Here is a 115,343-nt window from a genome sequence, read left to right as displayed (position 1 = left end):
GCAAAGTGCCCAATACCCCTGCCACAGACCATGCAGTTAATAAACGGCCATGAATTGCCCCGACCATTTGAGTACCAAAAATATCCGCCAGATAAGCAGGTACCGTGGCAAAGCCCCCACCATACATGGACAGAATGACGCAGAAAGCTAAAACGAATAAAGGCAGGTTTTCGGCATGAGCCAGTTGTGGGATCGAAACGTATAATAAGAAGCCCAAGGCCAGAAAAATGAAATAGGTATTTTTACGACCAATGAAATCCGATGCAGATGCCCAGAAGAACCGCCCACCAATATTAAATAATGACAGTAAACCGGTAAATCCTGCGGCAAAGGTCGCAATCTGCATTTTTTGTTCGGTGTTTAATTCATTGATCCCGATCTCTAAACCGATCAGACGTCCACCAAACACTTCCTGCAGCAACGGAGAAGCCATCGCTAAAATGCCAATACCTGCCGAAACATTTAAGCACAGTACGCCCCAAATCAGCCAAAACTGTCTGGTTTTCCATGCCTTATTTAAATGTACATGACGACTGGTGACCAGTGCATTCGCTTGGGTTACTGCGGGTTGCCAGCCACTCGGTTTCCAGTTTGAAGGCGGAATCCGATAACCGAATGCGCCTCCCATCATAAAAACAAAATAAATGGCGGCTAAGACTAGAAAGGTTTGCCATACCCCCACCGAAACATCGGTCGCGAAAAACTTCATCAACTGATCCGCGAGCGGCGCGCCAATCATGGCACCGCCACCAAAGCCCATGATCGCAAGACCAGTGGCGAGACCTCGACGGTCCGGGAACCACTTGATCAGGGTAGATACAGGCGAAATATAACCCAGTCCCAGCCCGATGCCTCCCACTCCCCCTCCTAGCCACAACAGCCACAACTGATGCGTATATACACCTAGCGCCGCCAGAATCAAACCACCAGCCCAGCAAAATGCCGCAACCACACCCGCCTTCCGTGGTCCTGCATGCTCAAGCCAGCCCCCAAATAAAAAGGCAGATGAGCCTAGGAATACAAAAAACAAGGTGTACATGATGCTTAAAGTAGACACACTCCAGTCACAGGTCGTGGTGAACAGTTGTTCAAGCAAACCGATATCTTTACATTCAATCGGCGCATCAATTCCCAGAGCTTTGGATAAGGGCAACCAAAATACGGAAAATCCATAGGCCATACCAATACTGAGATGAATTGCCAGTGCGGCAGGTGGCAGCAGCCAACGGTTATAGCCCGCGCGGGCAATCGTACGTTCCTTGGCCAAAAGTGAAAGTCGTCTTTCCATCTACAATCTCCATGCCTTCACGATTAAAGTGAGGCAAGCTTTTTTCATTTTTGTGCAACCCGAAGCAGCGCTCAGACCTGCTTGCTACGGTATGGTTCTATTGCAGTAAAGCTCAATCGACCTAGCGATTGTGCATAAGCTCCATAATGTTGATCAAACCGCTTTGCCCCATTAAAAATAAAGAAATAACTTAATAAATTTTAACGGCCCTGTGTCATATACAGGACCTTGGCCTTATTCTGCAAAAATCGCCTGCCAGTAGTGATAGGTTTTTTCTTCGCCATTGTCCAGCTTAAATTCATATGACAGCTGACGTGTTTCCGCGATTTCAAACTCAACGGGATGCTTGAATAGAGCACCTGCATAAGCAAAGCTATGATATTCGCCATTTTCACCACAAACATCCACCTCCGCTGGCATGCGTTCAAGCAAAACGGCATCAATATCTTGCCCGATAAAGGATTCATCAAGTTTGCTGGCATCGGTCACGATGATTTTGGTTTTGATTCCTGAATCCAGAAAATCCTGCATCACCTCAGCCGAGTTCAGATTCCAGATCGGCTCCACCACTTCAATGCCTAAAGGCTGCAAACGCTCTTCACGATATTTGCGCACATCGCTCAAGTAAATATCGCCAAAGATAAAATGCTCCACCCCTTGCGCCTTAAAGTGATTGGCGGCGTCCAGCATACGTTGTTCATATACGGGAAGGTTCTTGGGTAGAAATACCGGATAAAGCGGAATGCCAATACTTTCAGCCTGCTTTTCAAGCAATGTATGCGGAATGGCATGCATCGAAGACAACTCCGTTTCTTCATTGACCGTGGTCAATAAAGCGATAACCTGAAATTCATTTTGCTGTAAGACTTTATACAAGGCCAAAGCAGAGTCTTTGCCCCCACTCCAGTTAAAAACGGCTTTCTTGCGACGATCTGTTGTCACTTCATCCTATCCTTTAAGTATTATGACTGGCTGTATGTCTAATGATATCAGTCAGTTAAAAAATCCCAACAGTAAAGTTAAGCCAGCAAATACCCAGATAATTGCAGGTAAAATATTTGGTGCTTTTTTAACTACGACCAGTAATATAACCAAGGAGAATAAAAAAACTAAAGAAGCAATTAATATCAGTATTGATATCATCCCATACTGCTTAATCTCAGTACTAGAGATCGACATCTCCAATAAGTAAGTTATGATTCCGCTAACAGAAATACTGGCAGGCAATGCCAGCAATACATAAATGATGATCGCTGTTATGGATACTCGATGGCTTGAGGATGTCGGAGATAAGTCCTGACTATCTTCCACTTATATTTCCTTTTAAAATAATATTCGCACTTACTTCACTTTCATTTTGCGGATCATTTTATACAATAAACCCGGCGATAAACGCGACACCAGTACACCGAGCTGCTCTTTTTTACCCCCCACCACAATGTATTCGTCCCCTGCCATCAAGGATTCCACCACCCGTTCAGCAAATACATCGGCATCCAGCCCATTTTCAATCGCTTCATCCTGATAGCCTTGCGGCTTACCTTCACCGTTTAAGGCATTGAAAGACACATTGGTTTTGACAAAACCGGGGAAAACCACCGAGACTTCAACACCGTCATTGGCAACTTCGGCACGTAAGCTATTGGCCCACATATGAATGGCGGCTTTGGCTGCTGAATAAGTCGCGCGATATTGCGTACCGAGTAGCCCTGCAACACTGGAGACAAATACCACACGGCCTGATTTTTGTTTCAGGAAAGTCGGCAATACCGTCTTGGTAAAGAACACTTGCGAGAAATAATCGACTTCCATAATGGCACGTTCAGTATGCATGGTGGTGTCCTGAATCAAGGCACGCTGGCTCAGACCGGCATTATTGATCAGCCAGTCAATCCGTCCCTTTGCTGCCAGCACCTGTTCATGCGCATGACGTACTTGTGCTTCATCGGTAATATCGGCAGCAATCGAAAGATGCTGTTCAGGCTTGAGTAACCCGACCCGTACCGCTTCCAGCTCATCATAACGGCGTGAGGTCAAAACCACCTGTGCGCCTTGCAATGCACATTCACGTGCCAGCGCTTTGCCTAAACCCGATGAAGCACCGGTAATCCAGACCACTTTATTTTCAAGACTTTTAAGTTTTGCCATTTTTTATATCCTGCCTATGCTGAATGCCGCATGAATTTGAGGAAGTAATCCACATAGGTTGCAGCCAGTTGCTGATCAATCTGGGTACTTAACTTTTCCAGACGTTTATAGCCCAGATGCGTGGTCATGTTAATCACGCCATTTAAGGTTTTATCCACCACAAAATTGAATTTTAAACATTTTTTTGGTTCACGAATCAGATGATCAACCCCTGCATCAATGACTTCGGTGAGTAATTTAAGTGACTTTGAAATTTCGTTGTGATCGCCATTGGCCAGTTTCTGGCTAGACGCCTTGACCTGCTCGGCTAACGGCTGCTTGACCGGATAGGTCATATAAACCGTTTCATCTTCGATCTGTAAGGTTTTGGAAAGATATTCAACCAGCGGAATTAAACGGTCATTACCAAAAAATGAAATCGACCAAGGCATATATTTACGAATAGCGTCCAGAATCTGCTGAATCACTTTTTCAGATTCGCCTGTTTGCGAATATTGCTGATTTTCTTGTAATAAAACGATAAAAACCTGTTCCATGACTTCGCAGGCCATCTCGGACAAGACACTGCCTAAAGCACTGGCCTGACTTTCTTTGCTCCCTTGCAATAATTGTGTCCGAATATGTGCAAAACGTGCATAAGTATCCGCATGAATATTTAAAAAAACGGCGGTGTTCATTCTAATAACCCTAATTGTTAGATTGAAAAAAAAGAGCTTGTTGAACAAGCCCTTTTTATCCAATCTATTTTTCTATCGTTTTTGGCGTTGTATCCGCCGAATTTATCACACTCTATTCGCTATCGACATGCATAAATGCTAAAAAATGGTTCACACAATCAGTTGCAGCATTGCTATCGACCTGATCGCTCATTTTTTCCAAACGTTTATAACTGAGATGCGCCGTCATATTAATCACCCCGTTCAGGGTTTTATCCACCACGGTATTAAAGTGAAGACATTTTTTCGGTTCACGGATCAGGCTGGTTACGCCCAGATCTACAATCTGGATCAGGGTCTGGAACACATCGACCATATCACTGATCTCATTATTCTTGAGTCGGGTCACCAAGGCATGTGCCTGTTGTACCAAATGTCGGTCAATCGGATAAGACACATAGACCTGCTCATCGTGATACTTGATCATATCGGAAAAATAGTTGGCAAAGGGACATAGCCGTTCATTGCCAAAAAATGAAATCGACCAGGGCATATATTTGCGTACCGCGCCAATAATCTGCTGGATGATTTTTTCAGATTCAGCGGTATATTTTTGCGTTAACTGGGTCGGCTGGCGATTCTGGATCAGCAACACTGAAAAGACCTGCTCAACGATATCACAGGCGATTTCCGACAAGACCTCTCCCAGCAGACGAGCCTGACTTTCAGACGCCCCCGCATTCAATTGCTGGCGAATTGTTTCAAACTGTCCATGCGTAACTTCATTAATCTTCAACAGAATTGAATAACTCATGAGCATCATCCCTTTTTAGTTTTCGCATTTTTATATTGTTGTTTTACGCATCAATATTTTTGAGTTATGTGATGCATTACACACAAATCTAATCTTATTTGTTTGAAAATCCAACGCCTTTCATCGGTTTTATGAGAAAAAATCAAAGCTTATAAGTGCTTTATCAGGATTTAGCCCGTCTTGCCTGCAATCAGGTCATCTGCACTCAAGAAACTGGATGTGCTCTCATGTCACTGCAACAAACCGGAATGCAGACATTATTTGAGCGGCTCTATTGAATCGGCGATGGCATGCTGAAAGACCTACAGAAGCGAGGATTTTTTGCTACAATAGATGCAATTTTTTATTCAATTTTAATCTTCTGTACTATGACTGACGCTCAATCTGCTCAAAATATTGCAACCACTTACGATCCAACCGAGATCGAAAAGAAGTGGTATCAAATCTGGGAACAACAAGGTTACTTCAAGCCTTCAGGTCAAGGTGAATCGTTCTGTATCATGATTCCACCACCGAACGTCACCGGTAGCTTGCACATGGGTCATGGCTTTAATAATGCCATCATGGATGCCCTTACTCGTTACAACCGTATGATGGGTAAAAATACCTTATGGCAACCGGGGACTGACCACGCAGGTATTGCAACGCAGATGGTGGTCGAGCGTCAATTGGGTGCGCAAAACATCAGCCGTCATGACCTGGGCCGTGAAAAGTTCATCGAAAAAATCTGGGAATGGAAAGAACAGTCAGGCGGCACCATTACCCGTCAGATCCGTCGTCTCGGCTCGTCTGTAGACTGGTCACGCGAACGTTTCACCATGGACGAAGGTCTATCCAATGCAGTGAAAGAAGTGTTCGTCAAACTGCATGAAGATGGTTTGATCTATCGCGGCAAGCGTCTGGTTAACTGGGACCCGAAGCTACAAACTGCGCTATCTGATCTCGAAGTTGAGTCAGATAAAGAAGAAGCAGGTTCATTGTGGCACTTCAAATATTTCTTTGAAGACAAATCATTGCGTACCCACGATGGTAAAGATCACATTGTAGTCGCAACCACACGTCCTGAAACCTTATTGGGTGATACCGCTGTTGCGGTGGCACTGGATGATGAACGCTATGCGCATCTTGTGGGTCAGAACATTATCCTGCCAATTACCGGCCGTGCCGTTCCAATCGTTAAAGACGAATATGTCGACAAAGAATTTGGTACGGGCTGTGTAAAAATCACCCCTGCGCACGACTTCAATGACTATGAAGTAGGTAAGCGTTGTGAATTGCCAATCATCAATATCTTCAATAAAAATGCAGAAGTTCTGGCTGAGTTTGAATATATCGCCAAAGCGGGCGAGCAGATTTCTAAAACCATTGCTGCCCCTGCGGACTATATCGGTTTAGAACGTTTTGAAGCGCGTAAGAAACTGGTTGAACAGGCTGAAGCTGAAGGCTGGTTAGAGCAGATCCAACCGTATACCTTGAAACCACCTCGCGGTGACCGTTCTGGTGTGATCATTGAGCCGTTATTGACTGACCAATGGTATGTGAAAATTGCGCCATTGGCAGAGCCTGCAATCGAAGCGGTAAAAGATGGTCGTATCAAGTTTGTTCCAGAACAATACAGCAACATGTATATGGCGTGGATGAACAACATTCAGGACTGGTGTATTTCACGTCAGTTGTGGTGGGGTCACCGTATTCCAGCCTGGTATGATGCTGAAGGCAATGTATATGTGGGTCGTGACGAAGCTGAAGTTCGTGCCAAAAATAACATCCCTGCGGATACTGCTCTAAATCAGGATGAAGATGTACTGGATACATGGTTCTCCTCTGCCCTGTGGACCTTCTCGACCTTAGGTTGGACCGGTGATGCAGAGAAAGATGCGGCCAATGATTTCCTTAAAACTTTCCACCCGACTGATGTGTTGGTGACTGGTTTTGACATCATCTTCTTCTGGGTTGCGCGTATGATCATGATGACCCTGCACTTCATGAAAAATGAAGACGGGACATCACAGATTCCATTCAAGACCGTTTACGTTCACGGCCTGGTCCGTGATGGCGAAGGCCAGAAGATGTCGAAGTCTAAAGGTAACGTGCTTGACCCACTTGACCTGATTGACGGTATCGATCTTGAAAGCCTTGTTGCAAAACGTACTACAGGTTTGATGAACCCGAAACAGGCAGCGAAGATTGAGAAATCAACGCGCAAAGAATTCCCGGAAGGCATTCAGGCTTACGGTACAGATGCGGTTCGTTTTACCTTCTGTGCGCTTGCCAACACCGGTCGTGACATCAAGTTCGACATGAAGCGTGTTGAAGGTTACCGTAACTTCTGTAACAAGATCTGGAACGCAACCCGTTTCGTATTGATGAATGTGGAAGGTCAAACTGTTGGTCAAGAAGCACGTCCTGATCTTTGGGAACTGCCTGAACAATGGATCATGAGCCGTCTGCAAAAAGCAGAAGCTGCGGTACACCAAGCATTCGCGACCTATCGTTTAGACCTTGCTGCGCAAGCGATCTATGACTTTATCTGGAATGAATACTGTGACTGGTACGTTGAGTTAACCAAACCGGTTCTGAACGATGCCAATGTATCTGAAGAGCGTAAAGCCGAAGTTCGCCGTGTATTACTTGCGGTGATGGAAGCGTCTTTACGTTTGGCGCATCCATTGATGCCGTATTTGACTGAAGAAATCTGGCAAACGCTTGCGCCGATGTTAGGCAAAGGCGGTGCTACGATTATGACTGCGCAATACCCTGTGCCTGATCAAGCGAAGATGAATGATCAAGCTGAAGCTGATATGCAGTGGTTACAAGGCCTGATTGGTGCGGTACGTAACATCCGTGGTGAAATGGGCTTGGGTAATGCGCGTTTATTGCCGGTATTGCTGCAAAACACTTCTGATGCTGAACGTGAGCAAATCACGCGTATCGAAGCGTTATTTAAAGCATTGGCTAAAGTTGAAAGCATTACCTTTCTGGCACAAGGCGAAGAACCACCACTTTCTTCTTCAAGTGTTGTAGGTCATGCATCGGTATTTGTACCAATGAAAGGCTTGATTGATCCTAAAGCTGAATTGGGTCGTTTGCAGAAGGACTTGGATAAGGTTCAAAAGCAACATGATCAAATTGCCAATAAACTTTCGAATGAAGGTTTTGTAGCGAAAGCACCAGCAACGGTTGTTGAAGGTGAAAAAGTGAAATTGGCTGAGTTTGCTGATCAGTTAGCGAAAATTAAGCAAAGTATGGAACAGATTGCTGCGCTTTAAAGCTTTCAAATGATTAATATTTAAACTAGAATCCCTTCAAATTAGAGGGGATTTTTTTATGCGTTTTTATACATTTGATGAAATCAATAATTTTGCATTAAAGACTAGATCAAAATCGACTTATTACAGCTTTGATAATATTTTGAATGAATCACTTCAAGAACAAAAAAAGCGCAACAGTTTTGATATTTTTCTTTCACATTCTTCAAAAGATAAACAATTAATTCTAGGTGTAAAACAGCTCATAGAAGACAGTGGGTATAGCGTATATATCGATTGGGTAGATGATCCTCAACTAGACCGAGCCAATGTAAACGCACAAACAGCAGATATACTTCGAACTAGAATGAAACAATCCAAGTTTTTAGTTTATGTTGATTCAAATAATGCCACTACTTCAAAATGGATGCCTTGGGAATTAGGCTATTTTGATGGTTATAAACCTAATAAAATAGGTATTTTACCGATTAGGCAAAAGTCTGAAGGTTCATATATAGGGCAAGAATATTTAGACCTTTACCCCCAAATTGAAAAAAACAACCTAAATGCATTGCATGAATTCAAATATGCTGAAATCAATGGAAGCTTATTCGCTATATATTTTACAAAAGGTTCAGGTGTGTCACTCAGATGAACACCCCTGAATACAGGTTAAAAATTAACTCTCAAGTTATATTTTTCAACATAATTTCGGTTTCTTAGTGCTTTTTCAATCCAACTATCAAATTGACTTAGAAACTGAGTCCATGTGCATGTAACAATATAGTCTTTATCATATATCCCATATGCATAAGCAGGTTTGAGATTATTTTTATTCAATTTTAGAATTTCAAACCCAAAACCATAATTATTAAGATAATTATAGTTTCCAAATGAATCAGGTAAAATTACTGCTAATATTGCATTTGGATTACTATAATATCCGCTTCTATTTTTAGTCCTTAATGAATATGAAATTTCCCATGGAATCCATTGATCTTTTTCAAAAGGATATGCAACTTTCATATTTGGGGAAATCAAAACAATCGTAATAGAACTATCAAAAATTTTGCCTGCTAATTTAGAGTAAATTGTAGATTCTTTAAAATTAGCTAAAGACTCCCCATCATTTTCACCCTTATTAATATGACCATATTTAGGTAGTAACTTTTGTTGGATAATATCAACATAATGCCTAGGAGTCGTCTGTTCCCAATATGAAGTAGAACTAAGCTTTTGTACGCTTGAATCAGCGTATTTATAAGAAATAAAAATCTTATTCCCCATTTAAAATCTCCTCAAACAATTCATCAAATAATGGTAAATAGCAAAAATCGGTTAATAATCTTTCATTTTTAAAGTTTTCTTGAAAATATAAAATTCTTGAAGCAGCACCTGTTGATGCAATTGGAAATACTGGGACGTCAGGATGAGCTTCTTTGAATAACTTATATTCATCTTCAACTCCGTCCATCCCGCCAATAAAAATGGCTGCACAGAAATTATTTCCTACTATCATTTTTTTACGCATTAGACCTAAACTTTCTTTTTGATCTTTTAATTCGTCTGTAATAATTAACTTTTCAAAAAAATTATTATCTGATGGAAATTTTTTAAGAAAAAAATTAGATTGATAAAGCGTGACATGCTCTGATATTTGTAAATTTTGCTTTTCTAAAACAGCTCTGATTAAAGGCGTTATAGATGGATGCCCGCCCCATACTAATTCCGCCTTTGGTAAAACAATACGAGACAAAGCAATAACTGCATCACGTATAGCTGTATTATCTGCTGTATCGAAATATTTTGGATCTCTATCTGCTAATGGAATACTTGCCGATAAAAATATTTTTTTTAACTTACTAGCCATTCTGATACCTTACCAATTTCTTTAGTTTTTACTGGCAAATACTTATTTAACCAATTCAAATGTCTTAGCCAAATATCTCGAATATGGATTTCATCATATAAGATAAAAATCTTATCTAGGCTTCCTTTTTCATCATAAATTTTTTGAATTAATGATTCTGACTCTTCACAATTGAGTGCTTTTGGCATACCAATCGCAGGAACGACTATCGATTTTTTACCATCTTTTTCAAGTTCAATAAACTTATGACTTGAAAGCGTTGCTGTTACATTTGATTTTTCAGCATAATGCATAAATGTGGAAATAAGCTTATCTTGACGAGAAGCTAAAGTACGGGCTCTCAATGCTTCAGTAAATTGGACAATTTTTAAAAGACAGTCTTCATTTAACCTAGCATTAACATTACGAAAATTATTATTTATAAAATCTGATGCTTCCAATTGAAATACTTCAGATAGTTGTGCCCCTTTTATAACAGTAAATTCAGGCCATACAATTTGAACTAAGCCTATTGAAGCAAGATTCGCATTACTTAATTCTTGTTGAGTCCACTCACTTTCCAAATAATTTTCTGTACTCAATAATACAACTACATCACTATCAATCATTCTTTGCCAGAGTTCATCTTGAAATGGCTCAGATTTTCGAATTGAATGTGTATCAAGGAATACGTCAAAATTGTGTTGTTCAAGATATTCAAATAATTGGATTGCAACACCTGAAGAATCATCACGCTTATAACTAATAAAAACTCTGCGTTTAGATTTTAATAAATTAAAAGCTTCAAGTGTATTACTAACAACTTTTTCGATTAATGCTTCTTGTGTAAGACCGATACAACTTAGTCCATTATATTTTTGAATAGCATTTGGTACTAAACTATTAAACTCAGGATAGTCTTCATCTATTAATGGCAATAATAAGGTTGCGTCCTTTACCAATTTATTAACAATGTCTTCATCTAAAAAGCTTGTGTTAGGTCTTTGTCCTATGTAAATGCAAAATGCAGGATTTGCATCTGTATACGCTTCGAAATTATATCTATCAATAATTTTAAAGAATCCCTTATCAATTCCTAAGTCATCAATTCTTTCAAAAAATACATCTTTAATTTTTGGCAGTAATCTATGATCAATTGCACCCATAAATATTAGTTGGTAATAGTGCTTCAAAGTAGTCTCTTGAAATAATAATTTCTAAATATAATATCATTAAATGCTTATTTTCAAAGCACCCCATGCCCCAACAACATCTCCACCCCACTCACCTTCTTCATATGCTTTAGACGTTCTTTTTCCCACTTCAACTGCTGCTTTAACTCAGCACAATCCGCATCTATCGCTTTATAAACATCACCAATATGCAGATGCTCAGCCTTCACTTTCTTCGCCAACTGAAAAGAATCCAGAATTTCTTCAATTTGACTTTCAAGCTGCTGACTTTGCGCATCCAAAGCCAGCTTATAAAACTTGACTTGCTCCGAAGATAACTCTTTAGCTCCAACGCCTTTATTCTGTTCAAGCTGTAATTGAAGCTTGAGCAAATAAAACAAATCTTGCTGTTCATAAGCCTGACTGGCCTGTTGGAATAACTCGGTTTTTTCTTCCTTTTTGGACTCGTCTTGCTCACGGTCAGGATGAATCATCGCGGCAATTTTTAAATACACCGTTTTCAGCGATTGCGCTGCCATTTGCTCAGCTTGTTCACGTTTCTGTTGCTGTCGAAGTAATTTGGCCTGTTCTCGAGCCTGTTGCTGTTCAGCCGCATACTGCTCAAAGTCATCCTCTTCTTCTGGTGCCGTACTTTGCTCAGAACTTTCATCCTGTTCAAATTTGGCTGACTGTACTTTTTTAGTCTTTTTAGCCAATTGCTGGGCATGTTGCTGATAAAAAGTATCAATCTGCTTGACCAGCGTTAACTGTTCATCCTTCAACATTTTGGAAGGCTTTAACATTTGCGCAAGCTGGGCAATTTTTTCATCCAGTTGCTGCATATCAGCTTTGGAAAACTCATGCTGCTGTAACAATGTCCAAAGTTGATCCAACTGCTGAAACAGGATGTCATGCAATTCACTATACACAGGCATCAGTTTTTGTCGTGTATGTTGCTGAATTTCAGCTTGGGCATTCTGCCACATGGCAAGGCTGATTTTTTGCTGTTCTATTTGATCAATCAGGCGATTCAGCTTTTTCTGCTGTGCAGAAGGTTCAGTCCTTGGCTTTAAACTGACTTTAAGATCAAAAGACATCACGCATCTGCCTAAAAATAAAAAAGTGTAGCAATAATCAGCCGATAAAGTCAGCCAACATTCTCAATATTCTGCTTGGATAAACCAATCGCTGAACTAAGCTTTACTCATCGCCAAATAAGGCATTGGCTGAAACGACTTTGGTGATTTTAACTTTATCCTGTTTCAGCAAGGGATAGATTTTTTGTCTAAGTGCATCACTGGTCATGCTGCCATTCAGATTCAGTAACACGGGTTCTTCACTCAGAGAACCTTTGCCCAAGTATTCTTGATTCAAATCATTGCTGGTTGCTTGATTGACCACCACAAAATACCCGTCAATACCTTTGACCTGACCACAGGCCAAACTTTGTGGTGACCAATCCCCTTGGCGAATCACTTTTTGCAACCTATAGCCTTTACTTTTTAAGTGCTGCATTTGCGCTGCTGTTGCGATTGGAAAATCAATGCGCTTTTGCTGTCCTTTCCAGTTCACCAGCAAATAACTGGATTGGCAAGATTCACGCATGACGCCGCCACTTCCTCTCAATGCGCCTTCATCGGGATCATAACAGGATGAAATCACTTGAAAAATCGCTTCGCCACAATGCAACGGCTCAGATTGATACGTCTTGAATGGCGTTGCTTGGGCGTGGCTCAACTCAATTAAACACATTGATAAAAGGCAAAAGCTGACGAATTTATTGTTCATATGAGGTCGTATTAGAATTAAAGGCTGATTCATTCTAACCAAGAATATCTAATTTTTTACTAAAATTTGAACAAAAGCATCACATGTATTCTGAAGGAAAGTGGGATCTTTATAAGCTCTTTCCATCACAGCAATACCCCTCGTATATGTGATTAAAACGTCTGCTGTTTGGCCAACTTCTAAAATCAATGAATCCTTCCATTTTGGGTCAGATAATTTAACCTCTAATGCCAATCGAAGTTCATTCATGAAATCTCTTAAACGCTGCTGTATACGTTCACTTGTTAGATTTATATCTACTAACATCTTAGTTGTCAGACATCCTTTTGCAGGAGTGCCCTTAGACATATTAGCCAATGCTGCGCTAAAAAAATTGGTTAAAACCTCCTGTAATGAATCTCCTTTCATTGCCAAATCAATATTATTTAAAAAATTTTTACAATAAATTTCATATGCTTGAAGAAAAAGTTCATCTTTTCCTCCATATGCGTTATACAAAGATCCTCGTTGGACACCTGTTTCCTTCGCAATCTCAACTAATGAAGTTGCTTGCCAGCCATTTCTCCAAAAGATATCCAAGACTAATGGGAGGATAAATGCCTCATCAAACTGCCGTACTCCAGACAAGTTACACTCCTTATACTTGACAACCCTGTCAAAATTGACAAGACTGTCAAAGATAACTCACAATTATCGTAATTAAAAGATTAGAAAATAATAGTTTTTCAATTTGTCAATTAACTAAAAGATTGTCGTATGACATTGAAAAACCAAAATTAACACATTCCGCTATGAGGATGATTGTATATGAAAACAAATGCCAGCTATCACCAGTTTCTTAATATTGTCGAAAAAGAATCACACCAAGGTAAGATGGATTTTCAAAGCCTTGAAAAAGCGACTGATGGATTTTCAAAGCCAGCCCTATATAGAGGTTTAGCAGTTATAGACGAAAGACTGAAAACAATGGAGTTTTTTAACGAGATAGATGAAGATCTTGAGCTTCAATGGCGTGTCAAAGAAAGTAGTTCTTCTGTCACGATGAAAAATCAAGATGGTGTATCTGACTATAATTATGTAACTGGAAAAGTCGGAACAGGGAAAGAATTCTTAAATGATATTTTTGTAAATAAATTAGATGTTTATTCTCATTTAGGCACTATTTCATCAGGCTATAACGATCCTTATCCTTGGGGTAAGTTAGCATTTAAAAAAGTTCGAGAATCTATTTTTAAGAATAAATGGTTAGATATCCCTAATTGGACAGTTACGGGACATATGTTTTTTGGAAACAGTACTCAAGAATATGGTGAGCCAACAGATGGAGCTGTCGGCAGTGATTGGCATATGTTTCCTACTCTTAATATCTTTGTCATGATTGCTGGGGAAAAACGCTGGAGTACACGTCCACCATTGCTTGGCGATCAATTTAAAGATTTTGATTTAATGTTTGCAACCAGTAGTGGAAGAGAGGCCCCTGGAGGTGATTTTTCATCCGATACAATACAAATTAAGCCTGGTGATGTATTGGTAAATCCACCCTTCGAATGGCATAAGGTACTGAATGCAAAAGGTCTTAGTATAGGTGCAGCTTTTCGAGTAATAGATACTGATTACCTAGAACTATTAGAAAAAAGAAATAATCTGGATATATCCAGAATAGATGTCAAAACAGATTTTGAAAACAATGAAGAGTTAGCACATTTCCTAACAAGTATTAACTATGCATCAAGAGATTTGAAGCGAGCGCAGATGATTTTAAATGATGTAGAGTTTGCTTACCTAAGAAAAAAAGGCGATACCAGAACAATAGATATTGGCCATAAATAAAACTCAACTCAAAGGTATCACAATATAATTGTGATACCTCAAAAGGATATTTATTATGCATAACAATTCAATCCCTTACCCTCTCATAACAACTGATAAGCTAAGATATGCAGATACGGATAGACAGGGCCATATTAATAATGCTTTATTTTCTACATTTCTAGAAACTGGTCGCGTAGAAATATTATACAACCCTAGAATAATTGAACTATCAAACGATGCGGAATTTGTTATTGCTCATTTATCAATACAATTCATGAATGAAATTTTATGGCCTGGCTCTATTGAAACAGGTACTTCTATAAAAAAAATAGGAACCAGTTCTATTATTTTTGAACAGGGAATTTATCAAAGGCAAAAGCAGTGTGCATCTGCTGAAACTGTAATTGTACAAATAAGTAAAACAACTAGACAACCATTACCTTTAGATAATAAAAAAATTGACGAACTAAAAAAGTATTTAAAGCAAAAACAACCTGAGTAAAAATCAACCAACAGGAGTAAAAGGGAATAAAAATTAATGAATATAAATAAAAATTATGGTCTAGGTATTACTTATGGAATTACTGCAGCATTAATATGGGCTGCTTTTCCTGTCATGACTAGATTCGGAGTAGCCAAATCCAATTTTGATGCATTAGACATGACTTTCATACGCTTTATTACTTCAGGGGTATTAGTTAGTCCATATTTACTCATCAGCAAACATAGAAAAGTTCCCTTTGCAGGGTTAGTTACAATGATGATGGGATTGGGAGCTCCTTATATGCTTACAATTGCATTAGGACTCAAATTTTCTCCCGTTGAAATTTTTGCAGTTATTACACCTACTAGCATGATTATATTTTCTCTTTTATTAAACAGATTTTTTATGAAAATATATATATCTACCAATGAATATATTGGTATATTTATTATTATGATTGGTGTTGTTTTTTCAGGATATTTTTCTCTTAATAACTCAGACATCATAGCATATCTATTATTTCTTTTAGGTGGATTACTATGGGCAATATATACTATATCATCACAATATTATTGTGATTCAGCACTTTATGCAACCGCTTTAGTCTCTTTTTCATCAATGATTGTCTATACACCTCTTTATATTTATTTAAAAGGGTTAGATATTTTTTTAGTTCCTATCTCTACTTTAGCTCCTCAAATTATTTATCAAGGTATTCTTGTCTCTATCGTAGCTCTCTTCTTTTATAGTAAATCAGTTTTTTTATTAGGATCAACTTTAGGTTCAGTCTTTGCAGCATTAGTGCCTGCTTTAGCCATATTAATTTCAGCCTTTACACTTAATGAAATTCCATCTTTATTTTCTATACTTGGATTATTCACTATAACCATTGGTATGGTTATTACAATTTTCAAATGGAGATCAACAAATGAGTGAAATAAAAAGAACAGCCTTGCTCACAGGTGGAATGGGGGGAGTAGGCCAAGAAATTGCAAAAAAACTCCATGATCACGGAATTAAAGTAATTATAACTTACTCACCTTCTAACAAAAGATTTAAAGATTGGCAAAATCAACTAAAAAACTCTGGTTATGATTTTACATGTGTTGAAGTTGATGTATCGGACTATGACTCTTCCGCCAATATGGCCAAAAGTCTTTTTTCATCAGGTGAGAAAATTGATATTATAATAAATAATGCGGGTATCACTAAAGATTGTACCTTTAGAAAAATGCAAAAGGATACTTGGAATTCCGTTTTACGTACAAATTTAGATTCCGTATTTAATATTACCCATCAATTTATTGATAACATGATCATTAATGGTTGGGGGCGAGTAATAAATATATCTTCAATTAATGGTTCTAAAGGGCAGTTTGGGCAAACAAATTATGCTGCTGCAAAAGCGGGTATGGTTGGTTTTTCAAAATCACTTGCCCTGGAACTCGCTGACAAAGGAATTACGGTTAATTGTATTTCCCCTGGATATCAAGAAACTGATATGGTTTTAGCAATACCGACTGAAGTTAGAACAAAAATTATTTCAACTATCCCCATGAAACGTCTTGGCTATCCTAGTGAGGTTGCAGCCTTAGTTGTCTATCTTTGTAGTGAAAGTGCAGACTATATGACTGGAGCAAATCTACATATTAATGGAGGACAACATATGGTTTAACCGTGAAATATAAGCAATCATAATTATAAGGTTATTATGCTCATACATTATTCACTAATATCAACTTAAATGACTAGTCAAACGACCTATAGAAAGTAAGTGCATTAGTTCAGAATACCGAATTAACAAAAATGCCAGTCACAATGCGCTGTTTTTTTTATAAATTACACCATATAAATCAAAACTTTCCGAACAGGCGACTGAACATGACACTTAAGCAACTCAAGGCATTTCTTGCGCTGACGCGTACCCTAAATTATGCAAATGCCTCTGCTGAACTGCATCTCAGTCAGTCTGCGTTAAGTTTAAGTATCAAATCACTGGAAGAAGAACTCGGGGGCAAGCTGTTTAAGCGCAATACCCGTCGCGTCGAGCTGACACAGGAAGGAAAATCACTGATTCCCTATGCCAAGAAATTACTGGCCAATTGGGAAGATATGGAAAAGGATGTTAAACAACGTTTTAAACTCAATCGCGGCACCCTCAATATTGCCTCGATGCCCTTTGTCACCCATGCGATTTTGCCGCAAGTGATTCATAGCTTTTTAGCCAAGCATCCCAATATCAGTTTTTCTATTCATGATATTCCCAATGAGAAAGTACTGGAAAATGTTCAGGATGGTATTTTTGAAATTGGGATTTGCTTTGAGCCACCACGCAATGATCAACTGGAATTTAAGCCCTTATTTGAGGAAGATTTTCTGGCGCTGTTGCCCAAGACGCATCCACTGGCAAGCGCAGATTCGATCAGTTGGAAACAGCTGTGTGCCAATCCCTTTGTGACCTTGCAGCATCCCTCCATTGTTCGGCACCTGATTGAAGAAAACTGTCTTAAAAACCATCTGACTTTAGATCTAAAAGTTGAATGTCATCAAATCAGTTCCCTCTCCAGCTTTGTGGCACTGGATATGGGCGTTAGTGCCATTCCCCGCCATTTTCAGAATTTTATCGACAAGGAACATAACGTTCTGATTGAGATTGAAGACGGTAAACTGCCGCAAGCGATTGGCATTGTTTATAAAAAAGATTTTGAGCTTTCCAATATTTCAGCAGAGTTTATCGAGATTCTGCTACAACATGATTTTGGCTAAGCCCCTTCAGTTACCAGACCAAGACTAACCCGCCCGTCATAGCGCTTTTTTGAGTGAAATCGATGAATTTTCTGGTATTAATGAGTTTCCCTCATTAATCCTTTAGAAATTTAAACTTCTGTAAATAATCCCTGAGTGCTAAAACTAATAGAAACCAAGGAATTTACAGGTGAAAAAAATGAATAAAGTCTATTCAACCGCAGCACTGGCACTACAAGATGTGGTGCAAGATCAGCAGACCTTTGCAGTGGGCGGTTTTGGCCTATGCGGTATTCCTGAGGCATTGATCCAGGCGCTGAAAGACACAGGTGTAACCGGCCTGACCTGTATTTCCAATAATGCAGGTATTGATGATTTTGGCTTGGGTGTGTTGCTCAAGACCCGACAAATTAAAAAAATGATCTCGTCTTATGTAGGCGAAAATAAAGAATTTGAACGCCAGTATCTAAACGGCGAACTTGAGGTTGAACTCACACCTCAAGGCACACTCGCCGAAAAACTACGTGCTGGTGGCGCAGGCATTCCTGCTTTTTATACCGCAACAGGTGCAGGTACCTTGGTGGCTGAAGGTAAGGAACAACGCGATTTTAATGGTCGTACCTATATCCTTGAACCGTCACTGACCGCAGACGTGGCACTGGTCAAAGCCTATAAAGCGGATAAAGCCGGCAATCTGGTATTCCGTAAAACCGCGCAAAACTTCAACCCTGAATGTGCCATGGCTGGAAAAATCACCATTGCCGAAGTTGAACAGATCGTTGAGATTGGCGAACTTGATCCAGATGAAATCCATTTAGCGGGTATTTACGTCAATCGTGTGGTACTGAATGCCACACCTGAAAAACGGATCGAACAAAAAACCCTAAAAGCACAGGACGCATAATCATGGCATGGACACGTGAACAAATGGCACAACGTGCCGCAAAAGAATTACAGGATGGTTTCTACGTCAATCTCGGTATTGGTCTTCCAACACTGGTTGCCAACTACATTCCAGAGGATATGGATGTGTGGCTGCAATCGGAAAATGGTCTACTCGGCATTGGCGAATTTCCAACTGAACAACAACTCGACCCTGATTTAATCAATGCAGGTAAACAGACCGTCACTGCACGTGCAGGTGCGGCCTTTTTCTCAAGCAGTGAATCCTTTGCCATGATTCGTGGCGGACACGTCAATATCGCCATTCTGGGTGCCATGGAGGTTTCTGAACAAGGTGACCTCGCCAACTGGATGATTCCGGGCAAAAAGGTCAAAGGGATGGGCGGTGCCATGGATCTGGTTGCCGGCGTACAACGCGTGGTGGTGTTGATGGAACACAATGCCAAAGATGGAACAGCCAAAATCGTCAAACAGTGCAGCTTACCGCTCACAGGACAAAAAGTGGTACATCGCATCATTACCGATCTGGGCGTACTGGATGTTGTTGCTGAAGGCATCAAACTGGTCGAGTTAGCCCCTGATGTGACTGAACAGCAAATCCGGGAGGCCACGGGTGTCGAGCTGTTGATTGAAGCCAAAGCTTAACCAACGACCTCCTTTTATTACCCTTATTGAAGTGATGCTTTCCGAGCATCACTTTTAGCCGTTTTTAGGCAACAAAAAATTCATTTAGGACAAATGAACTTTATAACAATCAAAGATGGATGCTTAAGATGAATAAACAACCTGCGCTGTTGGAGCGTTTCGCATTACGGATCAGTAACTGGTCGGAAAAATGGTTTCCAGACTCTTATATCTTTGCCTTACTCGGTGTCATCATTGTTTCATTCGCTGCAATCTGTATCGGTGCCCCGGTACAAGATGTTGCCAGTTCGTTCGGTAACGGTTTCTGGAGCTTAATTCCCTTTACCCTGCAAATGACCATGCTGATTATCGTCGGTTACGTGGTTTCCGTGTCTGCACCTGTGAAAAAACTGATTCAGATGATGGCGCGTATTCCGCATTCGGGACGTAGTGCCATTGTCTTGGTTGCCACCACAAGTCTGCTTATTTCACTAGTCAACTGGGCGGTCAGTACCATTTTAACCGCCTTACTGGTGATTGCACTAGCTAAGCGTAAAGAACTGCATATGGACTATCGCGCTGCTGCAGCTGCCGCCATTATTGGCATGGGTGCGACCTGGGCACTGGGCATCAGTTCATCTGCGGCACAATTACAGGCCAATAAAGCCAGTCTGCCTGAGTCGATCTATAACCTAACTGGTGTGATTCCATTTACTGAAACCATTTTCCTGTGGCAATCGATGCTGATGACTCTAATCTTGGTGATTGTTTCGATTGCGATTGCCTACTGGTCGGCACCCAAAGGGAATAATGTCAAAACCATGCAGGATTTTGAACTGGATTTTGATGAAGAGGAAAAGACTGAAGTTAAATCGACCCGACCTGGCGACTGGCTGGAAAACTCACCCCTGTTGACCATTGTTGTAGTGGCATTAGGCCTGATCTGGATGTTTATCGAGTTTTCCAAAACCAATCCCATCATTGCCATTTCCAGTCTGAATACCTATAACTTTGTGTTTTTAATGTTAGGTCTGGCCTTACACCGTACCCCGCGTAATTTTCTCAATGCCGTCAGTCAGGCGGTGCCTGCGGTCTCAGGAATTCTGATCCAGTTCCCGCTCTACGGCAGTATTGCCTTTATTATGACGCAAGCCTTAAACAGCGAAGACCTTTCCCTATCCCACTATATTGCCGAATTCTTTGTTTCAATTGCCTCCAAAGAAACATTTGCCATTGTGATGGGCATCTACTCTGCGGTACTGGGTTTCTTTGTACCCTCTGGCGGCGGGAAATGGATTATTGAAGCGCCCTATGTGATGCAGGCCGCCAATGATCTGCAAGTGCATCTCGGCTGGTCGGTACAGATTTATAATGCAGCAGAAGCATTGCCCAACCTGATCAACCCCTTCTTTATGCTGCCCATGCTCGGGATTTTAAAACTCAAAGCCAAAGACGTGATTGGTTTTACCGTCACCCAACTGGTTGTCCATCTACCTTTGGTGCTGTTTTTACTCTGGATTTTAGGCAGAACCTTAAGCTATACCCCACCTGTGCTGTAAATACGCAGGCTCGCCATCGTCAGGCATGATCGTCTATCGGATCAAGATAAAGCATGACGGTGGTATGCTCGCTTGCGCTTGTTCATCAACTAAAAAAATAAATGAAGCTTGCAGGGTGATGTTGCATTCAAACCAACACATAAACTGTGCTATTTTTAAGCAAATTGCACCACTATTCACCAAAATTACAAATTAATTTCTAAATTGGTGCACTTTTTGCATTATTTATTTCATTAAATTGGGCTGTTCCCCTACAGCCTGAGTTTTTAGATTTACTAAATCCTTTTTGGTGCAAAAAATGAATCAAAGCTATGCGCCAGAATCGAATTTAGCACTTTTTTTGAGCACCACTATGCAAAACGTAGATCTCTTTTTCTTACTGCTCGGTGCAGTACTGGTATTGGCAATGCATGCTGGCTTTGCATTTCTGGAACTTGGCACGGTACGGCATAAAAACCAGGTGAATGCCTTAAGTAAAATCCTGACCGACTTCGCCATTTCAGCGATTGCCTACTTCTTTGTCGGCTACTGGATTGCCTATGGCCAGAACTTTTTCCATGCAGGGAGCACCTTAGCCTCAGACCATGGTTATAACCTGATGCGCTGTTTCTTCCTGCTAACCTTTGCAGCAGCCATTCCGGCGATTATTTCAGGCGGGATTGCCGAACGTGCCAAGATGCGCTCGCAAGCGATTGCGACCCTGCTTCTGGTGGCGCTGATCTATCCTTTCTTTGAAGGCATGATCTGGAATGGCAACTATGGCTTGCAAAAGTGGCTCGAGAACTCATTTGGTGCAAGTTTCCATGACTTCGCCGGTTCAGTTGTGGTGCATGCCATGGGTGGCTGGATCGCTTTGGCTGCCGTGATTTTACTGGGTGCACGTCATGGTCGCTATAAAAATGATGGACGTGTCAGCGCTCACCCACCGTCTTCAATTCCATTCCTCGCCTTAGGTTCATGGATCCTGATCGTCGGCTGGTTTGGCTTTAACGTGATGAGCGCTCAACGGGTTGAAGCCATTTCAGGTCTGGTGGCGATTAATTCATTGATGGCAATGGTCGGTGGCACCCTGGCAGCAAATTTTATGGGTAAAAATGACCCGGGCTTCTTACACAATGGTCCGCTGGCGGGGCTGGTCGCGATTTGTGCAGGCTCAGACATTGTGCACCCTATTGGTGCATTACTAATTGGTGGCATCGCCGGTGCACTGTTTGTTTACCTGTTTACCTATACCCAAAACAAACTGAAAGTCGATGATGTACTGGGGGTCTGGCCTTTACACGGCGTATGTGGTGCCTTTGGTGGGATTGCCGCAGGAATTTTTGGACAACAAGCACTGGGCGGGCTTGGCGGCGTTTCACTTATTTCACAAATCATTGGTACCAGTCTGGGTATTATTGTTGCACTGGCTGGCGGCTTCCTGGTTTATGGTCTGTTAAAAGCCACGCTTGGACTGCGTCTTTCCCAGGAAGACGAGTATCGTGGTGCCGACCTGTCCATCCATAAAATTTCAGCGAATTCCGAAGAATCGATGTTCTAACTTTTATCTTATTTAAACGCGGCTGATCAGGCCGCTTTTTTTATCTCTTCTTAAAATACGGTCTCTTTAGGTCGTTGTGCCTAGACTTCCAGAACGGCAATGCCTGAATAAAGCCATCTATCCATACGGCATGAATGGCATAAATTATGCTTTATATATCCTGCATTTTTATCAGAATTCATTCATTTAAAAACTGCTTAATTCATCAACAGTTACCATTAACAAAACGGTAAACAATATCGCTTGAGCAATCGTATGCAAGTTGATTAAGATGAAAAATAATGTATTTTTTATGTTTAGAAAGAAAACATTATTTTTCATAACAATCAACGGTTAAACCGCAACAATTACGAATGCATCAGAATGATACAAAAGGAGTTTTGTAGATGACATCTAAACGCACCATGACCTCGCTGCTTTGTGCAAGCGCCCTGATGTTGGGACTCAGTGCCTGTAGCGACAATAAGGCCCCTGCTGCCGGTGACAAAGCGGCGGATGGTAGTGCTTCTTCTTCGGGCACACTCAATAAAATTAAAAGCTCTGGTACGATTGTACTTGGTTATCGTGACTCATCGATTCCCTTTTCCTACATTGCTTCCAATCCGAATCAGCCAGTCGGTTATGCCCATGACCTGCAACTCAAGGTAGTTGAAGCAGTCAAGCAAAAGCTGAATATGCCAGACCTGAAAATCCGCTATAACCTGGTGACCAGCCAGAACCGTATTCCACTGGTCTCCAATGGGACGGTTGATCTGGAGTGTGGTTCAACCACCAACAATAAAGAGCGTCAGCAACAGGTTGATTTCTCGGTCGGTTTCTTTGAAGTGGGTTCAAGACTGCTCACGGCCAAGAACTCCGGTATCAAGGACTTTTCAGATTTAAAAGGCAAGAAACTGGTCACCACAGCAGGCACGACCTCTGAACGTTATATCCGCCAGCACCAGCAAGAACTGGGCATTGGCGAAATCATTTCCGCCAAAGACCATGCCGAATCATTCCTGATGCTGCAAAATGGTCGTGCTGTGGCATTCATGATGGATGATATTTTACTTGCGGGTGAAAAATCCAAAGCCAAAGACCCGAATCAATGGCAAATCGTCGGCACTGCGCCAATTCATGAAATCTATGGCTGTATGCTGCGTAAAGGTGATACAGGCTTTAAACAGGTGGTTGATGATGCCATTAAAGCCACTTATGCTTCTGGTGAAATCAATAACATGTATAAAAAATGGTTCCAGCAACCGATTCCACCAAAAAATATTAACCTGGACTTTGCGATGTCTGATCAGCTCAAAGCCTTGATTGCCAATCCACATGACCGGGATAAGTAATTCCCCGCGATAACAAGACTATTATTGCAGAACCGGGAAACAGAGGATGTTCTCCCGTTTCTTCTCAGGAGTTATTATGAATTATAGCTGGAACTGGGGAGTATTGTGGCAATCGACAGGTATTGGAGACACCACCTACCTGAACTGGATTATCACCGGCCTGGGATGGCTGATCGTGATAGCTGTTGTGGCATGGAGCATCGCCATGCTGCTAGGCAGTATCCTCGGAATTATGCGCACACTTCCAAATAAAACTGCCAGAGCCATCGGTACGGCCTATGTCACCGTGTTCAGGAATATCCCTTTACTGGTTCAGTTGTTTATCTGGTTTTATGTGGTTCCCAACTTTCTGCCTGCACCGATTAAAAACTGGTGGATGAATGATCTTGGTGCCAATACCACTGCCCTGATTTCGGCCAGTATCGGACTTGGACTGTTTACTGCAGCACGTGTCTGTGAGCAGGTCCGCACAGGTATTGAAGCCCTGCCCAAAGGACAAATTAATGCCGGTTATGCCATGGGATTTTCTACCCTGCAACTATACCGCTATGTCATTCTGCCACAATCTTTTCGTACCATTTTGCCGCCGTTGAGTTCCGAGCTGACCAACTGCGTGAAAAACACCTCGGTTGCGTCTTTGGTGGGTGTGGCAGAAATTATTTCGCAGATGAAAACTATCAGTGAATACACCCAGAACACCATCGAAATCTACACCTATGTCACCGTGATTTTTATTGTCATCAATATCTGTCTTATCTTTGCCATGAACCTGCTGGAAAAGCGTTTACGCATTCCTGGTTTAATATCAGGAGGTAAGTAGCATGGAATGGTTCACTTCTTTTCTCAGTGATTTACAGCAGTCCGGACCGGCTCTCTGGCATGGTTTCAGCATTACCTTAAAAGTCGTGGTCATCGCCACCATTGGTGGTATTGCCATTGGTACGCTGCTGGCATTAATGCGTCTGTCATCCATCAGGATTCTGAATGTGATTGCACAGGCTTATGTCAACCTGTTCCGTTCCATCCCCCTGCTGCTTGTGCTGATGTGGTTTTATTTTGCTGTTCCCTTTATCTATACCGCAGCAACAGGCCAGTATCTGACCATTGATACCGCACTGGTTTCCAGTATCGTGGCGTTTATGCTGTTTGAAGCCGCTTATTTTTCTGAAATTGTCCGTGCCGGTATCCAGTCGATTCCGAAAGGACAAGCTGCGGCGGCATCCGCGTTGGGCATGAGTTATGGGCAGTCGATGCGACTGATTATCCTGCCACAGGCCTTTAGAAAAATGATGCCGTTATTACTTCAGCAAACTATTATCCTGTTTCAGGATTCCACCATGGTGTATGCCATTGGTCTGCTCGACTTTTTCAGAACAACCTATGTTCGTGGAGATTTAATGTCCTTGCTTACCCAATATATTCTATTTGCAGGACTTGTGTACTTTACCATTAGCGCCATTGCCACATTCGCAGTTAAACGTTTACAAAGGAGGTTACGGGTATGAGCGACAATAAAGTAATGATAGACCTCCAAAATGTCAGTAAATGGTACGACCAGTTTCAGGTCCTGACCGATTGCAGCACCCAGATCCGTCAAGGTGAAGTGGTGGTGGTCTGCGGTCCTTCAGGTTCAGGCAAGTCCACCTTGATCAAAACTGTCAATGGGCTGGAACCCTTTCAACAGGGCAAAATCTTTGTCGATGGCGTCCCCGTACACGAACCCAAAACCGATATGACCAAACTGCGTAGCCGGGTCGGTATGGTGTTTCAGCATTTTGAACTGTTTCCACATCTGAGCATTACTGAAAACCTGACCATAGCCCAGATCAAGGTCTTGGGACGTTCAGAAGCAGAAGCCAATAAAAAGGGGCTGGCTTATCTGGACCGTGTTGGACTGAGTGCCCATGCCAATAAATATCCGGCCCAGCTTTCAGGTGGGCAACAGCAACGGGTGGCGATTGCACGTGCGCTGAGTATGGACCCGATTGCCATGCTGTTTGATGAACCGACTTCGGCACTTGATCCGGAAATGATCAACGAAGTACTGGATGTCATGGTCGGGCTGGCCAAAGAAGGCATGACCATGATGTGTGTGACCCATGAAATGGGCTTTGCCCGTCAGGTGGCTAAGCGGATTATCTTTATGGATCAGGGTAAAATTGTTGAAGACTGCTCCAAAGATGAATTCTTTGGTACGCCACGTGGCGAACGCGCGCAGCAGTTCCTCGATAAAATTTTGCACTAACCTAAACAATATGCAACAAATAAAGCAGCCTAAACGGCTGCTTTTTATCGAATAAAGCTCGAGCGTTATTTTATAAAATGCTCAAACTTGCCCTCCAGATTTATAAAATCTTTAAGCTTTTCCAAGCAAGCGTTCACCCAACATTTTTTATATAAATTTAAGAGCAGATTAAGCTTTCAGGAATTAAATAGTGAGATGTTTATCTCATATTAACAGTATGTTCCATGATTTTAAGAACGCCTTTTTTCTTATGGACGAGCTTTTTAGTTTTTATCAGTTTTTTTATTTTACTGTTGGTGTTTCCGGTAGGCGGAGCAATTGACTTACATCTGATTGCGCCTTGGGTCAGCTTACATGGTGATTTTCCTTATAAGCATGACTGGTTTCTGGAACAACTTAACCATAGTTACGTTAAACAGCTTTTAACTGCCATCTACGTGATCTTCTTTTTGCTGTGGTGTGCTTCATTTAAAGTTGAAAAACTGAAAGCTCAACGCTGGCAATATGGCTATATGTTTTGGGTCAGTATGTTGTGTACCTGCATCGTAGGCTTGCTCAAAGCGCACTCTGCCCAGGCCTGCCCGTGGTATATGACCCATGAAACCGTAACAGGTTTTGTCTGGGATTTCTCTGCGACTGCCGGACATTGTTTCCCAGGTGGGCATGCCAGTACAGGCTTTGCCTTGATCACCGGTTATTTTGTCTATCGCCTCGATCACAAACGCAGAGCCTGGTTCTATCTATTTGCTGGAATGCTGATTGGATTCGCCATGGGCTGGGCACAGATGATGCGTGGTGCCCACTTCCTCAGTCATAACCTGTGGACGGCATGGGTCTGTGTTGTAATTAATTTAGTATGTTATACATTTACTTATAAGTATCATCAACGCGCAGCAAAACGCGATGCAGTACCTTTATTGGCATCTGATGTGGTAAAGTGACAAGCAGTGTCCATTGAGCGGGCACTGAATTTTGCTCACATTAGGATTTTTTTGCTGTCGTATGTCCGATTTTCAAATATTTTTAGAATCTACGCTTGCTTCCCAACAAGACTCTATTCAATCTTATGAATTAGGCTTACGCAAAGTATGGTTAAAAAAGGCTTCTGAACGCCATGGACTATGGCTTTATACGCCGCTGAAATGGCTGGCCAAGATCTTTAATCTAGGTGCAATTACCCCGGTCCCGAATCAGGGCGGAGCGAAGGCCATTCAATGCGAGTTCAAACGCATTCAACAACTCAAAGCGCTAGGGATCTCGACGCCAAATGTGTTGGCAGTTTCAAAAAAAGGTATTTTATTGGAAGATGTTGGCTCGCAACGTCAAAGTCCTGTCAGTCAGCTCGACCAGAAGCTGGGTAGTCTCAAAGATCATCCTGAAGCGAGATATGCCTTATTTGATCAGGCCATTCAAGCCATCAGTCATATTCATCAGCAGCAAGGTTATTTAAGCGAAGCTTTCGCGCGTAACATTCTGGTTGATCAACAGAACCAGTTTACCTTTATTGACTTTGAAACCGATCCGAAAGATGTACTCAGCCTGCATGACTGCTTTGTACGTGACTGGTTATTATTTATTTTTTCCACCGCTTATCATTTTGAGTTTGAACAGCTTGAACAGGCCAGCCAGCAACTTTATCAAGCCCTCCTGGCCGAACCACAAGTCTATAAAGATATTTGCAAAGTCGGCAAACGTTTAAACTGGGTGCTACGCTTTAATGTCAGTAAAGTCGGCAATGACGGCAAGCGTATCCAGAAATGTGTGCTGTTCCTACGTTATTTACGCGATCAAGCCGAAACCGCACCCCAGATCAGTTGAGTCATTTCCTCAATGATTTAGTGACTTGCCTTGTCTTCATGATGGGCAAGTTTTTTCGGTAATTTAACCAATACCGATAATCCACCCAGTTCAATACTTCTCGATAAGCTCAGCACACCACCCAAACGCTGGGTCGCTTTATCCACAATTGATAAGCCCAGTCCGCTGCCGACCTCTAAATGGTGATGTACCCGGTAAAAACGCTTTAAGACCTTGTCATATTGTTCAGGATCGATCCCTGCACCACTGTCTTCGATCTGGATATAGGCAAAATCATCGGTATCGCTATAAACCGAAATATTGATAATCCCCTGCACTGGTGTGTACTTAATTGCATTGTCAATCAGGTTAAAAATAATCGAATGCACCGTCGATTCAAGGCTTTGCATTTCAATTAAATCATTACGCTCAAAGCCGAGATCAATTTCTTTCTGCATGGCCAGATTGACCAGTTGCTCCACACAATTTAACGCCACATCATTAAGACGGAAATTGGTATTCGGTTCAATCAGGCTGAGTGCGACATCCTGTTTAGCCAAGGCCAGAAGCTGCGTTACCAGATGCTGGATACGGGCGAGTCCCTTACTCAGATTCTGCAAAGATTCATGTTCAGGAAACTGGCTAATCAAGATACGGGTCTGCAGATTCAAGGCCGTCACCGGCGTCCTTAGCTCATGTGCAGCATCGGCAATAAACTGCTTCTGTTCGGTCTGTGCATGCTGAATCCGTTCAAACAACCGGTTCATTTCTTCAATGGTCGGTAATAATTCCTGCGGATAATCTTTGACATCAATTGGTGATAAGCCATCGGAATCACGCTGGGTCAGTTCTTCCTTAAATTCATCCAGTGGTTTAAGACTGAGACTGATGATAAAGGCCAATACAATAATCGCTACAGGCAGCAACAGGATATACGGAATAAACATGCTGCCCGCCAGTTCCCAAGCGAACGCTTTTCGCACCTGCTCCTGCTGACTGATCTGAATCTGATAATCTTTTAAGGGAATCACATAAACACGCCACTTCCCTTGCGGCGTGTTCTGGGTGTAAAACCCAGCCTGTTTGACTGGCGGAACCAAGAGATGGGTCTGGTGCCATAAATGGCTCTGGTCTTTATAGGCCCAGATATCAATCAGTAAATCTTCTTCATGATAGGTCCGGTGCAATTCAATACGGCTGGCAACTGTGGTCAAAGGCTGGGAGGTCGAGCGCTCAGCCATATATTGCATTTGCGTATCTAAAATTTCATCCACTTCATGTAATGAAATTTTATAAGCGGCCAAAATCAGAAAACAACCCAACACCACGCTAAAAATCGAGGTTCCCCAGATCAGTCTTTTCTTAAGCGAATAATGTCGGGTGTTGCGCATCGTATTATGACTGCCCCAAACGATAACCTAAACCACGAATGGTCCGAATAAAGTCTTTACCCAGTTTGGCCCGCAAGTGATGTACATACACTTCAATGGTATTACTGGTGACTTCACTGTCGAAATCATACAACTTATCTTCGAGGTTGGCTTTAGAGAAAATTTTATTCGGATGCGTCACCATCGGAATCAGGATCGCCCATTCCCTGTTAGACAATTCGATCTGCTGGCCTTTAAAAGTAGCCAGATGCTGATCGACATCCAGCGTCAGTTCGCCACTTTTGAGCAACTGTGACTGGCTTTTCAGTTGTGCCGTTTCAACATTGCCACGGCGTAACAAGGCATTGATCCGTGCCAACAGCTCATCAAACTCATACGGTTTAATCAGATAGTCATCTGCGCCCTGATTCAAACCATCCACACGGTTTTGCAACTGGTCTCTGGCGGAAATGATCAGAACCGGCAAGGCACTGCGTTGACGAATCTGTTTCAGGATCTGCATGCCGTCCATGAGTGGCAACCCCAAATCCAGAAGTACCAGATCAAAAGATTGCTTGGTGAGCAAAGCCAGTCCATCGACTCCGTTATTGACCCATTCCACGTCAAACTGATGATATCGCAGTAAGGTCAATGTTGACTCTGCAATCATAAAATCATCTTCTATCATCAAGATCTTGGTCATGATTTCATTTCACCTTATGGATTAGCACATGTTTCTAACATGTCATCTTTAGCATTTATTACTTTGGTTTTTACATCAAGCAAACTTAACAAGGTCGGGAACAGATTATCTTGGCTCAGTTTGTTTTTACTTTGTTGGGCCAGACATGTCATCTGTTTGTTGGCCTGTTGTTGCCATGCGCTTGAGAACCACATCAACATCGGTACATGGGTCTGCTGAGTCGGAGCAATGGCATAAGGCGCGCCATGCAGATACATGCCACTCTCACCAGTCGATTCACCATGATCAGATAGATACCACAAACCCGTTTGATATTGGGTCGTATTTTTCAAGGTTTCGATCAATGAATCCAGCACATAATCGGTATAAAATAAAGTATTATCATAACTGTTAATCAGTGCTTCCTGCGTACAGCCTTGAATGGCATTGGTATCGCATGTTGGCTTGAATACCCGGAATACTGGCGGAATACGTTCATAATAGGCAGGTCCATGACTACCCATTTGATGCAATACGATTAAACGTGGTTGGGTATCGTCTTTCGGGATCGTCGCTAAATAGGCTTTTAAGCTATCAATCAGGATATCATCCAGACATTCGCCATCCTTACACCATTTTTGCTGGATCGGCTCAGGAATTTTAAACTGTTCTACCCGGTCACATGTGCCCTTACAGCCTGAATTATTGTCAATCCAGGTCACCTGATATCCTGCACGTTTGGCAATATCCAATAGGCCTTCACGATGGCTTGCTAACTGCTCATCATAATCTTCTCTCGGCATACCTGAAAACATACACGGTACCGACACAGCAGTTGCCGTACCGCATGAACTGACTTGCGAGAAATTGATAATATTTTGCTTGGCTAATTTCGGATTGGTCTCTTTGGCATAACCATTTAACGAGAAATTTTCTGCACGGGCAGTTTCACCGACCACCAACACCATCAGTTTAGGCAGACCCTTTGCAGCCTGAGTTCGCTGTGCATCTTCACCATAATGTACCAACGGTAAATTCTGTTTAGGCGCTTTCTTTTTATAATACGACACCGAAGAGGCAATCATATTTTGAGGCGAGATCATGCCTTTGATATCGCGGTTCTCACGAAAAATAGCTGCGAAATCGACATAGAAAACAAATAACAATCCACCGACCAAAGCCAAGGAAACCACCGAGGCAATCAACTTTTTAAACAGTTGCCGGGGAAGGGATTCAGATTTGATTTTGGTCATCAAAATCACCAGAATCGGCAGCAGTACCATCCCGGCCATCCAGATCAACAAGCGCCAAGACCAGGTGTCTCGTGCTTCGGAAAAGTTGGTTTGCATCAGGTTTTGAATCTGATCGGAGGTAATCCAGACCCCTAGGGTATTGACTGCATAGGCAGCAAAACCGCCAATAAAGACCAGAGCAATCGCCAGCAGTTTTGCGGTCCATTTCCAGCTCAATAGCTGAAAAATAAAAGCATATAAAGCTGTGACCACGCCCACAGAAGCAGCCACAAAAAGTCCAGCCTTGATGCCTGTATAGGGCGTTAAAGCCAACATCTTTTTATAAAAAGCGAAGTTCAGGAACACACCTAACCAGATGGCAAGTAGTACATTAAAGGTGAGTAATGAAATTGGCTTGGTTTTGAGTCTTTGCAGCAACATAGGCATCATGATCTAAAAATAAATTTCTTAGTGTTTTAAAGATAAGAATAAAAACTTAAAAATGACTTAAACTGCATCAGAAGCAAACTAAAAGTATTCGGTGCAGTCATAATTTTAATAAAAGTTTAAATAACATCCTGTTTTCTAAAAACAGTTTAATGCGATTGGTCTTAATTTACTATGATTTTATGAATTAATAAAAAACGCCCTTTAAGCGAACTTAAAGGGCGTACTTGCAAAAAGCCAAGTTTAGAATTTAAATTCCAGTCCTAGACCTGCAACCGGTTGCTTATCTTTTTTGCTGGCCTGCTCAAGGGTTAAATAACCTGCATAACCATAGGTTTTGACCTGTTTGTTAAAAGCATAGTCTGCACCAGCAATCACCTGCTTCGCTTTAAAGTCGGCAGTGTCATTTTTAAAACTGGTGTCATTCTGACTATATTGGCCTTTGACTGTCCAGTTTTTGGCTTGTGGAAGATTATATTCCGCGCCCACTAACCAGCCTTGTGCATCGTCAATATTTTCTGAACCTGCTGCATTTCCTTCAGCTTTTTCTACTTCAGAGCTTTGATAGAGGGCTTTTAATGCCAAACCTTCAAGTGGGGTAACTTTACCAATGGCACGAACCGTATTGGCTGCAGCAAAGAGACTCCCCCCTGTAATTGCAGGTTCAGCCGCATTCAAGAAGCCACGCCCTAAGAAGTTACTTGGAATGGCTTTATCGTAACCAATACCCGCCACCAGCAATGGATTATCATAGGTCACCGATGCTGACCAAGCATCACCCAAACCACGACCTGCAACTTTTGCACCACCGCTAGTCGCCTTGATCCCAGAAGACTCACCTGTTGCAAGTAAGGCATTCACCTTAAATGCACCATCCAGTAATTGAACAGCTGGAGATTCATACACCAGTACATTATCAATACGGTTTTCACCTGTGAAAATACCACCGATATCGGCTTTGTTCGCCACATAGTTATTAAAAGTATCAACCACACTGGATAATTGTTTTACAGGCGTATCATGTTTACCAATTTTCAAGGTACCCAACTGGGCATCTTTGAGTCCCACAAAACGGTTACGCTGAGTCCAGTCACTGCTATCACCGTCTGCACTAAAGCCCCATTCAATCGCATATACTGCGCTTAAACGCTCAGTAAGTTTTTCATCGCCTTTAAGCCCGAGGAATGAACTGTTTGAGCTGATTTCCCAGACATCTTTATTTGATTTTGTTGCATTTTTTTCTGGTAAATAATCAACACTGGCATCGATCTCCCCGTAAAAGGTGGGCGCTGCAAATGTTGTGGTTGCTAGTAAACTAAGCACTGCTGCTGTTACAATTTTGATTTTCATTGTTTACATCCTGGTTTAATTTGTAACAAATCCTACACATGAACTTTATATGACAAAACGATTAAAATCTTATTTATTTATTCTAATTTCGACTAAAGTTTAATTTTTATACATCATGGGCCAATGAAGTTAATTTCACTTTATTTCTTTATATATTAACAAATTAATTGCTGTATCAAATAATTAATAATGCAAATTGGCAGGACATTATGAAAACAATCTCAATTCAGAAAATTCTTCATTTCAGACTAAAAACAGGAAATATCAAGGTAAAGCAAACTTAATCAGACTGATGTTTTGTTTCATTTCTATTATGTTTGGCAATATATTTGTAATAAAAATTTAAACTGAGCTTACTTTATTTTTCCAATAAAAAATCGGCCATAAGCAAACCATCGCAACCACACAGATAAAACTCAAATAACCAGAGTAGCCCCATACATCTCCAGCAAATCCACTGATTAAATACAGCAAACCACTGACAGTCGCCATGATCGAGACCTGAAAAGTAAAGTCCGTTCCGGCACATTGCTTACGGCTATATTGCATGACCAGTGTCAGCATCACCACCAACAGCATCGCAGAACATGCATCTTCAAAGGCATTAACGGTATATAACCAGACAGGTGCAATCTGGACATGGCTTTCATAGCCGTGAGCAATCATTGCATAAGCCAGTAAGCTGATAATTTTTAGAGTAGAGAAAAGCATCAAACAGGCTATTCTGGAATAATGCTTGAGCAGCAGTCCGGCCATTCCTGCCCCAAGCAGCGCAGCGACCGCACCGAACATGGTGATATAAACCCCGATCTGGGTGAAGTTCAATCCCATATCCACCATCAGTGGCTTTAATAAAGGCCCTGAAAGCCCGTCAGCTACTTTGAAACTGATCAGGACCAGTAACCAGGCTTTTAATTCTGGTGACGATTGAAAATAGTTTAAATAGGTCTTAATTGCCTGCAACAAGGGCACAGAAGATGTCTGCGTTCTTGTCGTTGAGTTTGCATGCGTAGGTTCACGGTATAACAATACGGGTAAAGTATTGAGAAATACCAATGAAGCCAACGCCAAAAAGGTGGTTTGCCAGTGTAACCAGTCCAGACACCAGAGCACTGCCCCGCCACCCACGATAAACCCAAGGCGTGATCCAATCACCTGAAAGGTATTACCCCAGTGCTGTTGATCTGTTTTGAGTAAGTTGACTGCCAGTCCATCGGTTGCAATGTCCTGCGTGGCACCGGTTAAATTCATCAAAAACAGCAAGACGAAGAAAACCAGCAGATAGCCGGGTTGATCCAGCGCCTGAATCGGGAAAAAGGACAAGACCATCAGAATCAGTACACTGGATAATTGTGTGGGAATAATCCAGCTACGGTAATGCCCTAATCGGGATGATAAGGCCAGACGATCAACATAAGCCGCCCAAAACACCTTGATCGACCACGGCAGCATCAACAAGCCAAAGCCACCAATATGGGCCAAAGATACGCCTTGTGCCCTCAAAATCACGGGCAAGGCATGGGTCATAAAGCCTACAGGCAAACCCTGCGCCCAATACAAAGAAAACAATAAAATGTAAACCTGACGAAGATTCGGCATTTTCAGTTTCCAGCGCTGGGGTAATAAGGGAGCATCAGTATCCAATCCTTTCATTCTTCTGGCAATAAAATCTTATTTTTTGCCAATGCAGTCGCTGTCATCAGCGTTTAACATGAATAAAGTTGTCATTATTTATATTCATGTATGCCACAACATTTTCCAGATTTACCGCCCCTGGTTCCACAACGTGGCACAGCTTATAGCCGTGCCTTGTGTAAAAAGCTCTTTCTTGTCCAAGGCTGGACTGTAGTCGGAGAAATTCCCAACCTGCCTAAAGCTGTCGCCATCATTTCGCCCCATACCTCCAATATCGATGGCTGGTATGGCTTTCTGGCAATTGGCGGATTGGGCTTAAAAGTGACCGTATTGGGTAAAGATACCTTATTCAAGCCGCCTTTCCAGCCGCTATTAAACTGGGCCGGACTAATTCCGGTTCGTCGCGATAGCGCCCATGGTCTGACTGAACAAGTGGTCGCCACCATTCAACAGCACGATAAGATCTGGGTCGGTATGGCACCCGAAGGCACCCGTAAAAAAGCCGAGAAAATGAAAAGTGGTTTTTATCACATTGCCCATGCAGCCGGCATTCCGATTGTGATGTTTGCCTTTGATTATGACCATAAAACCATTTACTGTTTAGGGGCATTTACCCCGACCGGGCATTACCAGCAAGACCTTGAACAGATCATGCAACGTTATGTCGGTCATTTCTCGCCGAAAAATCCGGATTGGCTGGCTGAACCCTTACAAAAACTTGTGAAAAAAAACTAGAAAATGAAGGGCAAATCTGCTCTGATGTGCCCATCTTCCTGTACATTTTATCTGCATTTGTTATGAACATTGCTCGTCTGTCCTGCTTGGCTGTTTTTGGTCTTGCTTTATTTGGCTGTGATCAGATCACAAAGAAAACTCCACCCACCACCGCAATTCAGGCACGTGAGCCTGTGGTTGCACTGGCATTAGGCGGTGGTGGTGCCAAAGGCTTTGCCCATATTGGTGTGATTAAAGTCTTAGAATCGCATGGCATCAAACCGAAAATCGTGACAGGCACCAGTGCCGGTAGCTTTGTCGGCAGTATTTATGCCAGTGGTCAAACGCCCTATCAGATGCAGAACCTTGCCCTGAAACTGCAAGAGTCGGATTTACGTGACTTAACTATAAATAGTCAAGGTATTATTCTCGGTCAGAAACTCCAGAATTATGTAAATAGCCAAGTCGGTAATAAGCCGATTGAGCAATTTCCGATTCGTTTTGCTGCAGTCGCCACCCGTTTAGACAGTGGTAAAAAAGCCGAGTTTATTAAAGGCAATGCCGGTCAGGCGGTACGTGCCTCTTGCAGTATTCCCAATGTGTTTGTCCCTGCGGTCATCGGCAAGACCAAATATGTGGATGGTGGCTTGGTCAGTCCAATTCCGGTAAAAACCGCGAAGGACATGGGGGCCGATATCGTGATTGCGGTGGACATTTCTGCACGACCTGTCGGTGGTAAACCGCTCAGTATGTGGGGCTTGTTAGACCAGACCATTAATATCATGGGTCAACAAAGCATTAATGAAGAACTGAATCAGGCCACCATCGTGATTCAACCTAAAGTAGGTCATCTAGGTGTGCTGGATCTTAAATCGAGTAATCAAGCCATTTTAGAAGGTGAAAAAGCAGCTCAGGCCAAGATCACGGCGATTCAAAATGCAATTACCGCATTTAAGAAATCTCCCGCTGCCTTAAAACCGGCACCACGACCAAAATTCTAAAACTCCTTCTCAAAGGCTGTTGAGACCACTAAAACGTGCATTAGCCCCAGTTTTTTAGTCCTCAACAGCCACAATGCCTAAAAAAACAATCTTTTCATATTCATAAAGATAATCATCTGCTACAGTGCTAAGGTGAATGTTTTTTCACCTCTACTCCGTTTAGTTATGCGAGCAAATCTATGGAATTTGTAGTTGAACCTTGGCACTGGTTTGTATTAGGGATTTTACTGATTCTTTCAGAACTGATTTTGCCTGCTTTTGCTGCATTGTGGTTTGGCATAGCAGCAGTCATGGTGTGTATTTTACTGTGGCTTTTCCCGATGATGGGTTTTACCACCCAAGTGATTACTTGGGGTATTTTATCTATTTTATGTACGATTCTCTGGTTCAAATTTATCAAACCGCTGTCGATTGATAAAACCAAAGCGGGTCTCCCTCGCGAAGCAACCATTGGTCAAGTCGGTATGGTGATCCAGACCGGACTTGAGCATGGACAAATTATTGTACGCTTTCCGATCCCTGTTTTAGGTTCTGATGAATGGCATTGCCGTTGTACAACTCCGGTACAGGTCGGTGATCGCGTTCGCGTGGTTGATATTTTGGGTAATGATTTGGTCGTTCAACCTCATACGTCATAAACACAAAGAGGGTTTCTAATGTCTGTCGGTACGATTGTTGTTTTAGCTTTTTTAGCTTTTATCGGTGTAACTATTTTTAAAGGGGTGCGTATTGTTCCCCAAGGTTATAAATGGATTGTGCAACGTTTAGGTAAATACCATACCACGTTGAGTCCAGGTCTAAACTTCGTGATACCTTATGTGGATGAAGTCGCATATAAAATTACCACCAAAGATATTGTTCTGGATATTCCTTCACAAGAAGTGATTACCCGCGACAATGCGGTGTTGGTCATGAATGCCGTAGCATATATCAATCTGACCACACCAGAAAAAGCGGTGTACGGGATTGAGAACTATACCTGGGCTATTCAAAACCTGGTGCAGACGTCACTGCGTTCGATCGTGGGTGAAATGGATCTGGATGATGCGCTTTCTTCGCGTGATCACATCAAGGCGAAATTAAAAGCGGCCATTTCTGATGATATTTCAGATTGGGGTATTACCCTGAAAACCGTGGAAATTCAGGATATTCAACCATCACATACCATGCAGGCAGCGATGGAAGCGCAAGCAGCCGCTGAACGTCAGCGTCGTGCCACTGTGACCAAAGCGGATGGTGAAAAACAGGCTGCAATTCTGGAAGCGGATGGTCGTCTGGAAGCGTCTCGTCGTGATGCAGAAGCACAGGTTGTGCTTGCCGAGTCTTCACAACGTGCCATTGAAATGGTGACCAGTGCGGTAGGTGATAAAGAAATCCCTGTGGCGTATCTACTCGGTGAACAATACGTGAAAGCAATGCAGGATTTATCTAAATCTGGCAATGCCAAAACCGTGGTTCTGCCTGCCGATGTACTCAATGCCATCCGTGGCATCATGGGCAAACATTAAGCCATCCATCCAATAAAAAAAGCAGCATAAACGCTGCTTTTTTTATTTAAACACTCCCGATCAGTTTTCGGGTTTTAAGTGGTAGCTTCGCTATGATGAGATCATAGGAATCCTGAATGAGATCCTGTACCAGATCAGGGCTAAGCTCTGGACTACAGGCAATCGAAATCCAGTGTTTCTTATTCATGTGATAACCCGCTGAAATCGCAGAATAGAGTTCCTGATATTCCAGACTTTTCTCTGGTTTACATTTCACCGTGACAAGCAATGTTCCGGCATTAAACCCGATATACATAAACATTTTGTCAAAGACTTTGAATACCTCAAATTCGGGACCAAAAGGTTGCGACTGGATTGCAAAAGGCAAGTTTTGCGCATAATGCAAAGCACATTGTTCGAGTTGGTTCTGATTCATGAGATTTTTCCCCTACTCTATCTTGATCATTATTTGGTTTTATTTCAGGACGGTGTATATTCGTACATAATAGCTCAAATCAAATTTTCCACAGCAGCCTTCTCAGCTCAAAGCCAATGAGATCCGGTCAAATATGATTGAAGGATAAAGCGAAGAATCGGGTTGCTGATTGCTCCTGAAAACCGAGTTTTTGATATAACTTTTGTGCTTGTATATTCTCGGCACCGGTTTCTAATGCAATAAATCTGGCCTGTGTGTCTTGCGCAAATTGGATGGCTTGCTGCATTAAGGATAATGCAATACCTTGTCGACGATAGTTCTGATCCACATAGAGATCATTTAAAATCCAAGCCTTACCCAGCGATACTGAAGAAAAAGTCGGATAGAGCTGTACAAAACCAATGATCTTGTTGTTGTCATTTTTCCGGATAAAAAATACTGAATCCTGATGATTTAATCTGTTTTCAATAAATTGTCTTGCACCTGCTAAATCACTGGCCTGTTGATAAAAAACCCGATAGGCATTAAATATTTCAGCGAGCGTGTTCACATCTTCAATTGATGGCGAATCGGCTGTATTTATTTGCATTTTTGTTATTTCCAAAACATAAAAGACCATAAAGTTGGTCTTTTATATCATCAATCAATAGCGAAAAACTGACTGCTTTTTAACTTTTACGCGCTAGCAAAAACTTCGAAATGTCGACCAGTTCTTTGGCATCATCCCCAAAATACGCTAAAGCGTCAAAGGCCTGATCATGCAAACTTTGCGCATAGGCTTGAGCCTGTTCCAGCCCCATTAAAGCAGGATAGGTCGACTTCTGCGTTTGCTCATCTTTACCTGCAGTTTTGCCCAAGGTTTCTGTGCTGGCGGTAATATCCAGAATGTCATCTTGTACCTGAAACGCCAGACCAATACTTTGCCCAAATTGACGTAATTTAGGAATCGCCTGATCCGTGCCCGCAAAGATGGTTACAGCACCCATCATGATCGCTGCCTGAATCAAGGCACCGGTTTTATTACGGTGAATATTTTCCAATTCGGCCTGATTAACTTGCTTACCAGCCCCTTCTGCCTGCAAATCCAGGACCTGACCACAGACCATTTTTGAACTCGCGGTCGCCAAGATCTGTACCTGCTTCAACACAATCGCGGCTTCAGCTCCCTGGCCCTGTTCATCAAACAGACGACTGCCCAGGATTTCAAAGGCCATCGACTGCAAAATATCACCCGCCAACAGTGCCGTATCTTCACCAAAGGCGACATGACAAGTCGGCTGTCCACGGCGCAATAAATCATTGTCCATACATGGCAAATCATCATGTGCTAATGAATAACAATGGATCAGTTCAACCGCCACTGCTGCACGGCGGGCCGCTGCAAAATTATGATTCGGTTGTAAAGACGCTGCGGCATAACAGAGTGCTGGACGAACACGCTTTCCACCAAGCATGACGGCATGATGAACAGCTGCTTTTAAAGGTTCTGGAATTGAAAATGCAGCCAATGCTGTCAATAAATCCTGTTGAATACGTTGTTGAGCTTGTTTTAAAACATCCGCATTAACTTGAGAAATAGATGACACAATTGCCTCGGGAAATCTTAATGGAAGGAAAATGACAAGACTTGCCAGAATGGCGACATCATAACACTATTTATCTGAAGAAATTGCATTTGTAATTTTAATCGATTCCAAATAATAAAGCCTTCAAATGAAGGCTTTATCACATCGTTCTCAGTAATGCCTAGAACGCATCCCCCGGTACACGCACCCAGCCTTCCATCAATACACGCGCACTACGGCTCATAATGGCTTTTTTCACAGCCCATTTGCCATCAATCAGTTCGGCTTGAGCGCCCACACGTAAGGTGCCGGAAGGATGACCAAAACGAACGGCTTCACGTTCACCGCCCCCAGCCGCCAAATTCACCAGCGTCCCCGGAATTGCTGCGGCAGTACCAATTGCCACCGCAGCAGTTCCCATCATGGCATGATGTAACTTGCCCATCGACAAGGCACGAACCAGTAAATCGACATCACTGCTCGCAACCGCTTTACCACTTGAAGACGTGTACGATTTTGGTTTTGATACAAAAGCAATTTTAGGGGTATGCTGGCGTGCAGCTGCTTCTGAAATGTCTTTGATCAGCCCCATGTGCACCGCGCCATAGGCACGGATTTTTTCAAAACGCGCTAAAGCAGCCGCATCGCCGTTAATATGATCTTGTAATTCCGTCCCTTGATAACCGATATCTTCGGCATTCAGAAAAATGGTTGGAATGCCGGCATTAATAAATGTTGCGTCAAAGGTACCCACCTCAGGAACAGTCAATTGATCCACAACATTTCCTGTCGGGAACATATCGCCGCCTTCTTCCCCATCATCTGCAGGATCCAGAAATTCAATCTGAACTTCTGCTGCCGGGAACGTTACCCCGTCCAGTTCAAAATCACCGGTTTCCTGTACTTCGCCATTGCTCACAGGCACATGTGCGATAATGGTTTTCTGGATATTCTTCTGCCAGATGCGTACCGTACAGATGCCATTTTCAGGAATACGGTCGGCATCGACCAGACCATTAGAAATCGCAAATGAACCCACAGCAGCGGTGAGGTTGCCGCAGTTGCCACTCCAGTCCACAAATGGCTGATCAATCGATACTTGTCCAAATAGATAATCCACATCATGGTCTGGCTCTGAACTTTTTGCCAGAATCACGGTTTTACTGGTACTGGAGGTTGCACCGCCCATCCCGTCAATCTGCTTGCCATAAGGGTCTGGACTGCCAATCACGCGTAAAAGAAGTTGATCACGTGCCTTGCCTGCTACCTGTGCCGCTTCGGGTAAATCATCCAGTTTGAAAAATACCCCTTTACTTGTGCCACCGCGCATATAGGTTGCAGCGACTTTGATTTGCGGTACTGAGCTCATGTCCATTCTTCCTTTTATCATATTCTTGGTGCAGCGGTATTTTGCATCTAAAATTACTGCACAGCCGTTATAAATACCATACGACCAATGGTGCCTGATTATATTTTCATGGATAAAATCTGTGCATTATATTGAGTATTTTTCATTGCTTACACAATGGCAAAAATGCGAATCCATCCGTCGGGAAAAACAAGAATCGGATTTTACTGTATAAATATAAAGCAAATTTCACATTAATATTAATCTAAATATATAATTTTAAATAATTTTTAAAAACAACTTTGCAGTCATGGCAATGCTGTACTTTTACTAGGCGAAAATCAATCAATCTATTAGAATAATCCAGTTAATTCCTCGTCGAGCTCAGTCCTTTGAACAACGATTCTTCTCAACTTCAGCGTGGACTAAAAAACCGCCATATCCAACTCATCGCAATGGGTGGAGCAATTGGTACGGGCTTATTTTTAGGTTCTGCGCAAATTATCCAGTCTGCTGGACCATCTATTATTTTGGGGTATGCGATTGGCGGCTTGATTGTTTTTCTAATCATGCGTCATTTAGGTGAAATGATTGTTGAAGAACCTGTTGCAGGTTCATTTAGTCATTTTGCTTATAAGTATTGGGGTAAATTTCCAGGCTTTATAACGGGCTGGAACTATTGGGTGCTCTACATCCTTGTGGCAATGACTGAGCTCACCGCCGTAGGTAAATATATTAATTACTGGTGGCCGCAAATTCCCGCTTGGCAGTCGGTCTTGTTTTTCTTTGTGGTGATTACCGCAGTCAACCTGACCAATGTTAAATTTTATGGTGAATCAGAGTTCTGGTTAGCGATCATCAAGGTAACAGCAGTCGTGGCCATGATCCTGTTTGGTCTGTTCCTTCTTTTCACTGCCGATGCAAACTCGACGGCCTCATTTAGCAACCTGTGGTCACAAGGCGGCTTTTTCCCGCATGGCTTCGATGGTCTGTTCTACATGTTGGCATTCTTGATGTTTGCCTTTGGCGGAATTGAACTGATTGGTATGGCCGCAGCAGAAGCCAAAGATCCGAAGACCACGATTCCGAAAGCAATTAACCAGGTGGTGATTCGTATTTTGGTGTTCTATGTCGGTTCACTGGCGATCCTGTTGTCGCTTGTACCTTGGAACCAGCTCGATCTTGGTGGTTTGGATAAGAGTCCATTCGTGATGATTTTCAGCCAAATGGGAATTGGTTGGGCAGCACATTTACTGAACTTTATTATCCTGACAGCGGCATTATCTGTATATAACAGTGGTATGTATGCCAATAGTCGTATGGTCTTTGGTTTAGCCCAACAAGGCAATGCGCCGAAAATCTTTACCAAAACCAATAAGCAAGGTGTGCCTGTTCCAGCTGTACTGCTCTCTGCGTTCCTGATCTTTGGCTGTGTGTTACTTAACTACTTTGTACCTGAAGATGCCTTAGGTCATTTGATGTATGTTGTTGTTGGTGCGCTGGTTTTAAACTGGGCCATGATCAGCTTGACCCATTTGAAATATCGTCGTCATATTAAAACTGCACAAATCAAAACCTCATATCCTGCGCTGTGGTCTCCATTCAGTAACTATCTGGTGTTGGCATTTATTGGTGTTGTGCTGTATATCATGTGGCAGCAAGGCTTTAAAGAATCAGTGCTGATGATCCCGATCTGGATTGTACTAATGTTTATTTTCTATAAGTTTTTAAATCGTAATACTGAAAACTAACAGTTGATCGGTTTCCTCAAAAAGTGATTGCGTCTGCAGTCACTTTTTTGTTTATAATCATCAAATTATGCGCTTATAGCTTAACTGGATAGAGCAGTTGCCTCCTAAGCGACCGACGTGGGTTCGAGTCCCGCTGAGCGCATAGCCCTTTTAATGAAGCTTGCCTTCCACAAGCTGCTGGTTAAGTAAGGTTTTCGCTTGGGTTTGCAATTGTTCTGCTTTGACCGTTTTTCCTGCGACTGACTTTGCCTGATCATTAAAATAACTAAAATGAGATTTCTCATTTTTTCCTGCAAATTTTAATGCCACGATTTGATTCTGGTTAAATGCATTCGCCCATGTATCTCTGACTGCGCTCCAGTAAGCTGCATTCTTCTTCCAGTAATCATAAGCAGCCTTGAAATCATAGCCTTCAACTTTATTGTATTGGTTAACTCCCAGCTCACGGGCAAGTGCCGTATTGGTCTTGGTATCAAATTTAATATTGTCTTGCTCATGCACCCACCCCGTTGCAGTAAGTGCATGGCGATTAATCCCAATAATCACGTCATAATCATTACGCGTGGTATGCTCACGGCGTGGTAACGGGCGGTAGGTTTCATTCGATACCCACTCCACTGCACCATTATCTTTGGTCCACGCACCCAAGCCTGCATAACGAGGAGAATCATCAACTTGCCATACCGTTTGCAGCCATTTGCCTTTGCTCTGCTCTGGCTTTAAATCAATACTTTTCCAGCGATAATCCCCAATATAACTCCACATCTTGGTCGGTTCATATTCCCAGTCCTGACGCCAGTGCTTCACCACGTGCCCCTCTGCAACCAAAATATGCTGTAACGACACTTTATTTGGCGTATTTTCTAAAACCACAACAGTTTCATAACCACTGGATAGGTCGTCTTTTTTAACTTTATAGTCTGTTTTGAGTGAATAAAGCTCTTCAAAGCGGAAATCAACTTTGTATTCTCCTGCCATTTTCAGGATGACCTGACGCGCTTGTTCTTGTGTCAGATTTTCATGCAAAGATTGCTGTTGTAAAGCATCCGCCAATTTTACTGGCTGTTGTGCAGCATTCACACTACTGATCCCCATCATCAGTGCAGTTACAAAAACATAAGACAACTTAAGCTTCATATAAAAATCTCAACTCGACGCTAAATTACTGAATCAGTTAAATAAAGCAACTTCCCCTAGTTCAGTCGCTTGTATCTTTTTGAAATAAACCTGTAAAGCATTGTAAATTATTGTGATAATGATTACCATTTAATTTATGGAATAATTTTCATTGCGATTAACTATTGTGAATATACTCTCTCCTCAATTTTGTTCTAAACCTAATATTTTATTTGCTTCTCTTTTAGCAGCAGGTTTGATTTCTCCTTCTGTGTATGCAGCCGAGCAATCAACTTATGCAGTTACTAAAACACCTCTGCATGTTCTCGATACCATTGTGGTAACCGGCACACGTTCAGAAAAAAAATTAATTGATAGTCCGATTCGAACTGAAATTATTGATGAAGAAGAATTAAAAAGAACCAATGCCATTACCTTAAAAGATGCTTTGGAAAATATTCCAGGCATCTTGTTAAGAGAAATTCATGGTAAATCAGGTTATGAAATTTCATTGCAAGGTCTGAGTAGCGATCAGGTGCTGATACTGATTGATGGTCTGCCACTTGCTGCCAGTACCAGTTCTACTGTTGATTTAGATCAATATTTAATTGGTGGTATTGAGCATATTGAAGTTATTAAAGGTGCAGCTTCGGCCCAATATGGCTCATCTGCAATGGGTGGTGTGATCAATATCATCACTAAAAAAGTGCAAGACGGTGTTACCATTTCAGGGCAAGTCGATATTGGCTCTTATGGCAAACAAAATGCAGATGGTAAAAGTACATCGATCAATAATCACCATCAGAAAGTCAGTATTGAAGCGGCAAATGCCACTTTAAAAGGTCGCATCATCGCAGACCAGTTTAGTAGCGATGGCTTTGCCGTTCACCCGAACGATTATCCTCAACAAGGTGATGAGCAAAAACGTCAACAATATGCATTTTATGGTGCATGGCAGCCTTCAGACCAATTTATGCTATGGGCAGATTTCAATGAATATAAAGAAAAAGATCATCAGCGAAGTCTAAATTTCGTTCCGCCATTTTATTTAAAACAATACAAACTTGAAGATATTGAACGCCAACGTTTCAGTGCGGGTTCACAATTTAATTTTATTAAAAATAGTAAGATCGATTTAAAAGCTGTCCATGAAACCTATGACTCAACCTCGACCCAAACTTTAGATGGATACCTTTCTGCTTTAAGACACTCGAATCAGGAAAATAATCATTTCAGCTCGCAACTGACGTTACCCAAATGGAATAAGCAAAACTGGCAATTGGGCTATGACTGGCATGAAGAAAAGTTAGAGCAAAGCAATAACGGTAAATTTGAGATGCAAGGCGGTTCGGTAAAGCGGGATCGTCATGAATTTTATATTCAAAACGACTTTAATCTCGTACAAAACCTTGATGCAGTCATCGGCTGGCGTTTCCAGAATGATGATGATTTTGGCGATCACAATGCTTTTAAGCTCAGTAGCAAATATCGTTTTTACGACCAGAATGATGTGCTTGCCGATCTACGCCTGAGTTATGGTCAAGGCTATCGCGTACCTAATTTAAAAGAACGTTTTTATTCTTTTGATCATAGTCACTTAGGTTATATCGTCATTGGCAATCCCAACTTAAAACCAGAGTCATCGGACAGTTATCAACTTGGACTAAGTCTGGTTCAAAATGATCGCTGGAATGCGGATATCAACCTGTTCTGGAATGATATTCAGGATCTGATCCAAACCGATTTTGATCATGCCACGACAGTCAATGGCATCACTCAATACAGCTACAGCAATGTTGCCAAGGCCGAGACCAAAGGGATTGAAACATCTGCCAAATGGAAGCTGACACCTTATTTCTCGGTGAATGGTGCATATACTTATACCGAAGCAAAAGATAAAACCAGCAATACCTTATTAACACGACGCCCCAAACATATTGCACGTTTAGGCGCAGATTATGCCGTAAATGATCAGCTTGATTTGACCCTACGCGGCCGTTACCAAAGCAATGAATACGGCGATAGTGCCAATCAGCAACAGTCGCCAAGCTGGGTGACATTCGACTCGCAAGTGGATTATCGCATCAACCGCTACATCAGTGCTTTTGCCGGTATCGACAATCTTTTCAATGAACAACGTAATTTTTCTAGCGCAGTAGATTATCGCCCGATTGCCGGTCGATATACCTACATGGGGCTTCGCTTTAACTGGAACAGCAATCTGAAATAATCTTTTAGGATCAATACCAATGTCTCATCTTAATTTAGCCAAGTTATTTGCTTTAAGTACCTTAAGTACCCTTCTGATCGCTTGTGGCGGTGGAGGTGGATCATCAGATAACAGTGGAACCAGCAATCCGCCTGTGACCAATACCGATCTATTTACAGTAAAAGGCAAACAATGGAGCATTACACCCACTGCAAATAACGCTTATTGTTATGATATCGACACGCAAGCGGAAATTTCATGTACCACAACCGACTGGGATCTCAAATTTGCAATGGGCTCACGTACCCCACTCGTATTTACCAACAGTGGTGTAAGCGGTTCAGGCAATGGCGGTGCTCTTTATTCACCATTTGATGCAACATGGGCAAACCTATCCAAACAACTGGATGCAACACAAGGCGGCAGTTTACCAGCTCAGGCATGGAGTGTAGATGCGTATAGCAATGCATTCATGGACACCTCATCGGGCAGCAACAGCTTCTTTGAATATGATCTGTTTGGTGATCACCGTATGTCACCAAACTTTAAAACTTTCTTGGTCACGACCGATTCAAGCGCTGCAACAGCAATTGGAAGCTATGAGAAACCTGTGTTTGCAGTGCAAATTTATAATTATTATCAAGGCACCACCTCAGGTTATATTTCAATTCGTTATATCAATACACAACTTCCTCATGACGTAAAAATCCTAACGATTGATGCGACTCAAGGCTGGAACTATGTTGATCTGATTACAGGTACCACCAGTAAAAATACAACAGGACAATGGCAACTCGCATTTAATCGCTACAATGTTCAACTTAATCAAGGTATAGGCAGTATGGTTGCCTCACAACCAGCAGGATTCTATTCTGCCGACGGTAAACCAATCATTGATAAGTTTAAAGATAGTAATGCGTATGTCTCTACAGAAGCTGATTTAAAAGCAGCTGCTTCTACAACCAATATCAAATGGGGTTCTAACAGTATTACCTCCATTTTGAATCCAACCTTTAAGGGAACATACCCTCAAAAACTCACTTATGGCTGGTATAACTATTATCCAACCTTAAGTGCAGCACAGGCAGATGGTCTACAAGCAGCCCATATGCTAAAAGCGAATCCTGAGGGTGCAACAATCATTCGAGGAAATAAAGGCAACAGCTACGCTCGTCTACATCTCACAGATGTCAAATATGCAGACCCTAGCAACGCCTCAAGTGCCACCACATGGACCTTTGAACTGGATATCCAGCCAGCTAAATAAGTCATAAAAAAAACGGAGCCTCTGCTCCGTTTTTTTTAGGTATATCTCAAAACTAATCGATCACACGGATTGGTCGGATTCTTCTTAATCTTAAAGTCATTTCTTTTAAGACATAGTTGGTTGCAACAACCAATATAAATCCAATGATGAATGAGCCAACAATATCGAAAGGAAAATGTACACCCACAAAAACTCTGGATACCCCCACCACTAGACTCAGTACCAAGCCTAATATTCCAATCTTTTTAAATCCAGCCAATAAATAAGAAAAGGCAATAATCACGATGGTTAAGGTATGCTGACTTGGAAAAGAAGATGAGGCACCATGGCCAATCAATTTGTCGCCCAAATGCAACTGGAATGGTCGAGGATGATGATAAAAGAATTCGATGAGGTCACTTATAACCAGTGAAAACAGAACGATAAATAAGGTTTTTGCAAACAGAAGACCGTATGTTTTCCACTGGATCACTACTAATAACACCAGAAAACTGATAAAAACCGTATTCAGATCTTCCGCTAGAAAAATTGCGATCTTATCTAAAACAGCATAATCCTTAGCAAAAAGTATTGATACTGTTAAACAAAGCAATATTTGAATCTTTAAAAATCATTTCCGTTGCTATCCATACTATCCGTGACAGATTTATAGGCCCACCATACAGGACTAAAATGTAAAAATTATGAATTTTTATTTTTTATTCTGCACAAATTTGCAAACATGACTCAACCACGTCTTGATTGGAAATGATCATCCAGTTCACTGAATAAATAGAGTCAATCACCTCTATTTATTCAGATTAATTTTTAATTTTGTTAGAATTTAAATTCTAAACCACTACCGACTACAGGTTGCTTATCTTTAGCATTGGCCTGCTCAAAAGTTGAATATCCACCATAACCATAGACTTTCACTTGTTTATTAAAGGCATAATCCGTACCGACAAGTATTTGCTTGGCCTCGAAGTCAGCGGCACCATTTTTAAAACTGGTTGAGTTCTGGCTATATTGCGCCTTGACTGCCCATTTTGACTGATTAGGCAACTTATATTCAGCACCGATTAACCAGCCTTGTGAATCATCAATATCAACAGCCGCCTCATCATATCCCTTCTTTAAATTCACTTTAGAGGTTTGATATAGGGTTTTTAATGCCAGTCCTTCGATTGGCGTCAAACGTCCAATCACACGTACCGTATCAGCTGCGGCAAATACTTCATCAACTTTAGTTTCGGTGTCTTTGCTATTTAACAGGCCATGTCCCAAGAAATCACTTGGAATTGCCTTGTCATAACCAACACCAACCAAGAACATCGGATGGTTATAGCTCAACGAGGCAGACCAGGCATCGCCCAAACCACGTCCAGCCACATTGACACCACCATGCCCGTCATCCTCAATCCCTTTACTCTCACCTGTTGCCAGCAATACACTCGCTTCCAGATTACCTTCATATAATGCAATCTCAGGAGAGTCATACACCACGACATTATTGACCCGGTTCTCGCCGGTCATAATTCCCGTGATATCGGCTTTATTACTGATATAGTTATTAAAACTATCAACTGGGCTGGATAAATCTTTTAATGGGGTATTATGTTTACCTACTTTAAGTGTACCTAAACGATCATCTTTCAAACCGATAAAACGATTACGTTGCGACCAGTCGGTTTTATCACCATCGGCATAAAACGCCCATTCAGCCAAATAAACAGCACTTAAATGTTCGGTTAATTTTTCTTCACCTTTAATCCCGACAAATGAACTATTACTGTTCACTTTCCATACATCGCGGTTGGATGAATGAGCATTCATTTCGGGTAAATAATCCAGACTGGCATCAATTTCGCCATATAATTTTGGCGCTGCAAATGCAGAACTTGCTGCAATACTCATCATTGTGACGAATAAAATTCTCATCTTCATTGTTATCTTCCTAACCATCTCAAAAAAAAATTAAAACAAATCTGTTTCGCTCTATTCCAAGCAAAAAATAAATAAACAGGGATTCAAATCAAATGATGTGCTTTTATATTTTCGAGATAAAAGCACATGAATAATCAGAATTACAGATTATAAAATGGAAAAACACCAAATATCAAAGCACTACCCATGAGTACGCAACAGGTAATAAATGCCCATTTCAAGGTAAATTTTTGATGATCGGCCAATTCAACAGAGGCTAAACCACATAATAAATAGGTCGAAGGTACCAGTGGAGATAATAAATGAATCGGCTGTCCAATAATCGAGGCACGTGCTACTTCAACCGGGCTAATTCCATAATGTGATGCTGCTTCAGCCAAAATCGGTAACACACCAAAATAGAAAGCATCATTCGACATAAAGAAGGTTAGAGGCATACTCAAAACCCCAGTGATCGGTGCCAGATAAGGTCCTAAGCTTGGCGGAATCACAGCAACGAAGCCTTTCGACATCGCTTCAACCATGCCCGTACCCGATAGAATACCAGTGAATACACCTGCAGCAAAAATCACACCGACCACGGCCAATACGCTATCCGCATGCATCGCAATCCGTTTTTTCTGCATATTGACGCATGGGTAGTTCACCACCAATGCAATACAGAAGCCCAGCATAAACAGGATCGACATCGGTAAAATCCCTTTTACCAAAGACGCCATGAGTACCAAGGTAAGAATACCGTTAAACCAGCGTAAGTGCGGACGTTGTGCTTCCGGATCTTTGGAAATGGAGATGTTGTCCGCATGGCTAATATCCACCAGTTCAATCACGCCCAGACGTTTACGCTCATATTTGCCATAGAGATAGGCCAGGAAGAATAACCAGGCTGCTGCAATCACCATAGATGGAATCATCGGGATAAAAACATCACTGGCATCGACCTGAAGCGCACTGGCTGCACGTGCGGTTGGCCCGCCCCATGGCGTAAGGTTCATCACACCACTACACAACAACATCAAGCAGGTCATGATCAGCGGATTCATCCCCACCCGTTTATATAATGGCATCATGGCTGCCACACAGATCATATAGGTGGTTGAACCGTCACCATCCAAGGATACCAGCAGGGTTAAAAAAACCGTTCCTAAAGTGATTTTTAGTGGATCACCTTTGACTTTCTTCAAAATCCATCTGACCGATGGATCGAATAGGCCCGAGTCGATCATTAAAGCAAAATATAAAATGGCGAAAAGTAGCATTACGCCTGTTGGAGCAAGCTTCTTAATACCATCCAGCATGGTATTTCCAAGCTCAGCCAGCTGAATATGGCTCAGACTTTCAAAATAGAAACCTAAGCCCCAGGCAATAATAGCGAAGATAAAAGGGATTAAGATTAATGCAACCAATGCACTGAGACGTTTTGACATGATCAAATACATGAAACACATGATCATGCTGATACCTAAAAAAGTCAGCATTTAAAGCAATCCTTAGCCTGATAAGTTTTTTTTATGGGTAAACACCTTACCCGAATTAAGGACCGATTCTATGCGATTTAACTTTAAGCAATTCATTTAATTTTATTATATGTACAACCCACCCATTCACATGAAAAATGTTTTAAAAATTAAAGTGGGTTCATTATTATCAAATTTATGATTTTTAAAATATTATTATATATCCCTCAATCAAAATAAGCTTTTTAAATGAGCTATATTGGATAAAATAATGACACATTATGGTGCAATTTTTGATTAAAATTTAACACATTTTATTGAATGATAATTAAAATAAATATCATTTAATTATCCGGCGACACGCTTGGCTAAAATACAAGCGGCTATCTGCTTATTTAAAAGGGCTGGAAAATTATAACAATATACTTTCTAATTTATATCAGAAAATAAAAGCGTAAATTCATATTTTGAGAATAAAACCTATTTTTCTTATTCAATTATCCTGTTTTTATGCGCTCTATATTCATTTGGTGAAATACCCACCCAGTTCCGGTAAGCTTTCCTGAAATTCGAGGTATCTGAAAATCCCAAGCGTTCCGCAATTTCATCCACACTCAAACTGGTGGCCAAATATTCGTCAGCAAGTCGTCTTCTGGTGCTATCTAAAATCTCCTGATAGCTCATTTCGATATCTGCCAGACGACGGTATAAGGTCCTTTTGGATAAATGCAGTTGATCCGCGATTGCTTGCGCGGTCGGAAAGCCCCCGACCGCATCCAATAGTAACAGGCGAATGGTACGTACCAATTCCGGCTCTTGTTACTCATCCGCTGTACCCAGCATTCGCGCACAAAAGGATTGGCACATGTCCGCCGTAATCGGATTGGCATTGGGACAGGGTTGATCTAGCCACTCAAGTGCAAAATGCCACTGCATCACATCAGCATCAAACTCCACCGGACAACGGAAGGCTTTTTGATATTCTTCGGCATAGGCCGGCGCAGGATAAGGCAGCAACAGTTTTTGCGCTTGAAACGGGGCTTCCAATACACATTCAATCAGGGTTTGAATGGAGCTGAACCAGAACTCGCACACCAACGGTAACAGCTTACCCAACGCAATAATTTCATGACCTTCGAAAATGGCCGTGTTATTTTGAATATAAAAGGTTTTTTTGAGTACAGGGCCTGCAAGCTTGATATGGCGCATCCCTAACTCAGCAGCCTGTTGCAGATTGCGCGATGCATATAAGGCATAGCCATATACCCCAAAATCAGATAAGCGTTGCTTTTGTCCGGCACGTATTCCGATCAGAGGGTCTCTAGACAGGCGCTGGATATTCTGAAAAAGTTTTAACTTCTGATATTGAGAGACATTAGAGGTGGCACTGGTCAAGGCTTCAGCGGCAATCCCCGTTCCTTCCAGCACAACGGGTATCGGATATCCCTGCTGCTGCATTTCATTGAGCAAACTGCTTAAGCCAAGTAAGGGAATTCCCGAGTCGGTATCTGGAGCATCATAGCCCTCTTCAATCACATTGTGTCCAGCAGCTGATTTACGCATTTTCTCACCTCTTTCCTTGAGTGATGATGCATAATGGCACGAAATTACTTTTTGTTGTCTCAATTTAACATCGACCAGAAAGCACATCAATCATAAAGTCTATTCTACTAATAAGCATGAAAGGAGCAACAAATGACACTTTCAACTTCCCACGCTTTGACTGATTCGGCAACTGAACATATGTATTCGGTTTTTAAGCAACAACGTCGTGCTTTTGATGCCAAGCCTTATCCGGAGCTGGATGATCGTCGCAGCAAGCTCGTCCAAATAAAAAAACAAATCATCCGTTATCAAGATGTGATTGCAACTGCAATCAATAGTGACTTTAGTTCACGCTCAGTTGATGAGTCAAAATTACTCGACCTGCTCGGTTCAGTACTCGAAGCAGAACATGCGATTCGCCACTTAAAACGCTGGATGCGTCCCAGCAAACGCCATACTGAATTGCTGTTTTTATCCAATCATCTTCGTGTGCAATATCAGCCCAAAGGTGTGGTAGGCGTGATTGTGCCATGGAACTTCCCGGTTTATCTGGCTTTAGGTCCTCTGATTGCGGCAATTGCTGCGGGCAATCGGGTCATGATTAAACTGCCTGAAGTGACACCAGCAACCAATGCCGTGGTTAAACGTATGCTGGCCGAAGTGTTTAGGGAAGATGAAGTGGCGGTGTTTGGTGAAGAAATTTTAGATCCAGCCCAATTTACCTCTTTGCCTTTTAACCATATCGTATTTACAGGTTCACCTGCGATTGGACGTGTGGTAATGCGTGCAGCGGCAGACAACCTGACCCCGGTAACACTGGAACTGGGGGGTAAATCCCCGGCCCTGATTAGCCGTAACTATCCTTTAGCCGATGCAGCAAAGCGGGTATTACATGGTAAAGCGACCAATTGTGGTCAGATCTGTGTTGCCCCTGACTATGCACTAGTGCCAAAAGAAAAGGTGGATGACTTCGTTGCTGAATGCCAATCCAGCTTTACCAGCATGTATGGTGCAAATATCAGCACGAACTCTAATTACACCTCGATTGTAAATGACCGTCATCTCAAACGTTTATTAGAGATACTGGATGATGCACAAGCCAAAGGTGCACAGGTGATTGCCTGCGGTGAATATGATCGTGACAAAGATGCACGCCGTATGCCGGTACATATCGTATTGAATTGCACAGCAGACATGCGGATTTTAAAAGAGGAATTGTTTGGTCCTGTGTTACCTGTTGTCACCTACGATACTTTAGATGAGGCCATTCAATATATTCGTGCAGGCGAAAGACCGCTGGCCTTATATTATTTTAGCCATGATGCCGGTGAACGAGATTATATTCTCAAGCAGACTCACTCAGGTGGGGTCACCATCAATGACTGGGGCTGGCATGTGGTCAATCATGATGCACCTTTTGGTGGTATTGGGAACTCAGGCATGGGGACTTATCACGGCGAAGAAGGCTTCCGAGAACTTTCACATGCCAAAACAGTGTTTGCCCGTCATCGTTTCTTCCCGACCCAACTGTTCTATCCTCCGTATGGTACTTGGGTACAAAAGCTGGCCTTACGTTTCTTCTTGAAACAGGGCGATCCGAATATCAAATAACCTCTGTATCAACAGTAGGTTTAAAAAAGCATCTTGTCATGAGATGCTTTTTTTATTTTAGTCTTATGTGGCCTTGCATCTCTGCTGTTTAGCCCTAGATAAATTGAAATGTGGCAGTCCCCGTACAATACGGCTTTCGCAGCAAAATTATTTGAATTCTGAAAATTGGCTTAAAAAACACCAAAAACTTAAATCATGAAGAAATAAATCTCATTTTTTACAAAAAATCTTTGACCAAATAAAAAACTTTTTTTCAAAACTGCAAAAATAAATGATTATTATTTTAGAATAATATTTTATATTTATCATCACATTACCAATAAAAACACATATGTATATAAATTTTTTAAGATTTATTTTTGTCCACTTTCAGCGATCTGCTCATACTGTCGAGTTCATTTAGAACATTTACTCTTATTTTAATTATGGTATTTTTGTTACATGAAGTTATAGCCAATCACGATAGATAACTTTTTGTTGTCAGATCATAGCTTCTTAACACTTAAGAATCTTGAAGTTCAAGGAAAGATTAAAAATGAAATTAAAACATCTTAGCACTGCCATGATCTTAGCAACGCTACCTGCAACAGGAGTTTTTGCAGCAGCGTTGGACCGTTCAGGTCAATCTATGTCTGCATTTTTACAGCCGGGTAATTATTTTGAAGCGGGGATTTCAGTTTTAGACCCAACAGTGAAAGGTCAAGAAGCTGGTACATCGTCAACTACACGTAAAATTGGCGATATGGGCGACGATTACATGTTCCCTAGCGCAGCTTTAAAACTTCAACTGACTGATAATATTTCTTTCGGTTTATTATATGATCAACCATTTGGCGCCGATGCAAAATATAGTGGCGACAATGTTTTTGTATCAAATCCAAATGACGGTGTTTTGAATCAAAAATCTTTAAATGATTTATCAACTAGATCAATTAACCAATTAATTCAAGCGGCTGGTTCATCATTTGGACCAGCACTACAAGCGGTTACTGGAGCTACTGGTGGAGATCCAGCAAATCCAACCCAACAAGAAGTTTTAGGTGCGCTACAACAAGTTGCTCAAGGCGGTAATGCTACAGTCGCAGGTGGATTACAAAAGTTACAGCAAACTCAAGCCGCATTAAATGCAGCTAAGGGTTATCTTGGCTCAAGTACTGGCTCCAATAATACAGAAGTTCAAGTTGACACCCAAAACCTTTCAATGGTGTTCGGGTTCCAACCAAATAATAACCTTAATTTCTATGCAGGTCCTGTACTTCAAACAGTAAAAGGTAGTGTAAAACTACGTGGTGAAGCATATAGTGTTTATAATGGCTATGATGCTGATATTAAAGAAACAACTGGTGTGGGCTGGTTAGCAGGTGCTGCTTATCAGATTCCAGAAATTGCACTTAAAGCATCTTTAACTTATCGCTCTGAAATTGATCATGATGTAAAAATCAGAGAGGATCTTTCATTATTAGGCTTCCCTGGTTTAACTGATGTACTTGCAGGTCTAGGTGTTGATCCAAGTAAACTTGCAGGTTTAAATGCTGATAAGAAAACGAAAATCACAACTCCTCAATCGGTAAACCTTGATTTCCAAACAGGTATCATGGCCAATACAGTTGCATTTGCAAATATTCGCTGGGTGAACTGGAAAGATTTCTCAATCCAACCTTATAAATTTGGAGAATTATCGAAAGTATTGGGTGGTGCTGGTTTAGTCCCTGGGAAACAAAATGGTTTCAACCTTGTTGAATATTCTGATGACCAATGGTCTGTAAACGCTGGTGTTGGTCGCAAACTGAGCGAGCAATGGGCTGGTAACGTTTCTGTAGGTTGGGACTCTGGTGCAGGTAACCCTGTCACGACACTTGGTCCAACTGAAGGTTACTGGAACGTGGGTGTAGGCTTACAATACAGCCCGACTCCCGCAACCTTTATCGCGGGTGGCGTAAAATATTTCTGGTTAGGCGATGCTAAAGCGCAAACTGGTGCTCAAGCAGGTAGCGATGACTATGTAGCTAAGTTTGAAGACAACAATGCAATCGCATATGGTTTAAAAATTGGTTATAAATTCTAATCAAATGATTTAAATCAAAAGGTCATCTCAGGATGGCCTTTTTTTATACAATTTTAATAAATAAAATCAAAAGAATAGATAAATCCCCCTGCTCATTTCTCACACACAATCCATCTAGATAAAACATGAATGCTCAAGTATTTTTGGTGACCTTGCCAGTTCATTTATTGACATTTGTAAAATATTTAAGCCCATAAAAATTATGATACTTTTCGCGCCATTCTGTTACAAAGTGATTTGAGAGAACATATTAATGAAGCTGAATGCTATTCAAACGGCTCTTCTACTTAGCTTGGTTCCAACAACGACAACATTTGCCGCAGCACTGGATCGCTCGGGCCAATCCATTGCAGCATTCCTGCAACCCAACAATTATTTTGAAGCAGGTATTACCATTCTTGATCCCAATGTATCAGGTAAAGATATCTCGCAAAACCATACAGGTAATATGGCGAACCATTATTACTCGCCTAATGCAGCCTTAAAAATTCAAGCAACTGACAAATTTTCAATTGGTTTGATCTATGATCAACCTTATGGTGCCGATGCAGAATATACAGGTCATAGTAACTTTATCGAAAGCCGCCCTGTCCCGTTTAAAGGTGGCACATCCGTTACCGTGGATACTGAAAACTTAAACCTGTTATTCGGTTACCAGCCGAACCAGAACTGGAACCTGTATGCAGGTGCGGTTTATCAAACCTTAGACAGTACCGTGTTATTACGCGGTCAAAGCTATAGTGCATATAGCGGTTATGATTTTAAAACAGGCCGTGATGAAGCAGTGGGCTGGTTAGCTGGGGTGGCATATCAAATCCCTGAGATTGCGCTTAAAGCCTCTCTAACTTATCGCGCCAAGATCAAGCATGAAATGAATGCTTATGAAACGCATGGTGTAGCGGGTATGACTGGTAATGCTGGTTTTGATGCTGTTTTAAATAAAATTAATAACTCAGAAGGTGTGACAGAAATTACTACACCTCAATCGGTTAACCTCGATTTCCAAACTGGAATCATGGAAAACACAGTTGCATTCGCGAATTTACGTTGGGTGAACTGGAAAGACTTTGCGATTCGTCCGTATAAATTTGGTGCTGCTTCGACTTTACCACCAATCATTGCTTCAACAGGCAAAAAAGACGGTTTCGATCTGGTGGCCTATACCGAAGATCAATACTCGATTACTGCAGGCGTTGGTCGCAAAATTAACGATCAATGGGCTGGCAACCTCTCTGTAGGTTGGGACTCTGGTGCAGGTAACCCTGTGACCACATTAGGCCCAACAGAAGGCTACTGGAATGTCGGTGTAGGTGTGCAATATAGCCCTACCCCTGCAACCTTTATTGCGGGTGGCGTAAAATACTTCTGGCTCGGTGATGCCAAAGCGCAATCAGGTTCTCAATTTAATACACCGGGGTATGTAGCTGAATTTGAAAATAATGATGCGATCGCCTACGGCTTAAAAATTGGCTATAAGTTCTAATGATTAACCCATAATAAAAGGCGCTTTAAGCGCCTTTTATTATTTTGGAGTTTTAAAAAATCAGCAATCAAATGGATTCATTATTCTGGAATATCACGTTGTGATACAGAACGAATCGCCTGCTTTAATGCCTCATAACCATGCAATGGTGGGAACTGTGGAAACTCGGCAATCACATTGTCTGGCGCATCAAACAGGAAACCATGATCCGCTTCACCCAGCATGGTGGTATCGTTATAAGAATCACCTGCCGCAATAACACGGAAGTTTAAGCCATGTAATGCTTTGACTGCTTGGCGCTTTTGATCAGGTTGACGTAATTTATACGCGGTAATCATGCCATTTTCATCTGTCTCAAGCTTATGACAGAAAATCGTTGGCCATCCCAACTGTTTCATGAGTGGATGAGCAAATTCATAGAAAGTATCAGATAAAATGATCAGTTGAAAATGTGTACGTACCCATTCAACAAACTCTTTCGCACCCTCAAAAGGCCCCATATCTGCAATCACGGCCTGAATATCATTTAAGCCCAAACCATGCTGTTTTAAGATATTCAAACGCTGAGTCATCAACACATCGTAATCAGGAATATCACGTGTCGTTGCCTCAAGTTCTTTAATCCCTGTTTTTTTTGCAAAGTTAATCCAGATTTCTGGAACTAAAACCCCTTCAAGATCTAGGCATACGATTTCCATGCTTATTCAACTATCCTATGTGTTAAAAATTGCGCTAGTTTAGCATGGAGATGTGCTCAACAATTGCCCTTTTTTCATGGTCTAACCATAGATTTTTTGAATAAGAATTTCCTTCACGGACATATCCGGCCCGACATATTTACATTACTATAGAAGGCAGTATGTCGTGTAAACGACGAAGACCGATGAGCATAAAAGGCAACGTGTTATGACTTTAAATTTGGATCAAATCAATACAGAATTTGGCAATGATGCTGAAAAACTAATTGAATGGGCATTAAGCTTAAATGAAAAGGCCATTGTGACAACGAATTTCCGTCCATTTGAAGCTGTCATTTTGCATATGTTGACCCGCGTCAAACCTGATATTCAGGTGGTTTGGATGGATAATGGTTACAATACCGAAACCACCTATAAATATGTGGATGAAATTACCAAGTTACTGAACTTGAACCTTCTTACCTACTTACCAAAGCGTTCACGCGCACATCGTGAAGCACTGGAAGGTCCTGTTCCTGCACTCGATGATCCAAAACATGAAGCCTTTACTGCTGAAGTAAAATTAGAGCCGTTTGAACGTGCAATCCGTGAAACTGCGCCTAAAGTCTGGTTTACCGCTTTACGTGCAACCGATACCGCTGTACGTGCAGAAATGAATCCTGTCAGCATTAATCCAGATGGCCTGATCAAGGTTGCTCCATTATTAAAATGGACCTCAAAAGACCTATGGGAATATATGCAAAAACATAATTTACCGGACAATGAAGATTACTTTGATCCGACCAAAGGTGAAGAACATCGTGAATGCGGTTTGCACCTAAATCACTGATTTTCGCTCCGTATTAAAATAAAACCACTGATTCGTCAGTGGTTTTATTTTTCCTGACTCGTCTGTACAAAGTCATATTTTAACCAGAACAAACAGTATATACTGCGCAGAACGGTTCAATAAGACGAATAAGAACTCATAGAGTATCTTATAAAAAATGCGATGAGAGGCTAGATCTGCTATGCGCCCACTACACCCCATTGATTTTATTTTTCTCTCATTAGAGAAACGGCAACAGCCTATGCATGTAGGGGGATTGTTTCTATTTGAGCTTCCTGAAAATGCATCATCGACCTTTGTACATGATTTAGTTGAGGAAATTCGTCAGTCCAAGAGTATTCCTGTGCCGCCATTCAACAATCAGCTGAATGGTTTATTCTGGGGTGAGGATAGCGAGTTCGATCTGGATCATCATTTCCGTCACATTGCCCTGCCAAATCCAGGACGTATCCGTGAACTGCTGGTATATATCTCTCAGCAGCATAGTTCCTTGATTGATCGGGCCAAACCACTCTGGACCTGCGACATTATCGAGGGTATTGAAGGCAACCGTTTTGCCATGTATTTCAAGATTCACCATGCCATGGTCGACGGCGTGGCAGGCATGCGTCTGATTGAAAAATCGCTTTCTCATGATCCAAATGAAAAGCATGTTGTACCGTTATGGTGTGTAGAAGGCAAAAGAACTAAACGTTTAAAAGCGCCTAAGCCACCGACGGTGAGCAAAATTAAAGGCGTGATGGAAGGCATTAAATCCCAGCTTGAAGTGGCTCCAAAGGTCATGCAGGAGCTGTCACAAACTATCTTTAAAGAGATGGGCAAAAATCCGGACTATGTCTCGACCTTTCAGGCACCGCCCTCTATCCTGAATCAACGCGTGAGTTCTTCACGTCGCTTTGCAGCACAATCATTTGAACTGGAACGTTTCCGCCGTATTGCCAAGTCGTTGGGCGTAACCCTGAATGATGTAATTTTGGCCGTCTGCTCGGGCGCATTACGTGAATATCTGCTCAGTCACAATAGCTTGCCTAAAAAGCCACTGATTGCGATGGTGCCTGCGTCTTTACGTACCGATGATTCTGATGTCAGCAACCGTATTACCATGATTCTGGCCAATCTTGCGACTCATATCGAAGACCCGATTGAACGTCTCGACATCATTCGCCGTAGCGTACAGAACTCAAAGCAGCGCTTTAGTCGTATGACCGCCAATGAAATTTTAAACTATAGCGCAGTCGTCTATGGACCTGCAGGTTTAAACATTGCCTCAGGTATGTTGCCGAAGCGTCAGGCCTTTAACCTTGTGATTTCAAATGTACCCGGCCCGCGTGAGCCATTGTACTGGAATGGTGCCAAACTGGATGCACTCTATCCTGCATCGATTGTGATGGATGGTCAGGCACTGAATATCACCATGACCAGTTATCTGGATAAACTGGAAGTCGGTTTGATTGCATGTCGTAATGCTTTGCCGAAAATGCAGAATTTACTGACACATTTAGAAGAAGAGATTCAACGTTTTGAACAGGCGATTCAAGATTTGCCACAAGTGCAAAAAGTTAAAAATTAGAATAACAGAATAAATTAAGGGGCTTTCGTTAGCCCCTTACTTTTTAATTGTACGGCAACGCTGTAAGAGCTGATGGCAGGCTGAGCGAATCATCGCTGTGGTAATCTGAACTTCTTTACCTTGACTGTCGACCATGTAGCAAGTGTTTACAGGGGTGCTATCTAAAACGTGTTTAAAACCGTGACTCACTAATCTTTCAGTTACATTCATCATTATATACCTCATATTATTTGCTAAGGGACCCAAAAGTACCTATGGCTCATTCTATGGTTCTAGTATTTAAAATTCATGATAGAAAGTAAAATTTCAGTTGTAACAAGGCTTAAGCGAAATCTTGTTACAACTTTAGGTTAAAATGATATCGTATTGCTCTTGCGTATACAGATTTTCCACCTGGAATTTAATCACACGATTAATAAAATGTTCTAAATCCGCGACAGCTGGGGCTTCTGCTGTTAATAGCCGATCAATGACCGCGGGGTGGGCAACGACAGTAAAGCCACCCTTGGAATCAAATGCACGAGCATAACGTAAGATTTCTCGAAATATCTCGTAACATACTGTCTCTGCTGTCTTCACATAACCCCGTCCTTGACAGGTTGGGCATGATTCACAAAGTAAATGTTCCAAAGATTCACGGGTCCGTTTACGCGTCATTTCCACTAAACCGAGCTCGGAAACCTGGGTAATTTTAGTCTTGGCATGATCGCGCTCAAGCATGCGTTCAAACTGACGCATCACTTCCTCTCGATGCTCAGCTTCTTGCATGTCGATAAAATCAATGATGATAATGCCACCCAGATTGCGCAGCCGTAGCTGTCTTGCAATCACCTGCGTGGCTTCCATATTGGTTTTAAATACCGTGTCTTCCAAGCTACGCCCACCGACATAAGAACCGGTATTGACATCTATGGTGGTCATGGCCTCGGTCTGGTCAATCATCAGATAACCGCCCGACTTGAGTGCGACACGGGTTTGCAAGGCTTTTTGAATATCTTCTTCGACGTTATATAAATCGAATAACGGTTTCTCGCCCGGATAGTGAATCAAACGGTTTTGAATGGTCGGCACAAACTCATCCACAAACTCACTGAGTTTGCCGTGAATCTCGCGTGAATCGACATAAATTTTCGCCGTTTCATCACTGGCCAGATCACGCACAATGCGTTGCGGTAAAGGTAACTCTTCAAAAATCAGTTCAGCCGTCGCCGCTTCTTTTTGTTTACGCTGGATAAATTCCCATAACTTGCTGAGATAGCACATGTCTTGCGCAATCGCAGCTTCATCCACCCCTTCTGCGGCAGTACGCACAATTACACTACCCGGCAAATGATGCTCGGCCTGAATGCCTTCAATAATGCCACGTAGCCGATCCCTTTCATCTTCAGATTCGATTCGCTGAGATACACCAATGTGATTGCCATACGGCATCAACACCAGATAACGCGAAGGAATGGAAAGATCAGTGCTCAGGCGCGCACCTTTGGTTCCCAGCATGTCCTTCATGACCTGAACCGTCAGCATTTGCCCGGGATGTAATAGCTCGAAGACATTGGGGGTGGGTTGCGAACGCGACCACACCATATCATTAATATGCAAAAAAGCGGTTCGAGACAAACCAATATCGACAAAGGCCGCTTGCATCCCTGGCAGGACACGCACCACCTTACCTTTGTAGATATTACCCACTAACCCACGTTTAACCGTACGCTCAACAAATAGTTCATTGACCGTACCATTTTCAATCAATGCCACACGACATTCCATCGGGGTGACGTTAATCAGCAACTCTTCTGCCATAACAAACTCAAAACTTTATAAAAATTCTTATATCCGAAAGTGTTATCCCCAGTATTCCAATACTTAGGCTTTAACCCTTTCTAATAACTGTGCTGTCTCATAAAGAGGCAAACCCACTACATTACTGTAGCTGCCCCGAATCTGAGGAATATATTGTGCAGCAATTCCCTGTATCGCATAGGCGCCCGCTTTTCCTACAGGCTCGCCAGTCGCCCAGTATTTTTCCATCTCTGCCGGACTCAGTGGCTGTAACTCGACCTGAGTGCATACCGCGGTACTCAGCACCTGTGCAGACGTTGCCACACAGAGGCCGGAGTAAACCTCATGCCATTGTCCAGACAGTATGGACCAGATTTCAAAGGCATGCTGTTTTGATTCCGGTTTTCCAATAATTTTACCCGCAAAACTTACACTGGTATCCGCCGCAATCACAATGGCGTCAGGAAACTGCTCTAATACCACTTGCGCCTTGGCTCGGGCCAAACGTTCAACATAGTGTTCAACCGCTTCCCCATCCTGCACAGCCTCGTCGATATCCGGACTGTAAATTTCAAAGTCCAGACCTAGTTGTGTCAACAGCTCCTGCCGACGCGGCGAGCTGGATGCGAGAATTATATGCGCCATTTATGCAAACAATAATAAACCAGTGGCCATGCTAACACACCTGTCACCACAGGTTGCCAGTGACGTGCAATCGAGAAATGTGTTCCGGCAATGGTCTGGCTAATCCACAGAAAGGTAATATGCGCAACAATCGCCAGTACCGCAATCACCCAGGAGTTTCCAAAGGTCAGAATGCGGCGTTCACGAATCAAATAGCGTGTCGTAAAGGCAATCAGTACAAAACTCAGGGCATTTAAGCCAAACGGTGCATCGAGCAACAGGTCAACAAAAAGCCCCATCCCGAAGGCAAACCAGACCCCGCACCAGACCGGCTGGTAAAGAATCCAGAACAGCATGATCATCAACATCATCGATGGACGCCATCCAGATGCCTCATAAGGGATCGGATAGATCATCAACACGGAACCTATCACAATCGACAGGATAATCATCAACAGTGGATCTTTACGTTTCTCATAGTTCAGTTTAGCGATCGGCATACGGTTGCTCCTGCGCTAAAGATTCCGAGAATAAGACAACCACATGATGACCACTAGCCAGCTGGGCAGCAGGTGCCACGTCGATTTCAGCAAATTCACCCGAGGTATGTCGACTGACTTTGGATACCGTCCCCACTAAGTAACCTGCCGGAAAATGTTCACCGAGTCCAGAGCTATAGACCTTGTCCCCAACCTGAATATTGGCACTGGTCGGCACATATTCCATTTTAAGTTGTCCCAGATCACCCGTACCCGTGACAATGGCACGCATTCCTGTACGTTCTAGACGTACCGATAATGAATGTTCTTTATCAGATAGCAGCATAATCCGTGAACTATGTGGATAGACATTAATAATCTGTCCCATAATCCCCTTATCATCCAGCACAGTTTGTCCTGTTCTTAAATGATCCATGGAACCACGGTTAATGATAATAATATGCCGCAATGGGTCTGCATCGGTCCCAATCACTTCGGCAATCTGCATACGACCATCGATAATCAATGGCGTATCCAACAGCCCTCTTAAACGGTTATTTTCCGCAGAGAGTTCTGAAAGCTTTTGTAGACGGACTTGTGCTTGAAGGAGTTCAGCCTGCATGGCCGTATTTTCACGGCGCAATTGGGCTTCGGATTTGGTTTGTTGGTTAAGCCATTCTCGCGACAGTACAGGATAGCTTGCCAGCGCATAAATCGGATTATACGCGGCATACAAGACATCCCTTGCGGGTTGGATGACATAGGGCATGCGCCAATCAAAGAAAAGCACCACCAGACATGTAATGACCGCAATGACAAATGAGCGAAAAGATGGCGGTTGTCTTGAAAAAAGATTCGGTTGCACCGCCTCGTCCTTATGATTTAACCAACGAAAAGCATGTCATGGTTTGGATTGTCAAAGAACTCTAAAACTTTACCGCCACCACGAGTAACGCAAGTTAAAGGATCATCTGCAACAATCACAGGCAGACCTGTTTCTTGCGCAAGTAATTTATCCAGGTTACGTAGCAATGCACCACCACCGGTCAACACGATACCGCGTTCTGCAATATCCGAAGACAATTCAGGAGGCGTTTGCTCAAGGGCAGATTTCACCGCACTGACAATGCTTTGCAATGGATCAGCAATGGCTTGGGTGATTTCATCAGAAGTCACGGTAATTGCGCGAGGAACACCCTCTGCCAGATTACGGCCGCGAACTTCGATTTCAAGGGTTTTGCCGTCTGTAACAGCCATACCCACTTCTTTCTTGATCACTTCAGCTGTGGTTTCCCCGATCACACAACCGTGCGCTTTACGAACGTAGTTGATGATCTGTTCATCAAATACATCACCACCGATACGTAATGAATCTGCGTATACACAACCTTGCAATGAAATGATGGCGATTTCAGTGGTACCACCACCGACATCAACGACCATCGAGCCACAGGCTTGCTCAACCGGCATACCTGCGCCAATTGCAGCCGCCATTGGCTCTTCAATCAAGCGGACATCACGTGCGCCTGCATTGAATACAGCCTCACGAATGGCACGACGCTCAACCAGAGTCGATTTACATGGCACACACACCACCACACGGGGTGCTGGTGGGAATAAACGCTTTTCATGCACTTTGCCAATAAACTGATTCAACATAGTCTCAGTTACTTCAAAGTCAGCAATGACACCGTCTTTCATCGGACGAATCGCTGAAATATTCGCTGGTGTACGGCCTAACATTTGTTTAGCATCGAGACCTACAGCGGCAACAATTTTTTGTGAACCACTGTGACGAATTGCCACAACAGTTGGTTCATTTAATATAATGCCACGGCCTGGTGCATAAATAAGTGTATTTGCAGTACCTAAATCAATGGCTAAATCCGGCGAAAACAAGCCAATTAGTCGTTTTAGAATCACGGGGGCGTTCTCAATTAAACTTTGTGTGAATACAAGGTGGCAACTTTAACTAAATGTGATGATTTGAACAAGTCAATCGCTTATTATAACGCACGATATTTTGAAATTTTTTAATACTGAATTAGGTAAAGTTATGTCTACATCATCAGATGCTCAGCAGACAACAGACTTAAACGCGCAAACGGTCTCACAAATCGCACACCTTGCACGTTTATCTCTCAATGACACGCAATCTGCTGAATATGCTCAAAGTTTAAATAAAATCCTTGGCATGATGGAAAGCTTGAAAGGCATTAATACCGATGATGTTGAGCCTTTAAAGAGCCCATTTGATAACCCGCAACCTTTACGCGCTGACGTTGTGACTGAAAGCAACCATCGTGATGAATATCAAGCGGTCGCCCCTGCTACTGAAGCAGGTTTGTACCTCGTACCTCGCGTAATTGAATAAGTTTTATTCGATTAGTCAATATTTTATATTTAGAATGTAAAGAAATTTTTCATATGACAGATTTACATCGCTTATCAATCCGTGAACTCTCTGAAGGCCTGAAACAAGCCCAATTTTCATCACGTGAATTGACTGAACACTATTTAAAACGTATTGCTAAAATTGACCCACTGGTAAAAAGCTACGTGACGGTTACGCCTGAGCAAGCGCTTGCTGAAGCCGATGCAGCGGATGCAGCTTTAAAAGCGGGTAATGCAACCGCTTTAACGGGTATTCCACTTGCCCATAAAGATATCTTTTGTACCAAAGGCATTAAAACTACTGCGGGTTCAAAAATATTAGACAACTTCATCTCTCCATACGATGCAACTGTTGTTGAAAAAACTAAAGCAGCTGGTCTTGTCACTTTAGGTAAAGTGAACATGGACGAGTTTGCGATGGGTTCAACCTCTGAAAGCTCATATGTTGGCGCAACAAGTAACCCATGGGCCCTTGACCACGTTCCTGGTGGTTCATCAGGTGGTTCTGCTGCGGCTGTAGCAGCTGATTTAGCACCATTCGCTACAGGTACTGACACAGGTGGGTCAATTCGCCAACCTGCTTCTTTCTGTGGTTTAACAGGCTTAAAACCAACCTATGGTCGTGTATCGCGCTTCGGGATCATTGCTTATGCATCATCTTTAGATCAAGCAGGTCCAATGGCACGCTCTGCTGAAGACTGTGCTTACCTCATGAATGTAATGGCAGGTCACGATGCAAAAGACTCAACTTCGGTTAAAAAAGAAGTTGATGATTACGTTGCAAACTTGAATAACACATCTGTAAAAGGTTTGCGTATTGGTATTCCTAAACAGTACTTTAACGTTGCAGGCTTAGATGCAGACGTAAAAGCACGTGTTGAAGAGTCTTTGAAAAAGCTTGAAGAAATGGGTGCTACGCTTGTTGAGATCGATCTCAACATGACTGAAGCCTATGTGCCGACGTACTACCTGATCGCGCCTGCGGAAGCCTCTTCGAATCTGTCACGTTTTGACGGTGTCCGTTATGGCTACCGTTGTGAAAATCCTGTGGATTTGATGGACTTGTACAAACGTTCACGTTCAGAAGGTTTTGGTGCAGAAGTACAACGTCGTATCCTGATCGGGACTTATGCCCTTTCTGCAGGTTACTACGATGCCTACTATGTCAAAGCACAAAAAGTACGTCGTTTGATTCAGCAAGATTTCCTCAAGGCATTTGAAAATGTCGATGTGATTGCTGCGCCATCTGCACCAACCACAGCTTACAAAATCGGTGCAAACCTCAGCCCGACTGAAATGTATTTAGGCGATATCTATACGCTTGCAGTGAACCTGGCGGGTCTACCAGCCATCAACGCACCGGTTGGTTTTGATAAAGACAGCTTGCCTGTCGGTTTACAGTTGATTGGTAACTACTGGTCAGAATCACAATTGCTGTCGATTGTGCATCAATATCAACAAAACACAGACTGGCATAGCAAACGTGCGGCAATTGCTGAGGAGAATGCATAATGACTGAAGCTCAAAAGTTAAAGCTAATTGACGGTTGGGAAGTCGTTATCGGGATCGAGATCCATACTCAGCTTGCAACCAAGTCTAAAATCTTCTCGGGTTCATCGACTGAATTTGGTCAAGACCCAAATACACAAGCCAGCCTTGTTGATTTGGCCATGCCTGGCGTATTGCCAGTATTAAACGCAGAAGTAGTTGATCTTGCGATTCGCTTTGGTTTAGGGATTGATGCCTATATCGATCAGGCCTCTGTGTTTGCACGTAAGAACTATTTTTATCCAGATTCGCCAAAAGGCTACCAGATCAGCCAGATGGATAATCCGATTGTGGGCTTGGGTCATATCGACATCCAGCTTGAAGATGGCACGGTGAAGCGTATTGGCGTGACTCGTGCCCATCTTGAAGAAGATGCAGGTAAATCGATTCATGACCAGTTCGAAGGTATGTCGGGTATCGACTTAAACCGTGCGGGCACACCATTGCTTGAAATCGTATCTGAGCCTGATATGCGTTCGGTTGAAGAAGCGGTTGCCTATATCAAATCAATTCACACGCTCGTGCGTTGGTTAGGTATTTCTGACGGTAACATGGCAGAAGGTTCTTTCCGTGCCGACTGTAACGTGTCATTGCGTCGTCCGGGTCAACCATTCGGTACGCGTTGCGAGTTGAAAAACCTCAACTCATTCCGTTTCATTGAGCAAGCGATCAATGTTGAAATTGAACGCCAAATGGAAATTCTGGAATACGGCGGCGAGATTGATCAGGAAACCCGTTTGTTCGATCCGAACAAAATGGAAACCCGTTCAATGCGTTCGAAAGAAGAAGCGAACGACTATCGCTACTTCCCTGATCCAGACTTGTTGCCAGTGATCATTGCCGATGAGCAGATCGAAGCGGCACGTGCTGCCCTTCCAGAACTGCCTAAAGCGCGCCGTGCACGCTTTATTGCTGATTTCGGTGTGACTGAGTACGATGCGCATGTATTGACGCTGTCACGCGAAATGGCGGACTTCTACGAAGCGGTTGTGGCTGCTGCGGGCGGTGCGAAGCAAGGTAAAGTATCAGCAAACTGGGTAATGGGTGAATTCTCAGGTGCTTTAAACAAAGCGGGCCTGGAATTGGCGGACTCTCCTGTTTCTGCTGAGCAATTGGGTGGCATGATTGCACGTATCGTGGATAACACTATTAACGGCAAAATCGCGAAGCAAGTGTTTGGCTTTATGTGGGAAGCAGAAGGAAAATCTGCAGATGACATTATTGCTGAAAAAGGCTTAAAGCAAGAAACCGATACCGGTGCGATTGAAGCGATTATCAAAGAAGTGCTTGCAGCCAATGAAAAAATGGTTGAAGAGTACAAGTCTGGTAAGGAAAAAGCCTTTAACGGTCTGGTTGGTCAAGTCATGAAAGCTGCAAAAGGTAAAGCAAACCCAGCTCAAGTGAATGAACTCATGAAAAAATTGATTGGTTAAGCTGATCTAACTGCAAAAGAAAACCCGCTTTAGAGCGGGTTTTTTGGTTTTTATAGGATAAAATACCTGCACAATAAATTTTTAAACTAAAACAGACATGATCCTTCAACTTATGAGAAATAGATTACTGTTGAGTACCTGTTTACTTTTAATCAGCAATTCTAATTTTGCACAAACACCTCAAGTTTCTAAAGCCGATGCTGAGGCCATTTTTAAAGCGGCAGGTTTTAAAAAAACTAAATATGGTTGGGAAGGTAACTGCGATATCGGTGAAATCACCACATATCAAGACTTAAATGGTGATGGACTAAAAGATGCCATCATTTCAGATGCTGATTCAACATGCTATGGCCGAGAAATGGTGGGTTACCACCTCATCTCCCAACAGAAAAAAGGGAGATGGAAAATGATTGTCGAAAATCGAGGCACTCCAACTTTCCTAAAAACTACAGGTAAAAATGGTTGGCCAGATCTTATTAATGCAGGTTCTGGTTTTTGCTTTGCCGTATTCCGCTGGGATGGTCAAGAATATAAGGTTCATCGTTATCAATATGAAGGTAAGGCTTGTGAACCTAACTAACAGAGTTTTTAATTAGGCAGATTAACAAATAAAAATAACCTTCAAAAGCTGTTACATAAAAATCTTTTTAGTAGATTTTATTATACATTTAAAAACAAAAATGATACATTTAGTTTATAACAAAATTAATGGAAGTTAATATGACAATTATTCTACATGGTACAAACCCTACAAACTTGACGGAGAAAATTAAAAAGGTTTTGACTTCTCCTTATACTAGTAATATCTATACAGAAAATTTAGATGCTAAAAGTCAAGCTATCATCGTTGTTATAGATCAAGATTTATCTTTATTCCAAGAAGATATTTTAGTTAAGATTAGAAGCTCTCTATATACAATAGGCATATGGTCTCATGATGCTTCATCAAACTATCTACCTAAAAAATTAGAAAATCTTTTTGATTCAATTATTTGTGAAGAAAACATTAACAAATTAGACTCATTATTAGAAAAAAGAAAAGTTTTATTGCAAGCACCAGATTGTTCAGAAATCGAAATAAAAGATATTACTAGAGTTAACTGTCAAACAGGTAAAAAATTAAAATGAATTTTTTTTCATATGTAGTAGATAGAGATTTTGGATTTGCACCCAACCCTTTCTTTGGTTATTGCACACTAGCCGACTGTAAACCAAGAACACGAAAAACCGCCCAAGTTGGAGATATAATTTTTGGATTAGCTGGAACTAAGTATCGAAAAGCCAATTCAAAAAAGATAATTTATGCAATGCAAGTTACTGAAATTTTAAGCTTTGATGAATACTTCAAAGATCCAAGATTTGAATTAAAAAAACCAATTATAAAAGCTAGTCCCAAAAGACAATATGGGGATAATATTTACTATAAAGGAAAAAATAGTGAGTATGAACAAATTGATTCCCATCACTCTTATAAAAATGGTGTTCAACATCTAAGTAATACTTTACACGACACGAAAGTTGATAAAGTCTTAATTAGTGATAACTTTGTTTATTTTGGCAATAACTCTTTAGATATCCCCTTAGATTTATATATCAACAGTGATACTTATCGAAATATTTCGATTAAAAGACATCATAAAAATAGATTTCATCCAGATTTTAAAGAGGATTTAAGAAACTATTGGGATAAATTACCAAGAGGAATATGGGGAACGCCAAATGAGTGGAAATAATTTTATTGAAGAATATCAAAATCTTGTTAAAAACACTTGTCAAATTGAGATAAATCGCTTCGATTATGCTTTACTTGGACTATATGGAGAAATAGGTAGCTTCTTGTCTATTTCTAAAAGAAAAATTAAAGAGGAAGCTTTAGGAGAAATAACCAAGATCACCCAACTAGAAATTGAAGAAGAACTTGGAGATATTCTATGGTATTTCACAATGGCAACGATTGAGCTAGAATTTTCTTTGGAGGAATTAATTCAAAAGACAAGTCAAATATTATATAAACCAGAATTTCTTGAGAAAATAGAAGCTAAGTATCTACCTTTTATTGTCGAAAAAGATTCTTTACAGGATCATCAGAAATTTAAAAACCAACTACTATTTAGCTTAAATGAAAAATCTAAGGAATTAAAAAGCAAAGAGGAAAATAGCTTTACCGCTTTTCTTAAAACTTTTTGGAGAATTTTGTTCTTCTATCAAAAAGATTTAAAAAAAATCATAAATACCAACTCAAAGAAAATTAAGAATGATAATTTTGATTGGGATAAAATTAAATCTGAGTACCCAGATATTGAGAAAACTTTTGATCATAGTTTTCCCGAGGATGAACAGCTTCCTCATAAAATAAAAATTGAATTTGTTCAACGCTCTTCAGGTCGTATTCATATGAAGTATGGGAATGTATTTCTTGGAGATCCACTAACTGATAATCATAAAGACAAAGATAATTATCGTTATCATGATGTATTTCATATCTCATATGCAGCAATACTTCACTGGTCTCCTGTATTTCGCTCCTTATTAAAAAGAAAGAGAAAAAGCAAGCCTGATTTTGATGAAAATGAGGATTCTGGTAGAGCTATTGTTGTGGAAGAAGGGATTTCTGCTTGGATTTTTAATCAAGCAAAAGAGTATAATTACTTTGAAAACCCTAAAGATATATCAACAAAACTAATAAAGAATGTCCAGCTTTTTGTAAAAGGGTATGAAGTAGAAAACTGTCCTCCCGCATTATGGAAAAAAGCGATTTATGAGGGTTTTAAAGTATTTAGGGAATTAACCAAATATAAAGTTGGAATTATTAATATTGATTTAATGAACAGATCCATAGAATTCGAGAAAATCCATGATGAGAAATAAATTAAAATCTTTCATACATGAAGTATCAAATCATGATTTTAAAAATTCATTTAATCCGTATAAAGATACATGTGAAACTTTTGACACACAAAATTCCTATAAAGTTCGTAAAAAAAATTTAGAAAAATACTTAAATTATTTTTCTAAATTAGATTCTATTGATTTATGGATAGGAAGAGATTTAGGTTACAAAGGTGGAAGAAGAACTGGAATCCCTTTTACCAGTGAGAATAATATTGAGACTCTTAATTTAAAATTAGGATTAGACTTAAAAGTCGTATCAAAGAATAAAATCATTTCATCCGAAGTCTCTGCCAACACTATCTGGGAAATTTTCAGTGATCTTCCTAACAATATAATTTTTTGGAATATTTATCCTTTCCATCCTCATGAAAACAACAATCAACTTAGTAATAGAAAATTCAACAGAGAAGAGGAAATTTTTGGTTTAAATATACTCTATTCTTTGATTACCTCTTTAAAGATAAAGAGAATTATTTGCATTGGTAATGACTCAGCTAATTCATTAAAAAAAATTAAAATAGCTGACATCCCCATAGAAAATGTACGGCATCCTAGCTATGGCGGAGTCACAATTTTTAAAAATCAAATGAAAAATCTGTATCAAATAAATGATAAAAGACAAATGAATCTTTTTTAAGATTCATTTGTCTTTTTTATTGTATTCTCGATTATAAAATTAAAAGTATATACCTCTTCTTAAATCACCTTGTAATCCCCAACTTATTCCAGATATCAGGTGTTAAAAAAGTCGTAACCAATTTATTTAAATCAATATAACGTAAGGTACCTTGCAACTGCTGTCTGACCGCTGGGTCTTTGACAATATCTTGTCCCGCACTCTGACCTAACTGCTGAAAAGCCTGACCGACTGCTTGAATTCCTTCAGCTTTGATCACAGCCTTAGTCTGCGTCGAACACTGCTCCACAATCACACGCTGTAACACCTGCGCCAGTTTCTGATCCAATTGGGTTTTCTGCTCAGGCGTGACATTGCTGAATGCCTTTAAATCAGGATGCGCAGCTAAAGCACTAAACGTCCATTGCAACACTGTGGTTTTATCCGCTGCCGTTGTGGCTTTTACTAAACAGTCACTCAGTTGATCGACTGTTGGCCCTGCCGTTGCCATTTGGGTGGTACCCAACACAGCCGCAGCCATCAAAACAGAACGACTCAGATGAGAAAATTTACGGCGGGTAGAAGAATAAATGCGAGACATAAGCACAGTTCCAAATTGCAATCTTTCCCTTTGTACCATGTACGATGCAAATCATCTGTTATGACGCTGTAAATTGCGTAAGCCCACGCCTTTAAAGCTTTGGCAAAGTGTAAAATGATCCTCTACAACAATCCTATATTCCTGCATGCGCATTTATTCCATACCAGCATAATCCCAGGATGCGGGTATATTTGGCTGCTGCGGGGCTTTGTTTAAATTAATATTCAGGTTACGACTGCCTTTAAACGATTTCTCGCCCGAATCTGATGCAGGTGACACATCCAGACTGTAGCGATAACGGAATTGCCAAAGCATTGGCTTGATCGGACGAATATCCAGACTCAGACCATCTTCATCATGACAGTTGTCCTTCGAACGTTCATAATCCTGTTCCGAGAAACAGGCCCGAATCATACGATTAAAACTAAAAGGATAATTTTCAATAAAGCGATGCGTCTGACCAGAATCCTTTAACTCATAAAAGCTGGCCCGTTCAATTCCCGCCCCACCACCTGAATACATTTCAGAAGAAGTATTAATCACTGCAACGGCATAACGATTCTGATCCATGGGAAATAGCTTAGGGAAAATATACTGTCCTGATCGTGCCATTTCTTCCGCCGATGCCAATGGAATATGCCACTGTTTCAACAGTTTAAAACCTGTGGTTGAAATACCAAACCGAGCAATATTGCCCTCAGATAATAACCATAGACCTTGATCAGGTGTTTTCAAGCTTAGCAATTGTGGTTTGTTCTGACATAGTGCTTTGACCTGTTCACAAAGCTGCGTCTGTTCAGTTGAACTCAGTTGTCCCTTTTTAAATTCCAGAATCTGTAAAGGGGCAGCAAAAATAGTTGTACTAAAGCAGGTGGATGCACCCAGCAGAATCATTGCAGTCAAAACACTTTTATCCTTTAGCATGATATTTCCTTAGGCTATTTTTATGTCCAATGCATTATTTAACGATGGCTTCGATCTGATCAAGATCCTACACCCCACCCGCGGCAAGTCCTTTACACATTCCTGTCCAGCGATCTTGAGTATGTACAAACTTCTGTCCATCCCAGACCCATTCATCACTGGCCCAGCAATCACCAATACCACGACCTTTTTGTGAGCTACTCAAAATACCGTTATAAAACTCGGAAGCCTGTTCAGTCACAAAGTTTGCCTTATTTGCAAGTGAATCATCCAGCACCCATGCGCCATAACCTTCGTTATAGGCACCACGCCAGCACAAGGTCATCGCCAATACTTTTTTATTGGTCAGTTTATACAGCTCGATCGCTTGAGGCTTAGTTTCACCATCCTCATAAATCCCTTCACAAAAGCCCTCCTGTTTTGATGTCGGCTGAGCTGCGATCAAATTACGATATAACGCTGCATAGCGTTTGTTATTTGGCTGCAAAGTTAGATAAGGTTTACTGGAGGTTTTGATCTGTTTGACCGTAAATCTGGGTTGAGCTGCCAATACCTTTGACTCATCCGCTTGGCCCTTTTTAATCAAAGCGCCTACCGTACCAATACGCTTCTGGAAATCATCCATTTTTAGCAAGACTGCAGTCATGCCTGCATCTGAAATGTTCCATTGCAGCTGCGCATTTTTAAACAGGATCTCGGTCTGTTGTCGGGACTGCTGTAATAAAGCATTCACTTGATTTGCTGAAAGTTTACCCATCAGCGGAAATTCAGTTCCTTCAAACGAGACCGCACCCAAATCCTTCCCATTCACATAGAAATGAATATTTTTGAGCTTGGCTAGTGGAAAAGAGGGTTCTTCATAACGTGCCAATGCAAATTCCACTTGAACAGGCTGCCGTGCACCCGCCTGACGCGTCAAAAGTAGCGAAGCCGGCTCATTGCGATATTCTTCATTCTGATAACCTGCGGCACGACAAGTGCCTGTGTTACTACAATAAATTTCCCAATCTTGGTGCGAGAATGAAATTCCTTTGATGTCTTGGGCAAAAGCACTAGAACTCATTGCAATAAAGCAACAGGCTGAAAATATCTTGTTCATAAGACGTATTTCTCAATGCAATTTATTTATTATTCATTCAAAATATTCTAAATCTTTTAAATTGATCTGGTTGTAGGTTCTTGTATTCAAGAATATGTTAATTTGAACTGAAACTCAAAACACTGAATTAAAATGAAAATAGCCCACACTGTCTCTATTATTTTACTTTCTGGCTCAACTGCGATGGCGCATGCCGAGGTACATAATTTCAAACCAATCTTTCCCAAATTCTCAAATACAGCGCAAGAGCGAAAAGCCGAAAATCAAATTTATGCCTTGGGTGAAGTGTCCTTTGCCAACGATGTCCGTGTTCCCTTTTATGGAGTGACCGCACTCAACCCTGCCGATGATGGCTTATTAAAGGACTTTAAAAGCTGCACCGCAAAAAGCTGTCATTTTGATTTTAAGCTAGATGCACATCAGGCCAAACAACTTAAATTATTTGCGCTCCCTGAAATAGGTCTTGTACTGGTACCTAAAAATTGGAGTGACGCAGAAGCAAGTGCTGGCGCAAATGGTACAGGTTCAGCCCTACTGATGAGTCCAAATCAAAAACAGGCTATAGAATTATACGATTCATCTTTCTGCGTCGGTTGCGGCATGCCCAATGCTACGCTTTACTTTCCCAATCTGTTAAAAGAGAGTATTCAAAATGAATTTGGCGGCTATAAAGACCCGCAAAAATTGGTGACCGTGGTCCATCCATCTAAACAAGTGGCTTTCTTTAGTTATCAGATTGCAAACTTCAATAATAAAACCCATGGCGTCGCAAAATATTATGATGAAGACACCTTTAATTTTAGAGAAATCATCGTGACGCTGGATCAATCACAACAGCACTTGGTTGGACCAATTTTAAATTTCTATCACTTTAGCCATTAACAATCGCTATTTTTTAATCGGCTTGGCTAGCCCTGAGCAAACTTAAGAAATGTTCAACTCGAATATTATTTTCTTTGGCTCGACAAATCGCATAAATCGGTGCGATACAAGGTTTCTTGGCTTCTAAAGGTCGATAGATAATCTGTTTATTCCAAAAGTCCTGAATCGAAGCTGGCACAATAGAAAGTCCAATCCCAGCAGCAATCAAGTTGAGACTGGAGGTTAAGCGTGGTGCTTCTTGTACGATATTGGGACTAAATCCTGCCTGATAGCAATTTGCCAAAATATTATCAAACAGGTCCTGCCCTGCAATACGGCGATACAACACAAACTCAAAAGGCTCTAAATCGACTAAGCGGATTGCGCCGTCCTTGTCTGTTAAAGGATGATTACTCGGCAATGCGACAATCAAAGGTTCATTCAAAACATGAATACTTTGTACTTGTGCATGAATCGGCGCAGGTTTGCGTAGAAAAACGATATCCAGTTTTTCATTGATCACGGCATCAGTTAAAGCTGTACTGCTGTCCTCTTCCAGATGAATCGCTACCGCAGGGAACTGCTCCCTAAACTGACGCAACACCGCTGGCAAAAAAGGATGTAAGCCTGCGGAGTTGGTAAAACCAATATTGATCTGACCTTCCAGTCCCTGGGCAATGTTTTTTACCCGTTTCGGAATCGACTGGGCATGCGCCAGAATGGTAATCGCTTCCTGATATAAAGCCTTACCGGCTTCCGTAACTTCTACACCACGAGGCAAACGTTTCAGCAAAGCCGTATCCAGCTCTTGTTCCAGACTTTTGATCAATCGGGTCAATGGCGGCTGTTGCATATGCAGTCTGACCGCTGCTTTGGAAATATTGCTTTCTTCCACCACAGCAACAAATGCATTGAGCTTATGAATATCGATCATACATACCTTAAAAGTATAGATAATAGCAAAAATAGCATTTGTGAATATACCATAAATCTTTCATGCTATAGCTCACAAGGTTGAACAGAAAGGTAATCCAATGAAAGCCCAAGTCCTATCAATAGAGCGTGAACCATTAACAACTGCTCCTGATTGTAAGGCACTTTTTACGGGGTTTATGAAATTGGGATTGATGGGTTTCGGTGGCGTGCTGCCACTGGCACATCGCATTATCGTTGAAGAACATAAATGGATTGATGCTGGCAAATTTACCGACTTACTTGGCGTGTGCCAGTTATTACCGGGCGGTAACATCATCAATATGGCGGTTGCCATTGGAATGGAATTCCAGGGCGTGAAAGGTGCGATCAGTTCAGTCCTCGGTTTGATCTCCGCCCCAACTGCAATTGTGCTGATCATCTATCAGGTCTATGAGCATTTTCAATATCTGCCTGCCGTCAAACACATGATCCAAGGTTTGGCCGCCGCCGCAGCAGGCTTGCTGTTTGCCACAGGCTTTAAGATGCTCAAACCCATCTTGAAAAGTTATCTGACCCTTTTTACCATCGGCCTGACCTTCGTGTTTATGATCTGGATCAAGCTGCCGTTGGCACTGACTTTAGCGATTCTACTGGCCATTAACATGCTGGTATTGGGAGTGAAAAAATCATGATCTTAGTCACCCTTGCCGTGGTTTTTACTCAGCTTTCATTGCTGGCTTTTGGCGGTGGTAATGCCATCCTGCCTGAAATGCAGCATCAGGTGGTAACCGTGCATCAATGGATGAGTGCCGAGCAGTTTAGCTCGCTATTTGCCATGGCGCAGGCAGCACCCGGTCCGAATATGATGATTGTGCCTTTGGTCGGCTGGCATGTGGCAGGCCCAGCAGGTTTACTGGTCACCTCATTGGCAAAATTTGGTCCATCTTCCATCATTACCATTTATGCACTCAAATTCTGGGAACGCTTTAAAGCCAATCCGCTACGGGCGCGTTTTGAAAAAGCCCTGAAACCGATTACTGTCGGCTTGGTCCTGGTCAGTGCCTGGATGATTGCCGATGCTTCCGCACAAAACCTGCTCCTGGTCATTATCGTGGTTGTTACTGCAGTGCTCGGGATGTTTAAAAAGATCCATCCACTTTGGGTGATGGCCGCAGGCGCAGGACTAGGAATTGCCTTTCTTTAAATCGAGCCAATAAAAAACCTGCATGATGCAGGTTTTTTATTGAATTCTGGATTACCAGATACTGACCCGCTTTTCAGGGGCCAAATACATTTTGTCCCCGGCTTTAATCTTGAAGGCATCATAGAACGGCGCCTGATTGACTAAAGCACCATTGGCCCGGACTTTATCGGGTGCATGTGGATCTGTTTTTAAATATACAATGGCTTGTGCTTCACGGGTTTTGGCGCGCCAGACTTGCATCCAGCCCATATAGAAACGCTGCTCACCTGTACGCCCCTCAATCACAGGCGCAGGTTTGCCTGCCAAGGACAGTTGATACGCTTTGTAGGCAATCGATAATCCCGAGTTATCGGCAATATTTTCACCCAGCGTCAGCTCACCATTGACGTGATACCCTGCAATTGGCTCATAGGTATTGTATTGTGCAATCAAAGCTTGGGTTTTGGCTTTAAATTTCTGATGATCTTGCTTGGTCCACCAGTTACGCATATTGCCCAATTCATCAAACTGGCTGCCCTGATCATCAAAACCATGACTGATCTCATGCCCAATGACACTCCCAATCCCGCCATAATTGACCGCATCATCGGCTTCAATATTAAAGAAAGGCGGTTGTAAGATGGCAGCCGGGAATACAATTTCATTGGAGGATGGGTTGTAATACGCATTTACCGTTTGCGGTGACATAAACCATTCATCACGGTCAACAGGTTTACCGAGCTTATCCAGTTCGTCCTGATGCTCAAACTCGCTGGCCCGAATCACGTTACCAATCAAATCACCGTCTTTAATGTCCAATGCTGAATAATCACGCCATTTCTTCGGGTAACCCACTTTAATGGATAAGCTAGCTAGTTTCTTTTTAGCTTGTACTTTGGTTGCAGGACTCATCCAGTCCAGCTGGCTAATACTTTGATCATAAGCCCGGATCAGATTCTGAACCAAGGTATCCATGCGCTGTTTTTTATCCGCAGAAAAATGTTTTTCTACATAGATTTTACCCAGGCCGTCACCAAGCACACCGTTTACCGTTTGTACGCCACGTTTCCAGCGCACTTCCTGCTCAGCCACATCACGCAAACTTTTACCATAAAACGCGAAACTTTCATCAACAAGAGCTTTATTCAGATAAGGGGCGAAACTGCTGATCAGGTTCCATTTAAAATAGGCCTTCCACACCTCTAAAGGAGTTCTATTCAGCACTGGATCAAGCGCCTTAAAATAGCTGAGCTGATGTACCTGAATGGTCTGGATTTTATCCTTTACCCCAACCGTCTTCAGATAACTATCCCAATCAAAGTTACGACTTAACTGATTCAAATCTTTAAGCGGGTAAATATTGTAACGCTTGGATAAATCACGATTTTGAACATTACTCCACTGAATCTTGGCAAGTTCCGTTTCCAGCTGGAGGATTTGTCTGGCATGCTGGGCTGCTTGCTGATCGCCAGAAAGCTGCAGCATCTTTTCAATATGCTTGAGATATTTTGCACGCGTTTCCACAAACTTCTGATCATCTTTCAAATAATAGTCACGATCTGGCAGGCCCAATCGACGCTGTGCCAAACCTGCAATAATCACATCAGACCGTTTCATGTCCTGATCAATACTGATATCAAATGGCGTTCTGACGCCAATACGCGAGAAATGCCCCATTAATCGAGCGAAGTCCTGTTTATTTTGAATTGCATCAACCTGTGCCAGTTCCTGCTGTAAAGGTTGAATGCCTTGTGCTTCGATAGTTTTTTCATCCATAAAACTGGCGTACAGACTGGCAATCTTTTGCTCTACACTGCCTGCTGCCCATTTTTGGGCACTCAGTTGTTCAACAATGGCATGCAACTGGTTGGTCGATAATTCATGTAACTCGTTAAATGCGCCCCAACGTGACTTATCTGCGGGAATTTCAGTATCTTTTAACCACTTTCCATTTACATGATCGTAAAAATCATGCCGAGCAGACACGGTTTGATCGATATATTGCTGGTCAATGCCTGATTTTTTTTGAGTTGGGGAGGATTTAATTGCTGGGTCTGCCCATACATTTGCAGTAAAAGCAGTCAGTGCAAGCGCTAATGCACTTTTAAGCCATACAGGTTTCATGATTTATCCTATTTATTTAGGTTCTAAGTTATACAAGAGCAAAATGAGAGATCATTAATTTTATCAAACGACTATAGTGAAGTAGTGAAGCCAAATAAAGTCATTTTCGTTGCAATATATATTCACTTTTCACATAAAAACCACAAATCGGCCCAATTTTCAGGCAATAAAAAAGCCCTGATCTTTGATCAAGGCTTTAGCGAACAAAGTCAGCAAACTAATCCAGAATCTTTTCAAATGCTTTAAGACGTTTATGAATAGAGAGCAACTCAATAATGGTTTTCCATGAACTAATTAGATATTGGAAAGATTCACGAACCTTACCAAAAACCCCACCAATCTGATTGATTAAACCGAGTGTTAACTTTCCTGCTGCAATCGCTGGGAAAAGCACAAATAGATTATAGAGAATATCCAGTTGCCCATACCATGAAGCCGTTAAGTTAAAATAGGTATAATGGAAATAGAGACGGAAATAGTTTTTTCTCACTCGCTCAAACAGTTCTTTTAATGTGGCTGGCTGTGCCCGATTTTCATGATCTTCACCGTAGACCAATTCTTTACGATAAGCCGCTTCGACTTTCTGATTATTGAACTGGAGCCCAGGCAATTTTATCCCGACCACCATGAGTAAAACTGTACCAAATATCGCCCATGCAATTGCAGCCCAAACAAGTGAATATTGTAGCTCTCCAATTACAGGTATTTCTGGAACATGTTTTGAAAGCTGGAATAATAATGGTAAGAATGCAATCAATGTCATGATTGCCTTGACCAGTTCAACCCCCAAATCTTCGACAATCGTGGCAAAACGCATAGTATCTTCCTGTACACGTTGTGCAGCACCTTCGACATGGCGTAGCTTAGGCCAGTGTTCGGTATAATACTCATTCATCGCCGTGCGCCAGCGAAATACATAATGACTGGTAAAAAAAGCATTTAACACAGCCATAGTCACACCAACCATCGCAATATATAGAAATACCATGGTTTCTTTATATAAATCAGTAATACTTCCTCCACCATTGGTTAGCATATTTTGGATCATATCCCAGAATGGTACATACCAAGCATTCACAGCCAAGCTCACCTGTACGCCAAACCAGATATTAAACAAAATAAAGGCTGAACCCCAGATCGACCACTTTTGCCATTTATGATCTGAAAAAATGCGCCAAAATCCAGCAAATAAGGCCGTAGCAGTGATAAACCAGAGATAAAACCAAAGTGAAGAAGGCTCCCAGAATCGATTAACTCCGACAGACAGCTCTGCCTCCGCATAGCCTTTAGGAAAACCCAGATATTCGCCCCAGCTATGACCACCGCAGTACCAGAGCAGCATATTAAGTGCGAGCCAGACAACAACAGAGATAAAGAATAGACGCGGGTTCGGAAAGAAAGACTTAAACATCTGTTTAACAATCCTTGTTATGAAACAATTTATTTGGTGAGGTCATCCTATGACCTAAAACTTAAAACTCTCTGATAGAAAAGTTTTATGATTTGTAGTTATTTACTATTTTTCTGGGCGTTTTAATAGCTTTTTGTAGAATATTTATAAGCTGTTTTTATAAAAAATGAATTTTAGCAAATAGACTCAAACACTTAAGTCTATCTATAAATCTGAACAATATTCAATCATCGTGGCAAAGCTGAATTTTGCTTGACCGCCATATTCTGCTGATCCGCTCTAGAGGGCTTGCTTTTATTTTGGATAGCCCATTGTATATCAGCCAGTTTATCATTTGCTGCATCAATGCCTGCCTGCATGGTCTGCTCACGGCCTTTTACATCAAAAATATGTGCTTTCTCACGTAGGTCAGGTTGAATCACAATATCTGCTTCTTTGAGCTCTTCTTCAGCCAGACGACCTTGCATGATATTGATATTCTGGTTAAACAGGCCCCAGACATTGGTAGTTTCAGTATGGATTGGCTGAGCCAGAATATCCACCGCAATCACCACATCTGCGCCGAGCTCACGTGCCACCTGCACAGGTACCGGACTGACCAGCCCCCCATCGACATATTCCACATCATGAATCATGGTTGGTACAAACATACTTGGAATCGAAGCAGACGCACGAACCGCCTGTCCTGTATTGCCATAGTTAAATACGGTTTTTGACCCGTCCTTTAACTCGGTCGCCACTACATAAAGCGGGATTTTCAACTTTTGTAAGGGCGTATTATGGACTTGCTGGTTGATATAGTCTTCCACCTTCTTGCCATCAAAAAAGCCTTTTAGACTCAGATTGACATCACGGACATCAGTGGCTTTTAGCTTCAAGGCAATATCACGCAGTTCAGCAGCACTTTTACCGCTGGCATAGATTGAACCGACAATACTGCCCGCACTGGTTCCAACAATAAAATCAGGGCGAATGCCTTGTTGTTCTAGCACTTCGATCACACCGATATGGGCATAACCCCGTGCCCCGCCACTGCCCAACACCAATGCTACTACAGGTCGCTTTTGTTGCTGTTTGATATAACTAAAAGGTTGCGAAACAGTATGTGCCTGAGCATCTTCCACAGCAGGGCTTACATGCGCTGTAGTTTGGCAACCTGCCAAGAGCATGATTGAAAGACCAAGGGCCCATAATTTAAGCTGTTTCATACGCAGTGTTGCCATATTGTCTGTTTTTCTGTGTCGGATTTTAGCGTCAGCACATCTGAAAAGATGTATCAATTTCTTTGCATATGTCATGAAATCTTCATAAAAAAAGTCCCTCGCAAGGGACTTTTTTATACATTCAAGGCGTTATTCAAATCACTTACCAGATATCAGAATCAACTTTTTTCTTCAGTTCCGGATAGTTATCAATCTTGAACTCAGGCTCTTTAATGCCTTTCTTCAACTGTGCTGTATAGTCTTTCAGTAAGGTACGCGCCATTGGGGTTAACAATAAGATTGCCACCAGGTTAATGGTTGCCATGATTCCCATGAACAAGTCAGCCATCGACCAAACCAGCGGAACACTACCAATTGCACCAAAGTACACCATCACCAACACAAAAACCCGGAAGATGAACATGACTTTTGGATTGTTATTGATGAACTGTACATTACTTTCCGCATAGGCATAGTTACCTAACACGGCAGAATAACAGAAGAGGAATAACAGAATCGCAAGGAAGTCACCACCCCAGCTACCCACTTGTGTCTCTAACGCACGCTGGGTTAATTCAACCCCGACGAAACCGGCATCGTGATAAACACCAGAAATCAGGATAATCATCGCGGTACTGGTACACACAATAAAGGTATCGACGAATACACCCAGCATCTGAACCAAACCTTGGTTCACCGGATGCTTCACATCAGAAGCTGCGGCAGCATTCGGCGCCGAACCCATACCTGCTTCGTTTGAGAACAGGCCACGCTTGATCCCTTGCATCATCGCCATGGAAATCATGGCACCAAAGAAACCGCCCGCTGCAGCATTAAACTGGAATGCTTCAGTAAAGATCAATTTGAAAATGCCAGGCAGAAGTTCGTAGTTGCTTAAGGCGATATATAAAGCAACAGCCAAGTATAGACCTGCTTTTAATGGCACAAACATCTCGGCAAATTTAGCGATACGTTTAATACCACCAAAAATTGCCAATGCAACTAACACAACCAGTACCAGACCAACCCATGAGATTTCCAGATCAACACCGCCCAGGTGCGCAATCATATTGGCCTTATCCCAGCCCCACGCATGTGAAGAAGCATTGGCAATCGCATTGATCTGAACCGAGTTGAATACGAAACCATAAGTGAAGATCAATGCCAGCGCGAAGATCACACCAAAGGTTTTGCTACGTAAGCCCTGAGTAATATAGTAAGCCGGTCCACCCCGAAACTGCTTGCTATTACTGTCTCTTACTTTAAATAACTGAGCAAGCGAAGACTCAATAAAAGCCGAGCTCATCCCCAGTAATGCAGTAAACCACATCCAGAACACGGCACCAGGGCCACCAATCGCAATCGCAATCGCAACACCTGCAATATTACCTACACCGACACGACTGGCTAAGCCAGTTACGAATGCCTGGAATGGTGTTAATCCGTGTGAATCTTTCTCTTCGCCTTTGCTACGGCTGCCCTTCATCACTTTGATACTGTGAAAGAACATTCTGATCTGCACAGCTTTGGTCGCAATGGTATAGAAGATACCCACTGCCAGAAGGAAAATAACCAGAAAGTCCCATAAAGGATCATTGAAAAAACTTACCCAAGCCATCAGGGTGTCATTTAATTTTTCATTCATCACTTATTCGCTTTTAAATATTTTATGTACATACGTACATATACGATAACAATGGATGAATCAAAAAAGCCCCTTTAGGGGCTTTTGATCCGACTTAGGCAAAGAATTTCAAAATTAATTGAATTACTGTTGCGTTAATTAAATCAACAAAGAACGCACCACAAAGCGGAACGATCAGGAACGCTTTATGAGAGGGTCCATACATATTGGTAATGGCCTGCATGTTGGCAACCGCAGTTGGTGTTGCCCCCATACCAAAACCACAGTGACCTGCAGCCAATACAGCCGCATCGTAGTTTTTACCCATCACACGGAAAGTAATGAATGCTGCATACAATGCCATGGTAATGGTTTGCGCACCTAAAATGACAACGAGCGGTCCAGCAAGATCAGCCAGCTGCCATAATTTGAGCGACAGCAACGCCATTGCCAGATAAAGTGACAATGACGCATTACCAAACACGTCAATAGCACGATCAAAGATATCTACCTTTAATACGCTTTCGAGAATGTTACGTAAAATCACACCGCCACCAAGCGCCCAGACAAAGGTTGGTAGCTCGAACCATGTGCCCTTACTGAATCCGGTCATGAACTCTGCAAATGCAAGACACGCAGCAAACATACCCAAAGTGGTAATGGCATTATCAGCAGTGATTAAACGGACTTGATGTGGATTTTCAAATGGTGCCAGCTCGTCAGGATGCTGATCTAGATGCGTATCACGGTTTTTGATCTCAGCCGGTGTCTGAGCTTGAGCAAGGCTATAACGGTTAATTAACAATTTCGCCAAAGGACCACCGATAATACCCCCGATGATCAGACCAAAAGTTGCACTCGCCATACCTAAAGCTAGAGCACCTTGAATCCCGTGCTGGGTTTCAAGAATTTCGCCCCATGCCCCTGCTGTACCATGACCACCGGTCAAGGTGATTGAACCTGCAATCAGGCCCACCAGCGGATCAATACCGAGCAAGGTTGCCAGACTCATACCGACCGCGTTCTGTACCACAATGAAAGATGCAACACAGACCAGGAAAATCACCAAGCCGATACCGCCTTCTCTAAGCTTCAGGAAATTGGCACTTAAACCAATCGAAGCAAAGAAGATCAACATAAAACTGGTTTGTAACTCGCTACTAAAGACAATGCTATAACCCCAAAGCGAATGCACCAGTAGTGAAACTACGGCCGCAACCAGACCACCAGCAACCGGCTCGGGAATGTTATAGCGTCTTAAGAAATCAATTTTATTAACGAGCAAACGCCCTAATAACAACACGATAACGGCTGAAATCAGGGTATAAAAACCATTAAAAGTAAATTCCATATCTTCTTCCGTTTATCTTGGTAGTTCATCTGACGGCGGGTAGCCCCTTTAAAACTGCCAAAATAGTAACTCTAAAAATGAGTGAAAACTCAATCAACTTTATAAAAAGCATACAGTTCAATGTGAGAACCTTTGCAAGTTATGGTGATTCAGTTTTCACGGATGATTTTCATCTGCGGGTTGAAATGGCTTAGAAATTATAGCGAGCCATTGCCCCTACACGATTATCTTTACCTTTTTGCCCGTCAAAGGTTTTACGTTCACCGTAGATATATTCCAGACCAAACGTAATCGGTGTTACTGGTGAATACATGATATTCCACCAGCCCTGTTGCAGGGTTTTGTTCTGGGCGGTGTCTTTTGCAACCACGGCCTGTTTTGCAAAGTCATTGCTGTCATCTGCAAACATGGCGCCATAGGCCAAGGTACTGCGTAATTTCGGGTTAATCTGATAGGTTGTACCGACTGTCACTGCATCAAATTCATTCAGATTCAAATCAAAATTATTTGGATTTACATTGAAGGCATTGTTGGTATACAGCAGGAATTTGCTATCGCCTTTGACATGCGAATAGTCAATCATGGCCTGTAATGAATCGGTGAATTTATATTTTGTACCCACAGCAACACCCCAACCCAGTTCAGCTTCGCCTGAATTGGTGCGGTTATTGTTGTTGTCATAAGTCGCTTTACTGCGTGCTTCTGTCAACAAGGCACGTGCAGAGGTGGTTCCCTTGCCTTCTGCAAAATCATATTTTACTTTTGAGGTTAAGGATGGCGCACGGTTATCGTCATTGCCTTTTTCTAAAGCAACCGCATAGCTGGTTTCTGGTGTGAACTTGCCGCTATAACGAACCATAGGCGTACGGTAGGTACCAATTCCCAGTGGCGAGTTAAAGTCCAGCATTTCCGGTTGCAAATCTGTGGCCAGGAAGGTCGATGTGGTTTGACCAAATAGCCAGTCGTTATAAGTCATATAAGCATGACGGATACGAATGGTGTCATTGCTGCTACCACCACGGAAGTCCACTTCTAACTTACCGCCAACGTCAGCGCCTTCAACCGGTGCTTTAAAATCAAGACCAAGACGGGTCACGGTTGCAGTGCTATAGAAACGGTCACTGTTCTTTTCAGCGCCTTCCAGATCAACCTTATTGATGCGGTTAAAAATACCGTCACCACCTTTTGCCTGATAAGACGCGTCACCACGCAAGAAACCGTACAGTTTTACTTCCGCACCAGAAGCAGTGCTAAAACTTAATGGAGATTTTTTCGGGGCAGCGGTTGTGACTACTGCTGCTGTATTTTGATTATTGGTTGCAGCCACTGCAGTCGCAGGGGCGACAGCAACTTGAGCAGCATCATTTTGTTGTTTTGCCTGGGGAACATATTGCTGTAATAAAGCTCTTAATTCCTTGACTTCATCGCGAAGTTGCTGAATCTGTTCTTGCTCGCTGGCAGCGTGTGTACTGTTCATCATTAAGGCAGCAACTGTGATTGCTAATCCTTGCATTACGAACGGCTTACGGATGAGAGATAAACTCATGAGAAGCTCCTTGTATATAGTGTATATTTCAACATTTCCCACAGAGATTGAATTGGATAAATTCAAGCTGTCTTTAAAATAGAAAATTCCCCCTTAGCCATTCAGCAAGGAAAGTCTAATCATTTTTAAAAAGGGCGTATTATGCATAAATTTCGGATATTGTGTGTACTTTTTATTTAAAGAGTTTTATTGATTCCATTGAGTAGGCATAAATATTATTTCGATTTCATTATGTTACTTATAGAATTATTTTTCACACAAACCTAACAAAAGATAGAAAACTCACAACAATTAGTGTTAATCCTCTAATTTTTTTGCGTATTTTTTATGCAATCCTATATTTATACCTGAAAAACCCGCAACAAAAAACATTTATTGATTTATATTCTCCTGTCATTAAAAGATCAAAATGTTAGGAGTTTTCATGAACACGGAACAAGTCCGCCTGGTGGACGAGGCCATCACCTCTCGTCATTCGGTACGTGCGTTTTTAGATACCCCTGTTGACACCCAAACCATTAAAGACATCCTGACTGTCGCCAGCCGTGCCCCTTCGGGAACCAATGTCCAGCCCTGGAAAGTCTATGTGGTCACTGGACAAAAACGTGCCGAAATGATTGACCGTGTGTGCGCTGCACAAATCGAACTTCTACAAAAACCAGAACTGGCCGCACAATATCAGGAGACCTTTGCCTACTACCCTGAAACCTGGATTTCACCATTTATCGATCGTCGTCGTGCCAATGGCTGGGGTCTCTATGGCTTGCTGGGTATCCAGAAAGGTGAAAAAGAGAAAATGGCAGCACAACAGCTGCGTAACTTTCAGCTATTTGATGCGCCAGTCGCCCTGTATTTTACCGTGAATAAAATCATGGGCATCGGTTCAAAAATGGATATTTCCATGATGTTGCAGAATGTCATGGTCGCCGCCAAGGCCCGTGGACTGGATACCTGCCCGCAAGCAGCCTGGAATCATTTCCACCCGATCGTTCTGGATATTCTGGGCGCCCAAGAAGATGAAGAACTGGTGTGTACCATTGCCTTGGGTTATGCCGACCCTGACCATATTGTCAACACCTTCATTACCCCACGCGAGCCAGTTGAAAACTTTACTGTATTTCTAGATTAAAGTGTTCGAATTGCAGCAGTATTTCTTTAACCAGAGATACTGCTTTGTTGTTTACCGACTTTTAAGATGGCAAAGAAGCCGGCGCTGGTAAATAACAACATCATGATGCCCATATTCAGCGATGCTTTCCAGAACAGGAAATTCAGGATGATCCCGGCCAGCAAACCGCAGGCAAATTGCATACTACCCATAATTGCACTGGCCGTACCTGCACGCGCGCCCTGTTGAGACATGGCCAAAGCCATGGCATTCGGCCCGGTTAAACCAATCCCGGAGACCACCAAAAACAAGCCCGGCATCAGTAAGGCTAAAGGTGCATCTGCCATCAGCCCCGCGCCTAGTACAATCAAGGCTCCAAAACACTGAATCGCACCTCCCAGTTTTAAACGCTGGAAAATGCCCATACGGGTATTCAGGTGTTTATTAATCGAGGACATCAGCATGATGCCTGCTGCATTTAAGGCAAAGGCATAAGAGAAATGTTGTTGAGATAAGCCATACTGTCCCATAAAAACCGCAGAAGCCGAGCTGATATAACAGAATAAGGCCGCACCAGTTAAGCAGCCTGCAAACATCGGCACACGGAAACTCTCATCTTTTAAGATCGCCGCATATAGCGTGGTCACCTGATAGACCGATAATTTTAAACGGCGCTCAACCGGCAAAGATTCTTTAAAGAAGAAATGCACACAGAGCCAGCACATTACTCCGATCAACGATAGAGTAATGAAAATCGCTTGCCACGGAAAAAAGTTGAGAATCCATGCCCCAAAGATGGGTGCCAGAATGGGCGCCAGTCCCATCACAATCATCATGCTGGAAAATGCCTGTGCAGAACCCTGCATATCCAGACGGTCACGGATTGCAGCACGCGCCATCACGACCCCGACACAGCCGCCCAAAGCCTGGAAAATACGGGCTGCGATCAAGGCCCATTCATTGCTTGCAAAGACACACGCCAGACTGGCGATGGCATATAGTGCCAAGCCAAAATAAAGAGGTTTTTTACGCCCAATCCGGTCACTGACCGGACCATAAATCAGTTGCCCCATTGCCAGGCCCAAGAAATAGGCAGGCAAGGTATTGGCAACCATTTGTGTACTTACCCCAAATTCATCGGCCATTTGCGGCAATGCGGGTAAATACATATCAATCGATAACGGCCCTAACGCAGTTAACAAAGCAAGCAACATAATCCATGCTGTTGAATATTGACGTTGATTGGTTTGCTCGGCCTGCATACTGCCCCACTTTAACAAATTTTGGAATATTCTAAGCTTAGCATCCCCATCAGTTTTGTGCATAATATTAACGTCTGCGAACACTTTAACCCTGTGAACAGCCACGATGAAAATTCAATTGTAGAATACAAGAAGGACAACCCTTGAATCCTTGGTTCGGACGTTTAAAACAAACAACCTATAACACCACGTTGATGTATAACGTGCGTATGCTGATTGCCTTTACCGGGACAGCTTTCGTTCCTTATTTACTCGATTATCAACTCGCCACCATTCCCTTGACCCTCGGTGTGGTTGCTGCCGCGATTAGTGATATTGATGACCGCTTTTCTGTGCGCATCATGAATCTGATTTATACCTATATCGGATTTTTTATCACCGCTGCATCGGTTCAACTGTTATTCCCTTATCAGGTTGCCTTTGCAATCGGCCTGATTGCTTCCTGTATCGGCTGGATCTTGCTTGGCTCGCTGGGACGACGTTATGCCACTATTGCCTATGGCTGTCTGGTGACTTCCGTCTATACCATGCTAGGCGTACATTTATTTGAGCAATGGTATGTTCAACCCGCGCTTCTGGTTGCGGGGGCGGCCTGGTATGGCCTACTCTCTACCATCAGTTTTCTGCTGTTCCCGGTACGAAAAGTCCGGGATCAGCTTTCGGCGTCTTATTCGGCGCTGGGAAGTTTCCTGTTTGCCAAGTCCAACCTGTTTGATGTCGACATGACCCCGTCCAGCTATCAACAAAGCATGATTGATATTGCCATGGAAAATGGCAAGCTGGTGGCGATCTTTAATGATCTGCGCATGTCCTTGTTAACCCGGCTCAAAGGTGACCGCGGTCAAAAAGATACCCGACGCAGCCTGCAATATTATTTTGTGGCGCAAGATATTCATGAACGTGCCGATTCAGCGCATATTGATTATCAGAAACTGGCCAAAGTGTTCCAGCATAGCGACATCCTGTTCCGCTTCCAGCGCATCCTGTCGATTCAGGGCAAAGCCTGTCAGGATCTGTCTCAATCGATTTTAAGTCGTACCCGTTATGTGCATAACAAACGCTTTAAGCATAGTTTTGAAAATTTACGTACCTCTCTGGAAAAGTTGCGGCAAGATGGACATTATGATCAGGTGCGGATTAATGCCCTGTTTGCGCTGTATCAGAACCTGAAATCGATTGATGCGCAATTACAGAATCTGGAAACCGAACGCAATCTGCAAAAGATCAATGCCCAGCATGCAGAAAGCCAGCTGAAAGATGATGATCTCAAAGGCTGGAATGACATTATTGTCCGTGTAAAACAGCACCTTTCTCCTGAATCGGTATTGTTCCGTCATGCTGTACGTTTATCCATTGTGCTATTTATTGGCTATGTGTTTATCCAGATGACCGATATCGCATACGGTTACTGGATCATGTTAACGGCGCTGTTCGTCTGCCAGCCGAATTTTAACGCCACCAAACGCCGCCTCTATTTACGGATTATCGGTACATTGGTTGGTATTATTGTCGGTCTTGCGATTATCTACTTTATTCCTTCCATTGAAGGACAACTGGTCATGCTGGTGCTGAGCGGTGTGCTATTTTTAGAACTGCGCAGTAAGCAATATGCACAAGCCACTGCCTTTATTACCATTCTGGCGCTCATCAATTTCAATCTGGATGGCTCTGCCTTTGCAGCAGGTTTTCCCCGCTTTATTGATACCGTGCTCGGTTGCGCGCTGGCCTGGTTTGGTGTGAGTTTTATCTGGCCGGACTGGAAGTTCCGTAGACTGCCTCGCTCGATCCGCCGTTCTTTACAGGCGCAATGTCAATACCTGAGTGAAGTGGTCGCGCAATATCATCATGGTCGTAATAATGCCCTGAATTATCGGGTGGTGCGCCGGGCGGCCCATAATACCGATGCAGAAGTGGCATCACTGATTTCAACCATTGCCACCGAACCGAATATTGATGTTAACCAGAAAAGTCTGGCCTTCGAATTTCTCTGTCTCAGCCATACCTTTTTAAGCTATATCGCTGCCTTGGGGGCGCACCGTGAAAAAATTGAAGATCAGGAAGTGCTGTCCTTACTGGATCAGGCACTGGATGATATTCAGGGTGCGTTACTCAGAGACGAAGTGCCTGATTTATCCGCACAGAATATGATGCAAGCCATTCGTGACCGTTTAAGCCGCAATGAGGAAAATGAACAGAATTCATTGATTATCTTGCAACAACTGTCACTGATGCTGGGCGTACTCACCCGTTTGAGTATGCTGAAACAAAGCCTGAGTCATGAACCCCATGAAGACGGCACCGAGTATGCATCGCTCTAATCATTCGCCATTGGCATAATATCTTTGCATGCCAATAGGTGTTAAACTTAACCCAGTTCTAGACTCATTTTTTACACTATGACCGCCAAAACGCTATACGCTTATACGCTACAACCTGTTCCTTACGAAGTTTCTGAAGCTGAACAACGTCAAGCTCAACTTATGATTTGGCGTAGTACCAACAAATTCAGCCGCAAAGCATGGATGATTATGATTGCACTTGTGGTGCTTTCCTTGGTTGCAGCAGGACTTATTAAATATTACTCAACCTACTCAACCGTACTGTGCTGGGTGGTGATTGTAGGGGTGGTGCTGTTTTATCTGATCAAGAAATTTGGTCTGGAATGGTACGTGAAACGCAAGATGACCGAATTCCCTGTTCAGGAAATTAAAGGCTTACGTTTAGGTGTACAACCACACGGGATCGTGATGCGCCAAAAAATGGGCCTACAAGAAGGTACTGCTACCATTGGCTGGAAAGATATCTATGAATGGTATAGCTCTCCTGACTTTATCCTGGTGAACTTCAAGGTAAAAACGCCTAAAGGTGAACAACAACAAGGGGCTTACATCTTGCCAAAGCGTATGGATTCAAAGAACTTTTCTTTCAATACCGTTCGCAAGCACTTAAATGAAACTGTAGGCGCGCCTAAATCGATTTAAGACACGGATGAACAAAAACCTCTCGCTATGAGAGGTTTTTTTAATGGCTAAACAAAAGAAAAACTAAAGAATTATTAGCTTTTTATTGAGTTTATTTTTAAGTTTTGCTAAAAATAAAAGTTATTTTTACTAAAAATATATACAATTACTTCTGTATCTGGATACATATATGAATTTTAGCCAAGCAAAGAGAAAAGTTTTACTTTATAGAATTACAGGAATTTTAATTGCCATACCTTCTCTAATTTCAACAATTATTTCATTCCTAAAAATGCTTTATTTTCGCCTAAGTGATGGAACAGTGTTAGGCAATGCTATAGCAGCCCCTTTTCAAAAGCTTGTTGCAGAAATATTTACACACACTCACCAGTATCTAGGTTTCTTTTGGAAAAAGTCGCCTATTCCTGATTTAATTCAACCATTTCAAGCTGAAAATTTATTATTTTTAATCATATATCTTTTAACATGCATCGGGCTTTTACTTTATTCTAAAGGAAATAACCTCGCTGCTCAGTTAAAAGTAATTAATCAAGAAATCGAAAAACAGCTTATACGTGAATCTTTGCATGGACAAATAATTCGTAATCGAAAGCAAATTGAAGAGGAGTTAAACATTTCATCTTCACAAAATTTTTTCTCTCAATGGCATCAATTATATTTGGCTCCTCTTATTGTCACGATTATTGCTGAAATCATTATAGAATTTTTCATAAAATAATTTGAAATCTAAATGAAAAAGATGAGACTGTTTAAGCCTCATCTTTTCTTTAAAAGCATCTTAGCCCTGCGTTTAGCCATATTTACCAGCTAATATTCAAACCGAGCGTTGCATTTCTTGCTTCACCAATATTGCCCGCTCCCCAATCTCCCACTGACCAATATTTTTTATTGAATAAATTATTCATATTGGCATTAACAACAGCATCATGATGACTTAATTTAAATTTATAAGATAAGCCCATATTGGTAATAGCATACGCAGGAATTTTCAGATCATTACTGGTGGATACATACGAAGAACCATTATAACGAACATTGCCATGTAGATTTAACCCATCAATCGCTGCCACCGAATATTCAGTATTTAACACAGCCTGCCATTTGGCTGCATTTGCAGGTCGATTTCCTCGGACTGCTTGATTTTCTTCCGAGACTCGATCAATACTTGCATCCAAGCCAATTATACTAACACCCAATTTCCATTGATCATTAGGATGATAATTGCCACTCAACTCGATCCCTTGGTAGGTGGTTAAACCATCTTGTTTTAGGTACCTTTGTTCGCCTTGCAAGCGATCAATTTGTCCTAATCGTTTAATTTTAAATAAGGCAGAAGTAAAGCTAAATGGCGTAACATCGTATTTAACCCCCATTTCATATTGCTTACTCACGGTTGCTTTTAAAATTTCTCCAGCATTGGCATACATTTCACTTACGCGTGAGCCTGGTTCTAATCCCTCAACATAACTGGCATATATTGTTGCATCTTCGATGGGCTTATATAAGATCGCTACCGTTGGTGTATAGCTTTTAGTGCTATACCCAGAGTTTTTAGTTGGATCCCGATCAACATCTTCACTATCATAATAAGTATAGCGTAGACCCAAAATAGTCTGCCATTGATGAGTTAAAGAAATCGTATCACTAAGAAACCCATAAGTTTGGCTTTCATCACGACTTTTAGCCGCAAGACTAAAGTCTGGTTGGCGGGTAATAATAAATTTCTGATCTTGGTAAATATTTCCATTGAAATCATTTTCAAAATATCTCTCATTGCTGTAGTGATCTTGACTTCGTTGATAGCCAACTCCCACCACTACCTCATGTTTAATTGAACCTGTATTCAATGTACCATTCAATATCGCTTGGTTAACGTAGCTTTCTAGCACGCCAGCAAAGTCATATAAGTACCCAGCATAATCTCCATTCTTGTTCTGCAAATATGCAAAGGCTTTTCTTGATTCATGTTCTTTTCGGGTATAACCAAACTGATACTTACCTTCCCAGTTCTCATTCAATGTCCAGACTAAGCCTGCTGATCCTAAAAAAGTTGAGGTATCATAATAGGAATTATCGACATTAATTTTTTTATAATCGTAACTTACTTTGGGTAGTTTATAACCACTCCCATCAATGTCATACTGACCTAAATAAAATTGAAGTGGTTCATGTCGGAGTTTATTTTTTTCATAAGTAAAATTTGTCTCCCAACGTAGTTGATCATTAATACTTTTATCCAGCGACAAAGCACTGAAAAAGCGATTTGCCTCAGCTGTATTATAAGCTTCCCCCTTTTCGCCCCCAAGAACCAAACGATAACCAACATCACCAATCTTGGTCCGATTATTGATATCCAATAATCCAGAAAATAAATTGCTATTTCGGTATCCAAGATCAACCACGGTTTCAGTTCCAGCTTTCGGACGCTTCAAAGCATAGCTAATCGCCCCTCCTGGTGAGCCAAAACCATACATGAAACCTTTTAGTCCCTTTAAAGCAGTCACCGTTTCTGCCATTTCAACTGGAAAATCTCCCCCCCAGTATAAATCCATAGGAAGCCCATCCACATAAAAATTATGAACAGTCAATCCTCGAATCTGAGCTCCCCACCAATCGGTTGTACTTGAACTTGTGGTAGAATACACAGAAGCATCATTAGCAAAAATTTGTGCGATAGATTTAGCACCTCGTTTAAGAATATCTTCACTCTCCACAACTGCCATAGAAAAAGGAGTATTCAGAATAGAACGGCTCCCTAATGCCCCTGACCCTATTTGCTTTTTCAATTCAACGTTATGAGATTCCGCTTTGACTTTAATGACGGGCAACTGAGAAGATTGCCCATCTGTGGTTCGCTCTATTCCATGACTCGTCGTCATAAGGTTGTATTTTTCATCATTTGCAGCATAAATTTTAACGGCCATCGCCCATCCCATACTTAATACTGCAAGCTGTATGGTCATGGTAAATAAAGTTTTTCCCTGTTCTTTGTACATCTTTCATCCTCATCCATAAAAAAATATTTCTTTTTCTATACTCATCATTTTGCTTTCAAGAACTGAATACATGACGCCTTAAGATTCAGGCTCTGTGAAATTAGTCATCGATTATCTGCTTTCATCACCTCTCCAAGGAAACTGCAGAAGCAGAAATAGTTCTAAAAGTGATTGTTTTGAATAATAAAAGGCTTAGAATCCGCCCCAATTATGAAAATAATAATTATTATCATCTAAAATTCAAATAAATTTTATTCTTGAGTTTTACAAAAAATATTAAGTATTTATTATTCATAGATTTCTTATTTCCAGACTTGAGCATTATGTCCCATAATGGTAAATAGGAATCAAAATCAATATTACCTGCAAAATCCACATTGTATTCTTATTCTTAAGTTATAATTTTTTACATGAATTCCACTCTATTTACATTTTTTGACCATGTTTAAAAAAGTTTTCTTCCAGATACACTGGTTTTTAGGGATCACCGCGGGGCTTATTCTCTCTTTAATGGGAGTTACAGGGGCGATTTACTCATATGAACCACAAATCCTTAAATGGATCAATCAGGACAGCTATGTTGTTGAAGAGGCTCAATCACCCAAATTAACTCCGGCCCAGCTTTATCAACATTTCAATCAACAACAACCAGAAATTGAAATTAACAGTATTACCATTGCTGCTGATCCCGCTGCGTCCTCCACCGTCAATATCAAAAAAGAAGGTGCGCGCCGTGGCTATAACATGATGGTCAACCCATATACAGCGGAAGTTTTACCTGATATTAAAGGTCGTGATACGTTGCAATTTATCCAACGTTTACACCGTAATTTAACGGCAGGTGAATTTGGGGCACAGATTACTGGTGCCTCTACCCTGATGCTGATTTTCTTTGTATTGAGTGGTCTGTATTTACGCTTTCCCAAGAAGCATAGCTTTAAACAATGGTTCTTCATTAAACCCAAGTTAAAAGGCCGTAATTTTATCTGGGATTTACATGCCGTTGTCGGCACATGGGTGGTGATATTCTATCTGCTGTTTGCCTGTACCGGCCTATACTGGTCCTATGACTGGTGGCGTGCGGGGATGTTCAAAGTCATGGGGGTTGAACAACCGCAACGTAACCAACAGCACAATGAATCTGGAAATAGAAAACATAAACAAGAAGCTTTATCGATCGAGCAGGTCGACCGCATCCTGACCCAAAGCTGGACGGGCGTCAATGCTCAAATCGGGCGTGAATATTCAAGCCTGACCTTAACTGTTCCAAAGCGTGACGATGCCAAAGTTGAAGTGTCTTTTGTCGATGCGATTCCGCAACATGAGCGCGCACGTAACCAAGCCATCTATAATTACCAAGATCAACAGTTTGAAAAACTTGAACTGTATGAAGATAAAAAGCTCAATGAAAAAATCATGAGCAGTATGCTTCCTGTACACCGTGGCAGTTTCTTTGGTTCGACCTATCAATTCATTGCCATGCTAGCCTCACTGACCATGCCACTGTTTTTCGTGACTGGCTGGATGCTGTATTTAAAACGCCGTAAACAGAAGAAGCTGACCCAAGCTGCACGCCAATCCCTCAGCACTCAACAGATTGACCCGAATGCGCAAGCCTGGCTGATCACTTATGCTTCTCAAACCGGTGTGGCAGAGCAACTGGCGTGGCGTACAGCGACAAGCCTGCAAGAAGCACAACAACCAACAACCGTTAAACCGATCCAGCAACTGACTGAACAGGACCTGCTACAAGCAGCACAGGTTTTATTCGTAATCAGTACCTACGGGACCGGTGAAGCACCCGATCTCGCCTCAGGTTTTAGCAAAAAACTGATGCAGCAAAAGCTTGATCTCAGCCAGGTGCAATATGCCGTGCTTGCGCTGGGCTCCAAAGAATATCCAGAAAGTTATTGCAGCTTTGGCTATGCGGTTGACACATGGTTAAAACAATGTCGGGCACAACCCTTCTTTGATCTCATTGAAGTAGATAACGCCAATGCGCATGATATTCAGCGCTGGAACCAAGCCCTTTCAGTGGTGACCCAGCATGAATTACATGCCATGAATATCGAGAAAGTCTTTGATCAATGGACGTTAAGTGCGCGTACCCTGCTCAACCCAAATAGTGTAGGTCAAGCGGCTTATAATATTGAACTGACCTCTGCTTCGGATATGACTTGGCATGCCGGTGATATTGCTGAAATTCAGCCAGCAAATAGCCCAATAGCGATCCAAAACTTTTTAGCCAAACACCAGATTACAGCACACACTGTTGTGCAATCGCTCAACCAGACGGTTGAACAGATATTGTGGGATAAAAACCTCCGTGTTGAAACTCAACCTTTCAATAGCATCGAAGAGTTACTGGCGCAGCTTCCAACCTTGCCAACGCGTGAGTATTCAATTGCCAGTATCCCGTCCCAACAGTTGTTAAGACTGGTAGTACGTCAACAATATGATGATAACCATCAACTCGGTTTGGGTTCTGGCTGGTTAACCGAATATGCGCCGCTCAAACAAGCAATCGCACTACGTATCCGCACCAATGAATCGTTCCATTTGATTGATGATAACCGCCCAATTCTATGTATTGGTAACGGTACCGGTATTGCGGGTTTAATGAGCCTGTTACAGCAGCGTAATCGTCAAAACTACACCGCCAACTGGCTGATCTTTGGTGAACGTCAACGCGAACATGATTTTTTCTATCAGGAAACGATTGAAGCGTGGAAAAATATGGGCACATTGCAACGACTTGATCTAGCCTTCTCTCGTGATCAGCAACAGCGTATCTATGTACAAGATATTCTGCGCAATAATGCCGACGAGTTAGTGAAATGGGTCGAGCAAGGTGCGGTGATTTATGTCTGTGGTAGCATCGAAGGCATGGCCTCAGGTGTAGACCAAGCTTTAACAGATATTCTCGGTGAACAAAAACTGGATGAATTACGTCAAGCAGGCCGTTATCGTCGAGATGTGTATTGAGCCTTCTCATTTAAAAAAACGAGTGCCAGTCACTCGTTTTTTTTATAAGACAATTGCAGTGTTGCCTTTCTTTTAATTTTGCATACACTTAGCACGGTTCAAATCGACACAATTAAGATTATGCAAATAAGTTTATGGATTCGTCTTGCTTTAGCCCTTATCGGTTCAGTTCTGTTCTTAGATGGCGCAATTCTGATTGCCTTTAAAAAGATTCATATTGGTACTGTACTCCCGCTATTGCTCGGACTGTTTTTCTGTCTGTATTCTTATTTCTATTATCATATTGAACGTTTCTTTTTCTACCACTTCCATCTGCATAGCCTGTGGCGTTTTGGCTGGCTGTGTTTCTGGGCATGGTTGGTCAGCTTAGGCTATTTCTTTGATTACCTTGCGGATAATACTACTGAAGCACAACCTGTTGTACCGGTAAAAGCCATTATTGTTTTAGGCAGTGGCGTAGAAAATGGACAACCTTCTGCGACGCTGGCAAAACGATTGGATCGTGCGGCTCCTGTAGCTTTAGCGCAGCCTGATGCAAAACTGGTGCTGACAGGTGGGATAGATTATGGTGAAACCGAAAGCGAAGCTGTGGTGATGTCTGGTTATTTACAGCAGCACTACCATATTCCTAAGTCACAAATCATTCTGGAAGATAAAAGCACCAGCACTGAACTAAACCTTAAAAATAGTCAAACTTTATTACAAGCCCAACACATCAATATCCAGCAACCGATTGCAATTGTCACCAGTGATTTCCACACCTTAAGAGCTGCTGCCATTGCTAGAAAACAAGGCTATCGTAATATTACCCTGCTCGGAGCGACTACACCATTGCCAACACGCTATAACGCCTGGTTAAGAGAATATTTTGCTTATGCCAGTGGCTGGCTGCTGAATGAATATTGATTGAGCCCTTTACTATTCCAATGAGGATGAAGCTGGCTGATGTAAACGAATATCACGCGGTAACGGCAGTTTTAACTCAGCAAATACATCGGGTCGTTGTAAGTAAATCTGGTATAAAAAGTTCTTAATATCTAATAATAAAGCATCGGGGCTAACCAGAAGGTTATTCCCTTCAGGGGTTAAATCCAAAGATAAGATGGTATTATTTTCTTTTAAAAATGGAATCATCTTCTCAATAAAAGCCAACAAGGGTACTTCCTGAATTTCGTATTGTGCCCAATTGTCTTTAATCAGTAATTTCGCCAAGCTTTTATTTTGCCACACCGATAATGCATGCTGACCTGATGGTGTTGAACATAAAGCCCAGCCGTCATGATAGAGCGCTATCACGTGACGTTGCATAATAATGTTTTGAATAAACTGACGGTAAGTGTCTTTGAGTGAAGAATTGGCAGGTGTAGCTTGAGATTTCGACGCAGCCTTGCGTTGATAAGGATTTCTCATAAAGTACTTCGTATTAGAATCATTATTGATGCTAATCATAAAATAACTTTGTATTGATTACAATGATATGAGATTGGGGAAGAAATATGGTGGGCGCTGACGGGATCGAACCGCCGACATTCTGCTTGTAAGGCAGACGCTCTACCAACTGAGCTAAGCGCCCTGAGGAATAAAAATTGATTGAATATCAATTTTTATGACGCAAGACAAACGGAGTGCGTAGTGTCTTACATTATCACCCTCTTGAACAGGGAATCAAGAAAATGGCGCAGCGGACGGGGCTCGAACCCGCGACCCTCGGCGTGACAGGCCGATATTCTAACCAACTGAACTACCGCTGCACTGTATTACTTCCATAGAGAAGTAAATGTCACAAATTATGGTGGGCGCTGACGGGATCGAACCGCCGACATTCTGCTTGTAAGGCAGACGCTCTACCAACTGAGCTAAGCGCCCTGAGCGAGGTAACAAATCTAAAGCATCGCTTTAAAACTTGTTTAAATATAAAAGAAATAAATTCTAATCTATTTAACTCTAGCTATTCTTGCAATCTTAAAGTGGCGCAGCGGACGGGGCTCGAACCCGCGACCCTCGGCGTGACAGGCCGATATTCTAACCAACTGAACTACCGCTGCACGATAATTTTGCAATTATAGCAAACGACTATTAAAACTTAAGTGGCGCAGCGGACGGGGCTCGAACCCGCGACCCCCGGCGTGACAGGCCGGTATTCTAACCAACTGAACTACCGCTGCACTTGAGTCTTAACATAAAGGCTTGGTGGGCGCTGACGGGATCGAACCGCCGACATTCTGCTTGTAAGGCAGACGCTCTACCAACTGAGCTAAGCGCCCTTAACGTCTTCATCGTTTGTGAGGTGCATTATAGAGAATCTTTACAGCCTGTCAAACGCTTTTGCCATTCTTTTCGGAAAAAACCGTACGAATGATTAAAAAATAAGTGATTCCATGCAAAAACTGATATTTTCGTATTTTATTTAAGCACTTATTTGCATTTTCACATATCGTTTTCTAAGGCTTGTTCGGATATATACACCAGCGCCTGTTCGGAAACGAGTTCAAATAGCTCGATAATTTCATCATTTTTCATTCGAATACAACCATGCGACATCGGGATGCCCATTGGCTCTGTATCCGGTGTGCCATGAATATAGATATAACGCTTAAAGGTATCGTGCCCTTCCCCATGATTGAAGCCTTCTTCAAGACCATCCAGCCATAAAATTCGCGACAAGATCCAGTCTCGTTGAGGAAATTGCTGGGCTAATTGCAGGTCGTATACTTCACCTGTCGGCTGACGTGCAATAAATACTGCATTCTTTGGTGCATCGTCGCCAATCTTTTGGGCAACCTGATGCCAGCCTCTTGGGGTCTTTCCACTATTTTCCTGTTCACCAATACCGTTTTTGCCCGAAGAGATCACATAGAATTTATTCTGTTTCGGCAAACGTAGTGTTTGCTGTGCCAAGTCTATGATGATGTCTGCCTGATCAAGGGTATAGGTCATTGTTATCTCGATAGATGATAGAACATCTTCATTTCAACATAGATGAAGTCTTTTTTCTTGTAGTTTTCAGTAGTTTTAGTAAGTGATAGACATTAAAGCTGACTAAGAAAATAAATTAGAGTTGTAGACATGATCTGCGTTCTTTGTTCGTGTTATTCGAATATGTTTTGGATGGGGTTTAAGACAAAGATTGCTTAATGTATTTACTCGAACATAGTTCTCATCTTGCATTCGACCTTACGAAGCGATACTTCTCATGCTTTTTTAACTCGCCACTCGCGGCATAGCCGCTCATCTTGTGCATGAGGAATATATTCCGCAAGAGCGTTGCTTTTCTTAACGCTGCTCAGGCTCGGGGCGTAACCATAACCACACAGCCACGATAAACATGGTGACATCGGTAAAGACTTTCACCCAAAACGGTGCGTTGGTGAACAGCATCAGGATACCGCTGAGCAGCATCATGATACTGGCAATCCATTTCGCCTTCCGCGGGACTGTGCCATGTTCACGCCAGTTGCGTAAAGTCGGACCATATTTAGGGTGATTTAATAACCAGGCATCCATTTCCGGCCAGCCTTTGGAAGCCGCCCATGCAGCCAGAATCAGGAAAACCGTGGTGGGCATGCCTGGTAAAATTGCTCCAATGATTCCCAACGTAATAAAAATCACGACCAAGCTACGCCAGAATAAAGTTTTCATTGAGCAATTAACCAACACCTGTTTACAACCGTGCTAGTATAAAGCGTTTTTATTGTGGTTTCTTAAACTTAACCTATTATTTCCATGATTGAGTGGCTTGATGTCGAAAATGCTTACCACCCCTTGTTTTTTTGAGCCGTGGTTACAGTTTAACAATCCGATCGTACGGCATTTGGCCTTCTGTATTGCCAGTCCCAATATACTGGCTGACATTCCAGACGATCTCAGCCTAAAAAATCATTTTGAATTACATCCAGATCCGGTCTGGCAAACCCATTATCAAAATTATGAATCACGTTTAAAGCAACTGGATGTGCAGCCACAGCCACTGATTGATTTTCTAGCTCAACTCAAAAGCACACGACTGGGCCTACGTTTTGAAAATCTGCTCTGGTTTTGGCTACTGGACGATGATTATCATTCTTATCAGTTGCTCGGACACAGCATTCAAAAAATTGCAGGTGCGGTAACTTTAGGTGAACTGGACTTTGTTTTGCTCAATCAGGAAACGCAACAAGTTGAGCACTGGGAAGTGGCTTTAAAATATTATTTAGGCGAAGGAAAGCTGGCGCTGGCTCAATGGTTTGGATTGAATAGACAAGATACCTTACAGCGCAAACTCAAACATTTTACCGAACGTCAATTCCAGTTTACTGAAGCCAACAACCATCTCATTCAACGTAAGTTTGCAGTCATGAAAGGTCAGCTGTACCTGCCTACGCAACAGGATAAATCAAGTCTTCCATCCTGGATTAATACTTCACGGCGTTTAGGTCAATGGGGAACTCAGATACCAAGTACGCCTTATTATCGCTTGCAAAGACATGAATGGCTCTGTCCTGATCAGGAGGCTTCTTCACAACCCGCTCTCTGGTGGAGCAATGGTCTTTATTATCAGCACGCACCAACGCCTAGTTATTATATGTTCCGCCAACCATCGCTTTTATTTAGTTTAACTTCATTCACTTGTTAATAGCTAAGATAACATTTTATAACACATTTACCATCAAACCCTTATGTTCATTTTGCAGTAATTTTTTTAGCCTCTTAAGTACATCATAATTACATTTAAACGGAGAAGATGATGAAAAAAATCTTAGTTGCTTCGATCATGGCTGCTGTTGTTTTAACTGGCTGTAATACATTTAAGGGTTTTGGTAAAGATGTATCTAAAGCAGGTGACAAAGTTACTCAGACTGCCGAAAAAACTCAGGATAAAATGTAATTTTTTTAGAACAAGCTGTACCGAACCTTATCTAGAACTAGATAAGGTTTATTTTTAATACCTTTCTCCATCAGATTCCCCTATTATACCGGTTCATATTTCACCAGATTTAGCTACATCTCGCATGAACCATTCCGATACGCTTGAACTTAGTTTACAACTCCTACGCCAGCCTTCAGTAACTCCTGTTGACCATGATTGCCAGAAGATTATGGCCGAACGCTTAGCAAAGATTGGCTTTAATATCGAAAACATGCGTTTCGAAGATGTTGATAATTTATGGGCGCGTCGTGGTACTGAAAGTCCGGTATTGTGCTTTGCAGGCCATACCGACGTGGTGCCGACCGGTCATTTAGATGCATGGAATTCAGACCCGTTTTTACCGAGTATTCGTGATGGAAAACTCTATGGTCGTGGCTCTGCCGATATGAAAACAGCGTTGGCGGCCATGGTGGTTGCGTCTGAACGTTTTGTTGCCAAACATCCGAACCATAAAGGCTCAATTGCATTCTTAATCACTTCGGATGAAGAAGGCCCATCGATTAACGGTACCGTTAAAGTGGTTGAAACACTGGAAGCGCGCAATGAAAAGATGACCTGGTGTCTGGTCGGTGAACCATCCAGTACGCATCAGTTGGGTGATATTGTTAAGAATGGTCGTCGTGGTTCGTTGAATGCGGTCTTAACCGTTCATGGTAAACAAGGCCATGTGGCCTATCCGCATCTGGCTGAAAACCCGATCCATACTGCATCTAAAGCCCTCAATGAACTGTGTGAAACGATTTGGGATAATGGCAATGAATATTTCCCTGCCACTTCTTTCCAGATTTCCAATATTCAGGCAGGCACAGGCGCGACCAATGTGATTCCAGGTACACTGAAAGTCACCTTCAACTTCCGTTATTCAACTGAAGTTACCGCCGATATCCTGAAACAACGTGTGCTTGAGACTTTAGATAAACATCAGCTCAACTATGATATTCAGTGGACTTTGTCTGGTTTACCCTTCCTGACTCCGGTAGGCGAGCTGGTGAACGCAGCAAAAACCGCGATTAAAAATGTGACTGGCGTTGATACCGTACTTTCAACCAGTGGTGGAACCTCTGATGGCCGCTTTATCGCGCCAACAGGTGCACAGGTGCTTGAGCTGGGGGTATTGAATGCCACCATCCATCAGATCAATGAGCATGTCAATGTTGCCGAATTAGAACCGTTAGCTGAAATCTATGAGCAAATTTTAATTGAGCTACTGGCTTAATCCTCGTAATAGCACATAAAAAAGGAACTCCAATGAGTTCCTTTTTTATTACAACCCCAGTTGGGTTTGGATGTTTTGCAGATTGGGGACATAAAACCTGTTCTCCCCCATCTTCACATATTGAAAGACCGTCTTATCATCGATGTCCCGTTCTTCATCGACAATCTCCGAAATACGTAAACGGATCGACTCAGGCATTTCATTACAGACTAGGGCAAAACGCTGCGATACATCTTCACCTTCGATCACCAGCGCCACACCTTGTTTCTGTGCAGGATCATTTACAGTGTACACAGGCAGCTTTAAATCATGCCATTCAATATGTTCAACATTGGTCTGGGTATCCATTGCCGACAACACGATATTTTGCGGTAACAGCATCGGAACCTTTTGATGACATTCAATAATGTAGGCATCAATAAATCCAGTTGAAACCGTAATTAAATGTTGTAACTCTTGCTGGTCAATCTGCCCCAATGCCGAGTTTGCGCCTTTATTTACCATTCTTTTCTACCTCTTAGCGCACAGCCAGTAAAGTTTCAATATTTTCCAGCAAAGCCTCTTCCTGGAACGGTTTACCCATATATTGACTTACACCAAGTGACAATGCGCGTTCACGATGTTTCTCTCCGGTACGTGAAGTGATCATGATAATTGGCAAGTCCCGGTGCAATTCATGATGTCGAACCAGATTGGTGACCTCGAAACCATCCATACGCGGCATTTCAATATCCAGTAGCATCAGATCAGGTTTCACTGTTTCGAGCTGCTCCATGGCATCCATACCGTCTTTGGCCGTGACCACATCATAGCCCTGGCGCTCTAACAGACGTGAAGTGACCTTACGTACAGTGACCGAGTCATCGACAATCATGATCAGGCGACGTTCATCATAACGCTGTTTAGTATAGCTTTCATCCGCCTGCTTGCTGCGTGCCGTTGACTGTGCTTGTCGTGCAATATTCTGACCATCCAGAATCAAACAGACCTGACCATCCCCCAGAATGGTTGCACCCGCAATCACGCCAATACTGGAGAACTGCTGTCCGACCGGTTTCACCACAATCTGACCACGTGAACCAATCAACTGATCCACCAGTAATGCCGTGGTCTGGCCTTGGGCGCCTTTGATCAGCAACACCGGTAAAGAATGCACCACGCCACTTAAACGCGGTATTGGCTGGCCTGCCACAAACTCAGAAAGATAGCGTAAACGGTAACGTTCCTGATCAATGGTGAAATAGTCATCCTGACTGTCAAAGTATTGTTCCAGTGCCATAGGTGAAATACGCACAATACGGTCGATCTGGGCCAGCGGGAATGCAAACTGTTGATCGCCCGCTTTAACCATCAAGGCATCACTGACCGCAACCGTGGTTGGAACACGGATGGTAAAGGTCGTGCCTGTGCCATAGGTGGACGCCACACTGACATGGCCGCCTAGGGCTTTAATATCGCTTTGTACCACATCCAGCCCGACACCACGCCCAGAAATCTGGGTGACCTGAGCTGCAGTACTGAAACCCGGATGAAAGATAAATTGTAAAATCTCTTCCTGTTCCAGCTTCTGATCTGGCGTCATTAAACCGGTTTGCAGTGCTTTTTCTTTAATGCGGTTAACATCAATGCCCTTACCATCATCACTGAAAGTCACCACAACATCAGTACCTTGACGACCAATGTTCAGAACAATATGCCCGGTTTCAGCTTTCTTGGCCTGTAAACGCTGTTCACGATCTTCAATCCCATGGTCAATCGCGTTACGCAACATGTGCTCAAAAGGTGCCACCAGACGCTCAAGAATACTGCGGTCCAATTCCCCTTCAGTATTGTTCACCACCAATTCAGTTGGACGGTTCAATGCCGAAGCCGTTTGACGCACAATACGCTGTAAACGCGGCAACAGGCGTGAAAATGGTACCAGACGGGTACGCATGAGGCTTTCTTGAATTTCAGCCTGAATACGAGATTGTTGCAGTAATAAACCTTCTGTATCACGAATCTTTTCAGACAATGTGGTTTTGAAATCCACCAAGTCCGAAGCTGACTCGGCCAGTGATTTTGACAACTGGTTCAGCGATGAATACTGGTCCATCTCTAATGGGTCGAAGTCGGCATAACGCGCATCTTCCCCGCCATGTCGTGCAATAATCTGGCTTTCCAGCTCACCTTCCATTCGACGTAACTGATCGGCCAAACGCTTGATCGCCAGTTCCATTTCTGTCAGCGTACCGCCGAGTTGCCCCAGATCCATCTCGATACGTGAACGGTTAATCGCATTTTCCCCTGACAGGTCAATCATCTTCTCGATGACATCTGCAGAGACACGAATCATCTCATTATTCTGCTCAATTCGCTCTGTCGTTTCCCACTCGCCCAGCATTGACGGCGGTTCTGTGCCATCGCCCTGAACAAACTCCATGTTATATTCAGGCGTAAAGATATCTCTCGCCGAAAGTTTCTGAGGAAGTTGTGCCGAAACATCGACAAACTCCATCTTCTCCAGACTTTGTTTTAAGCCATCAAAATTGGCATATTGACGTTTAAAGATGGCCTCATGCAACCATGCCAATGCGGTATTTAGCAGATTGTCATACACATTTGAATTGAAATGATGCACACCAAACTGCTCAAAAGCATTTTCCAGATGGTAGGCAATCACGGCAATGGCATCCATTTCAGCCATGCGCGCGCCGCCTTTTAAGCTGTGGGCATTACGCTGTAACTGCAGCAACACACTACGATTACCGCGTTGTTCAAACCATTGCCTCAATAAGCTTTGAGCCTGTTCCAGTAACTCTTCTGCTTCCTCCAGGAAAGTCTGCTCCACCAGCGAGCGGACATCATCATCCAATGTCGCTGCTACCGTCTCAACGCTTTGAATTGCTGAGCTCGCATCAAGTATTTCATCCGAGGCAAGAGGGCTAGTTTCTGGCTGCAAGGTCAGCGTTTGCGTATCAGGTTCAGCTTCAACTAAGTCAGGTACTTCTGACTGGGCCTCAACAACATCCGCTTCAATTGCTGCAAGGGTCTCTACCGGCTCAAGCACAGGCTCAAGCATTGCAGGTGCAACCGTTTGGTCTGCCTGTTGCAGTAACTGCACCACATGCGTTGATGGATAATCGGTTTGCTGATCGCGAATAGTCTGAATCCGGTCTGCAATGTCATCCTGAACTAAGCGAATAATCGCAACCAGTTGTGGTGTTGCCTGAATGTGCTGATTGATCAGCTTTTCATAGAGGCTTTCCAGCTCATGCGCAATCAGGCCAATATGAGGCGCCTGAATCATATTTGCCCCGCCTTTCAGGGTATGCAAATAACGCATTAGATTTTTTAGCGCATTTAAGTTGTGATGATCGGCGGTCCAAGTAGTTAAGTCCGCATCAATTCCGGCAAGCAGTTCATCGGCTTCTTCAAGGAAAATATCCAGCAAGTCTGGATCGAAGTCACGATTGGACGCTGCTGATTGTAATTGTTGCTGATCCAGTGCCAGTTGTGCGGCAAATACAGTGACATCAACAGTCGCATTGGCTGGGGTTGCTGTTTCCGAAATACTTGTATCAACAGCGCTATCATTAGCCTGTGTTTCAACCGTTTCAAGAACAGGTTGCGGCATAGCGGAAGTAACATCAGTTTGCGGAGCTATAACCGCGATTTTTTCCAGATTATGGAGAGCAGCCAAAGTATGCGTTGCTGGATAATCGACCTGCTGATCACGGATAATCTGGATACGATCCGCAATATCATCCTGTACCGCACGAATCACGGCAATCAGTGCCGGCGTTGCTTGAACCTGCTGGTTAATCAGCTTTTCATAAATGCTTTCCAGCTCATGCGCAATCAAACCGATATGAGGAGCCTGAATCATATTTGCTCCCCCTTTCAAGGTATGCAAATAACGCATCAGATTCTTTAAGGCATCCACATTGTTATGATTCACCGCCCATGTATTTAGATCAGTATCAATCCCGGCAAGCAGTTCATCTGCTTCTTCAAGGAAGATATCCAGCAAGTCCGGATCAAAATCACGGTTGGCTTCATCGGCATTTAACTGTTGCTTATCCAGTGCAAACTGGGCAGCCAAGTCAGTCACAGTGCTTGACGTTGCTTGTGGTTCAATTGCCAAAGTTTCTTCAACTGTATGGGTCTCAACATCCACAGGTTCTTGCGGCACAGATTCAACATTTTGCTGGGTAAATGAACTCAGTTCATTTAAGACACGCTCATGGGCTTTGGTTAAAGTGACACGCTGGCCTGCTGCCAAGGTATCAAACAACTGGATAAACTGTTGATGTACTTGATGATAGAGTTCAAAGGCATAATCAAGATGAAGTAAACTTGGTTTAAAAATAAGATCCTGATAGCTTGAACGCAACAAGCTGGTGTACTGATACATGCCAATCGTTGCATGATGATGCGTATGCTGTAACAGGATTTCTGCCTGCTGACTCAATAACTGGATATATTGCGGGAACTCATGCCGTGCACGTTTCTCGAAATCAAACTCGACATCCAGTAAGTCATTAATTTCCAATTCAATTAACTGAGACACCAGACCTTGAGGACGTACTGCATCGCCATGCTTTTCTTCGAGCTGGAAATCATAACTGTCCCAAGCGACATTAAAAGTCTCATAAATTTCATTGAGCTTTTGTGGGCTGCCTGCATGCTTCAAAGTATGTAAATAATCACCGACAAACTGTGCATAATGCGTCAGCAAAGCCGTCTCATCTGAACTTGAGTCCAGTTCTTCCTGCAATAAGGTTTTAAACAGGTTTTCAACTTTTGAACTGGCTTCAAAAACATGATCGACATGCGCCATGGCAGAACTGCCACGCAAGGTGTGCAATGCACGAATCAGGGTATTGTATTGATCATTGCTTGGATGATCATTTTGTAAGAACTGGTTGATGGTCGCCAGATGCTCTTCGGCCTCTTCCTGGAAAATGGCCAAGGTTTCTTTGGCCAAGGCCTCATCTTCAAATGGTACAATCCCTTCAAGCTCCGAGACAGACTCAACCTGCTGTGGCGCTTGTTCCTGTGTATCCGTTGCAACGACAGCATCATCTCCTGGCTCAAGGCCAGTCAACACCTGTTCATGATTAAGATCAATGGCAAGATTTAAAAGCTCTGCCAGCGCAGGTTCAGGACTTTGCTGCTGTTGTAATTGTTGTCCGAGTAAAACCAAGGGTTTGAAATCAACCTGATGGGCCTGAACCGCCTTAAAATCATGCGCCAGTTTAAAACGATAAAGATTAAAAACCGTCTGTACATAGCGTTGAATATCAGCACTCAAGGTAATCGTGCCCGCAATCACACGATTTAAAGTATCTTCAACGGTCCATGCCAGCTCACCCGACGACTTCGCCCCGACCATTCTTCCAGAGCCTTTTAAGGTATGGAAATGACGGCGAATATCGCTCAGCACATTCTGTTGATGTGGTTGTTCTGTCCATTGAACAAGTAATGGTTCTAACTCAACAAAGATCTCATCCAATTCTTCAATAAAAATTTCAAGAATCTCTGCATCTTGTTCAAGATAACTGTCTTCAGGAAGCGTCATCGTTTCAACTAACGTTTTTAATATTTGTTTCATAGCTGCTTCTTTCGTTTTTATCCACTAAATGTGGGTAAAAATTACGTCTATCTATCAGACAAGATGTAGTTCCACTGCGCCATCACCTTGTTGAGATATCCAACACATCTAAAATGGAAAGACAGACACCCCCATCTGCCTTTCCAATTCGGTTTACTCAGGTAACTTAAAGTCAGTTACTGATTCACGTAACGATTCAGCCATGTTTGCCAACTCAGAAACCGAGCGTGCGGTATCAAACGTAGCGGTAGTCGTTTGTGAGGTAATTTCCTGTACGACATTCATCGTGGTCGCAATATGGCTGGCAGAAGCCGACTGAAGTTTTGCTGCATCCGAAATGCTTGCAATCAGTTTCGCCAGGTCACCCGATACCGTTTGAATCTCATCCAGTGCAATCCCCGCATCTTTTGCCAGATTCGCACCACGTACCACCTCGGAAGTGGTTTGTTCCATTGAGATTACGGCTTCATTGGTATCGGTTTGAATGGTTTTCACCAGACTTTCGATCTGTTTGGTTGCTGATGCAGAACGTTCTGCAAGACGCTGTACTTCATCGGCGACGACTGCGAAACCACGACCTGCTTCACCGGCCATCGACGCCTGAATGGCGGCGTTTAAGGCCAGAATGTTGGTTTGATCGGCAATATCGTTAATCAACGAGACAATGTTACCAATCTCTTGAGAAGATTCACCCAGACGTTTAATACGTTTCGAGGTTTCCTGAATCTGTTCACGAATGTGATCCATCCCTTCAATCGAACGGTTTACCACTTGCGCACCATTGGTCGCAATCTGTACCGAACGTTGTGCTACATCAGCAGATTCAGAAGCGTTGGCAGATACCTGGTCAATCGACAGTGCCATTTCGTTCATTGCCGCAGATGCACCCGCAATTTCTTGCGCCTGATGTTCAGAAGCTTCGGCTAACTGGTTGGTAATGTTCTGGGTATCTTGGGTATAGCGTGCCACTTCTTGCGAGGTATCGGTGATTCGCGATACCAGGTCTCGTAACTGATCGATCGCAAAGTTAATCGAGTCGGCAATCGCACCAGTAAAATCTTCCGATACCGTTGCATAAGAACGTAAGTCACCATCTGCCAAATCCGCGATTTCATCGAGTAAACGTAAAATCGCATTCTGGTTACGATCATATTCGTCTTGTAAACGTGTTACACGCTCTTTATCGGTATTACTACGTAAAGCCAGTAATTGCAGTGCAGAGAAGACCAACAGACCTAAAGCACCAATCAGTACGATACCGGCAATGACATTGCCCCAGCCGCCTTCCGCTTTATTGGACAAATCATTGAGTGAATTCAACAGTGCATCAGACTGCGAAAAGATTTGTGAAGAGGCCTGACGGACACGCACGATCTGGTTGGCGTTTTGCAATACCGTTGCCGCTGCTGATTTTAACACGGCATCATAGTCAGACTTAATGCTGTCCACAGATTCACGTAAAGCAGCCGAGCTGATACGGTCTACACCCAGTTCAGAGCTACCATTTAATTGGGCATTTAAATACACACCGAAGGTATCAATATCGGCACCGAAGTCATTTGCAGAAACACTAGAGTTATCCGTACCGACCAGCACCGAGTTGATCGAACGTAAAATACGTTCCGCAATAAAGACTTGGTTCTTGGTAATAATTACCTGACTACTCGGCATGTTCTCACGCACCATCTGGTCCACCATCAGGTTATATTCAGCCTGAATCTCGGGGATGGTATCGCTAATCGCAATGTTGGTATCATAAAGCTGGTTAATGACTTTCTGTTGTGAAGCAATCAAGTCAATGTTCTTGGAAATGCCGCCCCAAAGTTCGCTCACCTTCTTGTATTCATCAGAACCTTTACCGTAAACACTTTCAACCGTTTCCAGGTTTTCGGTAAATTGCTTTTCTGACTCAACCAGCTTTTTCATCTCTTCAGGTTTACCAGAAGCAGTCGCTTCGGTGGCCTGACGCGAAATGGTTTGCGATAACAGACGCAACTCACCCAGACTACGGGTTAACTGGTTTGAACGCGGCACACTAACGAACAAGTAGATTAAGAGGATGACTGCAAGGGCCAAAGCAATTAAAGCACGATAGATAATCGGTTTGGATTTCTCACTTTCACCGAATAAACGGGAAAACTGATCGAGTTGCGTTCGTATATTGTCTAGGAACGCGCCCCCCTTTTTCAGCCCCGCACTATCACTACCATTCTTTTTTTTAAGTTTAAAGCCCATATCAGCTTCTCCCCGAAATACGCCTTTATGTTCCGTAGCGCATTAAATTAGTTTATAAATTTTATTGATGCATTCATGTATTGAGGATTTTTTAATAACCGACTCAATAAAAACACATGCCATTGTTGATTATGCTGGTGGAAATGACCTTGACAATAGTCTTTTAACTTATGGTCCAGATCATTATTTTGAGAGAAAAAACTCTTTTTATTAAAGTGCTGAATCCCCAAAACCTGATCAACGACCAACCCCACATAATGATCTTGATGGCTAATACAAATCACTTTTTGCGTCGGAGAAAACTGGCTTCTTTGTCCTGAAATAAAATGTGTCAAATCAGAAACTGAAAGCAGTCTTCCACGAATATTGGCCAAACCACGTACCCACGCCTGGGTATTTGGTACCGGTGTATATTTCGGAGGATAAATTACCTCGGAAATTTCCCCCAATGGCGCAACAAAATATTGCCCCAACATCTCAAATGCGATGCCCGACCAGCGGTGAGTTTCGTTTTGAGTTGAAGTGTATTGCTTATTGCCTCGCTTGGATAAGCGAAGCAATTCGATAAATCCATTTGCTGCCATACCCTATCCCGTATTGAATAATGAGAAGGCTCAGATTGAGCGAAATTAACTTAATAGTTGTTTAATCACATCAATCAGCTGTTGTTCATCGACAGGTTTGGTCAAATAGTCGCATGCACCCTGACGTTTCCCCCAGACACGATCCGTCGCCTGATCTTTGGTACTGACAATCACAACCGGAATATGCTGTGTGTCCTTGCCTTTACTGATCTGGCGGGTGGCCTGAAAACCATTCATGCCCGGCATCACCACATCCATCAGCACCAGATCAGGTAATTCTGCTTGTGCCAAGGTCACCCCATCTGCGCCATTGGTTGCTTCAATGACGTCATAACCATGCTTGGTTAAAATTTCTCTAAAGCGAAAAGTTTCAGTAGGTGAATCATCTACAATAAGTATGCGAGCCATTTTTTCCTCAATCTTTAATTTTATGCGCTAACGTGGTTGCGAATCGCGTTTAACAACTCATCTTTACTGAATGGCTTGGTTAAATATTCATCCGACCCCACGACACGGCCTTTCGCCTGATCAAACAAACCGTCTTTGCTTGATAACATAATGACTGGAATATTCTGGTAATTTAGTGAATTTTTGATTAATGCGCAGGTTTGGTAACCGTCTAAACGAGGCATCATGATGTCAACAAAAACGATATCCGGATTAGCTTCTGCAATTTTTGACAAGGCTTCAAAACCATCAACCGCCGTAATGACTTCACAGCCTTCACGTTGCAATAACGTTTCAGCTGTACGACGAATCGTTTTGGAATCGTCAATCACCATCACCTTTAAATTCTGAAATTTATCTTCCATTTATTGTCCTGCCCCAATACTCAATACAAATTATGGTTGGTTTAATTTGTTTTATACAGATCAGTTGATATTTTTAACATATCTTTACTTGCATTATCAATGAAGTTTTTTGAACCAACCTATCAGTTTCGCTACACAATCCTAAACAGGTCACACTTTTAATTAAATTCCTAATTTTTTTGCCGAATAAGTATTTTTAATTGTCTAAATTAGCACTAATATACAACTGATTATTATTTAAAAATAAGTGATTTAATTAACTTTTTTTCGGGGAATGTAATGACTGGTTCGTTAAAGTGCGGTTTCCGCATTCGTCACTTTAGCACGATTGCTCGTACTTACATCTGCTCATTTTTTATATGCTTTGTGTCCAGCACCTGTTTTGCCGGAATAGAGTCTTCCAAGGCCACCTGGTATCGTTATTACGACAAGAACGGCGTAGCCAATGTCAGCACTTCGGTCACCCCTGAACATATCCGTTATGGTTATGAAGCGCTGGACCGCAATATGCAGGTGATGAAGCGCAACCGTCCTTATAACGCTGCTGCGGATGCACAACAGTCGGCTCAACGTGAATCGGTTGCCCGTCGTCGTGAACAGGATCTAAGATTAAAACGTGCCTATGGCAACCCGCAAATTGCGACGGCAAAACGTGACCAGATTTTGGCAAACTTAAAAAAACAGCTCAATTATCAACAAGAACAATTACAACAACTGCAAAAAGATAAAATCGCTTTCAAGCGTCAGGAAATGGATTACCATCGTAAAGGTGAAATGCTGCCAGCCCAGTTAAAAAGTAATCTGGACAATAATTCCAAAAATATTGAGAACGTCAAAAAAACCGTGGAAAGCCTGCGCAATGCCTACCACAAAACCGAGGCAGAATATGCCGATATCATCACCCGTTTAAACACATTACAATAAAAATCAGTCTTTAAAAGCCGCATATGAGTGCTTTAACCTCTCCCTTTGCTCTGCTAAATAACCCTAGATTTTCAACATTTACATACATTGCAGTGCTTTATACTGCGCTAAATTGAATGATTCATGTCATAATGCCAGCAGCTCAAAGTGAGCCGATTATTTTTGCTCCTTGTTGTAGCATCTTTTAAATAACACTTAACTTTAGGACAGTTTCCATGCGCGCAAGCCGCTTTTTATTTGCAACGTTAAGAGAAACCCCAAATGATGCTGAGGTCATTTCACACCAGCTCATGTTACGTGCGGGGATGATTCGTAAACTCGCTTCTGGCTTATAC

At 42.3% G+C, this 115,343-nt stretch carries 103 protein-coding genes, 7 tRNA genes and 2 pseudogenes (2 of these 112 running past the window's edge); 52 read left to right on the top strand and 60 right to left on the bottom strand.

What is annotated here, in order from left to right; all coding sequences use genetic code 11:
• The 6 genes from MSG93_RS09615 to MSG93_RS09590 form a co-directional block, all read right to left on the bottom strand.
• A protein-coding gene (locus MSG93_RS09615; RefSeq protein ID WP_324621552.1) for an OFA family MFS transporter crosses the window boundary here: on the bottom strand, positions 1 to 1,288 show its 5' portion. The gene continues 341 nt to the left of window position 1, outside the view; 1,288 of the gene's 1,629 nt are visible here — the first part of the coding sequence; its start codon is at positions 1,286 to 1,288; its stop codon lies beyond the left edge, outside the window.
• 234 nt (positions 1,289 to 1,522) lie between these two features.
• Entirely contained in the window at positions 1,523 to 2,230 is a 708-nt protein-coding gene (locus MSG93_RS09610; protein WP_324621551.1) for a diphthine--ammonia ligase, read from the bottom strand.
• Positions 2,231 to 2,281: 51 nt separating this feature from the next.
• On the bottom strand, positions 2,282 to 2,599 hold the full coding sequence (locus MSG93_RS09605; RefSeq protein WP_324621549.1) for a hypothetical protein: 318 nt from the start codon (positions 2,597 to 2,599) through the stop codon (positions 2,282 to 2,284).
• Positions 2,600 to 2,629: 30 nt separating this feature from the next.
• A complete protein-coding gene (locus MSG93_RS09600; RefSeq protein ID WP_324621548.1) occupies positions 2,630 to 3,436 on the bottom strand; it encodes an SDR family NAD(P)-dependent oxidoreductase in 807 nt (268 codons plus the stop codon).
• Between the two features lie 14 nt (positions 3,437 to 3,450).
• Positions 3,451 to 4,113, bottom strand: coding sequence for a hypothetical protein (locus MSG93_RS09595; protein ID WP_005227049.1), 663 nt, complete (start codon positions 4,111 to 4,113; stop codon positions 3,451 to 3,453).
• A gap of 112 nt (positions 4,114 to 4,225) precedes the next feature.
• Entirely contained in the window at positions 4,226 to 4,906 is a 681-nt protein-coding gene (locus tag MSG93_RS09590) for a hypothetical protein (RefSeq protein ID WP_324621545.1), read from the bottom strand.
• Between the two features lie 368 nt (positions 4,907 to 5,274).
• On the opposite strand from MSG93_RS09590, the gene MSG93_RS09585 reads away from it, so the two are divergent.
• Positions 5,275 to 8,175: a valine--tRNA ligase gene (locus MSG93_RS09585; RefSeq protein WP_324621544.1), complete on the top strand. Its 2,901-nt coding sequence runs from the start codon at positions 5,275 to 5,277 to the stop codon at positions 8,173 to 8,175.
• Between the two features lie 58 nt (positions 8,176 to 8,233).
• Positions 8,234 to 8,809: a toll/interleukin-1 receptor domain-containing protein gene (locus MSG93_RS09580; RefSeq protein ID WP_324621543.1), complete on the top strand. Its 576-nt coding sequence runs from the start codon at positions 8,234 to 8,236 to the stop codon at positions 8,807 to 8,809.
• Positions 8,810 to 8,826: 17 nt separating this feature from the next.
• On the opposite strand, the gene MSG93_RS09575 is transcribed toward MSG93_RS09580, so the two are convergent.
• The 6 genes from MSG93_RS09575 to MSG93_RS09550 all read right to left on the bottom strand — a co-directional run bounded on the left by MSG93_RS09575 (position 8,827) and on the right by MSG93_RS09550 (position 13,590).
• Positions 8,827 to 9,441 carry a TIR domain-containing protein gene (locus MSG93_RS09575; RefSeq protein WP_324621542.1) on the bottom strand — a complete coding sequence of 205 codons (615 nt, stop codon included), beginning with the start codon at positions 9,439 to 9,441 and terminating at the stop codon, positions 8,827 to 8,829.
• Entirely contained in the window at positions 9,431 to 10,024 is a 594-nt protein-coding gene (locus MSG93_RS09570; protein ID WP_324621541.1) for a hypothetical protein, read from the bottom strand. Before MSG93_RS09570 ends, MSG93_RS09575 begins: the two co-directional genes overlap by 11 nt.
• Positions 10,009 to 11,169 (bottom strand): toll/interleukin-1 receptor domain-containing protein, encoded by a 1,161-nt coding sequence (locus tag MSG93_RS09565; RefSeq protein ID WP_324621540.1) that lies wholly within the window; start codon positions 11,167 to 11,169, stop codon positions 10,009 to 10,011. Before MSG93_RS09565 ends, MSG93_RS09570 begins: the two co-directional genes overlap by 16 nt.
• An 80-nt stretch (positions 11,170 to 11,249) precedes the next feature.
• Positions 11,250 to 12,272, bottom strand: a complete 1,023-nt coding sequence (locus tag MSG93_RS09560) for a molecular chaperone DnaJ (protein ID WP_324621539.1) — start codon at positions 12,270 to 12,272, stop codon at positions 11,250 to 11,252.
• A 103-nt stretch (positions 12,273 to 12,375) separates the two neighbouring features.
• The gene (locus MSG93_RS09555) at positions 12,376 to 12,963 is read right to left on the bottom strand and encodes a hypothetical protein (protein WP_324621538.1); all 588 of its coding nucleotides are present in this window, start codon (positions 12,961 to 12,963) and stop codon (positions 12,376 to 12,378) included.
• A gap of 48 nt (positions 12,964 to 13,011) precedes the next feature.
• On the bottom strand, positions 13,012 to 13,590 hold the full coding sequence (locus MSG93_RS09550) for a TetR/AcrR family transcriptional regulator (RefSeq protein ID WP_324621537.1): 579 nt from the start codon (positions 13,588 to 13,590) through the stop codon (positions 13,012 to 13,014).
• A gap of 180 nt (positions 13,591 to 13,770) precedes the next feature.
• Here MSG93_RS09550 and MSG93_RS09545 point away from each other — a divergent pair, with 180 nt between their 5' ends.
• The 15 genes from MSG93_RS09545 to MSG93_RS09475 all read left to right on the top strand — a co-directional run bounded on the left by MSG93_RS09545 (position 13,771) and on the right by MSG93_RS09475 (position 28,024).
• Positions 13,771 to 14,793: a hypothetical protein gene (locus MSG93_RS09545; protein WP_324621535.1), complete on the top strand. Its 1,023-nt coding sequence runs from the start codon at positions 13,771 to 13,773 to the stop codon at positions 14,791 to 14,793.
• Positions 14,794 to 14,848: 55 nt separating this feature from the next.
• Positions 14,849 to 15,277 (top strand): thioesterase family protein, encoded by a 429-nt coding sequence (locus MSG93_RS09540; protein ID WP_324621533.1) that lies wholly within the window; start codon positions 14,849 to 14,851, stop codon positions 15,275 to 15,277.
• A 36-nt stretch (positions 15,278 to 15,313) separates the two neighbouring features.
• The gene (locus MSG93_RS09535; protein ID WP_324621532.1) at positions 15,314 to 16,195 is read left to right on the top strand and encodes a DMT family transporter; all 882 of its coding nucleotides are present in this window, start codon (positions 15,314 to 15,316) and stop codon (positions 16,193 to 16,195) included.
• Positions 16,188 to 16,934, top strand: a complete 747-nt coding sequence (phbB, locus tag MSG93_RS09530) for an acetoacetyl-CoA reductase (protein ID WP_023271556.1) — start codon at positions 16,188 to 16,190, stop codon at positions 16,932 to 16,934. The genes MSG93_RS09535 and phbB overlap by 8 nt, the downstream gene beginning before the upstream one ends.
• Before the next feature lie 206 nt (positions 16,935 to 17,140).
• Positions 17,141 to 18,025 (top strand): LysR family transcriptional regulator, encoded by an 885-nt coding sequence (locus MSG93_RS09525; RefSeq protein ID WP_004803082.1) that lies wholly within the window; start codon positions 17,141 to 17,143, stop codon positions 18,023 to 18,025.
• A 178-nt stretch (positions 18,026 to 18,203) separates the two neighbouring features.
• Positions 18,204 to 18,908, top strand: coding sequence for a CoA transferase subunit A (locus tag MSG93_RS09520; RefSeq protein WP_262755501.1), 705 nt, complete (start codon positions 18,204 to 18,206; stop codon positions 18,906 to 18,908).
• A gap of 2 nt (positions 18,909 to 18,910) precedes the next feature.
• The gene (locus tag MSG93_RS09515) at positions 18,911 to 19,552 is read left to right on the top strand and encodes a CoA transferase subunit B (RefSeq protein ID WP_324621530.1); all 642 of its coding nucleotides are present in this window, start codon (positions 18,911 to 18,913) and stop codon (positions 19,550 to 19,552) included.
• 128 nt (positions 19,553 to 19,680) lie between these two features.
• Positions 19,681 to 21,090 carry a short-chain fatty acid transporter gene (locus MSG93_RS09510; protein WP_324621529.1) on the top strand — a complete coding sequence of 470 codons (1,410 nt, stop codon included), beginning with the start codon at positions 19,681 to 19,683 and terminating at the stop codon, positions 21,088 to 21,090.
• A gap of 352 nt (positions 21,091 to 21,442) precedes the next feature.
• Positions 21,443 to 22,630 carry an ammonium transporter gene (locus MSG93_RS09505; RefSeq protein WP_005288629.1) on the top strand — a complete coding sequence of 396 codons (1,188 nt, stop codon included), beginning with the start codon at positions 21,443 to 21,445 and terminating at the stop codon, positions 22,628 to 22,630.
• A 386-nt stretch (positions 22,631 to 23,016) separates the two neighbouring features.
• Complete coding sequence (locus MSG93_RS09500) at positions 23,017 to 23,961, top strand: transporter substrate-binding domain-containing protein (protein ID WP_324621528.1); 945 nt, start codon at positions 23,017 to 23,019, stop codon at positions 23,959 to 23,961.
• Between the two features lie 76 nt (positions 23,962 to 24,037).
• Complete coding sequence (locus tag MSG93_RS09495; RefSeq protein WP_005227034.1) at positions 24,038 to 24,781, top strand: amino acid ABC transporter permease; 744 nt, start codon at positions 24,038 to 24,040, stop codon at positions 24,779 to 24,781.
• A gap of 1 nt (position 24,782) precedes the next feature.
• Positions 24,783 to 25,466 (top strand): ABC transporter permease subunit, encoded by a 684-nt coding sequence (locus MSG93_RS09490; protein WP_199949470.1) that lies wholly within the window; start codon positions 24,783 to 24,785, stop codon positions 25,464 to 25,466.
• Between the two features lie 14 nt (positions 25,467 to 25,480).
• A complete protein-coding gene (locus MSG93_RS09485; RefSeq protein ID WP_324621585.1) occupies positions 25,481 to 26,206 on the top strand; it encodes an amino acid ABC transporter ATP-binding protein in 726 nt (241 codons plus the stop codon).
• A gap of 224 nt (positions 26,207 to 26,430) precedes the next feature.
• Positions 26,431 to 27,147 (top strand): phosphatase PAP2 family protein, encoded by a 717-nt coding sequence (locus MSG93_RS09480; RefSeq protein WP_032869887.1) that lies wholly within the window; start codon positions 26,431 to 26,433, stop codon positions 27,145 to 27,147.
• 61 nt (positions 27,148 to 27,208) lie between these two features.
• Entirely contained in the window at positions 27,209 to 28,024 is an 816-nt protein-coding gene (locus MSG93_RS09475) for a lipopolysaccharide kinase InaA family protein (protein ID WP_005227030.1), read from the top strand.
• 17 nt (positions 28,025 to 28,041) lie between these two features.
• On the opposite strand, the gene MSG93_RS09470 is transcribed toward MSG93_RS09475, so the two are convergent.
• The 5 genes from MSG93_RS09470 to MSG93_RS09450 form a co-directional block, all read right to left on the bottom strand.
• The gene (locus MSG93_RS09470) at positions 28,042 to 29,394 is read right to left on the bottom strand and encodes an ATP-binding protein (RefSeq protein WP_324621526.1); all 1,353 of its coding nucleotides are present in this window, start codon (positions 29,392 to 29,394) and stop codon (positions 28,042 to 28,044) included.
• A gap of 4 nt (positions 29,395 to 29,398) precedes the next feature.
• The gene (locus MSG93_RS09465; protein ID WP_005227028.1) at positions 29,399 to 30,076 is read right to left on the bottom strand and encodes a DNA-binding response regulator PmrA; all 678 of its coding nucleotides are present in this window, start codon (positions 30,074 to 30,076) and stop codon (positions 29,399 to 29,401) included.
• Positions 30,077 to 30,090: 14 nt separating this feature from the next.
• Positions 30,091 to 31,728, bottom strand: a complete 1,638-nt coding sequence (locus MSG93_RS09460) for a phosphoethanolamine--lipid A transferase (RefSeq protein WP_324621525.1) — start codon at positions 31,726 to 31,728, stop codon at positions 30,091 to 30,093.
• Between the two features lie 249 nt (positions 31,729 to 31,977).
• Complete coding sequence (locus tag MSG93_RS09455) at positions 31,978 to 33,084, bottom strand: porin (RefSeq protein ID WP_324621524.1); 1,107 nt, start codon at positions 33,082 to 33,084, stop codon at positions 31,978 to 31,980.
• Between the two features lie 342 nt (positions 33,085 to 33,426).
• Complete coding sequence (locus MSG93_RS09450) at positions 33,427 to 34,683, bottom strand: MFS transporter (protein ID WP_324621584.1); 1,257 nt, start codon at positions 34,681 to 34,683, stop codon at positions 33,427 to 33,429.
• A 144-nt stretch (positions 34,684 to 34,827) separates the two neighbouring features.
• On the opposite strand from MSG93_RS09450, the gene MSG93_RS09445 reads away from it, so the two are divergent.
• The 4 genes from MSG93_RS09445 to MSG93_RS09430 all read left to right on the top strand — a co-directional run bounded on the left by MSG93_RS09445 (position 34,828) and on the right by MSG93_RS09430 (position 37,942).
• Entirely contained in the window at positions 34,828 to 35,454 is a 627-nt protein-coding gene (locus tag MSG93_RS09445) for a lysophospholipid acyltransferase family protein (protein ID WP_324621523.1), read from the top strand.
• Between the two features lie 62 nt (positions 35,455 to 35,516).
• A complete protein-coding gene (locus MSG93_RS09440; protein WP_262769590.1) occupies positions 35,517 to 36,434 on the top strand; it encodes a patatin-like phospholipase family protein in 918 nt (305 codons plus the stop codon).
• 179 nt (positions 36,435 to 36,613) lie between these two features.
• Positions 36,614 to 37,072 (top strand): NfeD family protein, encoded by a 459-nt coding sequence (locus MSG93_RS09435; protein WP_005288669.1) that lies wholly within the window; start codon positions 36,614 to 36,616, stop codon positions 37,070 to 37,072.
• Positions 37,073 to 37,090: 18 nt separating this feature from the next.
• Positions 37,091 to 37,942: an SPFH domain-containing protein gene (locus tag MSG93_RS09430; RefSeq protein ID WP_005227021.1), complete on the top strand. Its 852-nt coding sequence runs from the start codon at positions 37,091 to 37,093 to the stop codon at positions 37,940 to 37,942.
• A gap of 46 nt (positions 37,943 to 37,988) precedes the next feature.
• Here MSG93_RS09430 and MSG93_RS09425 read toward each other — a convergent pair whose 3' ends face one another.
• The 4 genes from MSG93_RS09425 to prpF all read right to left on the bottom strand — a co-directional run bounded on the left by MSG93_RS09425 (position 37,989) and on the right by prpF (position 41,291).
• On the bottom strand, positions 37,989 to 38,357 hold the full coding sequence (locus MSG93_RS09425) for an MmcQ/YjbR family DNA-binding protein (protein ID WP_324621522.1): 369 nt from the start codon (positions 38,355 to 38,357) through the stop codon (positions 37,989 to 37,991).
• A 127-nt stretch (positions 38,358 to 38,484) separates the two neighbouring features.
• A complete protein-coding gene (locus tag MSG93_RS09420; RefSeq protein ID WP_324621520.1) occupies positions 38,485 to 38,946 on the bottom strand; it encodes a GNAT family N-acetyltransferase in 462 nt (153 codons plus the stop codon).
• A 79-nt stretch (positions 38,947 to 39,025) separates the two neighbouring features.
• Entirely contained in the window at positions 39,026 to 39,943 is a 918-nt protein-coding gene (locus MSG93_RS09415) for a farnesyl diphosphate synthase (protein ID WP_324621518.1), read from the bottom strand.
• A 160-nt stretch (positions 39,944 to 40,103) separates the two neighbouring features.
• A complete protein-coding gene (gene prpF, locus MSG93_RS09410) occupies positions 40,104 to 41,291 on the bottom strand; it encodes a 2-methylaconitate cis-trans isomerase PrpF (RefSeq protein WP_324621516.1) in 1,188 nt (395 codons plus the stop codon).
• Positions 41,292 to 41,662: 371 nt separating this feature from the next.
• Between prpF and MSG93_RS09405 the strand changes: the two genes are divergently transcribed.
• Both MSG93_RS09405 and MSG93_RS09400 read left to right on the top strand, forming a co-directional pair.
• Positions 41,663 to 43,021 carry an amino acid permease gene (locus MSG93_RS09405; protein ID WP_005227016.1) on the top strand — a complete coding sequence of 453 codons (1,359 nt, stop codon included), beginning with the start codon at positions 41,663 to 41,665 and terminating at the stop codon, positions 43,019 to 43,021.
• Between the two features lie 69 nt (positions 43,022 to 43,090).
• A tRNA-Arg gene (locus MSG93_RS09400) sits at positions 43,091 to 43,163 on the top strand.
• Between the two features lie 8 nt (positions 43,164 to 43,171).
• On the opposite strand, the gene MSG93_RS09395 is transcribed toward MSG93_RS09400, so the two are convergent.
• On the bottom strand, positions 43,172 to 44,158 hold the full coding sequence (locus tag MSG93_RS09395; RefSeq protein WP_324621514.1) for a DUF6607 family protein: 987 nt from the start codon (positions 44,156 to 44,158) through the stop codon (positions 43,172 to 43,174).
• A 151-nt stretch (positions 44,159 to 44,309) separates the two neighbouring features.
• Between MSG93_RS09395 and MSG93_RS09390 the strand changes: the two genes are divergently transcribed.
• Both MSG93_RS09390 and MSG93_RS09385 read left to right on the top strand, forming a co-directional pair.
• Positions 44,310 to 46,367: a TonB-dependent receptor gene (locus MSG93_RS09390; protein ID WP_324621512.1), complete on the top strand. Its 2,058-nt coding sequence runs from the start codon at positions 44,310 to 44,312 to the stop codon at positions 46,365 to 46,367.
• Between the two features lie 19 nt (positions 46,368 to 46,386).
• Positions 46,387 to 47,613 carry an HmuY family protein gene (locus MSG93_RS09385; protein WP_324621510.1) on the top strand — a complete coding sequence of 409 codons (1,227 nt, stop codon included), beginning with the start codon at positions 46,387 to 46,389 and terminating at the stop codon, positions 47,611 to 47,613.
• Positions 47,614 to 47,665: 52 nt separating this feature from the next.
• Here MSG93_RS09385 and MSG93_RS09380 read toward each other — a convergent pair.
• The 4 genes and pseudogenes from MSG93_RS09380 to MSG93_RS09365 form a co-directional block, all read right to left on the bottom strand.
• Positions 47,666 to 48,227, bottom strand: a pseudogene (locus MSG93_RS09380) (phosphatase PAP2 family protein).
• Positions 48,228 to 48,429: 202 nt separating this feature from the next.
• A complete protein-coding gene (locus MSG93_RS09375) occupies positions 48,430 to 49,539 on the bottom strand; it encodes a porin (RefSeq protein ID WP_324621508.1) in 1,110 nt (369 codons plus the stop codon).
• 140 nt (positions 49,540 to 49,679) lie between these two features.
• Positions 49,680 to 51,017 (bottom strand): CitMHS family transporter, encoded by a 1,338-nt coding sequence (locus MSG93_RS09370; protein ID WP_005227013.1) that lies wholly within the window; start codon positions 51,015 to 51,017, stop codon positions 49,680 to 49,682.
• Between the two features lie 468 nt (positions 51,018 to 51,485).
• Positions 51,486 to 52,559, bottom strand: a pseudogene (locus MSG93_RS09365) (AraC family transcriptional regulator ligand-binding domain-containing protein).
• Positions 52,560 to 52,691: 132 nt separating this feature from the next.
• Here MSG93_RS09365 and MSG93_RS09360 point away from each other — a divergent pair.
• From MSG93_RS09360 to MSG93_RS09350, 3 genes are all read left to right on the top strand, one after another.
• Positions 52,692 to 54,152 carry a coniferyl aldehyde dehydrogenase gene (locus MSG93_RS09360; protein ID WP_324621506.1) on the top strand — a complete coding sequence of 487 codons (1,461 nt, stop codon included), beginning with the start codon at positions 52,692 to 52,694 and terminating at the stop codon, positions 54,150 to 54,152.
• 535 nt (positions 54,153 to 54,687) lie between these two features.
• A complete protein-coding gene (locus MSG93_RS09355) occupies positions 54,688 to 56,217 on the top strand; it encodes a hypothetical protein (RefSeq protein ID WP_005288703.1) in 1,530 nt (509 codons plus the stop codon).
• 253 nt (positions 56,218 to 56,470) lie between these two features.
• Positions 56,471 to 57,700 carry an OmpP1/FadL family transporter gene (locus MSG93_RS09350; protein WP_324621505.1) on the top strand — a complete coding sequence of 410 codons (1,230 nt, stop codon included), beginning with the start codon at positions 56,471 to 56,473 and terminating at the stop codon, positions 57,698 to 57,700.
• An 80-nt stretch (positions 57,701 to 57,780) separates the two neighbouring features.
• On the opposite strand, the gene thrH is transcribed toward MSG93_RS09350, so the two are convergent.
• Positions 57,781 to 58,398 carry a bifunctional phosphoserine phosphatase/homoserine phosphotransferase ThrH gene (thrH, locus tag MSG93_RS09345; protein ID WP_005296503.1) on the bottom strand — a complete coding sequence of 206 codons (618 nt, stop codon included), beginning with the start codon at positions 58,396 to 58,398 and terminating at the stop codon, positions 57,781 to 57,783.
• A 208-nt stretch (positions 58,399 to 58,606) separates the two neighbouring features.
• Here thrH and MSG93_RS09340 point away from each other — a divergent pair, with 208 nt between their 5' ends.
• Complete coding sequence (locus MSG93_RS09340) at positions 58,607 to 59,227, top strand: phosphoadenosine phosphosulfate reductase family protein (protein WP_324621503.1); 621 nt, start codon at positions 58,607 to 58,609, stop codon at positions 59,225 to 59,227.
• 181 nt (positions 59,228 to 59,408) lie between these two features.
• A complete protein-coding gene (locus MSG93_RS09335) occupies positions 59,409 to 60,797 on the top strand; it encodes a wax ester/triacylglycerol synthase family O-acyltransferase (protein ID WP_324621502.1) in 1,389 nt (462 codons plus the stop codon).
• 36 nt (positions 60,798 to 60,833) lie between these two features.
• Here MSG93_RS09335 and MSG93_RS09330 read toward each other — a convergent pair whose 3' ends face one another.
• The 6 genes from MSG93_RS09330 to MSG93_RS09305 all read right to left on the bottom strand — a co-directional run bounded on the left by MSG93_RS09330 (position 60,834) and on the right by MSG93_RS09305 (position 65,602).
• On the bottom strand, positions 60,834 to 61,007 hold the full coding sequence (locus MSG93_RS09330; protein WP_104021909.1) for a PA1571 family protein: 174 nt from the start codon (positions 61,005 to 61,007) through the stop codon (positions 60,834 to 60,836).
• A 135-nt stretch (positions 61,008 to 61,142) separates the two neighbouring features.
• The gene (gene rng, locus MSG93_RS09325) at positions 61,143 to 62,597 is read right to left on the bottom strand and encodes a ribonuclease G (RefSeq protein ID WP_005227003.1); all 1,455 of its coding nucleotides are present in this window, start codon (positions 62,595 to 62,597) and stop codon (positions 61,143 to 61,145) included.
• 63 nt (positions 62,598 to 62,660) lie between these two features.
• Positions 62,661 to 63,221: a Maf-like protein gene (locus tag MSG93_RS09320; RefSeq protein ID WP_032875020.1), complete on the bottom strand. Its 561-nt coding sequence runs from the start codon at positions 63,219 to 63,221 to the stop codon at positions 62,661 to 62,663.
• On the bottom strand, positions 63,209 to 63,700 hold the full coding sequence (gene mreD, locus MSG93_RS09315; RefSeq protein ID WP_005227001.1) for a rod shape-determining protein MreD: 492 nt from the start codon (positions 63,698 to 63,700) through the stop codon (positions 63,209 to 63,211). Before mreD ends, MSG93_RS09320 begins: the two co-directional genes overlap by 13 nt.
• On the bottom strand, positions 63,687 to 64,544 hold the full coding sequence (gene mreC / locus MSG93_RS09310; RefSeq protein WP_005227000.1) for a rod shape-determining protein MreC: 858 nt from the start codon (positions 64,542 to 64,544) through the stop codon (positions 63,687 to 63,689). The genes mreD and mreC overlap by 14 nt, the downstream gene beginning before the upstream one ends.
• Positions 64,545 to 64,561: 17 nt before the next feature.
• Entirely contained in the window at positions 64,562 to 65,602 is a 1,041-nt protein-coding gene (locus tag MSG93_RS09305) for a rod shape-determining protein (RefSeq protein WP_005226999.1), read from the bottom strand.
• Between the two features lie 133 nt (positions 65,603 to 65,735).
• Between MSG93_RS09305 and gatC the strand changes: the two genes are divergently transcribed.
• From gatC to MSG93_RS09265, 8 genes are all read left to right on the top strand, one after another.
• Positions 65,736 to 66,053, top strand: a complete 318-nt coding sequence (gatC, locus tag MSG93_RS09300) for an Asp-tRNA(Asn)/Glu-tRNA(Gln) amidotransferase subunit GatC (RefSeq protein ID WP_004652310.1) — start codon at positions 65,736 to 65,738, stop codon at positions 66,051 to 66,053.
• Between the two features lie 53 nt (positions 66,054 to 66,106).
• The gene (gene gatA, locus MSG93_RS09295; RefSeq protein WP_324621497.1) at positions 66,107 to 67,585 is read left to right on the top strand and encodes an Asp-tRNA(Asn)/Glu-tRNA(Gln) amidotransferase subunit GatA; all 1,479 of its coding nucleotides are present in this window, start codon (positions 66,107 to 66,109) and stop codon (positions 67,583 to 67,585) included.
• Entirely contained in the window at positions 67,585 to 69,054 is a 1,470-nt protein-coding gene (gatB, locus tag MSG93_RS09290; protein ID WP_324621495.1) for an Asp-tRNA(Asn)/Glu-tRNA(Gln) amidotransferase subunit GatB, read from the top strand. The genes gatA and gatB overlap by 1 nt, the downstream gene beginning before the upstream one ends.
• 97 nt (positions 69,055 to 69,151) lie before the next feature.
• A complete protein-coding gene (locus MSG93_RS09285) occupies positions 69,152 to 69,634 on the top strand; it encodes a hypothetical protein (RefSeq protein WP_324621493.1) in 483 nt (160 codons plus the stop codon).
• Between the two features lie 140 nt (positions 69,635 to 69,774).
• The gene (locus tag MSG93_RS09280) at positions 69,775 to 70,182 is read left to right on the top strand and encodes a hypothetical protein (RefSeq protein WP_324621491.1); all 408 of its coding nucleotides are present in this window, start codon (positions 69,775 to 69,777) and stop codon (positions 70,180 to 70,182) included.
• Complete coding sequence (locus tag MSG93_RS09275; RefSeq protein WP_324621490.1) at positions 70,179 to 70,787, top strand: hypothetical protein; 609 nt, start codon at positions 70,179 to 70,181, stop codon at positions 70,785 to 70,787. Before MSG93_RS09280 ends, MSG93_RS09275 begins: the two co-directional genes overlap by 4 nt.
• Positions 70,774 to 71,922: a hypothetical protein gene (locus MSG93_RS09270; protein WP_324621488.1), complete on the top strand. Its 1,149-nt coding sequence runs from the start codon at positions 70,774 to 70,776 to the stop codon at positions 71,920 to 71,922. Before MSG93_RS09275 ends, MSG93_RS09270 begins: the two co-directional genes overlap by 14 nt.
• A complete protein-coding gene (locus MSG93_RS09265; protein WP_324621486.1) occupies positions 71,909 to 72,583 on the top strand; it encodes a uracil-DNA glycosylase in 675 nt (224 codons plus the stop codon). The genes MSG93_RS09270 and MSG93_RS09265 overlap by 14 nt, the downstream gene beginning before the upstream one ends.
• A 64-nt stretch (positions 72,584 to 72,647) precedes the next feature.
• On the opposite strand, the gene MSG93_RS09260 is transcribed toward MSG93_RS09265, so the two are convergent.
• The 3 genes from MSG93_RS09260 to MSG93_RS09250 form a co-directional block, all read right to left on the bottom strand.
• Positions 72,648 to 73,163, bottom strand: a complete 516-nt coding sequence (locus MSG93_RS09260) for a hypothetical protein (protein ID WP_324621485.1) — start codon at positions 73,161 to 73,163, stop codon at positions 72,648 to 72,650.
• 153 nt (positions 73,164 to 73,316) lie between these two features.
• Positions 73,317 to 74,087 (bottom strand): hypothetical protein, encoded by a 771-nt coding sequence (locus MSG93_RS09255; RefSeq protein ID WP_324621483.1) that lies wholly within the window; start codon positions 74,085 to 74,087, stop codon positions 73,317 to 73,319.
• 67 nt (positions 74,088 to 74,154) lie between these two features.
• Complete coding sequence (locus tag MSG93_RS09250) at positions 74,155 to 75,186, bottom strand: DUF1176 domain-containing protein (protein ID WP_324621482.1); 1,032 nt, start codon at positions 75,184 to 75,186, stop codon at positions 74,155 to 74,157.
• 132 nt (positions 75,187 to 75,318) lie between these two features.
• Here MSG93_RS09250 and MSG93_RS09245 point away from each other — a divergent pair, with 132 nt between their 5' ends.
• A complete protein-coding gene (locus MSG93_RS09245) occupies positions 75,319 to 76,068 on the top strand; it encodes a DUF4850 domain-containing protein (RefSeq protein ID WP_324621481.1) in 750 nt (249 codons plus the stop codon).
• A 13-nt stretch (positions 76,069 to 76,081) separates the two neighbouring features.
• On the opposite strand, the gene MSG93_RS09240 is transcribed toward MSG93_RS09245, so the two are convergent.
• Positions 76,082 to 76,981, bottom strand: a complete 900-nt coding sequence (locus MSG93_RS09240; protein WP_324621480.1) for a LysR family transcriptional regulator — start codon at positions 76,979 to 76,981, stop codon at positions 76,082 to 76,084.
• A 100-nt stretch (positions 76,982 to 77,081) separates the two neighbouring features.
• Between MSG93_RS09240 and MSG93_RS09235 the strand changes: the two genes are divergently transcribed.
• The gene (locus MSG93_RS09235; protein ID WP_005226987.1) at positions 77,082 to 77,654 is read left to right on the top strand and encodes a chromate transporter; all 573 of its coding nucleotides are present in this window, start codon (positions 77,082 to 77,084) and stop codon (positions 77,652 to 77,654) included.
• Entirely contained in the window at positions 77,651 to 78,166 is a 516-nt protein-coding gene (locus tag MSG93_RS09230; RefSeq protein WP_005226986.1) for a chromate transporter, read from the top strand. The genes MSG93_RS09235 and MSG93_RS09230 overlap by 4 nt, the downstream gene beginning before the upstream one ends.
• Positions 78,167 to 78,217: 51 nt before the next feature.
• On the opposite strand, the gene MSG93_RS09225 is transcribed toward MSG93_RS09230, so the two are convergent.
• The 6 genes from MSG93_RS09225 to MSG93_RS09200 all read right to left on the bottom strand — a co-directional run bounded on the left by MSG93_RS09225 (position 78,218) and on the right by MSG93_RS09200 (position 87,403).
• Positions 78,218 to 80,269: a M13 family metallopeptidase gene (locus MSG93_RS09225; RefSeq protein ID WP_324621478.1), complete on the bottom strand. Its 2,052-nt coding sequence runs from the start codon at positions 80,267 to 80,269 to the stop codon at positions 78,218 to 78,220.
• A 217-nt stretch (positions 80,270 to 80,486) separates the two neighbouring features.
• Entirely contained in the window at positions 80,487 to 81,680 is a 1,194-nt protein-coding gene (sbmA, locus tag MSG93_RS09220) for a peptide antibiotic transporter SbmA (RefSeq protein WP_324621477.1), read from the bottom strand.
• A 227-nt stretch (positions 81,681 to 81,907) separates the two neighbouring features.
• Entirely contained in the window at positions 81,908 to 82,888 is a 981-nt protein-coding gene (locus tag MSG93_RS09215) for a patatin-like phospholipase family protein (protein WP_324621583.1), read from the bottom strand.
• A 157-nt stretch (positions 82,889 to 83,045) separates the two neighbouring features.
• Positions 83,046 to 84,527, bottom strand: a complete 1,482-nt coding sequence (locus tag MSG93_RS09210) for an alanine/glycine:cation symporter family protein (RefSeq protein ID WP_005226982.1) — start codon at positions 84,525 to 84,527, stop codon at positions 83,046 to 83,048.
• 94 nt (positions 84,528 to 84,621) lie between these two features.
• Entirely contained in the window at positions 84,622 to 85,857 is a 1,236-nt protein-coding gene (gene gltS, locus MSG93_RS09205; protein ID WP_005226981.1) for a sodium/glutamate symporter, read from the bottom strand.
• Positions 85,858 to 86,047: 190 nt separating this feature from the next.
• Complete coding sequence (locus MSG93_RS09200) at positions 86,048 to 87,403, bottom strand: DcaP family trimeric outer membrane transporter (protein ID WP_005226980.1); 1,356 nt, start codon at positions 87,401 to 87,403, stop codon at positions 86,048 to 86,050.
• 424 nt (positions 87,404 to 87,827) lie between these two features.
• On the opposite strand from MSG93_RS09200, the gene MSG93_RS09195 reads away from it, so the two are divergent.
• On the top strand, positions 87,828 to 88,532 hold the full coding sequence (locus MSG93_RS09195) for a nitroreductase (protein WP_324621475.1): 705 nt from the start codon (positions 87,828 to 87,830) through the stop codon (positions 88,530 to 88,532).
• A gap of 26 nt (positions 88,533 to 88,558) precedes the next feature.
• Here the strand turns inward: MSG93_RS09195 and MSG93_RS09190 are convergent, their stop codons facing one another.
• Complete coding sequence (locus MSG93_RS09190; RefSeq protein WP_324621582.1) at positions 88,559 to 89,773, bottom strand: multidrug effflux MFS transporter; 1,215 nt, start codon at positions 89,771 to 89,773, stop codon at positions 88,559 to 88,561.
• A 143-nt stretch (positions 89,774 to 89,916) separates the two neighbouring features.
• On the opposite strand from MSG93_RS09190, the gene yccS reads away from it, so the two are divergent.
• The 3 genes from yccS to MSG93_RS09175 all read left to right on the top strand — a co-directional run bounded on the left by yccS (position 89,917) and on the right by MSG93_RS09175 (position 93,472).
• Positions 89,917 to 92,091, top strand: coding sequence for a YccS family putative transporter (gene yccS, locus MSG93_RS09185; RefSeq protein ID WP_324621473.1), 2,175 nt, complete (start codon positions 89,917 to 89,919; stop codon positions 92,089 to 92,091).
• A 78-nt stretch (positions 92,092 to 92,169) separates the two neighbouring features.
• A complete protein-coding gene (locus MSG93_RS09180; protein ID WP_005226976.1) occupies positions 92,170 to 92,754 on the top strand; it encodes a YcxB family protein in 585 nt (194 codons plus the stop codon).
• A 169-nt stretch (positions 92,755 to 92,923) separates the two neighbouring features.
• Positions 92,924 to 93,472, top strand: a complete 549-nt coding sequence (locus MSG93_RS09175) for a YniB family protein (RefSeq protein ID WP_324621472.1) — start codon at positions 92,924 to 92,926, stop codon at positions 93,470 to 93,472.
• An 82-nt stretch (positions 93,473 to 93,554) separates the two neighbouring features.
• On the opposite strand, the gene MSG93_RS09170 is transcribed toward MSG93_RS09175, so the two are convergent.
• Positions 93,555 to 95,750: a TonB-dependent receptor gene (locus MSG93_RS09170; RefSeq protein ID WP_324621471.1), complete on the bottom strand. Its 2,196-nt coding sequence runs from the start codon at positions 95,748 to 95,750 to the stop codon at positions 93,555 to 93,557.
• Positions 95,751 to 96,191: 441 nt separating this feature from the next.
• On the opposite strand from MSG93_RS09170, the gene MSG93_RS09165 reads away from it, so the two are divergent.
• Complete coding sequence (locus MSG93_RS09165) at positions 96,192 to 98,735, top strand: sulfite reductase flavoprotein subunit alpha (RefSeq protein ID WP_324621470.1); 2,544 nt, start codon at positions 96,192 to 96,194, stop codon at positions 98,733 to 98,735.
• A gap of 120 nt (positions 98,736 to 98,855) precedes the next feature.
• Positions 98,856 to 99,641 (top strand): YdcF family protein, encoded by a 786-nt coding sequence (locus MSG93_RS09160; protein WP_324621469.1) that lies wholly within the window; start codon positions 98,856 to 98,858, stop codon positions 99,639 to 99,641.
• Positions 99,642 to 99,653: 12 nt separating this feature from the next.
• On the opposite strand, the gene MSG93_RS09155 is transcribed toward MSG93_RS09160, so the two are convergent.
• From MSG93_RS09155 to MSG93_RS09115, 9 genes are all read right to left on the bottom strand, one after another.
• Positions 99,654 to 100,145: a DUF2750 domain-containing protein gene (locus MSG93_RS09155; RefSeq protein ID WP_032879987.1), complete on the bottom strand. Its 492-nt coding sequence runs from the start codon at positions 100,143 to 100,145 to the stop codon at positions 99,654 to 99,656.
• 87 nt (positions 100,146 to 100,232) lie between these two features.
• A tRNA-Val gene (locus tag MSG93_RS09150) sits at positions 100,233 to 100,308 on the bottom strand.
• 101 nt (positions 100,309 to 100,409) lie between these two features.
• Positions 100,410 to 100,486: transfer RNA gene (locus tag MSG93_RS09145), tRNA-Asp, on the bottom strand.
• Positions 100,487 to 100,525: 39 nt separating this feature from the next.
• Positions 100,526 to 100,601 (bottom strand) — tRNA-Val (locus MSG93_RS09140).
• Between the two features lie 102 nt (positions 100,602 to 100,703).
• Positions 100,704 to 100,780, bottom strand: a tRNA-Asp gene (locus MSG93_RS09135).
• Positions 100,781 to 100,823: 43 nt separating this feature from the next.
• Positions 100,824 to 100,900: transfer RNA gene (locus MSG93_RS09130), tRNA-Asp, on the bottom strand.
• A 23-nt stretch (positions 100,901 to 100,923) separates the two neighbouring features.
• Positions 100,924 to 100,999 (bottom strand) — tRNA-Val (locus MSG93_RS09125).
• A gap of 163 nt (positions 101,000 to 101,162) precedes the next feature.
• Complete coding sequence (gene elsL, locus MSG93_RS09120) at positions 101,163 to 101,672, bottom strand: cell wall-recycling L,D-carboxypeptidase ElsL (protein ID WP_324621468.1); 510 nt, start codon at positions 101,670 to 101,672, stop codon at positions 101,163 to 101,165.
• 336 nt (positions 101,673 to 102,008) lie between these two features.
• Positions 102,009 to 102,374, bottom strand: coding sequence for a YbaN family protein (locus MSG93_RS09115; protein WP_005226971.1), 366 nt, complete (start codon positions 102,372 to 102,374; stop codon positions 102,009 to 102,011).
• A 100-nt stretch (positions 102,375 to 102,474) separates the two neighbouring features.
• On the opposite strand from MSG93_RS09115, the gene MSG93_RS09110 reads away from it, so the two are divergent.
• The 3 genes from MSG93_RS09110 to dapE all read left to right on the top strand — a co-directional run bounded on the left by MSG93_RS09110 (position 102,475) and on the right by dapE (position 104,857).
• On the top strand, positions 102,475 to 103,347 hold the full coding sequence (locus MSG93_RS09110; protein WP_005288788.1) for a DUF1853 family protein: 873 nt from the start codon (positions 102,475 to 102,477) through the stop codon (positions 103,345 to 103,347).
• 108 nt (positions 103,348 to 103,455) lie between these two features.
• Entirely contained in the window at positions 103,456 to 103,599 is a 144-nt protein-coding gene (locus MSG93_RS09105; protein ID WP_167510625.1) for an entericidin A/B family lipoprotein, read from the top strand.
• A gap of 124 nt (positions 103,600 to 103,723) precedes the next feature.
• On the top strand, positions 103,724 to 104,857 hold the full coding sequence (gene dapE, locus MSG93_RS09100) for a succinyl-diaminopimelate desuccinylase (RefSeq protein WP_324621467.1): 1,134 nt from the start codon (positions 103,724 to 103,726) through the stop codon (positions 104,855 to 104,857).
• Positions 104,858 to 104,905: 48 nt separating this feature from the next.
• Here dapE and MSG93_RS09095 read toward each other — a convergent pair whose 3' ends face one another.
• From MSG93_RS09095 to pilG, 6 genes are all read right to left on the bottom strand, one after another.
• On the bottom strand, positions 104,906 to 105,361 hold the full coding sequence (locus MSG93_RS09095; protein ID WP_324621466.1) for a hypothetical protein: 456 nt from the start codon (positions 105,359 to 105,361) through the stop codon (positions 104,906 to 104,908).
• A 13-nt stretch (positions 105,362 to 105,374) separates the two neighbouring features.
• On the bottom strand, positions 105,375 to 110,453 hold the full coding sequence (locus MSG93_RS09090) for an Hpt domain-containing protein (protein ID WP_324621465.1): 5,079 nt from the start codon (positions 110,451 to 110,453) through the stop codon (positions 105,375 to 105,377).
• Between the two features lie 153 nt (positions 110,454 to 110,606).
• Positions 110,607 to 112,688: a methyl-accepting chemotaxis protein gene (locus MSG93_RS09085; protein WP_005288799.1), complete on the bottom strand. Its 2,082-nt coding sequence runs from the start codon at positions 112,686 to 112,688 to the stop codon at positions 110,607 to 110,609.
• A gap of 47 nt (positions 112,689 to 112,735) precedes the next feature.
• Positions 112,736 to 113,272, bottom strand: a complete 537-nt coding sequence (locus tag MSG93_RS09080; RefSeq protein WP_005226965.1) for a chemotaxis protein CheW — start codon at positions 113,270 to 113,272, stop codon at positions 112,736 to 112,738.
• Between the two features lie 45 nt (positions 113,273 to 113,317).
• Complete coding sequence (locus tag MSG93_RS09075) at positions 113,318 to 113,680, bottom strand: response regulator (protein ID WP_004775365.1); 363 nt, start codon at positions 113,678 to 113,680, stop codon at positions 113,318 to 113,320.
• A gap of 20 nt (positions 113,681 to 113,700) precedes the next feature.
• The gene (gene pilG, locus MSG93_RS09070; protein WP_004652356.1) at positions 113,701 to 114,084 is read right to left on the bottom strand and encodes a twitching motility response regulator PilG; all 384 of its coding nucleotides are present in this window, start codon (positions 114,082 to 114,084) and stop codon (positions 113,701 to 113,703) included.
• A gap of 279 nt (positions 114,085 to 114,363) precedes the next feature.
• On the opposite strand from pilG, the gene MSG93_RS09065 reads away from it, so the two are divergent.
• Together MSG93_RS09065 and MSG93_RS09060 are read left to right on the top strand one after the other, a co-directional pair.
• Positions 114,364 to 115,008, top strand: a complete 645-nt coding sequence (locus MSG93_RS09065) for a hypothetical protein (RefSeq protein WP_032876793.1) — start codon at positions 114,364 to 114,366, stop codon at positions 115,006 to 115,008.
• Between the two features lie 215 nt (positions 115,009 to 115,223).
• Positions 115,224 to 115,343, top strand: partial view of a proline--tRNA ligase gene (locus MSG93_RS09060; protein WP_032876790.1) — the 5' portion only. 1,596 nt of this gene lie beyond the right edge of the window; 120 of the gene's 1,716 nt are visible here — the first part of the coding sequence; the start codon lies at positions 115,224 to 115,226; its stop codon lies beyond the right edge, outside the window.

It is taken from the genome of Acinetobacter sp. IK40 (assembly GCF_035615075.1).
Taxonomy (GTDB): Bacteria; Pseudomonadota; Gammaproteobacteria; order Pseudomonadales; family Moraxellaceae; genus Acinetobacter; species Acinetobacter courvalinii.
The sequence above is the reverse complement of the archived record's forward strand: the minus strand, read 5'-3'. Positions and strand labels throughout refer to the sequence as shown.

Coding starts and splice junctions, on each gene's coding strand:
- MSG93_RS09485 (WP_324621585.1), top strand. CDS start 25,481: ATGATAGACCTCCAAAATGTCAGTAAATGGTACGACCAGTTTCAGGTC.
- MSG93_RS09475 (WP_005227030.1), top strand. CDS start 27,209: ATGTCCGATTTTCAAATATTTTTAGAATCTACGCTTGCTTCCCAACAA.
- MSG93_RS09540 (WP_324621533.1), top strand. CDS start 14,849: ATGCATAACAATTCAATCCCTTACCCTCTCATAACAACTGATAAGCTA.
- MSG93_RS09545 (WP_324621535.1), top strand. CDS start 13,771: ATGAAAACAAATGCCAGCTATCACCAGTTTCTTAATATTGTCGAAAAA.
- MSG93_RS09115 (WP_005226971.1), bottom strand. CDS start 102,374: ATGAAAACTTTATTCTGGCGTAGCTTGGTCGTGATTTTTATTACGTTG.
- MSG93_RS09455 (WP_324621524.1), bottom strand. CDS start 33,084: ATGAAAATCAAAATTGTAACAGCAGCAGTGCTTAGTTTACTAGCAACC.
- MSG93_RS09450 (WP_324621584.1), bottom strand. CDS start 34,683: ATGCCGAATCTTCGTCAGGTTTACATTTTATTGTTTTCTTTGTATTGG.
- MSG93_RS09155 (WP_032879987.1), bottom strand. CDS start 100,145: ATGAGAAATCCTTATCAACGCAAGGCTGCGTCGAAATCTCAAGCTACA.
- gltS (WP_005226981.1), bottom strand. CDS start 85,857: ATGGAATTTACTTTTAATGGTTTTTATACCCTGATTTCAGCCGTTATC.
- MSG93_RS09265 (WP_324621486.1), top strand. CDS start 71,909: ATGATGAGAAATAAATTAAAATCTTTCATACATGAAGTATCAAATCAT.
- gatC (WP_004652310.1), top strand. CDS start 65,736: ATGTCTACATCATCAGATGCTCAGCAGACAACAGACTTAAACGCGCAA.
- MSG93_RS09420 (WP_324621520.1), bottom strand. CDS start 38,946: ATGCAAATAAATACAGCCGATTCGCCATCAATTGAAGATGTGAACACG.
- MSG93_RS09600 (WP_324621548.1), bottom strand. CDS start 3,436: ATGGCAAAACTTAAAAGTCTTGAAAATAAAGTGGTCTGGATTACCGGT.
- MSG93_RS09565 (WP_324621540.1), bottom strand. CDS start 11,169: ATGGGTGCAATTGATCATAGATTACTGCCAAAAATTAAAGATGTATTT.
- MSG93_RS09075 (WP_004775365.1), bottom strand. CDS start 113,680: ATGGCTCGCATACTTATTGTAGATGATTCACCTACTGAAACTTTTCGC.
- sbmA (WP_324621477.1), bottom strand. CDS start 81,680: ATGTTTAAGTCTTTCTTTCCGAACCCGCGTCTATTCTTTATCTCTGTT.
- MSG93_RS09520 (WP_262755501.1), top strand. CDS start 18,204: ATGAATAAAGTCTATTCAACCGCAGCACTGGCACTACAAGATGTGGTG.
- MSG93_RS09560 (WP_324621539.1), bottom strand. CDS start 12,272: ATGTCTTTTGATCTTAAAGTCAGTTTAAAGCCAAGGACTGAACCTTCT.
- MSG93_RS09235 (WP_005226987.1), top strand. CDS start 77,082: ATGAAAGCCCAAGTCCTATCAATAGAGCGTGAACCATTAACAACTGCT.
- MSG93_RS09340 (WP_324621503.1), top strand. CDS start 58,607: ATGACTTTAAATTTGGATCAAATCAATACAGAATTTGGCAATGATGCT.
- MSG93_RS09195 (WP_324621475.1), top strand. CDS start 87,828: ATGAACACGGAACAAGTCCGCCTGGTGGACGAGGCCATCACCTCTCGT.
- MSG93_RS09460 (WP_324621525.1), bottom strand. CDS start 31,728: ATGTTGCTGCAAAGACTCAAAACCAAGCCAATTTCATTACTCACCTTT.
- MSG93_RS09505 (WP_005288629.1), top strand. CDS start 21,443: ATGCAAAACGTAGATCTCTTTTTCTTACTGCTCGGTGCAGTACTGGTA.
- rng (WP_005227003.1), bottom strand. CDS start 62,597: ATGGCAGAAGAGTTGCTGATTAACGTCACCCCGATGGAATGTCGTGTG.
- MSG93_RS09465 (WP_005227028.1), bottom strand. CDS start 30,076: ATGACCAAGATCTTGATGATAGAAGATGATTTTATGATTGCAGAGTCA.
- thrH (WP_005296503.1), bottom strand. CDS start 58,398: ATGGAAATCGTATGCCTAGATCTTGAAGGGGTTTTAGTTCCAGAAATC.
- MSG93_RS09240 (WP_324621480.1), bottom strand. CDS start 76,981: ATGATCGATATTCATAAGCTCAATGCATTTGTTGCTGTGGTGGAAGAA.
- MSG93_RS09095 (WP_324621466.1), bottom strand. CDS start 105,361: ATGGTAAATAAAGGCGCAAACTCGGCATTGGGGCAGATTGACCAGCAA.
- MSG93_RS09260 (WP_324621485.1), bottom strand. CDS start 73,163: ATGTCTCGCATTTATTCTTCTACCCGCCGTAAATTTTCTCATCTGAGT.
- MSG93_RS09245 (WP_324621481.1), top strand. CDS start 75,319: ATGAAAATAGCCCACACTGTCTCTATTATTTTACTTTCTGGCTCAACT.
- MSG93_RS09080 (WP_005226965.1), bottom strand. CDS start 113,272: ATGGCAGCAAATGGATTTATCGAATTGCTTCGCTTATCCAAGCGAGGC.
- MSG93_RS09385 (WP_324621510.1), top strand. CDS start 46,387: ATGTCTCATCTTAATTTAGCCAAGTTATTTGCTTTAAGTACCTTAAGT.
- MSG93_RS09490 (WP_199949470.1), top strand. CDS start 24,783: ATGGAATGGTTCACTTCTTTTCTCAGTGATTTACAGCAGTCCGGACCG.
- MSG93_RS09065 (WP_032876793.1), top strand. CDS start 114,364: ATGACTGGTTCGTTAAAGTGCGGTTTCCGCATTCGTCACTTTAGCACG.
- MSG93_RS09090 (WP_324621465.1), bottom strand. CDS start 110,453: ATGAAACAAATATTAAAAACGTTAGTTGAAACGATGACGCTTCCTGAA.
- MSG93_RS09395 (WP_324621514.1), bottom strand. CDS start 44,158: ATGAAGCTTAAGTTGTCTTATGTTTTTGTAACTGCACTGATGATGGGG.
- MSG93_RS09370 (WP_005227013.1), bottom strand. CDS start 51,017: ATGCTGACTTTTTTAGGTATCAGCATGATCATGTGTTTCATGTATTTG.
- MSG93_RS09230 (WP_005226986.1), top strand. CDS start 77,651: ATGATCTTAGTCACCCTTGCCGTGGTTTTTACTCAGCTTTCATTGCTG.
- MSG93_RS09105 (WP_167510625.1), top strand. CDS start 103,456: ATGATGAAAAAAATCTTAGTTGCTTCGATCATGGCTGCTGTTGTTTTA.
- MSG93_RS09165 (WP_324621470.1), top strand. CDS start 96,192: ATGTTTAAAAAAGTTTTCTTCCAGATACACTGGTTTTTAGGGATCACC.
- MSG93_RS09375 (WP_324621508.1), bottom strand. CDS start 49,539: ATGAAGATGAGAATTTTATTCGTCACAATGATGAGTATTGCAGCAAGT.
- MSG93_RS09270 (WP_324621488.1), top strand. CDS start 70,774: ATGAGTGGAAATAATTTTATTGAAGAATATCAAAATCTTGTTAAAAAC.
- MSG93_RS09590 (WP_324621545.1), bottom strand. CDS start 4,906: ATGAGTTATTCAATTCTGTTGAAGATTAATGAAGTTACGCATGGACAG.
- MSG93_RS09285 (WP_324621493.1), top strand. CDS start 69,152: ATGATCCTTCAACTTATGAGAAATAGATTACTGTTGAGTACCTGTTTA.
- pilG (WP_004652356.1), bottom strand. CDS start 114,084: ATGGAAGATAAATTTCAGAATTTAAAGGTGATGGTGATTGACGATTCC.
- MSG93_RS09570 (WP_324621541.1), bottom strand. CDS start 10,024: ATGGCTAGTAAGTTAAAAAAAATATTTTTATCGGCAAGTATTCCATTA.
- MSG93_RS09170 (WP_324621471.1), bottom strand. CDS start 95,750: ATGTACAAAGAACAGGGAAAAACTTTATTTACCATGACCATACAGCTT.
- elsL (WP_324621468.1), bottom strand. CDS start 101,672: ATGACCTATACCCTTGATCAGGCAGACATCATCATAGACTTGGCACAG.
- MSG93_RS09575 (WP_324621542.1), bottom strand. CDS start 9,441: ATGGGGAATAAGATTTTTATTTCTTATAAATACGCTGATTCAAGCGTA.
- MSG93_RS09350 (WP_324621505.1), top strand. CDS start 56,471: ATGAAGCTGAATGCTATTCAAACGGCTCTTCTACTTAGCTTGGTTCCA.
- MSG93_RS09225 (WP_324621478.1), bottom strand. CDS start 80,269: ATGAAACCTGTATGGCTTAAAAGTGCATTAGCGCTTGCACTGACTGCT.
- MSG93_RS09480 (WP_032869887.1), top strand. CDS start 26,431: ATGATTTTAAGAACGCCTTTTTTCTTATGGACGAGCTTTTTAGTTTTT.
- MSG93_RS09255 (WP_324621483.1), bottom strand. CDS start 74,087: ATGCTAAAGGATAAAAGTGTTTTGACTGCAATGATTCTGCTGGGTGCA.
- MSG93_RS09515 (WP_324621530.1), top strand. CDS start 18,911: ATGGCATGGACACGTGAACAAATGGCACAACGTGCCGCAAAAGAATTA.
- MSG93_RS09360 (WP_324621506.1), top strand. CDS start 52,692: ATGACACTTTCAACTTCCCACGCTTTGACTGATTCGGCAACTGAACAT.
- MSG93_RS09585 (WP_324621544.1), top strand. CDS start 5,275: ATGACTGACGCTCAATCTGCTCAAAATATTGCAACCACTTACGATCCA.
- MSG93_RS09470 (WP_324621526.1), bottom strand. CDS start 29,394: ATGCGCAACACCCGACATTATTCGCTTAAGAAAAGACTGATCTGGGGA.
- MSG93_RS09160 (WP_324621469.1), top strand. CDS start 98,856: ATGCAAATAAGTTTATGGATTCGTCTTGCTTTAGCCCTTATCGGTTCA.
- MSG93_RS09330 (WP_104021909.1), bottom strand. CDS start 61,007: ATGAATGTAACTGAAAGATTAGTGAGTCACGGTTTTAAACACGTTTTA.
- MSG93_RS09510 (WP_324621529.1), top strand. CDS start 19,681: ATGAATAAACAACCTGCGCTGTTGGAGCGTTTCGCATTACGGATCAGT.
- MSG93_RS09495 (WP_005227034.1), top strand. CDS start 24,038: ATGAATTATAGCTGGAACTGGGGAGTATTGTGGCAATCGACAGGTATT.
- mreD (WP_005227001.1), bottom strand. CDS start 63,700: ATGCCGATCGCTAAACTGAACTATGAGAAACGTAAAGATCCACTGTTG.
- MSG93_RS09335 (WP_324621502.1), top strand. CDS start 59,409: ATGCGCCCACTACACCCCATTGATTTTATTTTTCTCTCATTAGAGAAA.
- MSG93_RS09425 (WP_324621522.1), bottom strand. CDS start 38,357: ATGAATCAGAACCAACTCGAACAATGTGCTTTGCATTATGCGCAAAAC.
- gatA (WP_324621497.1), top strand. CDS start 66,107: ATGACAGATTTACATCGCTTATCAATCCGTGAACTCTCTGAAGGCCTG.
- MSG93_RS09175 (WP_324621472.1), top strand. CDS start 92,924: ATGAATTTTAGCCAAGCAAAGAGAAAAGTTTTACTTTATAGAATTACA.
- MSG93_RS09500 (WP_324621528.1), top strand. CDS start 23,017: ATGACATCTAAACGCACCATGACCTCGCTGCTTTGTGCAAGCGCCCTG.
- phbB (WP_023271556.1), top strand. CDS start 16,188: ATGAGTGAAATAAAAAGAACAGCCTTGCTCACAGGTGGAATGGGGGGA.
- MSG93_RS09250 (WP_324621482.1), bottom strand. CDS start 75,186: ATGAACAAGATATTTTCAGCCTGTTGCTTTATTGCAATGAGTTCTAGT.
- MSG93_RS09320 (WP_032875020.1), bottom strand. CDS start 63,221: ATGGCGCATATAATTCTCGCATCCAGCTCGCCGCGTCGGCAGGAGCTG.
- MSG93_RS09180 (WP_005226976.1), top strand. CDS start 92,170: ATGACCGCCAAAACGCTATACGCTTATACGCTACAACCTGTTCCTTAC.
- MSG93_RS09595 (WP_005227049.1), bottom strand. CDS start 4,113: ATGAACACCGCCGTTTTTTTAAATATTCATGCGGATACTTATGCACGT.
- MSG93_RS09085 (WP_005288799.1), bottom strand. CDS start 112,688: ATGGGCTTTAAACTTAAAAAAAAGAATGGTAGTGATAGTGCGGGGCTG.
- MSG93_RS09355 (WP_005288703.1), top strand. CDS start 54,688: ATGAAATTAAAACATCTTAGCACTGCCATGATCTTAGCAACGCTACCT.
- MSG93_RS09435 (WP_005288669.1), top strand. CDS start 36,614: ATGGAATTTGTAGTTGAACCTTGGCACTGGTTTGTATTAGGGATTTTA.
- MSG93_RS09440 (WP_262769590.1), top strand. CDS start 35,517: ATGAACATTGCTCGTCTGTCCTGCTTGGCTGTTTTTGGTCTTGCTTTA.
- MSG93_RS09445 (WP_324621523.1), top strand. CDS start 34,828: ATGCCACAACATTTTCCAGATTTACCGCCCCTGGTTCCACAACGTGGC.
- MSG93_RS09430 (WP_005227021.1), top strand. CDS start 37,091: ATGTCTGTCGGTACGATTGTTGTTTTAGCTTTTTTAGCTTTTATCGGT.
- MSG93_RS09215 (WP_324621583.1), bottom strand. CDS start 82,888: ATGAAACAGCTTAAATTATGGGCCCTTGGTCTTTCAATCATGCTCTTG.
- gatB (WP_324621495.1), top strand. CDS start 67,585: ATGACTGAAGCTCAAAAGTTAAAGCTAATTGACGGTTGGGAAGTCGTT.
- prpF (WP_324621516.1), bottom strand. CDS start 41,291: ATGAGCTCAGTACCGCAAATCAAAGTCGCTGCAACCTATATGCGCGGT.
- dapE (WP_324621467.1), top strand. CDS start 103,724: ATGAACCATTCCGATACGCTTGAACTTAGTTTACAACTCCTACGCCAG.
- MSG93_RS09280 (WP_324621491.1), top strand. CDS start 69,775: ATGACAATTATTCTACATGGTACAAACCCTACAAACTTGACGGAGAAA.
- MSG93_RS09210 (WP_005226982.1), bottom strand. CDS start 84,527: ATGAATGAAAAATTAAATGACACCCTGATGGCTTGGGTAAGTTTTTTC.
- MSG93_RS09535 (WP_324621532.1), top strand. CDS start 15,314: ATGAATATAAATAAAAATTATGGTCTAGGTATTACTTATGGAATTACT.
- MSG93_RS09190 (WP_324621582.1), bottom strand. CDS start 89,773: ATGCAGGCCGAGCAAACCAATCAACGTCAATATTCAACAGCATGGATT.
- MSG93_RS09275 (WP_324621490.1), top strand. CDS start 70,179: ATGAATTTTTTTTCATATGTAGTAGATAGAGATTTTGGATTTGCACCC.
- MSG93_RS09110 (WP_005288788.1), top strand. CDS start 102,475: ATGTCGAAAATGCTTACCACCCCTTGTTTTTTTGAGCCGTGGTTACAG.
- MSG93_RS09555 (WP_324621538.1), bottom strand. CDS start 12,963: ATGAACAATAAATTCGTCAGCTTTTGCCTTTTATCAATGTGTTTAATT.
- MSG93_RS09525 (WP_004803082.1), top strand. CDS start 17,141: ATGACACTTAAGCAACTCAAGGCATTTCTTGCGCTGACGCGTACCCTA.
- MSG93_RS09200 (WP_005226980.1), bottom strand. CDS start 87,403: ATGAGTTTATCTCTCATCCGTAAGCCGTTCGTAATGCAAGGATTAGCA.
- MSG93_RS09580 (WP_324621543.1), top strand. CDS start 8,234: ATGCGTTTTTATACATTTGATGAAATCAATAATTTTGCATTAAAGACT.